We start from the raw sequence: 115343 nt of genomic DNA, 5'->3' as shown, positions 1-115343 counted from the left end.
TGACCGGCTACACCGTCACGGCGACGCCGAACGGCCCGGGTGCCAGCGTGACCGTGAACGTGGCCGGCGACGTGCAGAGCGCCGCCGTCACCGGGCTGGTCGACAACAGGTACTACTTCGTCACGGTCACCGCGACCAACGCCGCCGGGACCAGCCCGGCCGGCACATCCGACAGCCAGACCACCGGCGCCAACTCCAACGGCACCGTGCTCACCAGGCCCGCCTACACCGCCGGCGTCCCGCAGGACGTGACCGCCGCGCCACCACCCGTCGGCGCGGACGGCAGCCAGCCCGACCCGACCGCACTGAAGGTGAGTTGGGAAGCGCCGCTCGACGACGGCGGCAACACCCTCACGCACTACACCGTCGACGCCACCGCCTCCGGCCGACCGCCCGTCACGGTCACCGTGCCGGCCGCCGCGAAGCAGACGACGCTGACCTCACTGGCCCCGGGCGTCGAGTACGCGATCACGGTCACCGCCATCCAGCAGGACGGCGCGCGCGGCGCCACCAGCGCCGTGGTCAAGGCCGCGCCCGCCCCGGTCCTCGCGCCCGGCACCGTGATGCTGTCCGCGGCCTCGGCGGCCGCCGTCACCAAGGTCGCCGGCGGCACCGTGGTGTTCACCGACCCGCCCGCCCAGGTGACCGGCCTGAAGGTGAAGAACGTCATCGTCGTAGGGCAGAGCACCAACCCGCTGCTCTACGGCGGGCTGCTGCGCACGGTGGAGAAGATCAGCACCGTCGGTGGCGTGGTGACCCTCACCACCAGCCAGGCCGCGCTGGAGCAGGCCTTCCTGAACCTGGACTTCACCGCCACCGGTAGTCGGCTGGCCTCCGGGCCCGAGGGCTACCGGATCACGATGCTCAACCCCGACATCCAGGCGTCGGTGGCGTCCCAGGGCTCCGGCATGGTCGCGAACAAGACCTTCACTCTCGACCTGGCCGAGAAGCTCACCAACGATCCCAAGATGAAGGAGCGGCTGGGCAGCAACACCTCGGTCACCGCGAAGCTCACCGCGGCACTGAGCCTGAGCACCGACTGGTCGGCCACCGCCGGTCTCGAACGCGATCCCACCTACTACACCGTGGATCCCCGCGGTTACACCTTGACCTACGACTTCACCGCGACAGCGACCGCGAAGGCGTCGATCGAAGGCGAACTGGGCGTCGCCTACAAGCACGAGACGAAGCGCGATCCGCTGCTGACCATCAAGCCGGCGAGCTGCCTGACGGTGTACGCGGTCGTGCTGTGCCCCTCGCTGACGGTGTACACCGAGACCTCGATCGACGGATCGATCAAGTTCTCGTTCTCCGCCTCCTACGAGCGGACGATGGGCGGCAAGATCAGCCGTGACAACACCGGGACGGTCCACAAGACGGACCTGACCAAGGACCCCGTCACCAAGTTCGACTACTCGCTGGACGCGGCGGCCAAGGTCACCTTCGCCTTCCCCGTGGCGCTCGAGATCCTCGTCTACAACCTCGTGGGCCCGCGGCTGGAGATCACGCCCGCCATCGAGATCAGCGCGGACACCTCCGCCAATCCATGGCTGACGGTGAAAGCACCGCTGAAGGTCGCGCTGTTCTTCGTCGTCGACTTCAAGGTCGCCAGCATCTCCGCCGGCGGCGAGTTGTACAACAACTCCTTCACCCTGTACACGGCCCCCGGGCCGTTCCCCGGGCCGACCCTCTCCGGCGGCACGGCCCTCGCCCCGGGCGCACGTAGCGCACCGCCCTCCGAGAGCCTGACCGCGGCGGCCCAGCAGCACCAGTACACGGTGAACTGGCCGGCAGGATGCGACCCCGGCCAGGCGGTCACCTGGTCCATGGCACCCGGCTCGCTGGGCACCGTCGACCAGAACGGCCTCTACAGCCCGCCGCAGCCGCGCCCCAGCCACTACGTCGACCTGGTCACCGCCACCACCGCGGGGACGCCCACCTGCCCGACGGCCACCGCCCAGGCGGCCGTCCACCACGGGTCGACCCTCCCGGGCGCCCCCAAGCACCCCGCGATCAGCGCGGACGGCTCGACCGTCAGCTGGACCGCGCCCGCCGACAGCGGCAGCGCCATCCAGGAGTACGTGGTGACCGTGGTGCACGATCCCAGTGACCCGGCCGGTGCCGAAACGGTCCTGGGGACGGTGCCCGGCACCGCGACGTCACTGGCCGTCCCGGCCGACCGCGTCGCGCAGATCGAGGCGGACCACGCCAGGGTGCAGGTCACCGCGGTGAACGAGCGCGGGCAGGGCCCCGCCTCCGCCCTGTCGCACCCCGCCCCGTCCACCAACCTCCTGCCCTTCGTGGCCAAGACGGAGGGAACCGCGAACGGCGGCACCCTCTACGTGACGCCCCATATGGTCAACGTGGGCACGAGCGACGCCACGAACGTCCGCTACCGGCTCAGCTACCCCGAGGGCTTCACCAGCCGCACCAACCCCTCCGCGTGCACCGTCGACCAGACCCAGCGGCTCCTCACCTGTGACATGGTGGACATCGCCGCCGGCCACCAGACGATCACCCCGCTGATCTCGTTCACCGTCGGCCAGCTGACCCCGGGCACCAGCTACCCGCTGACCATGACCCGCCTGTCGGCCAGCCCCTACCCGAGCGATCCCAACAACGGCACGATGACCCTGCTCTGCACCGCCGACACCGCCGGCAAGGTCACCTGCGCCTGACGGTCCCCAGCGGCACGGAACCGGCTGTCCGCCGACCCCCGGCTCCTTCGGGGGTCGGCGGACACCTCGCGGTGGGCGGCCTCGTACGCTTCGACGCCGCCGGGTCGGATGCGGGTGTGCGGGGCGACCCTCATGCGGTCTCCGTCAGGATGACGACGTCGAGGACCCGCGGGCCGTGGACTCCTTCGACCCGGTCGAGTTCGATGTCGCTCGTGGCCGAGGGACCGGAGACGAACGTCAGTGGGCGGGTCGGGTCGAGCAGGGCGACGGCTTCGGGGACGTCGCCGACGATCTGCTCCGCGCGCACGACGCACAGGTGGTGGTCGGGCAGCAGGGTCAGGGCGCGTCGGCCCTGGCCGGGGCCGGCGTCGAGCACGATGGTGCCGGTGACGGCGATGCCGAGTGCGGCGGTGGTCACCACCGTGTCGGCCGCGTCGAGGTCGGTGATGCTCAGGGGCGGGGTGTCACGCAGCCAGGTCCGGGTGTCGGCGGGAAGCCACTCGCTCGGGAAGCCGTCCGGTACCACCGCCCGGGTCACCCCACGGTCGGCGAGGGTGCGGCGGATCGCCTCGGCGGCCTGCGAGACGTCCGCCCGCAGCACGGTCGCGCGGTAGTCGGCGACCCGTTCGGCGAAGAGGTCGACGAGGTCGCCGTCGGCGTGGCTGCGCCGGTGGTCGCGGGGTACCGGAACGTCCTCGGGGTTCTCGGTGGCGGGGACGTCCGCCAGTGCCGCCCTGATCCGGCCGAGCACGGTCTCACGGCTGCTCACTCCTGCTCTCCCTCACGGTTCTTGCGCCACCAGGTGCGGAACGACTCGGTCGGCGGCGCGGGCGTGTCCCGGCTGTCGGACCAGCCGCGGAACGGTCCGGGCAGCCGTCCGATCCGGCCCCGCCGGGCGAGGAGGCGGCCGCCGAGTGCGGCGGCCCGCTGGGCGTACCCCAGTCGGGCGGGCGAGATCAGGACGGCGGTGGCGGCCTTCATGGCCAGTGACTCGGGGCTCGGCAGCCGGCTGCCCGCCCGCTTGGCCTCGACCACCTCGGCCCGCAGGTGGGTGAGGACCTGGGGAATGTCGATCTTCACGGGGCAGGCGTCGTAGCAGGCCCCGCAGAGCGTGGAGGCGAACGGCAGCGAGGCCGCGTGCTCCACGCCGACGAGCTGCGGGGTCAGGACCGCGCCGATCGGTCCCGGGTAGACGGAGCCGTAGGCGTGGCCGCCGGTGCGCTCGTAGACGGGGCAGACGTTGAGGCAGGCCGAGCAGCGGATGCAGTTCAGCACCTGCCGGCCGACGGTGTCGGCCAGGGTGTCGCTGCGGCCGTTGTCGAGCAGGACGAGGTGGAAGGTGTGCGGACCGTCGCCCGGGGTCACACCGGTCCAGGTGGACGTGTACGGGTTCATCCGCTCGCCGGTGGAGGAGCGGGGGAGGAGCTGGAGGAAGACCTCCAGGTCGCGCCAGGTCGGCACGACCTTCTCGATGCCCATCACAGTGATCAGCGTCCCGGGCAGGGTCAGGCACATCCGGCCGTTGCCCTCGGACTCCACGACGGTGACGGTACCGGTGTCCGCGCAGGCGAAGTTGGCTCCCGACACGGCGACCTTCGCCCGGAGGAACTTCTCCCGCAGGTGCAGCCGGGCCGCCTCCGCGAGGGCCGCCGGGTCGTCGGCGAGCCCCTCGGGAGCCGGGCGGCCCCAGCGGGCCATCTCGGTGGCGAAGAGATCGCGGATCTGGGTGCGGTTCTTGTGGATCGCCGGGACGAGGATGTGCGAGGGGCGGTCGTCGGCGAGCTGGACGATCAGCTCGGCCAGGTCGGTCTCGTACGCGGCGATGCCGGCTTCGGCGAGGGCCTCGTTGAGGCCGATCTCCTGGGTCGCCATCGACTTGATCTTGACGACTTCCCGCTCGCCGGTGGCCCGGACCAGCTCGGTGACGATCCGGTTCGCCTCGGCGGCGTTCGCGGCCCAGTGCACCACGCCGCCCGCGCGCGTGACGGACTCCTCCAACTGCTCAAGATAGAACGGCAGATGGCGTAGCGTCCGGCGTTTGATCGCCTCGCCGGTGGCCCGCAGGGCCTCCCAGTCGTCCAGTTCCCCGGTGACCCGGAGGCGCTTGTCGCGGATGGTGGTGGTCACCCGGCGGAGGTTGGTCCGCAGCCGGGTGTCGCCGAGGGCGGTGCGGGCGGCCTCGGGGAACGCCGGGCTGCCGAGGAACACCACGCCGCGGCCGTCCATCCTGCCGCTCATCGTGCGTCGCCTTCCGTGGCGGCCAGGATCTCGGCCAGGTGCATGGTCCGTACCGCCGAGCCCTGGCGGGAGAGTCCGCCGCCGATGTGCATCAGACAGGAGTTGTCCGCCGCGCAGAGCACGTCCGCGCCCGTGGCGGTGACCTCGCTCGTCTTGTCGGCGAGCATGGCGGCGGAAGTCGCCGCGTTCTTGACGGCGAACGTGCCGCCGAAGCCGCAGCAGGAGTCGGGCCGTTCCAGGTCGACCAGCTCCAGGCCGCGTACCGCGCGCAGCAGCCGCCCGGGGCGGTCGCCCAGCCGAAGCCCGCGCAGCGAGTGGCAGGTCGGATGGTAGGCGACGCGGTGCGCAAAGGCGGCGCCGACGTCCGTCACCTTCAGGACGTCGGTCAGGAACTCGGTGAACTCGTGCACCTTGGGCACCAGTTCACCCACCTCGCGGCGGAGCCGGTCGGGACCGTACCGGCCGGCGAGCACCGGGTGGTTCTCCCGGACCATGCCCGCGCACGACGCGGACGGCGTCACCACCGCGTCGTACTCGCCGAAGGTCCGGACGAACCCGGCCACCAGCGGCATCGCGTCCGCACGGTAGCCGGTGTTGAAGTGCATCTGCCCGCAGCAGGTCTGGGCCTCGGGGAACTCGACGGTGTGGCCGAGCCGCTCCAGGATCCGGACCACGGCCTTGCCGGTGTCGGGGAAGAGCGTGTCGTTGAAGCAGGTGATGAAGAGGGCGATGCGCATCAGGGGCCGTCCTTCGGTACCGGGACGTCGGCCGACAGCAGGCCCGACGCCTTCAGATCCGCCCAGAGAGCGTCCGGGATCGGGAGATCGAACTGCCGCGCGGCGTCGGTGATCTCGTCCGCGTTGCGGGCGCCGACCAGCACGCTCGCCACGGCCGGGTGGCCGAGCGCGAACCGGACGGCGGCAGCCCGCAGAGGCACACCGTACCGCGCGCAGACCTCCTGCATCCGCAACGCCCGCTCCACCAACTCCGGTGGGGCGGGCGTGTAGTCGAAGGTCGCACCCGGCCGGGGATCGGCCAGCACACCCGAGTTGAACACCCCGCCGACCACCACCGAGACACCCCGCCCCGCTGCGGCCGGCAGCAGATCCGCCAGCGCCGACCGGTCGAGCAGGGTGTACCGGCCGGCCAGCAGCACCACGTCGACGTCCGTCTCGCGGACGAACCGGGTGAGGGCGGCGGACTGGTTCATCCCCGCACCGATCGCCCCGACCACGCCCTCGGCACGCAACTGCCGCAGTGCCGGGAGCGCCTCGGCGACGGCCTGGTCGAGGTGGTCGTCCGGGTCGTGGAGGTAGACCGTGTCGACGTGGTCCACCCCCAGGCGCAGCAGGCTCTGCTCCAGGCCGCGCCGTACCCCGTCGGCGCTGAAGTCCCAGCGGCGTCGTTGCGTGGCGGGGACGGCGAAGCCGTCGGCGAGGTCGTCGCCGACCGGCTCGGCGACGGGTTCCAGCAGCCGGCCGACCTTGGTGGAGAGCTGGTACTCCGCTCGGGGGCGGCCGCGCAGGGCCTGTCCGAGCCGCCGCTCGGACAGGCCCAGTCCATAGTGCGGCGCGGTGTCGAAGGTGCGGACACCCGCCGCCCAGGCGGCGTCGACCGCCGCGGTGGCGGTGGCGTCGTCGACCGCGGTGAAGAGGTTGCCGAGCGCGGCGCCGCCGAAGGAGAGCCGGGTGGAGGTGACGGCGCTACGGCCGAGCCGGACCTGCCGCATCGGGTGCCTCCTCACTGTCCGGCCGGCCGCAGCCGGAGCTCGGCCATGCCGCCGTCGACGGCCAGGGCCGTGGCGGTGACGGACGCGGCGGCGGGGGAGGCCAGGTAGGCGATGGCGGCGGCGACCTCCTCGGCCGTCACGAGGCGTCCGGTGGGCTGGCGGGCGGCGAGAGCGGCGCGCTCGGCGGCCGGGTCGGTGGCCGCGTCCAGGAGGCGGCCGACCCACGGGGTGTCCACGGTCCCCGGGTTGACGCAGTTGACGCGGATGCCCTCCCGGACGTGGTCGGCGGCCATCGCGAGAGTCAGCGAGAGGACGGCGCCCTTGCTGGCCGAGTACAGCGCGCGCTGCGGCAGGCCGACGGTGGCGGCGACGGAGCAGGTGTTGACCACGGAGGCGTGGGCGGAGGCCCGCAGGTGGGGCAGGGCGGCCCGGGTGCTGCGGACGATGCCGAGCACGTTGATGTCCAGCACCCGGTGCCACTGCTCGTCGTCGTTGTCCTCGACGGTTCCGACCGCGCCGATGCCCGCGTTGTTGACCAGGATGTCGAGACCGCCGAGCGCCAGGGCCGCGGCCTCGACGGCCGTGCGCACGGAGCTGTCGTCGGAGAGGTCGGCGCGGAAGCCGAGCGGGCCGTCGCCCGGGTCCAGATCCAGCACCGCGACCCGCGCGCCGTGCTCGGCGAGGAGGTGGGCGGTGGCACGTCCGATGCCCGAACCGCCGCCGGTGACGAGGGCGGTCAGGCCGTCCAGGCCGGTCATGCCGCACGCTCCGTCCGCTGGGCGAGGTCGGCGGCCCAGAACGTGCCGTTCGGGTAGCGGAAGGTGCCGAGGGATTCAGGGTGCATGGTGGCGGAGAAGCCGGGCGCGGTGGGCGCGGTGTAGTGCCCCGACCGGATGACCACCGGGTCGGTGAAGTGCTGGTGGAGGTGGTCGACGTACTCGATGACGCGGTCCTCGGTCGTGCCGGAGAGCGCCAGGTAGTCGAACATCGAGAGGTGCTGGACCAGTTCGCACAGGCCCACCCCGCCGGCGTGCGGGCAGACCGGCACCCCGAACTTCGCGGCCAGCAGCAGGATGGCGAGGTTCTCGTTGACGCCGCCGACCCGGGCGGAGTCCAGTTGGAGGATGTCGATGGCACCGGCCTGGAGCAGTTGCTTGAAGACGATGCGGTTCTGCACGTGCTCCCCGGTGGCGACCTTCACCGGCGTGACCGCGCGGCGGATGGTGGCGTGGCCGAGGATGTCGTCGGGGCTGGTGGGCTCCTCGATCCAGAACGGGTCGAACTCGGCCAACGCGTTGGTCCATTGGACGGCTTCGGCGACGTTCCAGCGCTGGTTGGCGTCGATCGCCATCCGGATGTCCGGGCCGACCGCGGCGCGAGCGGCACGGCAGCGCCGGACGTCGTCGGCGAGATCGGCGCCGACCTTCAGCTTGATCTGGGTGAAGCCGTCCGCGACCGCCTGCTCGGCGAGTCGGGTCAGTTTCTCGTCGCTGTAGCCGAGCCAGCCCGGAGAGGTGGTGTACGCGGGGTAGCCGTGTTCGCGCAGGTGGGCCTCGCGCCCGGCGGAGCCGCTTCGCCCGGCCTTCAGTAGGGCCAGCGCCTCCTCGGGGGCGAGCGCGTCCGTGATGTAGCGGAAGTCGACCTGCGAGACCAGCCACTCGGGCTCGGCGTCGGCGAGCAGCTTCCACAGGGGCTTGCCCTCGCGCTTGGCGGCGAGGTCCCAGACCGCGTTGACGACGGCGCCGATGGCCATGTGCATCACGCCCTTCTCCGGGCCGAGCCAGCGCAGTTGGCTGTCCCCGATCAGGTCGCGACTGAGCTCGCCCGGGTCGGCGCACAGCTCCTCCACCGACCGTCCGACCACGTGGTGGCGGAGTGCGTTGATCGCGGCCACCTGGACGTCGTTGCCCCGGCCGATGGTGAAGGTGAAGCCGTGACCCTCCAATCCGTCGCCGGCGTCGGTGCGCAGCACCAGGTAGGCGGCCGAGTAGTCCGGGTCGGGGTTCATAGCGTCCGAGCCGTCGAGCTCGCGCGAGGTGGGGAACCGGATGTCGTACGTGTCGACGGCGGAGATCCGCGGGGTGACCGAAGGCAAGGGGCCGGCCCTTTCAGCGGGAACGGGAGGCGCTCAGGCCTGGGCGAAGGTCTGGGACTGTCGGCCGAGGCCGTCGATGGCCAGCTCGACGGTGTCGCCGGCGCGCAGGTACGGGGTGCCGGGCAGGCCGAGGGCGACCCCGGCCGGGGTACCGGTGTTGATCACGTCGCCCGGATTGAGCACCATGTACTGGCTCAGGTACCAGACGAGGTGTGCCACGTCGAAGACCATGTTCTTGGTGCTGCCGTCCTGGCGGGGTTCGCCGTTCACGGACAGGCGCAGGCCGAGGGCCTGGGGGTCGGCGACCTCGTCCGCGGTGACCAGCCAGGGGCCGAGCGGGTTGAAGGTCTCGCAGGACTTGCCGAGGTCCCACTGCGGCGAGAAGTCGAGCTGGAACTCGCGCTCGGAGACGTCGTTGCTGATCGCGTAGCCCCCGATCACCGCCGCAGCGTCCTCGGGGGAGTCCAGGTAGCGGGCCTGACGGCCGATCACGACGGCGAGTTCGACCTCCCAGTCGGTCCTGGTGGAGCCGCGGGGGATCAGCACCCGGTCGTACGCACCGACCACGGTGGCCGGGTCCTTCATGAACACCACCGGACGGGCCGGGATGGCGGCACCGGTCTCCTCCGCGTGATCACGGTAGTTCAGGCCGACGCAGATGACCTTGCCGGGGCGGGCGATCGGGGCGCCCACGCGCAGGCCCTCGGTGTCCAGCGGCGGGAGGACGCCCGCCGCCAGCGCCGCGCGGACCCGCTCGACGCCGCCGTCCGCCAGGAACGGTCCGTCGATGTCCGGGGTGAGAGCGCCGAGGGCGTACGTCCGGCCGTCACCGTCCTGGACGGCGGGGACCTCCTGGCCGACGGGCCCGAGTCGGAGGAGCTTCATGGAAAACCTCCTGTCAATGCGGAGTTCCAGCCCGCGAAAGAGGCAGACATCCGATGAATCCGCGTGCCTTGACCATAGGAGCACTCCGGGGCGAAGTGCAAGGATCCATCCGAGGTCTGTCCGGGTCCGGGTGGGCGTCGACGTCGAGCTGGCAGTAACGGTGCAGGTCGGCCGGCGGCAACCACCAGGTCACGGCGGGGATTCATCCGAGGTCTCCACGTGTCAGTGGGATGACGGACTCGTCAGCTCCTCGGTGCCGCACGGCGTCCGAGGAATCCGGACCGTCCCGCAACCCGCTGCGGGCGGCGGTGCGGACCCTCGCCGCGATGCGGATCCTGGTCGCGGGACAGGGTGCCGGTACCAACGTCTCCGGTCTCGACGCCGTTGAGGACCGGCTCGCCGCCGGCTCCCCGAGGTGAGCACCGGACGTCTGAGGCCGTCCCCCGGGGAGGAGGACGGCCTCAATCCTTGTGCTGCTCCAGCAGGCCGCCGAGTGGGTCCGGCCGGTCCGGTTGGACGTGTGGCGCCGGCCGGTCGGCTAGCGCGGCGGCAGGGCGGAGGCGGACGATCCGAGCGTCTTGCGCAGCCACTGCTCCACGCCGGCGACATGCACCGTGGCCCAGGCGTGGGCGAGGTCCGGCCGACGGGTTTCGATGGCGGACAGGATCGCCTCGTGCTGCTCCCTGGTGCGCTCGACGGCCCCCTCCTCGGTGACCCCGCGCCAGATCCGGGCGCGGGTGGTCGGCCCGGAGAGCCCCTCGACCAGCGAGCAGAGCACCGCATTGCCGGAACCGGCGGCGATCCGCTGATGGAAGTCCAGATCGTTGGCGATCAGTTCGTCCAGCGTGGGCTCGTCGCCCAGGCTGTCGAGCACGGTCCGCAGACCGGCGACGTCCTCGTCCGACATGAGGCTCGCGGCCATCGCCGTCGCGGCCGGTTCCAGGATGCGTCGTACCTCCAGGAAGTCCAGCACCGTGTTGTCCTGGTGGAAGTCGACCACGAAGCCCAGCGCGTCCAGCAGCAGATCGGGTTCCAGGCTGGTCACGTAGGTACCGTCGCCCTGGCGGACATCGAGCACCCTGATCAGCGAGAGGGCCTTCACGGCCTCGCGCAGCGAACTGCGGGAGAGGCCGAGCCGTTCGGCGAGTTCGGCCTCCTTGGGCAGCCTCGCCCCGGGACGCAGTTCGCCACTGACGATCATCGCCTTGATCTTGTCGATCGCCTCGTCGGTGACCGGCACGCGCATCCGCTCCCTCTTAGCTCAAACGTCTGATCTTTACAGCATAGACACCGCTCGCCGAGGCCTGCACGGCGTCAGGCCGGGAGCCGCCGCCGACGTCCCAGGCCAGGGCGGTGTGGGTGCAGTCGGCCTCGTAGACGTCGCCCCCGGCAGGGGTGAACCGGAATCGCTGGTTGGCGGCGCTGCTCGGCTTGCCGCCCCGCGGTTGACCGACTGTCACACGGCGCTCTGGGGCCGGGGCGGAGGAGACACGGTGACCGAACCGCCGGAGGGGACGGTGACGGCCTTGCTCCAGGCACCGAAGACGACGGTGGTGCCCAGTCCGGCCGCCCCGCGCAGTGTGGCGGAGGTGACCTGCCCGGACGTCCAGCTCAGGTCGACGGTCAGGCCGCCGCGCACACCGACGCCGGTGACGCTGCCGGACGCGGCCCAGGCCGAGGGCAGCGCCGGGAGCAGTTCGACCCGTCCGGGCCGGGACTGCACCAGCATCTCGACCATCGCGGACGGGGTGCCGAAGTTGGCGTCGATCTGGAAGGTCGAGCTGTTGTCGAAGCTGTACATGTCGAACATGTTGACGCCCGTGCCGTTGCTGAAGTTCACGGACGGCTTCAGCACGGCGAGGACCAGCTGGTACGCCTTGTCGGCGTTCTTCAGCCGGGCCCAGCACAGGGCGCGCCAGGCGCTGGCCCAGCCGAAGCTGACCATGCCGCGGGCGGTGAGCAGGGCGGTGGCGCCGGCGATGGTGGCGGGCGGGGAGTCCTGGAGGTCGATGCGGTCGCCGGGGAAGAGCCCGGCGAGCGGGGAGAGGTGGCGGTGGGTGGTCTCGCCGAGGTCGTCGTCGCTCATCCACTCCTCCAGCCAGCCGGTGGTGGCGCTGACCTCGGGCAGGTACAGCCTGTCCTGGAGGCCGCCGACCATGGTGGCGTAGGCGGTGTCCCGGCCGAGCCTGCCCGCGGCTTCGCGGTAGTTCCGGAACAGCTGCCAGACCAGTTCCTGCGCGTAGGTGATGCCGATCGCGTCCTCCGGACCGTGCTCGGGCGACCAGTCGTGGTCGTCGACGAGGACCTGGCGGGTGCCTCCGGTCGCCGGGTCGGGCACGGTGACGGTGATCAGTCGGGCTTCCCAGAACTCGCAGGCACCCTTGAGCAGTGGGTAGATCCGGTCGAGGTGGCCGGCGTCCTGCGTGTACTGGTAGTGCTCGTACAGGGAGTTGCACATCCAGGCGTTCCCGGCCGGGTGCCACCACCAGCCGTTGCCGCCACAGATGTTGGTGGATATGGCGAGGGTCCAGCCGGCCACGGTGCCGGAGGTGTTGCGGAACCGGTTGCGCGGGTCCTGGAAGAGGTCGCGGGTGGTGGCCTGCCAACCCGGCAGTTGGGCGACGCAGTAGTCGGTGAAGGCGTCGAAGCACTCCGACAGACCCACGCGGTCGGGCAGCCAGTAGTTCATCTGGACGTTGATGTCGGTGTGGTAGTCGCTCATCCAGGCCGGGGTGTTCCGGTCCAGCCAGAGGCCCTGGAGGTTGAGCGGGAGACTGCCGCGCGAGCCGCAGATCATCAGGTAGCGGCCGAACTGGAGGTACGAGGCTTCGAGTTCGGGGTCGGGCGCGGAACCGGGCTTGGCTCGGGCGGTGAGCCGGGAGGCCGTGTCCATGGCCCGCTGTGCGGCGCTCGACGTGCCGAGGTCGAGCGTCATGGTCTGCTGGAGCCGCCGGTAGTCGGCAACGTGCGTGGCCAGCAGGGAAGTCGCGGAGACGGCCGCCGCATCCGACGCCTTGCTCCGCGCGACCGCGAGTGGTTCGACGGCGGTGTCCTGGTAGGCGGTGGCCGCGTCAGCCTTGTAGGTGGTGCCACCGGAGATGATCAGCAGCACCTCCGTGCAGCCGGTGAAGCTCACCTTCGCACCCGAGGCGGAGACCGTGCCTCCGGCGCCGACCACCTTCACCACGGCCGCGTACCTGAGGGAGTTGGGCAGGGCCGCGGCGAAGGAGACGCTCGCGGCCGTGGCGTCGGCCGTGACCGTCTCGCCCCGGGTGCCGGCGAGCGTCATCGATCCGGCGTAGGAGCCGCCGCCGCTCTGCGTGAGCCGGACGACGACGACGTCGTCGGGGTGGCTGGAGTACATCTCGCGCCGGTAGGTGACGCCGCCCAGCTGGTAGGACGCGGTCACCAGTCCGTTGGAGAGGTCGAGCGTGCGGCGGTAGCCGGTGATCGCGGCGGTGGTATGGGTGGGCAGGTCCAGGTACGCCTTCGCGAGGAGCCCGAAGGTGCCGAAGTCGGTTGCGCCATAGGGGAACTGGCCGTCCGAATCGAGCGTGGCGTTGGCGGTGCCGGTCCACAGGGTGGCGTCCGAGAGGTACAGCGCGTCGCGGGACGGGCCACCGGTGACCATCGCGCCGAGCCGCCCGTTGCCGATCGGCAGGCCCCGTTCGAGGATCGCGGACTCGCTGCCGGGCGCGGCGTACCAGAGTGTGACGGCCTGGTCGGCCGGCACCAGCGACAGGGAGGCGGGGCGCGGCACGGCCGTGGCGGCCGCGGTGGCCTCCGGCGGGGAGTCGAGTGCGCACAGTGCGTCCGGCGACGCGGCCGTACGTAGGGTTCCACGACGCGACACGCCGTTCACGGGCGCGGGCCCGGGGTGTGGGAAGGCGGTCTCGGACATGGGTGCGTCCTTCCTGACGGTGTCGGGCTGGGATCAGAGCTCTGCTCATACATCAAATGAATGTCGGCCAGGCTAGCCTGGCCGATGCCAGCGTGGAAGGTATTCACCCGAATATCCCGCGCAGGGCTTACCGGAACATCCGATGTCTGAGGCCTCGGCACCTCATGAGTAGCCCTCATATCTGATGCCTCGACTGAGTGCAGGCCCATCGCCACGGTGAGCAAGGAGTCAGGCCGTGCCGAACCGACTCGACCTCCCGGCGGGCTTCCGCTGGGGCGTCTCCACCGCCGCCCAACAGATCAAGGGTGCCGTCGAGGAGGACGGGCGCGGCCCGTCCGTCTGGGACGTCTTCGCCGCCTGCCCCGGCGCCGTCCGCGACGGCCACGCGGGCGCGGTCGCCTGCGACCACTACCACCGGTGTCCCGAGGACATCGCCCGATGAAGGGCCTCGGGCTGCTGGACGGCTACCGCTTCTCCATCGCACCGAATGCCGGACGGCAGTATCGCCCAAGTCAAAGCACCGCGCGTCGGAGGAGCAATCGTCAAGACTTGTGGATCGGCGGTGGATCGTCAGAGGTCCGCCCGGGGGTGTGTGTAGCGAATTCGACGATCCGTGTCAGGGATGGGTTCCAACCCTGCGTGGTTCCCACGACCAGGCAGGGGACGTCGAGCGCAATCGGGACCCACGACTCGATCGGCTGCTCGCCTTCCGCGATGCTTTGCAGGAGCTCGGCGTCCGTATGAACGGCGCGCGAGGGATCTTCGGCGGCTCGGTGGGTGATGCGCATGCGGGCGACTTCGGGATCGATGGTGCAGCGCACGATGCGGATGTCGGCCAGATCCGCGAGCGGTTCCAGGCCCGGACGCCAGAGGCGGTCCTGGAAGGCCGCCTCTGCCACCAGGCTCTCTCCCGAGGCCAGGAGGTCACCGATGGTGCGAAAGAACACCTCCAGCGTCTTCAGGTTCGAGTGATCGGCGGGATCTGCCCCAGTGGCGGCCAGGCGTTCCTTGATCTCGTCACGGCAGACCGCCGGCCAGCCCAGAGCGTCGGCCAAGGCGTGCGCCAGGGTCGTCTTGCCCGCCCCGGGCGGGCCGCTGACGACGAGCAGTGTCGGGCGGCGCGTCATGCTGCGGCCTCGCGCTCGATCAGGACGCCGTTGTCGAAGCGGGCTCCCGCGCGGACGAGGGAGACCAGGTGGGCGCCGGTGATCGCGGGCCATCGGGACTGGGCGGACTCGACCAGCTTGAACACCATCGCGAGAGCGGCGGCTCGGCTACCGGCACCGCGGGTGACCTTGGTGCGGGTTTGACGGTGGAGAATGTGGACTCCGTGGGATTCGTGGTCCGCAGGTGGATCCAGGGCTCGGCCGGGAAGTCGTAGAACGCCAGCAGCTCCTCTCGGTCCTCGGTGATCTGTCGCGGTGCCGGTTGTCTCCGCGCTGCTCGGCTCAAGCGTCTGCAGCACCGGCCGGACACCCTCGACGGCTTCAGAGCCGGCACCGGCCTGACCCTCGACACCCCGGCCTCACCCTGACGAGCCGAGGTCAGGTAAGTCTGTAACGCCGGCAGCCGAACACGTCGCCATGGAGCTGCAGAGCTGAACGCGGCTCAGTGAGTCTGACTGCTGGTCCGGCTGCGCGCGCCGGCCGCCACCGGGGGGCGGCCAAGGTCTACCTCCCTCGTAGCCACCCCCTGCCCCGGGAGTGTTTCTGCCAGTACGTCAGTGCCTGCTGGGTGGTCACGAGGTCGGGGTGGTCCGGGCGGAGTACGCGCAGTTGCTCGTTCAGCAGGTCGGAGAGCAGGGCAACCGCGCCGCGACGGTCGCCGGAGCGGCCGCGCCAGTGGGCGAGCGCGGCGCGGGTGTGGAAGATTCCGGACCGGTCGGTGTCGGTGGCTACCGCGTACGGGTTGGACCAGGCGCCCCGAGAACGCCGGGCGATCTCGCGCGACTCCAGGCGGATCTGGTCGTTGAGCAGGTTGGTCAGGACGGTCACGGCCCCTCGCGTGTCGCCCGACTCGCCCAGCCAGTGGCCGAAGCGGAAGCGGGTGTCGAAGGCGAGCGGGTGCTCCGGCCCGTACGTGCGGAACTGCTCGTCGACGAGCTGGCGAAACACGACCACTGCCCCGGCGGTGTCCCCCGCCCTTCCCTGCCACTCGGCGGCGGTGCGGCGCAGAGCGAAGTCGGGCGGGCCCGTCCGTCCGTCAACGGCGGCGGTGTACCGATCATCAGCGAGCATGTCGTGATAGACACTTGCGACGCCCGGCAGGTCGCCTGCCTCTTCGAGCCAGTGGGCCAGGCGGTAACGCAGCTCGGTGACCTCCTTGACGAGGCGGACCCGCTCGGAGGGGAACAGTCCGTACTCCGGGTTCAGCAGGGCCAGATGATCGTCGATCATCCGCCGGTACTCGGTGATGGCGGCGGCGAGATCGCCGGACTCCGCCCGCAGCCGCGCGATCCGGCCGCGCAGTTTCGTCACGGACTCGTGCCGGGCTCCCAGCCGGTCGGCCGTCGTCGGCAGCAGCGCTGAGAAGTAGTCCAGTGCGGCCTGTGGCCGGCCGTCGTCCGCCAGCGCGTCGCCCACCCGGAGCACGAGGTCGTGCAGCCGCGCACCGGTACTCCAGCCGTGCCGGAGATCGGGCTCGCCGGATCCCAGCATGAGGACCGGGGCATTGCGCATCAGCGCCTCGACATTCGAACGCAGCACGTCCGGCGCGAAGTCGAGGACGCGCGAACGCAGATGTGACATCTGCTCATGCGGAGGCACCATGAAGAACAACGCCGCGTTCGTCTCGTCCGCCGACTTCCGGGACGCGACGTGGAGCAGGCTGGCGGCCCAGTCGACCAGCTCCGCGGCCCGGCGCGCGGGCACGCCCTCGCGGACGGCCCGCTGTACCGCAGGGTGGACCCGCACGGACCGGTCCTGGTCCGCCGGGTCGTGGTCGAGCAGGCTCCACCGGTGCAGCAGCGCGAGCGTCTCGGCGGCACTCCCGTCCGGCTCCACGTCCTCCGCCGGGCGTGCGGTCCCCTCCGGGTCGCGATACCTGAACGCAGGGGTCAGCACCGCAGCCGGGATGCCGTCGGAAGCCAGCGGCGCCGCCAGCTCCAGCAGCGCCCGCGCCGTCCCGACCGGCGCCTGGGCGTCGGCGCGCTCCAGCGCGAGGTCCCATACGTTCGGCAGCGGCAGGGTCTGCCCGTCCGGCAGTCCGCCAGGGTCCGGTACGAGGTCGGCCATCTGCCGCCCCTCGTCGCGGAGCAGGCGGAGGTAGTCGGCGCAGCTCAGGCCGGTGCTGACCAGGTAGGCGGCCACCTGCGCGAGCGCGACCGGCAGGTGTCCGAACTCGCGGGCGAGCGCCTCCAGCTGCTCAGGCGGTTCGACTCGCCCGGACGCGGCGAGCACCGCCGTGAGGTAGCCGAAGGCCTCGGCGGAGCTGAACGACGGCACGGTGACCACCTGTCGGCCGAGCCCCTCGCGGGCCACGTCCCGACGCCAGGTGGTGACCAGGGTCCGCCCGACGCGCTGGTCCCCAGGCCAGAGCCCACGCAGATCCTCGGGGTCGACCAGACCATCCAGGACGATCAGCCAGCGGACCGCCTCCCCGCCCCCGCCCGGCCGGAGCCAGGCCAGGAACTCCCGCGCGCCCTGCTCCGGATCGGCCGGGTCACCACCAGTGATCTCGGCGATGGCCCGGGCATAGGCGGTCAGAATCTCCGCGCGGCTGCCGGCGGTGACCCAGACCAGCAAGTCGAGCTGCCCGGCCTGCCAGGCCGTCCGGGCCTCGCTCGCGGCCAGCTGGGTCTTGCCGGCCCCCGCTGTGCCGACCAGAATCCGGTGGCGCGCAGGGGTGTCGCAGATGCCGACAACGGCCCGGTGCTGGAAGCAGCCCGCGGTCTCCGGAACCGCCCCGACCTGGTGCGGCCAGGCCGCCGGGGCACGCCGGCCGGCGTAGTAGGCCACGTGGTCGGCGTGACCGACGGCGAGGCTGTGGTTGCTCGCCCGTACGCCCGTGAACAGCGGCGGCGGCGGCGAGGTCTGTGATGGGCTAGGCGTAGCCGGTCCGTTCAGCCCCTGGACGGATCCGGCCCCTGAGGGTGGCCGATCTGCACACCCCCGCGGATCACACCGGCGGCGACCGAGCCTTCCTGTGCGCTGATGTGCACGCTTCCGCCGACCGCCATCCCGCCGTCCCCGGCCGACACCCGGGCCTGCGCCGCGCGCTCATCGAGCAGCTCGCGCAGAGCCTCGCCCGCGCGCTCGCGCTCGTCGTCCGGCAGATCCTCCAAGAACGCCTCGAACCGGACCTGCCAGGAGGCCTCCTGCCGGATCCGGAGCCGCTCCAGCTGGCCGCCCTCGGCCGCCGCGAGCTCGGCGGCGGTGCGTTCCAAACGCTCCAGCTCAGCGCTCTCGCGCTGGGCGTTCCCCCGCCCGAACCAGGCGGCCACCCGGTTTCGGAACCCCTCCCAGGCCGAGGTCCCGGCCGCGGTCATCACCGCCGTCCCACCGGACATGGCCAGCGCGGTCAGCGCCTCGGACAGCATGTGCAATCCCCCCGTGTCGGCAACCGTCACCCCGACCGTACCGCGAGCCGGGCACCGTGCCCAGGCGGATAGGCCGAGAACGCCTGCCTGTCCGCGGTCGTGCCGGTTCACCGCGGTTTCGGGGCAGACGATCTGAACACGCGTCAGAGTCCCGTTGCAGTAGCGCGAAAGATCAGGCCGCTGTGGCGAGTGCCCGGGCGGGCTGCGTCTGCTCGTAGGCGTGGCCGACCCGCAGGAGCGTGGGCTCACCGAGGGGCCGACCGAGCAGTTGCATGCCGATGGGCATGCCCGCCGAGTCGCGGCCGACCGGAACGGTGAGGGCGGGCAGTCCGGTGATGTTGGCGGGGGCGCAAAGGCGCACGTAGGCGTCGGAGACGCTCTCGGCCGTGCCGTCGGGCCAGGTGACCGTCTCCTCGTCGGCCCCGACCGCGGGCATCGGGACGCTCGGGGCGGCGATCACGTCGACCTCCTCCAGCATCCGTGCCCACTCGGCGCGCATGAGCGTGCGGGAGCGTTGAGCGCGCACGTAGTCACCGGCGCTCATCAACTCGCTTGCCTCCAGGAGGATGCGGACGTCCTCCTGGTACAGCTCGGGGACCGTTCGCAGGCTGCCTTCGTGGTAGGCGCCGGCCTCCGGCACCATCAGGCCCCACTGGGTGGCCTGGATGTAGCGGGTCATCGGGATGTCGACCTCGACGAGCTGTGCGCCCAGGGCTTCCAGCTGCCCGATGGCGTGCCGGACGGCGGACTCCACCTGTGGGTGGACGTTGTCGAAGTAGTAGGTGCGCGGCAGGCCGATGCGCAGCCCCGTCAGGTCCGTGCCGGCCTCGGGCCGGTAGTCCGCGGTGAGCACGGACAGCGAGGCGGGGTCGCGCGGATCGTGTCCGGCCAGCGCGGTCAGGACCAGGGCCGCGTCCTCGACGGTGCGGGTGATCGGGCCGACGTGGTCCAGTGACCAGGACAGGGAGGTGACGCCGTGACGGGGGACGAGACCGTAGGTCGGTTTGAGGCCGACGACCCCGTTGAGCGCGGCGGGCACCCGGATCGACCCGCCGGTGTCGGTGCCCAGGGCGAAGGTCGCGGTGCCCGACGCGACGGCGACCGCGGAGCCGCCGCTGGAGCCACCGGCGACCCGGCCGCGGTCCCAGGCGTTGCGGGTCTGCGGGGTGGTCAGGCCGAACGCGAATTCGTGGGTGTGGGTCTTGCCGAGCAGGATCGCGCCGGCTGTGCTCAGACGCGCGGCGACCGTGCTGTCCGCCGGCGCGCGATGGTCGGCGCGGACCCGGGAGCTGGCCGTGGTGGCCATCCCGCTGACATCGATCAGGTCCTTGAGCCCCATCGGGATGCCGTGCAGCGGTCCCCGGTAACGGCCTTGCGCCGCTTCGTGTTCGGCTTCGCCCGCCGCCCGGCGCGCCTGCTCCGCGGCGACCGTGACGTAGGCGCCGAGGCGCGGCTCCGTCTTCTCGATGCGATCGAGGACGGAGTCGACCAGTTCGACCGGGGACAGTCGCCGGGCACGTATCGCGTCCGCGGCGGCGGCGAGGGACAGCTCATACGGCTGCATCGTGCTTCTCCTCTCCGGCGCGGTAGGCGGCGGCGGGCGGGACGTCCGCGAAGTCCAGCTCGCGCAGGACCGAGACGACGCTGTGGATGTGGTTGGCGACCGCGGCGACCGCGGCGTGGCGCTCGGCGGGCAGCACAAGTCCGGCGCGGGCGGCCCAGCGGGCGGCCTCCGGCGGTGTGAGTTCGACGGCGGACATGGATGTTCTCCCTCTCGGTCAGACTGGAGTGACGGAGTGACGAGGCCTTGAAGGCCAAGGATTCGCTTGAGGTGACTGCGGATGCCGCGGCGGCTCGGCGGCTCGTGCGGGGGCGGCAGAGCGGCACCGACCGCGTGATCAGGCCGCGGTGGCCGGGATCTCGACGCCGGGCTCGGCGAGCAGCCGGTAACGGCCGTTCTCCCGGTGGACGGTGCCGGCTGTGGGCTGCGGGAAGTGGGTGCCCAGGAGCAGCGCGTCGGTGTTCGCCAGAGCGTCGAGCAGTCGGCTGCGGCTGCGGATCGCCTGGGCCGGGTCGATGTCGACGCAGCTGTTGACGTGGGGGTGGGACAGCTGCACGGGGTGGTGGATGCTGTCGCCGGTGATCAGCGCCCGGCGGTCGGTGCCCCGCAGTTCCACGGCGACCTGCCCCGGGGTGTGGCCCGGGGCTGGGACCAGGAGGACGCCCGGCGCCACCTCGCACCCCTGCTCGGGCACGTCCACGAGGTGGTACTGCCCGTTGTCGCGCACCGGGTGGACGGAGTCGCGGAACATCTGGCTGCGGGCCTCGTCCAGGTCGGTGGCGGCCCAGTGGTCCCATTCGGTGCGGCTGGTGAGGTAGCGGGCGCCCGGGAAGGTGGGGACCCAGTCCTCGCCGGCGAGGCGGGTGTTCCAGCCGACGTGGTCGGTGTGCAGGTGCGTGGTGATCACCAGGTCCACGGACTCGGGCGGGAAGCCGGCCGCCGCCAGCCGCTCCAGGAACTCGGTGTCGAGACCGTTCCAGGCCGGGTTGGCGCGGTTCTTGCCGTTGCCGATTCCGGTGTCCACGACGATCCGCAGTCCGCCGGCCTCCACCGCGAAGCTGTGGCTCGCGAGTCGCGGGACGTCGGCGTCGGCGAAGTCGGGGCGCAGCCACGAGGCCTCGTCCAGCACCTCCCTGGTGGCGTCCGGCAGCAGCCAGGGTCCGGTCTCCCGCGGCAGTTCGATCTCGTCGACGCGGCGCACGGCGATGTCGCCGAGGCTCCATCCCGTGTTCGTGAAGGCGGTGCTGTCCTGACGGGGCGTGGCGGTGTTCATCGGTGGGTCCTTCCTTGTGGGCGGGGCAGGGCAGGGCAGGGCGGGGCGGTGCGGGGCGGTGCGGCCGGGCAGCACTCGGTCAGGCGGTACGGGGCTGCCGCACGGCGCGGGTGAGGCCGGTCAGGGCCAGCAGGACGACGGTCGCGGCGTGGAGCGAGACGGCGGTCCGCAGGCCGTACAGGTTGGTCAGCAGGCCGGCAAGGACGGCGGGGATGCTCATGGCCAGGTAGCTGAGGACGTAGTAGGCGGCGAGCGTGCCGGCGCGTTCGCCCGGGGCGGCCGGGGGCAGCAGCAGGCGCAGGGCTCCCTGGGTGACGGCGCCGAAGCCCGCGCCCGCCACTGCGGTGCCGGCGAACAGCGCGAGCAGGCTGTGCAGTTGGGGGCCGCTCAGGGTCAGCAGGGCTCCCGGGATCAGGAGCGCGGTGCCGACGAGGCTCACGGTGCGGGCGGGCAGCGCCCGGGCGGTGTGGCCGGCGAGGCCGGCCGCCGCCGTCAGAGCGAAGAAGACCAGGCCACCGGTGGCGCGGGCGGTGTGGGGGTCGATGAGTCGGGCGAGCGAGGGGCCGAGGGAGGAGTAGAAGCCGCCCAGGGCCCAGGCGGCGGCGATGCCGGGCGCGGCGAGCGCGAGGGCCGGCCGGGAGACGGGGGCGACGGTGATCGCGGGACGTAGCGAGCGCCAGGCGCCGGGGTGGGGGTGGGCGGTCTCGGGGGTGAGCAGGACTGCGGCGGCCTGTGCGGTGAAGAGCAGGAGAAGCAGCAGGTGGACGGTGCGGGTGGGGGCGGGGGCGCACCGCACGAGGGCGGTGGCGGCCAGCACCCCGACCGCCATGCCGGCCACGGGGGTGATGCCGTTGGCGACCGTTGCCCGGCCCGGGCGGTCGGGGTCCTCGAAGTCGAGCAGGGCGGCTCCGGCGGCGCTGGTGGCCACGCCGGTCGCCAGGCCCTGCAGGATCCGGGCGGCGATCAGCGTCGGCACCCCCTGAGCGGTGGCGAAGGCGGCCATCGCGACGGCTTCGGCCAGCAGTGCACCGGCGAGGACCGGGCGCCGGCCGAGGTGGTCCGACGGCGTGCCCGCGGCCAGCAGCGCCACCAGCAGGGCGAGCGCGTAGGCACTGAACACGACGGTGAGCGTCATCGCCGAGAAGTGCCATGCGGCCTGGTAGAGCGCGTAGAGCGGGGTCGGTGCGCTGGACGCGGCCAGCAGGACCACCAGGACCGAGGCGTGGAGCGGGAAGGCACCGCGGCGGCTCAGCACGGGCAGGCGGCGGGGGTGGGACGGCAGGGCTGTGACGCCGGTCATGGAAGCACCTCTGAGCCTTAAGGCGAATGCTTTGCGTTTAGCACTGTAGGCTCACTGCTCCCCAAGACGCAAATATTTAGCTTTTACGCGACGGGGCGGGAGGAGACGCGATACGGCCGAGCGCTGCCGCCACCAGATGGCCGGTGTAAGCCTCCGACAGATCGGAGGGGCGGAACAGGACGCGGTAGATCAGGGGGCCGACGACGACGTCCAGCAGGGTCTCCACGTCGGGCACGGCCTCCCCGCGCCCGGCCGCGCGCACACCGATCGCCTTCAACTGCTCGGCGGCGTAGTCGGAGCAGCGAACCGCATTGCCCTGCTCGGGGTCGCCCAGCAGGGCGTCGCGGATGTAGGTGCGGCCCGCCGCCGAGGACATCTCGTCGGCGAACTGCGCTGCCCATGCCTCCAGGTCCGCCCGCAGGCTGCCGTGGTCGGCCGGCGCGCCGTCGGGGCGCAGCCGCTCGACGGCCACGTCGGACAGCAGTTCCCGCAGGTCCCCCCAGCGCCGGTAGACGGTGGACGGCGTCACTCCCGCGCGGGCGGCGATCAGCGGCACGGTGAGCGCTTCCCGCCCCACCTCCGCCTCCAGATCACGGACGGCCTGGTGCACGGACTGCTGGACGCGTGCGCTGCGCCCGCCGGGGCGTGTGGTCGCTCGAGTACTCATGCGCACAGCTTAATGCGAAGAAGTTGCGTCTGGGCCGACCGAACCCTGGGGCTCACTCCGCACAGACGCCGCAGAGCCACCTGTCCCGCCAGCACGGCACCGCCCCGGACCAGGCGCCAGAAGCGGCTGAACAGCCACCCGTTTCGAGCCGGGACCAGGCTGCCGATCCCGGCACGGGGAGTACGGCTTGCCTCACCACCAGCGGCGAGTCCCACACTGCCGGATCTGCGCATGTACACCGAGCTTGCACGCCGAACCGGCAGGCCCCGGCGGCCGGTGGCCGTCAGTGGCGTTCGACGGCGAACGGGCCCTCGTCGACGAAGCGGCGCAGCTGGCGTGCGAAGGCTTGGGCGTCCGCCTGGGGCCAGGTGGCGAGCGAGGCCTCGATGCCGGCCGTCAGTCGCCGTCTGGTGACAGACACGATGTCGTGGCCCTGCCCGGTGAGCGCGAGGAGGGTCGCGCGGCCGTCGGTCGGGTCGGGTTGGCGCTGGAGCAGGCCGGCCTGCTCCAGTCGGTCGGCGCGGCGGGTCACGGTGGTGCGGTCCAGTCCGATCTCGCGGCCCAGGTCGGCGGCGCTGCACGCTCCGGTCCGGGCCAGGCCGCTGAGGACCGGGTAGGTGAGGTCGTCGACCGCCTTCCCCAGTCCCTCGGTCAGCTGGGTGTAGAGGCGGGCGCGAGTGCTCCGCCGCAGGAGCAGCCCCAGTGCCTCGGCGATGTCGTGTCCCGTCGAGTTCTTCACCCCTCCAGATTAGCGTGCTCGGCGCACGCTTTTCCTGGTACGGTCAGAAGCGTGCTCCAGGCACGTATCTCTGATCGATCCAGAGCGGGCCACTCCCGCACCCAATCGAAGGAATCCCATGAAGCACACCGACGCCCACGCCGCCCTCACCGACCTGCTCCTGACTCCGGGCCTCGACCTCGACGAGGCCGCCGACCGGCACTTCGCCCCCGACTACCGCCAGCGCACCGACGGCGACTGGGCCGACCGCACCGAGTTCCTCGCCCACATCGCCCATCTGCGCACGGTCGTCGCCGGCGGTTCGGTCGAGGTGCACGACGAACTCTCGTCCGGCGACCGCTACGCCGACCGCCACACGATGGAGGTCATCAAGACCGACGGTTCCACCGTCCGCATGGAGGTCTACCTCTTCGCCGAGTTCGCCCCCGACGGCCGCTTCCGTCGCATCGAGGAGACCACCCTCATGCTCGAAGGTGCCGACGCCGACCGGAACCTCGGCAGCGCCCGCTGAGCCACATCGCCCACCTGATGAGGCGGTCCGCCACCAGCGTGCCGACCGGATTGCCGCACGCCCGGTAGGTTTCCTGGAGGACGACGACGGTACCCGTCCGACCTTCGCGAGCCCCACCCACTCGCGCCCGCACCGAACCGGCGGTGCCGGACCGCCAGGCGCGACCTGTGCGGACCCGGCCCGCGGGCTCCGCGTCCGGATCAGTCGGGGTCGCGGGCCAGCCAGGCGCCGACGGCTGGTAGTGCTTCGGGGCCGCTGTCCGTGGTCACGGAGGCGGCGAGGTCGGCGATCGTGACGGCGGCCAGGGAGGCGCGCCAAGCGGCGTCGGCGGCGCCCATCACCCGGGCGATGGGGCACGGTCCGGTGCACTGCTCGGGCGGGGTGCCCAGTGGACCGCGCTGGCGGATCTCGGTGCAGGTGAAGGCGGGGTTCGCCCCGTCGACGGCCTGTACTACGTCCAGCACGGATATCTCGGCGGGCGCCCTGGTGAGGACGTAGCCGCCGGTCTTGCCCTGCACCGAATGCACCAGGCCCGCGCGGGACAGTGCCTGCAACTGCTTGGCCAGGTAGCTGGGCGACACGTCGTGCAGGGTGGCCAGCCGGGCGGCCGGGATCGGGTCGGCAGCCGCGGTCAGCACCACGCAGCAGTGCAGCGCCCACTCCACGCCACCCGACAGCTTCATTCCGCCTCCATTTGACTCGGACAAAGGATATCCGAGTAGCATCTCGGATAGAACTTGTCCGAGTTTGGGTCGGGCATCCGTGCCCGGCCCGCGAAGGAAGGCACCCCATGAAGATCACCGTCATCGGCACCGGCCTGATCGGATCCCAGCTCGCCGCCGAGCTCACCGCCCGCGGCCACGAGGTGACGACCGCCTCGCTCTCCTCCGGCGTCGACCTGCTGACCGGAGCCGGCCTCGACCAGGCGCTCGCCGGCGCGGAGGTGGCCGTCAACGTCACCAACTCGCCCACCTTCGACGAGCAGTCGATCGCGTTCTTCCGCACCACGGTCGGCAACCTGCTGGCCGCGGGCGGGCGGGCGGGCGTGCGCCACCAGGTCGCGCTCTCCATCGTCGGCGTCGACCAGGTGCCCCAGCTGGACTACTACCGCGCCAAGACGCTCCAGGAGGAACTGCAGCGCGGCGGCCCGACGCCCTACTCGATCGTGCGCGCCACCCAGTTCTTCGAGTTCATGGAACCGACCATGTCCTGGACCTCGGACGAGAACGCCGTGCGCCTGCCCGCGACCCCGATCCAGCCGATCGCCAGCGCCGACGTCGTCGCCGCCCTCGCCGACGTGGCCACCGGCGCGCCGCTCGACGGGACCCTGGACGTCGCCGGCCCCGACCGGTTCACGCTCGACGAGATCGGCCGCCTCACGCTGGCCGCCCGCGGCGACCGGCGCCCTGTCCTCGTCGACGACCGGGCCGGCCTGTTCGCCGCCGTCCCCGGCGACGTCCTCACCCCCGGCCCCGGCGCCCGCCTGGCCCCCACCCGCTACCGGGACTGGCTCGCGACGGCCCGCTGACCGCCACGGACTGGGTGTCACGAGGCAGTCCCAGGCGTCACGGAGGCTGGACGAGATAGGCCCGACCTGCTGACTCCGGATCGCTGAACATGGGGGGACGCCGGCTCGAACGCTGGGGGTCAAGTGGGCTCTCGGTGAGATCCAGGGTCGGTCAGTCCCTGTCCAGCGGGTCCATCCTCTGTGGTGATCGGCGTCTCGAGGTGGCAGTCGACTGCCTCTGGCGTTTCGATGTCGAGCCGATAACATGAGCTCTCCTCATGTCTATCTCAGGAGGCTGGCATGCCGGACCGTTTCGACCTGCCGGCGGGATTCCGCTGGGGCGTTGCCACCGCCGCCTATCAGATCGAGGGGGCGGTGGAGGAGGACGGCCGCGGGCCTTCGGTGTGGGACACCTTCTCGGCCCGCCCGGGCGCCGTCCGCGACGGGCACACCGGTGCGGTGGCGTGCGACCACTACCACCGGTACCCCGAGGACATCGCCCTGATGGAGGGCCTCGGGTTGGACGGCTACCGCTTCTCCATCGCCTGGCCCCGGGTGCTGCCCACCGGCACGGCCACGGTCAACCCCGCCGGACTCGCCTTCTACGACCGCCTGGTGGACGACCTGCTCGCCGCCGGCATCACCCCGCTGCCCACCCTCTTCCACTGGGACCTCCCGCAAGCCCTGGAAGACGCCGGCGGCTGGCTCAACCGGGACACCGCGTACCGCTTCGCCGAGTACGCGGCAGTGGTCGCGGACCGGCTCGGCGACCGCGTCCCCGCCTGGATCACCCTCAACGAGCCCTTCGTGCATACGGTCTTCGGCTATGCGCTGGGCACCCACGCCCCCGGACGCGCCCTGATGTTCGAGTCGCTCCCTGCCGCCCATCACCAGCTCCTGGCTCACGGCTTGGCGGCCTCCCTGCTCCATGAGCGAGGCCTGGAGGTGATGCTCTCCAACAACCTCACTCCCGTCTGGCCGGCCTCCGACTCGGCCGAGGACGGGGCTGCCGCCAGGGCCTACGACGCTCTGCACAACCGTCTGTTCACCGACCCCGTCCTCCTCGGCACCTACCCCGACCTCTCCGCCCTCGGCGTCCCCGACGACATCTACGGCGCCATCCGTCCCGGAGACACCGACCTCATCCACACCCCCGGCCTCGACGGCCTCGGCGTCAACTACTACAACCCCACCCGTATCGCCGCCCCCACCGACCCGGGCCTGCCCTTCGACCTCGTCGACATCCCCGACGTCCCCCACACCGCCTTCGGCTGGCCCGTCGTCCCCGACGGGCTCCGCCAACTTCTGACCGGCTTGAAGGAGTCGTACGGAGCGGCACTCCCGCCGATCACCATCACCGAGAACGGCTGCTCCGTCGAGGAATCCACCACCCCCGACCAGCCCCGCATCGACTTCCTCGCCGGCCACCTCGATGCCCTCGCCCAAGCGGTCGCCGAAGGCATCGACGTCCGCGGCTACTACACGTGGTCGCTGATCGATAATTACGAGTGGTCGGAGGGGTTTAGTCAGCGCTTTGGTCTGGTCCACGTCGACTTCGAGACCCAGAAGCGCACTCCCAGGGCCTCCTACGCCTGGTACAGGGATCTGATCGCGGTCCATCGGAGGCGGTTCGCGGAGTAGGCAAGCTGGCAGAAGCTGGCAACTCTGGTGCCAGATAGTCGACTTGCGGGAGAATGGTGACTTACGGTAACGGCCTCGCTATAATGACACCCTGTTCGACGGGCTGAGGGGTACCACCAGCGCTTCGGCCTGGTGCATGTTCGACTTCGAGACGCAGGAGCGCACGCCCAGGGCCTCGTACGCTTGGTACCGGACCTGATTGAGCATCACCGTACCTACCGGGGCGAGTAGTTGGCGTCCCGATGGCGCGGGGTGTGTGGCCTCTTGGCGACGCCCGAGGGTCGTTCGGATGACGCGGCCCGCGGTGGCTGCGGCCCGGGGGGATGGCCCGCCTTGCGACTCCGGGGACGCCCGCACCGCGCGCCCCGCCGCGACGGGACCTCCGTGCCGGCGACTCCCGCAACGTGACGAGGTCCGGGTGGAGGTGTCCTGCGGAAGCGAGACCTCACCTAGTCGGCCGGGGTGAGGCGGCTTCCGGTGGCCAGTTGGTGGAGTAGTTCGACGGTCTCTTCTTCGTGAGACGCGAAGACTCCGTGGTCGCTGTGCCAGGAGAGCGCGCGGGTTGCCCGTGCGGCGAATCGGCGTTGGAGGTCTGGGTGCATGGCGCGGTCCTCGGTGCAGACGACGTAGGTGCTGGGTCGTTGGTGCCAGGCGGCGCTGGTCGTCGGCTGATGGGCGGGGGTCATCATCTGGGGGACGAGTTCGACGGTGTGGCGGGCACGTTCTTCTTCGCCGAGTTGGGCATGGAACAGTCTTCCCGCAGCCTTCGGGTCGATCGTCGTGGTTCCGGCGGGGTCACCGAGCATGCTGGTCCCCAGGTCAGTGGGTGGCGCACTGGCGAGAAGGCCGAGGGCGGTCTCGCCGCGGTCGGGCATCGTCGCGGCGAGGTACACGAGGTGGTCGATCCTGCGCGGCGGAAGGCCGGTGATGACGGCGCCGCCGTAGGAATGACCGCACGCGATGGCGGGGCCGCCCGTGCTCAGCTGGTCCAGTGCGGTCTCGGCCGCGGCTATGTCGGCTGCCAGGGACCCACGGTGCAGTTCGGCGACGGTCACGGCGACACCACGTGCCCGCAGTCCGGCCGCGACGCCGTCCCAAACATGACCGGTGAGCCATGCGCCGTGCACCAGCAGCACCCCTCGGGGTGCGCAGGAGGGTGAGGAAGGGGTCACGAGGGGCCTCTCGGTGTTCGGTCGATGGCGGAACGGGGGCGGTGCGCGGACGGCGGCTGGTACGCGCGTGGCGACGGTGCGGGGCGGAGGCCGGCACCATGCCGACGACCACCCCAGTCACCGAACCTCCTCCGATGCGTCGGTCTCACGGCCGCCCGACCATAAGAGCCACCGGCCAGGAAAAGGATTCGGCTTCCGGCTGGAAACGTCGATGGGGCGGTCGGGTTCCTCCGTGTGCAGCGGCTGCGGCCGAACCGGGTGCCGTCCTGCCGCGGTCGTCCTGCAAGCACAGAGCGAACGGGGTTGCGGTGTCGGCCAGTTGCACTCGGTCGCAGGTGCCAGATCTCAGTGGGCCTGTTGTCCTGGAGCGAACCCAACGGTTGCGTGATCTACCGGCATGGACCAACTCGGCGACATGGGCGACACGTCGCGCCCTCGGCCTGGGCGCTGCGGCTGCCTGGAGCCGGCCGACGGCGCGGGGTCGGGCGACATCTCGGGCGACGGCACGTTCGGCAATTTCCGGTCATTTCTTCGGGAGTCGACATCATGTCGGGCGGCGCCAAATGGTAATCGCGGTGGTGCGGTATTCAGGGCGTTGTCGAGATGGTTGTCAAGGCGCGTGCGCGATGCTGGATCGGCCGGGGGTGGGACTGCGAACCCGAGCTGGCCGCAGCGCAGTTGGTGCCGTTCATGCCATTTTCCGTGGTCGTGGTGCACGGAACGGAAAACGTCCGACGGCTCGGCCGCTGACCGCCGGACGCGCATACTGGAGCCATGCGAATTCCGGGGGGACCGCCGCAGCGCCGTAGGGTTTTCGGTTTCGTTCTGTTCACCTCAGTGGTCTCGGTTGTGGCCGTCAGATTCGGGGCCGGTGGCTCGGCCGATGTCGTTCTGGCGGTGCTCGGCGCGGTCGCGGGGCTGGCCGCGCTCGTGCCGGGCCTCTTCGCGGGTGCCGACGGAAGCGTTCTGAACTCCGCGGCCGACCGGTTGGCGACGACGGTCGGTGACGGCTGGTCCAGGCGGCGCGTCAGCCTCATCGGCGATGCGCATCCCGCGGAGGTGCCCGTCAGGCGCGCACCGGAGCTGGAGGCGGGCCGGGTCCGGGTCGAGGCCGGATGGGATCCCGTCGGCGCCGGCTCCTCCGGCATCGCACAGCTCTTCCTGAACACGGTGCCGCGACGCCTGCTGATCATCGGGGAACCCGGTTCGGGCAAGACGCTGATCGCTCTCGAACTCGCCCTCCTGCTGCTGCGTCAGCGGAAGGCGGGATCGGACGACAGGGTGGCCGTGCCGTTCCACATCGCCGGGTGGGACGGCGAACGACCGCTCGGCGAATGGCTGGCCGGCCGCCTTTCCGACGACTACAGGGTGCCCGCCGCCCAGGCTCAGGCGCTGGTCGGGCAGCGGCGCGTGATTCCCGTTCTCGACGGCCTGGATGAGGTGGACCCGCAGGCGGGGATCCCGGGCAGGAGGGGTCGCACGGCGAGGATCGTCGAGCAGCTCAACGGAAAGGGGCTGGTCGAGCTGGCCGACCTTCCCTCCGTGGTCGTGACGTGCCGGGAGTCGGACTACCGGAGGATGTACGGAGCGGGCCTGAGACTTCGCGACACCCTGGTGATCCGGGTGGGTCCCCTGGCGGAGAACCAGGTGGAGGACTTCATCGCCCAACGCTTCGAGAACTCGGGCCGGCTCAGCCCGCTGGTGTCCTCGCCGGAGTTCGCCCTGCGCCTGCGCACCCCGAACTCCCCGCTGGCGGAGGCCCTCCGGAAACCCTGGCTGCTCACCCTCGCGATCGCCGGCCTTCAGGCCGGGGTCCTGGACGCCCGGCAGCTCGCGGAACGGGATTCCTACCGGGCGCTGTCCCACGAACTCCTCTCGGCGTTCGTCGAGGCCGGCACGCTCCTGCATCCGCGCGGGATCCGGCCCTCGACGCAGGTGGCACGGGCTGCGGGCAACAGCCTCGGCGAGGCCGGCGAGCAGCGCTTCCACGATCCCGCGGATGTCCTGCGCTGGCTGACGACGCTGGCCGCCCACCTGGAGGGCGACAGCACCGGTGGAACCACGCGACGGAACATCTCACCTCTGCGGCTCTGGCGCCTGGCGCCTGTACGGCGTGTCGAGGCCCTGCACACCACGATGAGCGTCGTCGCCGCCGTCATGGCGACGGCGTTCGCCGCCGAATGGGCGGACGGTCCGCTGGGTGTCGTCCTGACGGCCGGAGCGGGGAGCGTCGCGCTCGGATTCGCCGCCTGGGCGGGTCTGCACCCGGCTCCTCGCCCGTCGCGCCTGGAGCTGCGGCGACTCGCGCGTCCGCAGTCCGCAGGCCGCTGGGCGGCCGTCGTCCTCGCCACCGCCGGAGGAGCCGTCGCGGGCGCGCTCGCCGACGGCATCGGTCCGGCCATCACGTCGGGCACCGGCGCGGCACTCGCCGCCGCGATCCTGGTCGGTCTGGGGCAGGGCGACATCCGTCCCGTCTGGCCGGTGGACATCCTCCGGAACGACCTCCACTTCGGTCTGCTGCTGGGAACCAGCCTCGGCATCGTCGGTGCACTGCCCGGCGGACTCACCGGAGGGCTCGTGGCGCACCTGCACCTGACCCGGCACCTCACACAGGCCGGTAGCATCGCCCTGGCCTTCGCCCTCGGCCTGCTGGCGGGGGTCGGACTCGGGGCCCGAGCCTGGACCCGCTACGCCGCCGCGGTGCTGCTCGCCGCCCCGGGCGGTCGTGTCCCGTGGCGGCTGCGCCACTTCCTGGAGTGGGCCTACCTGGCCGGGCTCCTACGGGTGTCCGGCAGGTCCTACCAGTTCCGCCACGAGGAACTGCGCTCCCATCTCACCCCGCCGGTGGGACCTCCGAGCACCACATCGTGAAGCGGCCCCGGGGGGCGCGGCACGCCACCGACCGCCGGCCCGCAGACAGCTGGAGCAGTCGATGACACCTCGCGCAGGACGCGTTCGGATTCCGGTACTGGCGGTGATGGCGGTCCTCGCCCTCGTGCTGGCCGGGTGCTCGGCGGCCGCCGGCCGCCGGGGTGCCCGTCGGACCTGAGGGAGGTGGCCGGCGGGACCCTTCCCGCCATCGGGCCGGGAAAGCCTCTTTACGTCGCCCTCGGCGATTCCTACTCCTCGGGCGAAGGGGCTCCGCTCGACAGCGCGTGCGGCTCGGCGTTCCTGCGCGGGGCCGGGAACGACGGCGGCACCGCGACGACGGTGTGCCACCGCTCCGTCAACGCCTGGCCGGTGAGGATCTGGCAGGAGCTGGCCGACGAGTACCAGCTCGACTTCCACGCGTGCAGCGGCGCGACCATCAGCGACTTCTACGGACCCAACCACGACCATCCCGCCGAGGAGCCGGAGGCCCAGAGCCACTGGCTCACGCTCGCCCCGGACCGGCCGAAGCCCGATGTCAAGCTCGTGACCCTGACGTTCGGCGGGAACGACGCGGACTTCTCCGAGACCATGGAGTACTGCAGCAGCATCGTCTCCAACCAGTCCGGCAGCTGCCTGGCCGGCCAGGCGACGAGCAACGAGAAGATCAGCCTGCTCGGCGGGCCCGCCGGTAGCTGGCCGGGCCATCGGACCCTGGCGGAACTCTACGCGGACCTCCGGGCCGCCGCGCCCGCAGCGCGCGTCCTGGTGGTGGGGTACCCGCGGATGTTCCCGAAAGCGCCTCCACGCACCGGTTGCGGGGGCGACGGTGGGCGGACCTTCTCCGAAGCGGACATGATCGGCCTCAACCAGACCGCCGACGCGGCGAACCGCGCCATCAGGACCGCGGCCCGGTCCGCGGGATTCGAGTACGTCGACGTGAGCGACGTCATGACCGGCCACGACGTCTGCTCCTCCGAGAACTGGATCAACCGCGTGCTCATCCATGAGGTGCAGCGGAGTTTCCACCCGAACGCCGCCGGCCAGCGGGCGATCGCCGCCCGGGTCCTCACGTGTGTCAGGAGCTCGGCCTGTGCTTCCGTGCCGTCGGACCTCCAGGTGTTCGGTCGCAGCAAGGGAGCGGTCCAGGTGGACCGCACGGGTGACGGGGTGACGGTCACGCCACCTCTGGGAGCCGACCGTTACAGTGCCCTCTGGGGGGTCCACTTCGCGGGGCAGAGCTGTTCCACGACGGTCGAGTTCGACGTCACCGCCCCGGCGGACCCCCCGAACAGGAACGCGGGCTTGGCTGTGGCACCGAGGAGCACGATCGTGGGGGACCAGCCGGTCGGCGCCTCCGTACAGTACGAGCAGGAGGCGCCGCCGGACTTCGCGACCCTGGGCAGCTTCGTCAGGCCGGCCCTGCTGCCCGGGGGAGCCTGGACCGTCGAAGTGCCACCGCAGGCGGCGGCCCAGCTCTTCGGGCGAACCCACCACGTCCGGGTGACCGGGGTGAACCGGTCCCTGACCATCGAGCTGGACGGAAAGGCCGTGGCCGCCTACGACCGGGCCGCCAACGACCAGGGCGGCGAATGCGGTGGCGTCTCCCTCCGCGTCTGGGGGTCCTCCTTCACCTTCAGGAACATCAGCATCAGCGACTCGTAGGACGAGGGCGGGCGGTCCGGACCCGGCGTGCCTGGTCGCGGCATGCCGGAAGTCAGCGGTCTTCTGCGGGGCCTGCCACCCGGGCGATCCACGCCTCGACGTCGTGGGAGCTGCGCGGCATCGCGGCGGACAGGTTCTCGTAACCGTCCTCGGTCACCAGGACGTCGTCCTCGATGCGCACCCCGATGCCGCGGAACTCCTCCGGCGCGAGCAGGTCGTCCGCCTTGAAGTACAGGCCCGGCTCGACCGTGAGGACCATGCCCGGCTTCAGCTCGCCGTCCAGGTAGTCCTTGCGCAGCAGCAGCTGGCAGTCGTGGACGTCCATGCCCAGGTGGTGGGAGGTTCCGTGGACCATCCAGCGGCGGTGCCAGCCGCCGCGCTCCGGATCAAGGGTCTGTTCGAGCGTGACCCCCTCGGGCAGCAGCCCCCACTCGTGCAGGTGCCGCGCGATGACCTCGTTCGCGGCGGCGTGGATGTCGCTGAACCGGTTGCCGGGCCGCACCGCTTCCATGCCGGCCTGCTGTGCCGCGTGGACCGCGTCGTAGATCCTGCGCTGTACGTCGGTGAAGCGGCCGCTCACCGGAAGGGTGCGGGTGATGTCGGCGGTGAACAGGGAGTCGATCTCGATCCCGGCGTCGACCAGGATCAGGTCACCCTCGCGGACCTCGCCGGTGTTCTTCGTCCAGTGGATGGTGTTGGCGTGGTCGCCGGCCGCGCAGATCGACTCGTATCCGATTCCGTTGCCCTCGTGCCGCGCGTACAGGCCGAAGACGCCCTCGACCCATCGCTCGCCGCGGCCCTTGCGCACGGCCTCCGGCAGGGTGGTGATGATCGCCTCGAATCCCCGGTGGGTGGCGGCGATCGCCTTGCGCATCTCGCCGATCTCCCACTCGTCCTTGACGATCCGCATCCCCGACAGCTCGCGGGCCAGTTCCTCGTCGGCCTCCTCCTGTTGCTCAGGGGTGAGGGACGTTCCCGCCTGGGCACGGGTGGTGTCGACGAGCTCGGTGAGCTTCGGATCGGCCGACCGGACCACGCGCAGCCGGGCAGCGGCGTCGTCCTTGGCCACGTCGGTGGTCAGCGAGTCGATGTGGCGGGCGGTGAGGCCGAGTTCCGACTCGATGCCGGTGATGGTCGGGCGGTAGCCGACCCAGAATTCCCCGTACCGGGAGTCGGTGTAGAACTCCTCGGTGTCCCGCGGGGCCGGCGGGCGGAAGTACAGGACGGCATGGTGTCCGCCCTCGGGGAGGGGCTCCAGTACGAGGACGCTGTCGGGCTCCGCCTGTGAGCCGAGCCCGGACAGGTGGGCGAAGGCGGTGTGCGGGCGGAAGGTGTAGTCGGTGTCGTTGCTACGGACCTTCAGGCCGCCGCCGGGGATGACGAGCCGCTCGCCGGGGAACCGCCGGGACAGGGCCGTCCGTCGGCGGGCCGCATGGTCGGCCACCTCGGCACGGGGCGCCGGCGAACGGTCGTCGGCCGCCCATCCGGAGGCCATGAACGCGCGGAACTCGGCGCTGACGGGAATGTCGCGGTGGCCGGCCTTGGGCTGATTCTCGCTGGTCATGTCAAACTTCCTGTCATATCGACTCGCTGGGAGGAGTTCTGACGGGCACTCAGATCATCTTGGTGTGGGGAGGTCGCCGGAAACGGCGTCCGCGTCCGAGGGTCGGCCCCCGGGAGGGGCGACCCCCTCGCGGCAGCGCACCATGAACGACCGCTCGAAGACGATGACGGCTTCCCCCGTCGACTTCGTGCCCGTCGTCTCCACCGTGATGATCCCCTGCCCCGGCCGGGACCGGGACAGCCGCTTGTCGAGGATCCTGCTCGTCGCGTAGAGGGTGTCACCGACGAAGACGGGGCTCTTCAGGCGGACCTTGTCCCAGCCCAGGTTGGCCACCGCCCGCGCCGACAGCGCCTGCACGGTCATCCCGCCGACCAGGCACAGGGTGATGCCGCTGTTCACCAGGACCTTCCCGTACTCGGCCCCGGCGCCGTAGTGCTGGTCGAAGTGGAGCGGGTGCTGGTTCATCGTCAGCAGGGTCAGCCAGGTGTTGTCGGCCTCCGAGAGGGTACGGCCCGGCCAGTGCCGGATCACCATGCCCGGTTCGAAGTCCTCGAAGTCCCCGCCGTGTTCCTCGACGTACTCGTTGTCACTGACCTGACGCAGGGTCATGCGGGTTCACTCCGTTGATGTCGCTGATAGGGGTGGGCGCGGGCGGCATGCCGGTCCGAAGGGCTTGGTGCGAGTGGTGCTGCCGTCAGACCGCCACCATCACGTTGTCGGAGCTGCTCGTCCCCCCTCGGACGCTGACGATCCCGGCGGAACCGTCGCCGAAGAACCTGCAGAACAACCCGGCCGGGCGACCGCCGAACACCAGGGGTCCGAGCACCGGTGCGACGTCGACGTCGTGCGGCTCGTCGGAACCGTCGGTGATCAGCGCGACCCTGCAGGTCTGCGGCTGCACGAACTCCTGCACCACGCTGGTGCCGTCGCCGACGGCCTCGCCGACGGCGGACTCCCACCCGGCCTGGTCGACCTCGCGGCCGATGACCACCTGCTTCCCGCTCTCCCCGAGGCCGGCCTTGAGCACCAGCAGGTCCCGGTTCCCCAGCACGAACGGGAGCAGGTCGACGAGCTGACCCCGGCGGTCGGTCTTCCGCTCCGAAAGGATCCGCGTCCACGGCAGGTACCGGTCGACGAGCCTGCGGTCGCCCTCGGTCATCCAGGGCCGCCCCTCCGACAGCAGGCCCATGGTGAGCTTGCTGTGCAGGAAGGTCGACGTCTGGGTGCCCACCAGCACACAGCCGTTGTCCAGAGCGTCCTGGACCGGCGTGGTGTCGAGGCCCACCTCCAGCCAGTCCGGAATGGTGAAGTTCCGCAGTCCGATCGGATGACGCAGATTCGGCGCGCAGTCCCAGGCCTGGTGCAGCTCCTCCGGCTCGAAGAAGCGTGCGGTCAGACCGTGGCTGTTGTAGTACTCGGCCTCCAGCTCGAAGTACCGCCGCTCCACGCCGATCACCCGGGAACTGCCGACGACGGCCACCCGCGGTGCCAGCGCCAACTCCGCGCTGAGCGAACGGAACATCTCGGCGCGTACGGCGAACGGGCTCGGAGAACGGTACGGGGTCCGGCCCTCCTCGTCCGCGTGGAGCTTGTTCCACACCGCGAGACGGCTCTGCGTCTCCACCACGCCGCCGAGCGCGCCGCTGACGTTGAACTCCAGGAACTGCGGCCCGTTCGGCCCGATGACCAGATCCGGACGGACCACGCTGTGGGCGTACCGCTCCTCGACGAAGGGGTCGTCCATCCACAGCCGGTCCTCTTCGGCGGGCATCCGGTAGGCCGTCAGCCTGTCGGCGGTGGTGGGCCCGGTCTCCAGGGCGGTGCGGCGCAACAGCTCGATCAGCGCGACGCTCACTCGGAAGATCTCCGCGTAGGCCGCGCGCGGGATCGCCATCGGTGCCGCGGGAAGGACCCGCTGGTACGGCCAACCGGTGTCCCGGAGCTCGTTCCGCAGCATCTGCCGGATCGTGTCCGCCGACGCGGCGGGCCTCAGCCGGTGCCCCCCGAACCACGGGTGCCCGTTTCCCGTACCGTTGTCCTCATGCGTGTCCATCCGACACTCCCTCCCCTGGTGGTGGAACGGCGGACGGGCCGCCCGGTCCCTGCTCGGCCGCCCGGCGCTGCTCGTACAGCGCCACCGCGGCCGCGGTGTCCTCGATGGCCATTCCGACCGTACGCAGGACCGAGGTCCGGCCGGCGACGGCGACCTCGCCGCTCACCAGCCTGCCCAGTTCGTACAGGTCCTCGGCCTTGATCAGGCCGCCGGCCAGTGCCGCCCGGATCTCACCCGCGCCGTCCAGCGCCGCGGCCCGGTCCTCGACGATGGTCACGGCATCGGCCAGCAGGGTCGGGTCGAGCTCGACGGCGTCCGGGTGGGTGCCACCGATCACGTTCACGTGCGCCCCGGAGGCCACCCAGTCCGCCGCCACCACGGGTGTGCCGTCGTCGGTGGAGGTGGCCGTGCAGACGATCATCGCGTCGGTCACGGCATCCCTCGCGGTGTCGCAGACCGTCACGCGGACGGGTCGGGGTGCGGCGTTCCGGATCCGGTCCGCGAGCTTCTCGGCGCCGGCGCGCGTGCGTGAGTGGATCCGGACGGTGCGGATCGGGCGTACCGCCGAGACCGCCCTGATCAGGGCGTGCGCCTGTACCCCCGCGCCGATCACCGCCAGGTCGTCGGCGTCGTCGGGAGTGCACCAGCGGGTCGCCAGAGCGGCGACCGCGCCGGTGCGGACGGCGGTGAGCTCGGCGCCGTCCAGCAGGGCGGTGATCTGCCCTGTCTCCAGGTCGGTGAGCGCGACGATTCCGTGGATCAGGGGCAGCCCGCGGGCGGGGTTGTCCGGGGTGAGCGTGGTGACCTTGACGCTGCCCACCCCGCGCTGCTCCCAGACGGCGGGGCTGACCAGGAGGACGCGCCGGTCACCGTGCTCGACGACGGTACGGGCCGGGGACCTGGTCCGGCCGGCGGCCAGGTCCACGAACATCTCGCCGAGCACGTCGATCACGCGGGTCGTCGCCAGGGTGCCGGACATGTCGGCGGCCCGGACCGTCACCGGTGCGGCGGTCATGCCTTCCCGCCGTCTCCGGCGTCGCCGCCGGCCCTGCCGAACCGACTCGTCCAGGCGTCCTCGCGCGCGACCGTGTCGCGCGCCCGCCGGGCGAACGGCGGCCCGACCATGTTGCCGTCCAGGACGGCGATCCCGCCGTTGGCCGCGGTCACGGCCTCCGCCACCCGACGCGCCTGCCCCAGTTCGTCGGCGTCGGGCCGCAGGATGCGGTTGATCACGTCGAGTTCACGCGGGTGCACCGTCGCCTTGCCGTGGAAGCCGAGTGCCCGCACCCGGGTGGTGTCCTCGGCGAGGACCGCCGGTTCGGCGAGCCGGTAGTTGGCCGTGTCGATGCACGCCGTGCCGAACCGGGCGCAGGCCATCGCCATCGCCTGGCGAGCCGCTTGCATGGCCTCCCAGGTGATGTCGACCCCGAGCGTGGCGGCCAGATCGGCCGAGCCGAACACCAGGCCGTCGGCGGACCGCGCGACGGAGTCGATGCGGGTGACCGCCTCGACCGTCTCCACCGTCACGTAGATCTCCGGGTACGCACCCGCCGATGCCAGCATCCGGCGCAGCAGGTCGACCTCCTCCGCCGAGGTCACCATCGTCATCAGGACGATGCCGGGCTTCACCGGACTGTCGGTCAGCATCAGCACGTCGTGCACCGCGGCGAGGCTGCCGAGCTCGTTCATGCGCACGGCGACGTTCACCGGACGCGGCGACTTCCGCAGTGCGGCGAGGCAGACCTCGCGGGCGGCCGGCTTGTCGGCGGGCGGTATGGAGTCCTCAAGGTCGATCAGATGAACGTCCGCGTCGTACGACCAGGCCTTCACCACCCGTTCCAGCGACAGGGCCGGCGTGTACAGGATGCTGCGCGGTACCGCCCTGACCACGGCGGTCACTCGGTCACCGACCCGGGCAGCGCGGCGGCCGGGCGTGCCCCGGCCTGGATCAGTGCGGCGCAGACCCGCCTGATCTGCTCCTCGGTCTGGCCGGCCCGCAGCATCACGCGCAGTCCGGCGGTGCCGCGGGAGACGATCGGGAAGAACACCGGCGAGGTGTAGAAGCCGGCCGCGAAGACCTGCTTGGCGGCCTCGACGACGGTCGCGTCGCTCATCGGCACGACGCGGATCGGGAACGTGCTCTCGGCCTGCTCGGTCATGACGAGTGAGTCGAACAGTGCGATGTTGGACCGCAGGCGGCCCTGCAGGTGGGTCAGTTCCTCGGTGCGGTGGATCTCGGCCGAGGCGATCGCCGCACCGACCGCGGCGGCGTTCATCTTCTGCGAGTAGCCCAGCGGGCCCGCGAAGCGTTCGACGAGCCGCCGTGTCTCCTCGGGGTAGCCGTCGAGCAGGATCGCCGTGCCGCCGGCCCCGAATCCCTTGCTCAGGGTCGCCACGGTGATGGTCCGCTCGTCCAGCACCGGGGAGTGCGAGCGTACGTAGCCGATGCCGCGCTCGCCGTACGCGGACAGCGAGTGCGAGTCGTCGTAGAAGACGAGGAGGTTGTACTTCTCCTGCAGTTCGGCCAACTCCTTGACGGGTGCGTAGCCGCCGAGGCTGTCCGAGCCGTCGACCACGTAGCAGACTCGCTCGTAGGTGCGGCACATGTCCTCGAGGAAGTCGAGGTCATGGTGACGGCTGGTCACGACCTCGGTCTCGTCGGCGCAGCTCGGCTTGGCGTTGGCCATCGAGACGTGGGCGTTCTTGTCGAAGACCATCAGCGGACGGGTGCCGTTGCCGAGGTGCCCCGACGCGATCAGCGGAAGCAGGCCGGTGCTGGCCGCCGCGGTGGAGATCGCGCTGATCACCATCGCGCCGAACAGCTCGCCGAGCGACTCCTCCAACTCCAGCAGGACCGGCGTCTGGACGCGGGTGCGCGGGATGCAGTGGTCCAGGACGCCGAAGCGGCGCAGTGAGTCGACCGCACCCTCGATGACCTTGGGGTGGGTGTCCAGGTCCAGGTAGGAGCAGACCGTGAAGTTGACGAACTCGTGCCCGTCGGGCATGTGGAACACGCCGTCCTGGAGGTCTCCGACGATGCCGGCGACGCCGTTCTCGTAGGACATGTTCCAGAAGGTGTTGCCGATCCCGACAAGCTTGTCGTTGTTGCGGTACAGGTGGGTGGGAGTGGTGGTCTTGCGCTCGCTCATCAGGAGTTCACCTCGGTGGGCTTGTAGCTGTAGACGCCCTTGAACCTCCGGTAGGCGTACGTGTACAGCGCGACGCCGAGCACGTGCGGCCTACCGAGGATCTTCTTGGACTTGAGCCAGAAGTTGACGTTGATGTTCATGTCGTCGAGCGACTCGGCCTGGTGCCACCAGCCGAGCGGCAGGTAGAGCATGTGGCCCGGTTCGAGGATGAAGTCACGGCGTTGGGCGAGCCTGGCCGCCAGCCTCGGGTAGCGCTTCAGGTCGACGTCGTCGAGGTCGACCACCTGGGACTTGTCCCCGAACCCCCGCAGTACCGACCTCGGGTAGTAGTCCCGCACACCGGGCGGAGCGATGATGAACCGTTTGCGGCCTTCGAGCGCGATGTTGAAGTTCTCGAACTCGTCGAAGTGGCTCTTGGTGAACACGCCCCGGTGGCTGATCCACAGGTTGGCCGCGTAGAGCGCGTTGCCGTAGCCGAAGAGCTCCTCGGCGTCGAATCCGACGACGGCGTTCACATCGGCCGGACTGCTGCGTATGTTCGACACCACCCGGTGCCAGGTGTCCGAGTGGGTGAGGTGCCGCTCGTCCGCGAAGAACTCGCGGAGCTTGATGTCCCGTGTCTCCCAGCGTCCCGGGTGGTTCTTGTCGCCCGGCTCGGTGAACAGGGTGACGGTCATCTCGGCCAGGCGCGCCGCCACCTCGTCCCGGCCGAGTCCCTGCACGCTGGCGGGGAGTTTGATCACCACGGGGCGGTCGGCCTTGTACAGCCCCCGGGGGCCGACGGCCATGAATTCGTCGAACGACATGCGGGTGACTTCCACACCCGCCGTCCCGTTCCGCTCGGGTACAGCTTCCGGACCTGCCATGTCGCCTGTCCTCCTTGTCTGGAGCCGGTCACGTACCTTCGTCAGCTGTCGGTCTTGCGGTTGCTCAGCTCCGTCACCACGTCCACGATCAGGTCCTCCTGGCCGGCGATGGTCTGCCGTCGACCGAGTTCGAAGAAGACGTCGCGAGGGTCCACGCCGGCGGCCGCGGAGAGTTCGACGACCCGGTGCTTGAATCCGGAGAACACTCCCGCCAGGCCGCTGACGATGCTCATCGAGGCGGTCACCGGTGGCGCGGGCATGAGTTCGCGCTCGGCGAGCTCGGCGGCGTCGAGCAGGGCGTACAGGTCGATGCCCGTGGCGTACCCGCTCCGCTCCAGCACCGGGACCAGCACTTCGAGCTGGGTGTTGCCCGCCCCGGCGCCGAAGCCACGGGCGCAGCCGTCGATGATCAGGGCGCCGGCGTCGGCCGCGGCCACCGAGTTGGCCACGGCCATCCCGAGGTTGTTGTGTCCGTGGAAGATCACCGGGAGGGCGTCGACCGCCTCGACGATCGCACCGATCCGCGCGGTGACGTCCGCGGGGAGGAAGTGGCCGGCGGAGTCCATGATCCCCACGGCCCGCGCCCCGTAGCCGACGGCCCGCGCGGCCTGCTCGGCGAGCTCGCCCGGGGAGGCCATGTGGCTCATCATCAGGAGGCAGTGGGCCTCGGCGCCGGCATCCCGCAGGAAGCCCAGGTGGCGCTCGGCCAGTGACGCCTCCGTGGCGTGCACGCCGATGCGGAAGACGTCGACGCCGTGGGCGATCGCCCGCCGGAGGTCGTCGCAGGTGCCCCAGCCGGGCAGCATGAAGACACCCATCCGGCTGTGGTGCAGCGCCTCGCGGACGGTCGACAGCATCTCGTCGTCGCTCACCTCGGCCTGCCCGACCTGCAGCGAGGAGGCGCCCAGGCCGTTGCCGTGGCCGACTTCCACCACCGGGATCCGCGCGGCGTCCGCCGCTTCCGCGTAGCGGCGCAGCGCGGTGAGGCCGAGCCGGTGCCGGACCGCGTGCTGGCCGTCCCGCAACGTCGGGTCGTGGATCACCACGTGCTTCATGAGGTCACTCCCGTCCGGGTCGGCCGGTCCGGCCGGGTCGCGTACTGCTCGGCGACCATGACGGCGGCGGAGTTGATGATGTCGAGGTTCCCGGCGTACGGCGGCAGCACGTCGCTGTGCGCCATGACCTGGAGGGTGATCGTCACCAGGTCGTCGGTCACCGTGCAGGCGACGACCTCGTACCCGGGGGCGAACGACCGCACCTGCGCGGCCGCCCGGTCGACCACCGCGCGCAACGCCACCGGGTCGGCGCCGGCCGTGCGGGCGTGGACGGCCGTCCGGAAGGTCGCCGGTGGCACCGCCGGACTGATGTTGAGGATCGCCTTGACGTCGGTCACGCCGGAGAACGCCGTCACGGCGTGACCGGTGGTCGCCACGTACTCGTCGAGGTTCAGCCTGGTGGCGCGGCCCGCGACGACACTGGCGACGGTCGAGACGACCTCGAAGTACGTCACCGGGAAGTGGGCGGCGAGCGCGTGCACGACCGGGACGGCCGCCTGACCGCCACAGCTGATCAGATTGACGTTGCGTCCGTCGGCCGGCGACACCCCGGTCACGGTGGGCGCCACCATCTGCCCGACCTTGCTGGGCGTCAGGTCGATCACCAGCGTCCCGAGCGGCTCCAGCAGCGGCCAGTGGTCGCGGTGGGACGCGGCGCTGGTGGCGTCGAAGACGACGTCGAACGGGCGCGGGGCCGCCAGTAGGGCCTCGATGCCGCCGGCGGTGGTGGCACAGCCGAGGCTCTCGGCGTACCGCAGACCCGCCGACTCCGGATTGCGTCCGGCCACCAGCCGGCAGTCCAACGCCGGTGACCGGTCGATCTTGCTCACCAGGTCCCGGCCGATCGCCCCGGTCCCGATGACGGCGACCGTCAAAGGTTCGGCGAACTCCGGACGGGCCCTTCTCGGGCCCACCGTGGGAGTCAACGTATGTCTCCGTGGGACCCGAGGTGGCAGGTCCGCGGATGACGTGAGAGGCAACGGCGAGTGATGGTGATTTGTCTCGCCGCGTCCGGTTCGCAGGTTCCCATGAACGTTGTCCTCATCCGTCGATGTGCGCGGCTGCTCCGTGGCAGCCCTGATTGCAGACGCTCAGGTGACTCACTGGGATGTCCTCGGCTCTGGACCGTGCGTCGACGCGGTTCGGTCACACCGCCTCTGGTGCGGCCGGCGGCCGGCCGTCACTGCCGGCCAGGTCGCCGCGAGGCGAAGCGTGAGGAGGTCGACGCGTGGTCGCGCGTTCGGAGGGCGAGGAGAGCAAGACCGCTCGCCCGCCGGTCGTCGCGCCGAATCGATCGGGCGCGAGCACGACCCGGGGGTCTTGACGCAGTCTGTGAAAGCCCGGTTGCCGGCATGCCCTCCCATGCATGCACGTTTCCGGTCACCAGTTCAGCGCCCAGCGGCGGCGAACATATCAGAAGACGGCAGGGCACGACCCCCTTGAACCGCAGGGGATTTGATCTTCTTCGGAGCCGTCCGACCGGTTCGATCAACGGATCTGATCTTTCCCTCGACGTCGCTGCGGAGGCCGACTATTGTCGGGATCCGCGTGCTCCTGACCGTACGGGCCTCGGCGGACGACGACGGGCTGATGGGGCGTCAACGACGGGTGCGGCATCTCGGAGGAGCTAACTGATGGACTGTCGGCTGCACTGTGACGCAGTGTCATGAGCGCCTCGACAGCGGAAGAGGCCGGCTCGCAACGGCTTCGCCTGGGCGGTGACTTCTCCCTGCTGTGGTGGTCCGCCGCCATCTCCTCGCTCGGTGACGGGGCCACGATCGCCGCCAGCCCCCTGCTGGCCTCCCGGTTGACCGACGACCCCCGCCTGATCGGCGCGGCCTCGGTCGCCTTCACCGCGCCGTTCGTCCTGTTCGGCATCCCGGCAGGGCTCCTGGGCGACCGCCTCGACATCCGGAAGATGATGGTGCGCGTCGACATCACCCGGGCCGTCCTGCTCGCGGTGCTCACCGTCGGGATCCTCGGCGGCTGGGGCGGGTTGCCGCTGCTCTACGGATGCATGTTCCTGCTCGGTGTCGGCGAGGTCCTCAGCCGCAACGCCGCCCAGGTGCTCGTCCCGTTCATCACCCCGAAGGCCGGACTTTCCACCGCCAACGCCCGGATCATGGGCGTGCAGGAGGCGGGTACCGGCTTCGTCGGCCCGCTCCTCGGCGCGCTGATCTTCGGTGTGGCGGTGGCCCTGCCCTTCGGCGTGGACGCGGCCACGTTCCTGTGCTCCGCCGTCCTGCTCAGTCGCATCCGCCGCACCCGGCCGATCGAGCGCGGACCGGACCGGGCCGGCGTGATGTCGGAGATGATGGCCGGCGCCAGATGGCTGTTCTCGCATCAGCTGCTGCGCAGCCTCGCCCTGGTGTCCTGTCTCATCAACCTCGCCGGGAACGCGATGCTCGCCGTTCTCGTGGTGTACAGCGGGAAGGTGCTCCACCTGGGCCCGTTCGGGTACGGCGTCCTGCTCGCCTGCCAAGCCGTGGGAGCCGTCCTGGCCGCACGGTTCGCCCCCGCCCTGACGGAACGTCTCGGCCGGGAAGGCGCGCTGGTCGCCACCGCCGTCCTGATCACCGCGAGCGAGACGGCGCTGGCCGCCGTGCCCTCGGTGTACGCGGCCGGCGCGGCCCTCACGATCTTCGCGTGCGGGACAGTGACCTGGAACGTCGTCGTGGTCGTCCTGCGGCAGACCCTGGTGCCGCAGCACCTGCTCGGGCGGGCGAACAGCGTGTACCGGCTCGTCGCCTGGGGTGGACTGCCCATCGGTGCGGCGGTCGGCGGCATCGTGGCCGCCGAGGTCGGCACCCGCGCCGTGTTCGGTGCCGGCGCGGTCGTCATGGCTGTTGTCGCGGCGGGGCTCTTCGTGGGCGCCCGCCGCCAGTGGATCACACGCGCCGAGCAGAGTGCCGAGCAGAGCACCGTGCAGAGCACCGAGCCGACCACCGTGCAGGCCTCCGTGCAGAGCACCGAGCCGACCGCCGTGCAGGCTCCGCCACTCACGGAAGCGAGCTGAGCGAACAGCCGGTCGACGCCCGGCGCCGCGGTGCGCCGGCACCGTACCGGACGCCCCGACCGGCTCCAGCCGTCCGCGGCACCGGTGAACAGCGGGGCACCGTCCTGCGCGGAGCTCGACTGCTCGGGATGAGGCCGAAGGGGCCACCCGGCGGCCGGCTCGCACCACGACGGTCAACGGCCGGGGGAGCGCGCGGAGTTGCGCAGTGACCCGAAGGTACGGGGTACCACCGGTCTCTCATGAGGCCTCGACGGGCCGGGACGCGCCAGGGCCCGCCCGGTGACCACGGAATCACTGCGAACCCACGCCCGACGGTCGAGCGGCCCGGCCACGGGCCTGCCTGGACCCACCTACTAGCGAATCAGGACCTGCGATGACGACCACGAGCCTGCCCAAGCCACCCAGATCGCGGTTGGGCCACGCGTACGGGGAGCAGCTCGCGCGGCATGCGCCGACGGGCGGCCACCACCCCACGGCCGCCGCCCGGGAGTCGGCCACACTGACCCTGGCGTACCAGGACCGGTTCCTGAACGGCCCCGCCTTCCTCGGCGAGACCGAGCGCCGCACCGTCGTCGAAGACCTCCACACGGTCTACGAACTGCTGCGCTCACTGCCGGAGCGGGTGTTCGGCGGAAGCCTCACCGCGCTGGCGGCGGCGGTCGGCATGGATCCCCTGCAATCAGCGCTGATCACGCGGAGCGCCCGGACCGGTGCACTCCTCCCGCTGGGCCGGGCCGATCTCTATCATGACGGTGCGGAGTTCAAACTTCTCGAGTTCAATCTCACCAGCGCGCTCGGTGGCTTCGAGAACGCCGACATCAACCGCGCGATGCTGGCGTACCCGCCGCTCGATGAGTTCGTCCGGCGGCACGGGCTCCGCTACCGCGACACGCTGGGCCACATGGTGCGGACCATGTACGCCGAGTGCGCCGCGAACATCCCCGTCGGCCGCGCGCCCGTCGTCGCGGTGGTGGACACGGTGGACAACTTCGCCGTCGTGGGGCCCCGACTGCAGGTGTTCGCCGCGATGCTGGCCGACCACGGAGCCGAGGGGATCGCCTGCGACCTCGGCGAGCTCACGTACCCGAACGGCCGTCCGACGGTCTCGGGCCGGGCCGTCGACGTGGTCTTCCGGTACTTCCTGCCCGAGGACCTCACCGACCCCTCCTCGGCAGCCCAGCTGGAACCGCTGCTGGTCGCGGTCGAGCAGGGCAAGGTGGGCCTGTTCAGCCGGCTGGACGCCGAGCTGTACGGCAACAAGGGCACCCTGGCGATGCTCTCCGACGAGCAGCACCGTGACCTGTTCGACGCCGCCGAACTGGCCTGCATCGACCGGCTCCTGCCATGGACGCGGTACGTGCGCCCGCGCGCCACGGACCCCGGCGGCGCCCGGGTCGACATGCTCGCCCACGCCCTGGCCCATCAGCACGAGCTGATCCTGAAGCCGACCCTGCTGCACGGTGGCAACGGAATCACCGCCGGCTGGGAGGTGGACGCGGCGGCGTGGGAGAGCCAGGTCACCTCGGCCATGAACGGCCCGTTCGTGCTCCAGCACCGGGTACGTCCCGCCGCCGAGCCGTTTCCCGACGGTGCCGGCGGCCTGCGGGAACTCTTCCTCAACTGGGGCCTCTACGTGGGTGCACGCGGTGTCGACGACGACGGGTACGCCGGAGGCTTCGTGCGGGCCAGCGCCGATCCGGCCGTGGGGGTGGTCAGCATGGGCAGTGGCGCCACGGTCGGTTGCGTCTTCCACGGTGGTGAGTGAGCTCGCTCCGCTCTGACGGGCACCTTCGGCGTGGTGGCCGGGCCGCGACGGCGGTCTCGTACCCAGCGGGGCCGCGGTAGCCGCAGGGGAGCCGAACGGCCGGCCGACTGCTGTGCTTGCGACGGCGGTCTGTTCGACGGGCCGAGGGCTACCACCGGCGCTGCGGCCTCGTCCACGTCGCCCCCGGCGACCGGGTGGCCTGCCGGCGACCTCAGGTGGCGACGGCCTTGGCCCGGTCCGAAGCGATGTGCAGGGCGAGGCCCGCGAGGACCGTGCCCATGGCGTAGCGCTGGAACCGGAGCCAGCCGGGTCGGCCGGCCAGGAAGGACGCGATGCTTCCCGCGCTCATCGCGATGAGGCCGTTGACGGTGACGGCTATGACGATCTGGGTCAAGCCCAGCACGAGACTCTGCGTCGCGACGTGGCCGCGCGCCGGGACGACGAACTGAGGCAGCAGCGAGACGTACATGACGGCGATCTTCGGATTGAGCAGGCAGGTCAGGAAACCCATGGTGACGAGCCGGCGGGGCGGGTCCGGGGGCAGGTGCCGCGGTGCGAAGACGGCGGCGCCGCCCGGCTTGACGGCCTGCCAGGCGAGCCAGAGCAGGTAGGCCGCGCCGGCGAGCTTGATCGCGGTGTAGAGGGGCGGGACGACGGCGAACACCGCGGTGATTCCCGCCGTCACGGCGGTGAGGTAGACCACGAAGCCCATGGCGACACCGGTCAGCGAGAGCAGCCCCGCCCGGCGTCCCTGCGTGATCGAGCGGGAGATCAGGTAGATCATGTTCGGCCCGGGCGTGAGCACCATGCCCGTTGCCACGGCGGCGATCCCGAGTACGGCGTGCGCGTCGACGGCCGAGATGAGTGCGTCCATGCCAGGAGGCTAGGGCCGGGTGCGGGGTCGGTGCAATGATGACTTTGCACTCGGTGCAATGAGGAGGGGCGGGCCCGATGGAGGACTACCGCGTGATCGCGGACGAGATCGTGGCTGCCATCGTCGAGGGGCGGCTGCGCCCCGGCGAGCAGTTGCCGACGCAACGCGCATTCGCCCGCCGGCGCGGCATCGCCGGATCGACGGCGGGTCGCGTCTACCGCGAGCTGGTCCGGCGTGGGCTGGTCGTCGGCGAGGTCGGTCGCGGCACCTTCGTCCGGGCCGGACACGACAGGCCCGGCGCACGCGTCCCGCTCGCCGAGCCCGCCGGTGCTCCGGTCGACCTGGAACTCAACTATCCCGTCGTACCCGGGCAGTCCGCCCTGCTCGCCACCGGACTCGCACCCGTGCTGCGGGCGGACGCGCTGGACGCCGCCCTCCGTCCGGTCGGTGCGACGGGCACCGCCGCCGCCCGCGAGGCCTGTGCGGTGCTCGCCTCCGGCTCCGGGTGCACCGGGCGTGACACCCCCGACCAGGGGGGTGACGCCGGCGACGGTCCGGCCTGGCGCGCGACCGCCGACGACGTGCTGTTCGCCGCCAACGGCCGGCAGGCCATCGCCGCCGCCCTGGCCGCGCTCGTGCCACCCGGTCAACGCCTGGGCGTGGAGGCGCTCACGTACCCCGTGGTCAAGGCGGTCGCGCAGCGCCTCGGCATCACGCTCGTGCCGCTGCCGGTGGACGAATCCGGCCTGCTCCCCGACGCTCTCGCGGCCGTCCACCGGGCCACCCCCCTGCGCGCCCTCTACCTTCAGCCGCGCCTGCAGAACCCCCTCGGAGTCACCCTCGCGCCGGAGCGCCGCGAGGCGCTGGTCGCCGAACTGCGCCGCCTCGACCTGCCGCTCGTCGAGGACGCGATCTGGTCCTTCCTGCGGCCCGGCATCCCGCCGCTGGCGGCGCTCGCGCCGGAACGGACCATCCTCGTCGACAGCCTCTCCAAGCGTCTCGCACCCGGCCTGACCACCGGATTCGCCGTCGTGCCGGCCGCGTTGCGCGCCTCCGTGACCGCCGCGCTGCACTCGGGCGGTTGGACGCCGAGCGGATTCGCCCTGGAAGCCGCGGTGCGCTGGATCACCGACGGCACGCTCGGCACGGTGGAGGCCGCCAAGCGGGCCGACGCGACGGAACGTCAACTGCTCGCCCGGCACCACCTGGCTGGCCGGACGCTACGGTCCGACCCGTGCTCGTACTACGTCTGGTGGGAGCTTCCGGCGCCCTGGCGCGCGGAGACGTTCGTGGCAGCAGCCACGCGCGAGGGCATCGCCGTCACCCCCGGCGCCGCGTTCGCCGTCGACGGCCGGGCGACCCCTTCCGCCGTCCGGGTCGGCCTCGCCTCACCGCCGCTCCCCGTCCTGGCCGAGGCCCTCGACACCCTCGCCCGGGTCGCCCGCAGCGCGCCGGAAGAGCTGCTGGACCCGACGGCGTAGCCCCGGTCCGGCCGCACCCGACCGGGCCCCGGTCCGCTGACCGCCGGCCCGAGGCGCAGCGCGGAAGGAACGTGACCGAAGGCAATGGTTCGGGCCCGCCCGGCGGAGCCCGATCGTCACGAACGAAGGCCGGGCAACCGGCCGAACGAGACGACTTCCCGGCCCCGGCCGGGAACGTCCGGCGCGGCGTCAAAGTTCCTAGTTCTCCTGCGAACTGGTGCGAAGCCACCTTAAACTCCCGTTAAATACAGCGGTTTCCCGCCACATGTGAACTCGCTTGCGAGGTAGGGGCGGTAGGCCCGACTGAACGATGAGAGCAGGGATGACAACGACACGTGAACTGAAGCCCGGTGCCGAGTACGGCCCGGAGCGGCGGCGACCGGGTGGGTTCGGTCGCCGCGCGGTGGGCGGCACCGCCGCGTTGGTCGTCGGAATCGGCGCCGGCTCGCTGGTGGCCGCCCCGGCGGCCTTCCCGCAGGCGGGCGACGGTACGGTGACGGTCCGCGTGGTGCGGGCCGTGGACGCGAGCGGAGTGTGGACCCCGGCGCTGGAGCCGGGTCTGGCCGGCGTGAAGGTGACCCTCACGGACGACGCGGGCGTCGGCGTCGAGGGCACCACGGCGGCGGACGGCACGGTGACGCTGGCGCCGGCCGCGGCCAAGCTCACCGGCGGCAAGTACCGTGTCCAGGTGGTGAACCCGAAGCCGGGCAAGCTCTTCCCGGCGTTCGCCTCCCGGCAGGGCCTGACCGGCGCGCCCACCCAACTGAGCAGCAACGAGGAGTTCGTCGACCTCTCCGGTGGCAAGAAGGTGGCGTACACCACCGGGCTGTGGAGCCCCGGTGACTACTGCCAGAAGAACGCGCCGCTGGTGACGACCTGTCAACCCACCACGCGCGAGGGCAAGCAGCAGCGGACGCTGGTGTCCTTCCCGTACAGCGCGCGCGGGCAGGACGGCGTGGACGTCGACGTCACCGACGTCGCCACCAACGCGGAGACCGGCACGCTGTACGGCATCGCGTGGAACCGGACGGACCGGCGGGTGTTCTCCTCGGCCGTCGCCAAGCGGACCACGGACTACGGCCCCGGCGGTGCGGGCGCGATCTACGTGACCGACCTCACGACGAAGGCGACCTCGCTGTTCGCCACCGTCCCGGACGCCGGTACGAGCGTCCACGGCGCCGGTACCGACGACGCGTTCCTGGCGGTGCCGGGCAAGGAGAGCCTCGGCGGCATCAAGATCACCGATGACGGCAAGGACCTCTTCGTCGTCAACCTCAACGACCGCAAGCTCTACCGCTACGACGCCACCGTGCCGACGGCGGCCGCGCCGAAGGCCGCCTACCCGATCCCGGACCCGGGCTGCCCCGCGGCCGGGGACTGGCGGCCGTTCGGCCTCGGACTGCAGGACGGCACCGGTTACCTCGGCGGCGTCTGCTCGGGCGAGTCGACCGGCAAGGTGTCGGACCTGCGCGCTGTGGTGCTGCCGTTCGACCTGGCCACCGGGGCCTTCGCGGCGGCGGTGCTGAACCAGCCGCTCGACTACCCGCGGCAGTCCACCGTCGGCGGCGGTCCCTGCGACGGGGCGGGCTGGTTCCCGTGGACCGGCACCTACCCGACCTCGCAGAACGGCAATCCCTGCGGTACCTCCATCATCGCCAACCCCGAACCGGAGTTGGGCGAGATCGCCTTCGAGACCGACGGCTCGATGCTGCTGTCCTTCCGCGACCGCTTCGGCGACCGCGCGCCGGCCGCTCCCGCGCCGGGTTCCGTCGCCGTCGTCATGTCGGGCGGTGACCTGAACAAGGCCTGCCCGGTGAACGGCACGTACGTGATGGACACCAACAACGGGTGCGGGCTGTCCCCCCGGGGCACCCGCTTCTTCGACACCAGCTGGGGCGGCCACCGCAACACGGCGTTCGCCGGCATGGCCTCCTCCAAGGTCGAGAACACCATCGCGACCTCGGCCTTCGACCCCAACCACACCGCCCTCGGCTACGGCACGTCGTTCCTCCAGCGCGACGGCAAGCAGGACCCGAAGTTCGGCCTGCGCCTCAACCCCGCGGGGACGGTCGCCCCGTTCGGCAAGGGCGCTTCGATGGGCGACCTGGAGGTGCTCTGCGACCAGGCCCCGCTCCAGATCGGCAACAGGGTCTGGTACGACCCCGAGCGCAGCGGTGTCCAGCGCCCGGGCCAGCGCCCCGTGCCGGCGGCGACCGTCAACCTGTACGACGAGTCGGGGAAGCTCGTCGGCACCACGAAGACCACGGAGCGCGGCGAGTACTACTTCGACGACTCCAATGTGACCGGCGGCCTCAAGCCGCGCACCAAGTACACGGTCAGGCTCGACAACCCGGCCGACTACGCCAAGGGCGGCCCGCTCTACCAGTGGGTGCCGACCGACGCCGACGTCGGTGACAACCGGTTCGTCGACTCCAAGGGCGTCGTCCCGGCGGGCGGGCAGTACGCCGAGCGAGCGCTCACCACGGGCGGACCGGGCGAGAACGACCACACCTACGACTTCGGCTTCCGACAGCAGGAGGGCGCGCTGCGCCTGGTCAAGCACGACCAGGACGGCAAGCCGCTGGCGGGCGCGAAGTTCCGGCTCTGGAAGGAGACCAACGGCACCGACGGGCTGCAGAGCGCCGGTGAGAAGCCCGACACGGCGGTCGGCGACCCCTGCACCACCGGGGCCGACGGCATCTGCAAGGGCAGCGGAGTGCCGGGGACGTACTACTGGCAGGAGCTGGCACCGCCGGAGGGCTACACCCCGCCGGAGGTGGCGGTGTTCGGGCCGCTGGTGCTGACTGCCGAGAACCTCGGCACCGGAGTCGAGGTGACGGCCGTCAACCGGCTGATCCCCACCCCGACCCCGACGCCGACCCCCACCCCGACCGGGACGCCGACGCCCACGCCGACCCCGGAACCGACCGGGACGACGCCGTCGACGCAGGCTCCGACGCTGCCGGGCCCGGCAGTGACGCCGCCCGCCCCGCCGGCCCCCGCCCCGCAGGCCCCGGCCACCGGCTCGCACCTGCCCAGCACCGGTGCGGGCGAGGGGATCCCGGTGATGCTGACCGCTGCGGGCACGCTGAGCGCGCTCGGCGCGGCACTGGTCCTGCTGGCCCGCCGACGCAGGGCCCGGCAGCAGTAGCACGCCCCCCGTGGCGGCCCTGAAGGGCCGGCACTGATCGGGCGGGTCCGCGGACTTCGGTCCCCGGACCCGCCCGACTGTCGTGACCGACCGACGAGAGAAGGCAAGCGCATGGCCCGGAAGGCGGAGGCCCGTACGCCGGGGCCCCTTAAGGCAGGAGCCTCCAAACCGGAGCCCCGGAAGGCAGGGGCCCGTACGCCGGTGCCCGGTACGCCGGAGTCTCGGAAGTCGGTGCCCCGTACGCCGGAGCCCCGAAAGGCGGGGGCCGACGGCGGCGGGCCGCGTCGCCGGGCGGCCCTCCGGCTCAGGACCGTGGTCGCGCTGGTGGCGTGCGCCGCTGCCGTCGCTGCGGCGGGCGTCGTCGTCGACCGGACCGTCGCCGACGGGACGGGGGAGCGGGCGGTGACCGTCGACGAGGCCTCCCGGCTGGCCCTGTCGCGGCTGAACCTGTTCCAGGCCAGCCCGGTCACGGTGGCACTCACCGCGGCCGAGAGCGGGGGCGTCGAAGTCCGGGTCGACGGCGTCGTGGACTACCGCACCCGCCGGGGCGCGGGCCGCTACCGGGTGACCGGGGCGAGCGGCCCGCTCGACCAGGGCCTGGTCGTCTGGGACGCCGGCGGTCTCGGACTCGCCCCCGCACCGGCCGGCGCCGACGGCCCGGCCTGGCAGCAGGCCGAGCGCGTCCCCCGGTCGGGCTGGTCGCCGCGCACCTACACGGCGGACCCGCTGGACGCCGGGCTCCAGCTGCTGGTCCAGCTCGGCGCCGACCGGCCGGACAACCCCCTGCTGCTCGCCCAGTCCGGGGCCCGTTGGCTCGGTAGCGAGAGCCTGGACGGTCGGAGCCACGACCGGTTCGCCGGCCCGCGCGCCCAGGGCGCCGCGCCCGACGGCGGGCGGTCGCCGCTGACCTACTGGGTCGACGGCGACGGCACGTTGCGGCGGGTGACGATGCGGATGCCGGGACTGGGCACGCCGACCACGGTGGAGTTCGCCGGGCACGACGAGGGCGCCAGGCTGCCGGAGGCGCCCTGGCTCACCGGCTGATCCCGACCCGCCGCCCCTCGCCCGGGCCGCCCCCTCGCCCAGCCCGCCGCCCGGGCCGCTGCTCGGCGGCCGGCCCTCACCTCGCCGGCTGCGCCGGGAGCGCGCCGGCGTCCGTCGGGAGCGGATACGCCCCCGGGTCCACCGCCCCCGGGAGACCGGTCGCCGGGCGGCCGGGCACGGTCGGATCGGGCAGCGACGGCTGCGCGGGCGGCGCCGGCACCCGGTTGAACGGGACTCCGGGCGGCGCCTGCACCGCAGCCGGGCGGCCCGTGGGCAGCGCCCCGCCCCGCCGGCTGCCGCAGCCCGCCGCGGCCTCCAGACCGTCCGGGCTCTGCGTGCCGGGCCGGTTGTCGCCGAAGCAGTTGTCGGGGTCGGCCGAGGCGAGCACCAGGTCGGCGCCGTTGCCGTCCACCTGATTGCCCTCGACCCGGTTGCCGCTCGCCGGGTGCCCCGGCGGGTCGGTGACGATCACTCCGGCCGCGCGGTTGCCCCGGACGAGGTTGCGTTCCACCCGGTTCGCGGTGCCGCCGCCGATCCCGACGCCGATGCCGAAGCCCCCGTCCGCCTGTTCGGGCGTGTCGGCGGCGTTGTTGTCGACGACCACGTTGCCCGCGATCACCGCGCCGTGCTGCGGGGCCAGCGCCTCCAGGTCGTTGGAGTTGACCGTGACGCCCACCCGGTTGCCGGCCACGCGGTTGCCCAGGATCGACACGCCGTCCGAGGCGTTGGTCAGCTCGACGCCGACCGCGTTGCGTTCCACGGTGTTGCCGCGCACCAGGGTGTCGCAGGGCTTGCACTGCCCGACGTAGATGCCGGAGTCGGCGTGTCCGGAGGCGTAGGAGTCCTCGATCACGCCGGAGCGCGCGTCGAAGGCGTAGATGCCGTACAGGCCGTTGTTGTACGCCGTGACCCGCGTCGCGCGGAAGCCCTCGACGGGCGGGAAGCGGGCGGTGTCCAGCGGGTCGTACGCCGAGCCGCCCGCGCCGCGCTGCTGCAGCTTCGCGTCGGTGACGCCGGTGAACAGGACGCCGTTGGCCAGGTAGCCGTGGACGGTGAGGTTCTCCACCACCGAGCCGGGGCCGGTGACGGTGATGCCGTTGGCCAGCTTGAGCCCGCCGTCGAACACCACGGCGGAGCGGTCCGTGCCGCGCACCACGACGTTGCGCTTGGTGACGCGCACGCTCTCGGCGTAGGTGCCGGGGCCGATCAGCACCGTGTCGCCCTCCCGCGCGACGTCCACGGCCTTCTGCACGGTGGGGAAGTCCTCCGGCACGCGGACCACGCTCCCGGCCGGATGCCTGGCGTCGTCCGAGGCCGGGCCCGTGGAGGAGCACCCGGCGGCCAGGGCGACCGCGACGACCAGGGCGGTCGCGGTCAGTGCGGCCCGGGGAGTTGAGTGACGATCAGGCGACGTGATTTGCATGGCATGTGTTCTATCGTCTCCAATAGGGCGCATGCCCACCGAACCGGAAAACGCGTCGTCGTCGAACCCTTCGGCCGCGCCCGGCCTCGGGCGGCGACGGGCGCTGCTGGCGGCCGGTGCGGTGCTCGCCGCCGGTGTCGGGGCGGCGGCCGGCGAACTGGCCGCCGGCGACCGCACACCGGGCCGGACCGCCGCAGCCGGTGGGCCACCACCCGAGGCGCCGATCCCCTTCCACGGCGTCCGGCAGTCCGGTGTGACGGCCCCTCAGCTCCCGGCGACGAAACTCGTCGCCTTCGACCTCCCGCCGAGCTCCGCCGCCGCGGACCGGGAGGCCCTGCGGACCCTCCTCGCCGCCTGGACCCGCACCCTGGCCGCGGCGACGGCCGTCGACGGCGCGTCGACCGACCCGCGCCTGCGGGCCGGCGGCGCCACCCGGCTCACCTCGCTGGTCGGCCTCGGCCCCGCGCTCGCCGCCAGGCTCGGCCTCGTCGTCCCCGCCGGGCTGGCCGAGCTGCCGCCGTTCCCCGGCGACCGCCTCGACCCGGCGCGCGGCGGCGGCGACGTCCTTCTCCAGCTCTGCGCCGCCGACCACTGGACGCTCGCCGTCGTCAACGAACTCGCCACCACGGCCGCCCAGGCCGCCGGTGCCACGCCCCGCTGGTCGCAGTCCGGCTTCCTGCCCGGGACGGAGCCGGGCGCCACCCCCCGCAACCTGTTCGGCTTCAAGGACGGCACCGCGAACCCGGACGAGGACGCCGCCCGACAGTGGGTCTGGGGCCCGCCCGGGCCGCACCAGGACGCCACCGTCCTGGTCTACCGGCGGATCCGGATGGACACCGCGGCCTTCGCCGCCCTCCCCGAGGAGAAGCAGAACTTCGCGATGGGCCGCCGGGCCGGAGACGGCGCCCCGCTGACCGGTGCCGCCGAACACGACGAGCCCGACCTCTACGCCAAGCACCCGGACGGCGCCTACGTCATCCCGGCCGCCGCCCACGTCCGGCTCGCCGGCCCCCGCCTCGACGGCGGCGCCCGGATGCTCCGCCGGGGCTACAGCTACGACGACGCCCCCGGCGACCGCGGCCTGCTCTTCTGCGCGTTCGTGCGCGACCCGGGCCAGTTCTCCCGCGTCCAGGACCGCCTGGCCGCCCGCGACGCCCTCAACCCCTTCGTCGAACACACCGCCTCCGCCGTCGCCTACGTCCTCCCCGGAGCTCCGGAGGGCACCGCCCTGGGCGACCACCTCTGGTCCTGACGCTCCGGCGACCGCGCATCGGTCACGGATGTGCGCCGAGGTGGCGCCACCGCACCGGGTCGGAGCCACCGGAGCCGGCGGGGGTGGCGGGCTTCGCGCGCGGGAGCGCGCGGTGGTCGGTGCAGTCCAGCACCAGCGCCCGGTCGGCGCCGCGTTGGAACTCGTAGCCGACCTGCCGCAGCCGCGTCGCGATGCCGTGGCCGGCCAGCGCGTGCCGGATCCGGTCCAGCGGCTCGTACGGCCGGTTGCTGGTGTGCAGGACCAGCGGGAACAGCCGTACCTCCCGGCGGGCGACGCGCGCCAGCTCGATCAGGGAGTCCAGGTGGAACTCCTCGTCCAGCTGTGCGCCGTAGGAGAACAGCAGGTGGGAGCTGAGGACGAGATCGAAGGACCGGTCGGCGAAGGGCAGGTGGGGCAGGGAGGCCGCGAGGTAGCGGTCCGGGCGCGCGGCGGCGTCCGCGGCGAACGTCCGCGCGGCCTCGGTGCGCAGGCGGGTGTAGTTCTCGACGTCCCCGAACCACGTCCACCGGAAGCTCGACGCGTTCTCCACGAGGGACGCGTGCTTGTGTTCGATCTCCTTCAGCACCAGGGCGCCGAGCCGGTCCGTGCCGTGGGCGTACTGGGGGTCGACGGCGACGGCGTCCGTGCCGCGGGCCCCGGCCAGCGCCACGAAGCTCGCGGCCCCGCCCGGGCAGTCCAGGATCCGCAGCGCGAGGTCGTGGTCCGACAGCGCGAACATGGCCCGGTACTCGTCGAAGGAGCGGGCACTGACGAGCATCCGGTCAGCCCCTTCCGATGAACGGCATCGTCGTCGGCAGGACGGTGAGGGACTGCACGTTGGTGTCGAGCGGCATCGACGCCATCAGCAGCAGCGCCTCGGTGAAGCGCTCCACCGGGATCGTCGCCTCCACGGCCATCGACCCGTCGGCCTGCATGGCAGGCGGCTGCGGGCTTCCGTCGACCGGGGCCACGTTCCCGACGTCGATCTGACCGCAGGCGATGCCGAACCTGCGGCCGTCCAGGGCCAGGGCCCGGGTCAGCCCGAGCACGGCGTGCTTGGCCGTGGTGTAGGCGATGGAGTTCGGCCGTGGCGAATGCGCGGACGGGGCGCCGTTGTTGATGATGCGCCCACCCGCCGGTGACTGCGCCCGCATGGTGCGGAAGGCCTCCTGGGCGCAGAGGAAGGTGCCGGTGACCGTGGTGTCCATCACCCGGGTCCAGTCCTCGAACGGCACGTCCGCGACCGGCCTGCGCGCGGTGGCCGCACCCGCGTTGTTGAACAGCAGGTCGACCCGGCCGAAGTGCTCGCGGGCGTTCCGGAAGAGGGCCTCGACCTGGTCGGGGCTCCTGATGTCGGTCGGGACGGCGACGATCCGCCGCGGACCGGACCGCGCCAGGGCGACGGTCTCCTCCAGCGCGTCCTTGCGCCGGCCGGCCACCACGACCGACCACCCGGCGGCGAGCAGGGCGAGCGCACCGGCCCTGCCGAGTCCGCTGCCGCCGCCGGTGACGACGGCGATCCTGCCGTTCCCCGCTCCGTCGGTGCTCACAGGACCTCCGTGTTCATCCAGACCCGCAGCATCCGGCGGGAGTTCGGACCGGGTTCGTCGATGTAGGGGGAACGGCCGTGCAGCACCCGGCTGTTGCGGATGATCAGCAGGTCGCCGGCGGCCATGGCCAGGCCGAAGGCGATCTCCGGCCGGTAGAGGACCTCGTCGAGGACGGCGAGGGCCTCCCACTGGCGTGCGCTCAGGGGCGGCCCGCCCCGCTCGGGGGACGTCCGCACGGTGCGGGTCTGGTAGTAGCAGCCCACGGTCGTGTCGGGTTGGGTGAAGAGGATCGGGGAGACGACGACCTGCTCGCCGGCCCGGCCGGTCCGGTCGAAGGTCCAGTCCTCCTGGAGCGTGGCGAGCACGTCCGGTCGTTCCCGCCCGATGAGGTCGTGGACGTGGCGGGCGCTGGCAAGTTTGGTGAGCCCGCCGCCCCGCACGGCCGGCTGAAGGCAGAGCAGGACGAGCAGGTCGCAGGTGTCGCAGTGGAACCCGAGTTCGGCCGCGCCGTCGCCGTCGCGGTCGCGGAGCACCTGGGTCAGGTCGCCCTGGGCGTTCTGGACCACGATCTGTCCGAACTCCCCCAGGACGAACGACAGACCCGTCACGGCGTCGTCCTCGGACGTGGCGGGATCGATCAGGTTGCGGACGTGCGCGAAGCCCACCGACCGGATGCTGTCGCGCACGAAGCCGCCGAGCGTCCTGCGCACCTCCTCCGCCCGGTCCCACCGCCCGGCCCGCGAGTCGGCCCGGAGGAGCCGGCGGTCGGTGTCGGTGAGCGGGAGCGACCAGTGTTCACGCCGGGACTCCAGATCGGCACTGCTCCAGCCGATCTCGGTCACCGTGTCATCGGACATGTCGTACACGACTCCTCCTCGTCGTCGTTCTCGCCGGTCCGGGGGTTCACTGCGTCGCCGCGGCCACGGCCTTCGACCACAGGGCCACCGCCTCGTCGATCTGTTCGGCGGTGACGACCAGCGCCGGAATCATCCGTACGACGTTCAGGTGGATCCCGCAGGTCAGCAGGAGCAGGCCGAGTTCGGCGGCCGCCTGCTGGGCGCGCTTCGCGGCCGCCGCGTCGGGCGAGCCGTCGGGGTGGCAGAACTCGTTGCCCAGCATGAGTCCCAGCCCGCGCACGTCGGCCACGGCCGGGGCCGCCGCCGCGACCGTTCGCAGCCCGTCCGCCAGCCGGCCGCCCTGTTCGGCGGCGTTCTCCACGAGGCGTTCGTCGCGGATGACGTCGAGCGTGGCGAGCGCGGCCGCGCACGCCACGGCGTTTCCGCCGTACGTTCCGCCCTGCGAGCCGGGCCAGGCCTTGCGCATCAACGCGGTCGGTGCGGCGATCGCGGACAGCGGGAACCCGCTGGCCAGCCCCTTGGCCGTGACCAGGACGTCCGGCCGGACGGCATCGTCGTGCTGGTGCGCCCAGAACCTGCCGGTCCGGCCGAACCCGCTCTGGACCTCGTCGAACACCAGCAGGATCCCGTGCCGGTCCGCCCGCTCGCGCAGGCCGGCCAGGAAGCCGGGCGGAGCCGGGACGTAGCCGCCTTCACCCAGGACCGGTTCGACGAACATCGCGGCGGTCTCGCCGGGAGCGCTGACGGTGGCGAGCACGTGGTCGAGACCTCGCAGGGCGTGCTCCACGGCCTCCTCGCCGGTCGTCCCGAGCCGGAAGGCGGACGGGAAGGGCGCCACCGCGACGCCGGGCATCAGCGGGCCGATTCCGGCGCGGAACCGGCTGCCCGCGGTGGTGAGCGCCGCCGCTCCCATCGTGCGCCCGTGGAAGGAGCCGTCGAACACGATGACGTTCGGCCGGCCGGTGGCGTGCCGGGCCAGCCGCAGGGCGGCCTCCACCGCCTCGCTGCCGGAGGCGACGTAGAACAGCGAGTCCAGCCCCTCGGGCAGGACCTCGCCGAGCCGTTCGGTGAGGGTGAGCAGGGGCTCGTGCAGCACGGTCGTGTACTGCCCGTGGATCAGTCGGCCGGCCTGCCGCCGCACGGCCTCGACCACCCGCGGGTGGCAGTGTCCCGTGCTGGTCACCCCGACACCGGAGGTGAAGTCCAGGTAGCGCCGGCCGTCGGCGTCGAAGAGGTGGAGTCCTTCGCCCCGGGTCGCGACGACGGGCGTGGCCTGTTGGAGCACCGGAGAAAGCTGGGACATCGGACCTACCCTCGGGTTCGGTGGTGCGCGGTGATCTGATCAGGGGTGACCGGGCCGGCGCTGACCGGGCCGGGGGACCGGTCGGCGGTGGCGGTCGTGTCCGGGGGCGGTCAGGCCGTCCGGCCGGAGAGCACGGCCTGGGGGAGGAACCCGGCCCGGGTGGCCCACGACAGGGCGGCGGACCACCACTGCGGGGTCGGTGCGGCGAAGCGCACTCCGGCCCGGTCGAGCACGGACGCGGTGTAGGAGCTGTCGACGACGATGTTGCGGTCGTCGAGCTGGGACCAGGCCGAGGCCAGTCTGGCCGCGGTGGGGTGCGTCCGTTCGACGCGGGTCAGGGCCTCGGCGAAGGTGTCGTCGTCGGTCAGCACGATCGGGTAGCCGTACTCCGCGAGCCAGCCGACGAGCTCGTCGTGGGGCACCTGGTACGGCGTCTCGACGTGGTAGACACCGGGCGCGGCGTACGGGTCCGTCGCGATCGCGGCGATCCCCGCGGCCACGGTGTCCACGTGCGAGAACGCGAAGGCCGTCGCCGGCCGGTGCGGCGCCGCACCGGCCAGGACGTAGCCGCGGACGAGCTGGTAGATCCGGTTGTCGCCGATGTTGCGCTGGAACGCGCCGGTGCGGCTGTGCGCCGCGATGTGACCGCTGCGGTGGACGAACCACGGACGGCCGGTGGCCGCCCAGGCCCGGACGGTCTCCTCGGCGCCGAACTTCGCCCGCTCGTAAGGGGTCCGGAAGCTCTGGCCGATCCGCAGGTCGGCCTCGCTGAACCGGCGGGGGGAGCCGTCGACGCGGCCGGCGACGGCCAGGGTCGAGACGTGGTGGAAGGCGGCCCCGGGAGCCTCGGCGTCGACCCAGGCCAGCAGTCGCCGGACCGCGGCGTGGTTGGTCCGCTCCAACTCGGCGGGTGCCGCCACCAGCCGGACGTCCGCGGCGGCGTGGACGACCACCTGGGCGCCGCGGGCGCGGGCGAGGCCGTGGCGGGAGAGCCCGAGGCCCTCCCGGTCGATGTCCCCGGCGACCGCCTCGACCACGCCGGTGCCGAGCCGGTCGCCGAGCGCGCTGCCGGGTCCGGTGCCGAATCCACTGCCGAGCGCGGTGCCGAGCCGTCGGGCCGCGTCGGCGTCGTGCTCCGCGCGCACCAGGCAGGTGACCCGCGCCCCCCGTGCGACGAACTCGGTGAGCAGGTGCCTGCCGAGGTAGCCGGTGGCCCCCGTGAGGAGGACGCGGGCGGGTTCGCGCACCTGCCACCGGGCCGGGCCGGGGGGTGTCCGGTGGCCGGGGTGCAGCACCTGGCCGGAGGTCGACAGCGGCGTCCTGGCAGCGGGCGGGGCCGCCACCCCGGCCGCGTCCGCCACGTCCCGGGCGAAGGCGGCGACGATGCCCCGCGCACTCTCGTCGGACAACGCCGGCCGGCTGTACACCAGGTCGGCCACCAGCCGCTCCTCGACGATGCGCGCGGTGAGCCGGAGCCGGTAGAGCGGATCGCCGCCGGCGCAACGGGCGGTACCGGCCTGCTCCCGCGCGACGGACCACCCGAGCGCGGGATCGTCCGGCAACCGGAACGTCCCGAGGAAGTTGAAGCCGGTCTCGGGGCGCGGGCCGGTCACGTCCATCGGCAACAGGGGTGCCTCCCGAACGCGGCGCCCGACCTCGCGGGCCCGCTCGGCCGGCGTGGGGCGGCTCGCACCGGCACCGCCGCCGTGCCGCTCCGCGGTGTCGAGGGCCACCCACTTCACGGCCGTGAACCACCCGACGGTGTCGAGGTGATCGCCGTCGGCGCCCGTGACGTCGCGGCCGTGCGTCTCGACCTCCACCGCCAGCCGGGACTGCCCGCTCCAGCTCGACGTGGCCTCGGCGAAGGCCGACAGCAGGAGCGCTTCGAGCCCCTGCCCCCGCCCGTGCCGAGCGACGAGCCGGGCGGTCGCGGCGCGGTCGAGGGCCCAGGTGACGGCCGCCGCCTCGCTGCCGGTCGGGTCGGCCGCGGGCAGCCGCGGTGCGTCCACCCCCGGCGCAGTGGACGCCGGTGGCGACGCGGCGGCCCACTCGTAGAAGTCGGCCGTCGGCGGGAGGTCGGCCGGCCGCCCGGACTTCGCCGCCCGGTACGCACGGGCGAGGTCGTCGAGCAGGATGCGCCAGGAGAGGCCGTCGACCGCCAGGTGGTGCACGATCACCGCCAGCCGGTCGTCGACGCCCGGCGGGCCGGTGAAGAGGTGGACCCGGATCAGCCGCCCGGCGGCGGGGTCGAGGCTGCGGTGCAGTGCGGTACAGACCCGGTCGACCGTCTCCGCCAACTGCCCGGCCTGCCGCGGGATCGTGGAGAACGTCACCACGTCCAGGTCGCCGGTGGGCCGCGGTTCGCCGGGACCGTCGGGCAGGACGGGCTGCCGCAGGGCGGGATGGCGCCGGAGCAGGCCCTCGACGGCCGTCGAGAGCGCCCCCGGGTCGACGGCCACCGCGCAGCGCAGCAGCACGGACTGGTTCCAGTGCCGGAGGTCGTCGAGGGGCTGGCGGAACAGCCACCGCTGGGCCGGCGCGAGCCCGCGCTCCCGGGGGCGCGCCGCCGCGGGCACCGGCAGCGCCTCCTCCCGCACGGCACGGGCGGCGGCGGCCAGCAGGGTCGGGGTCGGGTGCTGGTAGAAGTCCTCGAACACGATGCGGAACCCGGCGCGGCGCACCAGCGCCACCGTCCGCATGGCGAGGATCGAGTCTCCGCCGAGGCTCACCACGTCGGCGTGCGGGCTGAGGTGCGGCAGGCCGAGCGCGCTCGCCCAGAGCTGCGCGACGGCGCGGGCCAACCCCGGGGCGGTCCGCGCCGGGGAGTCCTCGCGGCCCGTTCGCGGGTGTCGCGCCCGCTCCTCGACGACCCCGCCGATGACGGCGTCCAGGCGGGTGTGGTCGAGCTTCCCGTTCGGCCCGATCGGGAACTCCGTCACCGGGACGATCACCTGGGGGACGGAGTAGCCGGGCAGCCGGTGGTGCAGGTGGGAGCGGAGGGCGTCCACCGCCGGGGTGACGGCGCAGCCGTCCGCGATCCTGACGGCGGAGCGCAGTTGGACGCCCGCGGGGGTGTCCCGCGCGATCACCACGGAGCGGACGACGGCCGGGGACTCCTCGATCACCCGCTCGACCTCGGCGAGGTCGACCCGGAAGCCCCGGACCTTGACCTGACGGTCCGACCGGCCGAGGAAGACCAGGTTCCCGTCGGGCCGGCGGCGGCACACGTCACCCGTACGGTACATCCGGACCGGGGCCGCCCCCTCCTGCTCGTGTCGGACGAAACGGCGGGCGGTCTCGTCCGGGCGGCCGAAGTAGCCGGCGCTGACGCCCTCCCCGCCGATGAGGAGTTCGCCCGGCTCGCCGTCGGGGACGGGACGGCCCGTCCGCGGGTCGAGCAGCCGGAGGACGACCTCGCCGATCCCGGTACCTATTGGGACTGTCGCCTCGTCGGCCGGCAGGTCGCCCGCCGTCGCGGCGAGGAAGCAGGTGGCGCCGACGGTCGTCTCCGTCGGGCCGTAGTGGTTGACCACCCGGTCCGCGACGCCGTCGTCGAGCAGGGCGGCGGCCAGCGTCCGCGGCAGGGGCTCGCCGCCCAGCAGCACGGTGTGCAGGGCGGGAGCCGTGGCGGGCCGCTCGTCCAGCAGGGCCGTCAGGTGCGACGGTGTGGTCTTCAGCACCGACACCCCCGCGCCGTGCAGCGACGCCCAGAAGGAGCGGGGGTCACGTGTCGCGTGATCGGGGACGACGTGGACCGAACCCGCGGTCGCGAGCGCGAGCAGCCAGGAGGTGTGGCCCAGGTCGGCCGCCAGCGTGGTGACGTGGGCGACGCACGGGGCGTGGGCGACGGTCAGGCCCAGCCGGTCACCCAGCGACCGGGCGTAGTGCAGCGCGTTGGCGTGGGTGACGGCGACGGCCTTGGGCTCGCCCGCCGAACCCGAGGTGAAGGAGAGGTAGGCCGGCTCCGCGTCCGCCCCCGCCGCGGCGGCGCGTGGCCCGGGAAGGCCGGCGACGGTCGGCGAGACGGGCCCGGCGCCGGTGCCGGGGTCGACGTCGGTGTCGGCGTCGGTGTCGGTGTCGGTGTCGACCACCAGGGCCCGGTACGGCTCCGGCACCGGTGCCGAGGCGTCCGTCGTCAGCACGCAGGCGACCCCGACCGCGTCGAGCCGCCTGCGGACGTCCGGCCCCGACCACTGCGGGTCGACCACCACCGCGGTGGCGCCCGACCGCAGGACACCGTGCAGCAGCGCGAGCAACCGGGCGTCCCGGGGACCGACCAGGGCCACCCGGGCTCCGCCGCCGACGCCCGCCCCGCGCAGCAGGCCGGCGACCCGGCCGGCCACGGCGTCGAGGCGGCGGTAGTCGAACGAGCGCGTCCCGTCGCTCAGGGCGGTCCGCCGCGGGTGGGCGAGGGCGTTGCGCGTCAACAGATCGGTCAGTGACGGGACGGGCCGTGTCGCGGGCATCACGTGTGTTCGTCTCCGGTTCGTGCGGGCGGGGTCGGTGCGGGCGGGCGGCGTCATGAGGTTCGGTCCGCGGTCCGGACGCGGGTCCGGACGTCACCTGCGACGAACGCGTCCAGCCACTCCCCGCGCGGGAGGCGCCGGGCCAGTTCCCAGGCGACCATGCGGTGCAGGCCGTCGAGGTGGATGAGCCCCTCCCTGACGAGGAGGTCCGAGTAGTCGGAGTGCGGCACCGGGGCGGTGCTGAGGTACACCGGGGTGAGCGGCGCCTGTTTCAGGAGTGCCAGCTTCGCCGCGCACACCGGGTTCGCCCCGGCCCACGTCCGCCCGCCGGCCCGGACGCGGTCCACGGCCTGGCGCACCGTCAGCCCGGAGCGCGGGACGAGTTCGATCCCGCCGCCCTCGCTGAGGTGCCAGGGCAGGACGACGCCGAGGACCTCGGTCCGCGCGAGCCGGACCCGCCACCAGCTGCCGAGCAGCTCGTCGGCGCGCCGGAGGTTCTCCTCACCGTCCTGGTTGGTGTTCGCCTCGTGCGCCTGCTCGGCGCTGTGGTTGCGCAGGTAGACCGAGCGGACCTCGGCGAACGTGGCCGAGCCGAGAACCTCCACACCGATACCCTTCACGTCGTCTTCGTGTACTCGGTGAAATGCCGGTCCGCGAACAGCTCCGGCCACTGCTCCCCGCCGAGCTCCAGTTCCCTCGCCCGCGCCAGCATGCGCCGCCAGAAGGGCTTCACCGGCCGCCAGCGCGCTCCCACCTGGCAGTACGACGCGTCCACGAAGTACCGGGGGCGGTCGCCCCCTCCGGGAGCCGGCCGGCGGGCATGGAACAGCGCCGAGTTGAGCAGCACCGTGGACCCGGGCGGCAGCCGGTCGATGACGACCTCGCCCGGCAGTTCGGCGGTGCCCAGGTGGGCGAGCGCGGTCTTGCCGGCGGGCTCGCGGTGGGAGCCGGGCAGCACCGCGAGACTGCCGACGGTCTCGTCCAGGCCGCCGAGGTAGTGCAGCGCGTGCACCATCAGCAGGGACGGCTCCGAGCGGTCGTTGGGCTCGTAGTCGTGGTGCCAGGGCTTTCCGGTGACCCCCGGGCGCTGTCTGTCGCTGTGCAGGTGGTGGAAGACGAACGGTGCGCCCATGAGGTCGGAGAGCAGGCGCATCAGGACGGGGTGGGTGAGCAGCTCACCGTGGCCCGGCAGCTCCAGTTCCAGCACCGGGGGCGCGTCATGCGTGTCCGGATCGACGCAGCTGGCTATCGAGCGGGCCCGCAGACCGTCGTCGACCCAGCGGTCCACTTCGGACACGAGCCGGTTCCGGAAGGACGTCGGGAGCAACCCCGGAAGGACCAGATACCCCGATGCGGCGAACTGTTCCCGCTCTGCGGCGCCGAGGGCCTCGTGCTCTTCAAGAGACAGCGGCACTATGACAATTCACCCTTTCCCACAACGCTGACGCGTTGTTCGCTGCCGACCCCAGGCGACTCAGGCGCCACAGAGGGAAGTGGACTGATCACTTTCGGTGAGATTATGCGTGTTGGAGTCTGCGGGGCCGAGATCAACCCTCACAAGACCCTTGGCGGATTCGAGGTCTCGTTCCGGCCACCGGGTCGCCCGCGCCCTTCCCTTCGTCCACCCACGGTGCCTGCCCGGTACGCCGTCCGGCCCACCGGAGGGCGCCTGCGCAGGCCAGTGGCGGCGCGCCGCCGACGGGTGGGGGCGTTTCTGCGTGGCGGCCGAAACCGACAAGGGGGAGTCAGCCGACCTTTCGGTCGTAAGTGGTCAAAGTGGTTCTCGCCTCACGCACCCCGGGAGAACGGACATTCGACACCAGGTGAAGATTGGACCTCTGAGCGGCGGGATCAACGGTGGCCCGCCCCCTGCCCTTCCGCCCCTCCCGCCCTCGGCGGAAGTCCGGCGCGGTGATCGGCCCCCACGCCGGACTGGGCCGAGATCCGATGGCCGGACCGGAGCGGGCATATGCCACCCGAGCAGCGGTTTCCACGGTGCTGCGGCCGGGCGGCGCGCGGGATTCAGGGTCTGACGGGGCAGATCGCCTCGGCCACCGCGCGCAGGTCGTCGTTCAGCTGGTGGTCGCGCCCGGGCAGCCGGTGCAGCTGGGCCTGCGGAATCGCGCGGGCATAGAGGTCGGCGTGGGACGGTGGTGCCGTCTCGTCGTCGAGTCCGTGGAACACGTGCACCGGCACGTCGCGCGGCAGCCTCGCGCCGAGGTCGCCGGGCAGCTCGAACTCCTCGCCCGGCCAGCCGCCCCGGCCGACGAACGGGGCGGCGATCAGCACGATCGCCGCGAGAGTGCGCTCCGGCGGCTGCTCGGCGAGGGCGTGGACGAGGATCGTCCCGCCCACCGAGTGGCCGGCCACGACCGCGCCGTCCGCCAGGTCCGCCAGCTCGCGCCGGATCGCCCGGCCCCACTGGGCGTAACCCGGCTCGCCCTCGTCGGGCATCCGCGGGTAGCGGACCTCGTACCCGCCCCCGAGCGCTCGCCGCAGGCTGTCGACCAGCTTGTCGTCCCAGTCGTCGTGCGTGCCCGCGCCGCCGCCCTGGATGAACAGGATCTGCTGAGCCGCTGCCATGGCGATCGTCCTCCGCATCCTCGTCACGGCCCCGTCCGGCACCCGCCGCCGGCTGCCGGTGTCCACCTTGGCGGACGGAGGCGCGGGTGACCGAGCGCCACACCCATCGCTCCGCCGCCCTGCTTCGGCGACCTGCTCCGCCGACCTGTTCCGGCGACCTGCTCCGCCGACCTGTTCCGCCGACCTGTTCGGGCGACCTGCTTCGCCGACCGGCCGGGCGTGCGCCGGGTGTGTCAGCCGAGGGTCGGGTAGTCCGTGTAGCCCGTCTCGCCGCCCACGTACATCAGGTGCGCGTCCCGGATCGGGTTGAGCGGGGCTCCGGTGCGCAGCCGGGTGACCAGGTCCGGGTTGGCCAGGAACGCACGGCCGAGGGAGATCAGGTCGGCGCCCGCGTCCAGGAGGCGCTCGGCGGCGGCGCGGCCGCCGTCGGCGGGCAGGGGGCCGGGCCAGGGCAGGGACGGGTTCGCGATCAGCGGGCCGGACCAGGCCTTGCGCAGGGTGTGGAACAGCGGCTGGTCGGGGTCGGCGAAGACGACGTGCAGATAGGCGAGGCCCAGGCCGTCGAGTTCGCCCAGGAGCGCCGGGTAGACCTCGTCGACGTCGTCCTCCGCCATGGCGTTGGCGGTGACGCCGGGAGCGATGCGCACCCCGACCCGGTCGGCGCCGATCGCCTCGACGACCGCGCGGACCACCTCGACGGTGAAACGGATGCGGTGGGCGACCGCCCCGCCGTAGCCGTCGGTGCGGTGGTTGGTGTGGCGGGAGAGGAACTGGTGGAGCAGGTACCCGTTCGCGGCGTGGACCTCGACCCCCGCGAAGCCCGCGTCCACCGCGCGGCGGGCCGCGGCGGCGAAGTCGGCCACGGTGGCGTGGATCTCCTGCTCGGTCATCTCGCGCGGCACGACGTTCTCCCGGTGCCCGGACGGGGTGACGATCGTGCCGGGCAGCGGCACCGCCGACGGGGCGACCGGGTGGTGCCCGCTGGTTTCGGGGTGGCCGACCCGCCCGCCGTGCTGCAGCTGGAGGAACATCTGCCCGCCGGCGGCCCGGACGGCGTCGGTGACGCGGCGCCACCCGGCCACGTGCGACTCGTCGTGGATCGCCGGGATGTCGGGGTAGGTGGCGCCCACCGCGTTCGGTGTGGTGGCCTCCGCGATGATCAGCCCGGCCGATGCGCGCTGGGCGTAGTACGTGGCCGTGATCGGTTCCGGTACGCCGGTGGCGCTCGCGCGGTTGCGCGTCATCGGGGCCATCACCAGGCGATTCGCGAGCCGCAGGGCGCCGAGCCGGGCGGGCCGGAACAGCGGGGAGTCCGGGCCGGCCGACTCGGTGTCGAAGCCCGCCGGAACCGTGGCGTTCGTGCTCATGATCGTGCTCCTTGGTGGTCCGTGGTGGTGTCGTCGGGGCCCTGCGGCCCGCTGATCAGACGATCCCGCCGCCCGCTTCGGCTCTGCTGATGCTCTGCTGACGGTCCACCGGCAGCCCGTCCGGCCAGCGGATGATCACCCTGTGTAGGGTGTGGCCCATGAGGTTCGGGGTGCTCGGTCCGCTGGCCGTGTGGGACGCCGACGGTGTCCCCGTGCGGGTGCCCGAGACCAAGGTGCGGGCCCTGCTGGCCGACCTCCTGCTGCACGAGGGCCGACCGGTGTCGCCCGACCGCCTCGTCGACGACATCTGGGGCGACACCGCGCCCGCCAATCCCGCCAACGCGCTCCAGGCCAAGGTCTCCCAACTGCGCCGGGCGATCGGCCGTGACCGGGTGACCCACCACCCGGCCGGGTACCGGCTCCGACTCGACGACGACACCACCCAGGTCGACGCGGCCGGCTTCCGGGCACTCGCCGCACGGGCCCGGAGCGAGACCGACGCGCGCTCCCGGGCGGCCGTGTTCACACGGGCGCTGGAGCTGTGGCGCGGACACCCGTACGCCGACTTCGCCGACGAGGAGTTCGTCCGCCCGGCCGCGCAGCGGCTGGCCGAGGAACGGCTCGCCGTCGTCGAGGAACTGGTGGAGGCACGGCTGGAGTTCGCCGATCCGCTGCTGCTCGGTGAGCTGGCCGAACTGGTGGACCGCCACCCCCTGCGCGAACGGCTGCGCGCCGTACAGATGCGGGCGCTGTACCGGGCCGGCCGGCAGAGCGAGGCGGTCGCCGCGTACGGCGAACTGCGGGCATTGCTCGTCGACGAGCTGGGCCTCGACCCGAGCCCCGCACTGGCGGCGTTGCACGAGGCGATCCTGCGGCAGGACACCGCCCTCCTGCCCGTGGCCGCGCCGCAGGTCCCGCCGGTCCCGGCCCGCTCGCCCGTCGGATCCCCGGCCGCGGCCGCCGACCGGGACCGGCACCCGGGTGCGTTCCGGCAGTCGAACCTGCCCGTCCCGCGGACCACGCTCGTCGGGCGCGGCCCCGCGCTGGACGCCCTCGCCCGTCTCGTCCGCGCCGAGCGCCTGGTCACGCTGACCGGCCCCGGCGGGGTGGGCAAGACCCGGCTCGCCCTGGCCCTCGCGCGCCGCCTCGCGGACGACCCCGGGGGCGGCGCGCCGGACGGCGTGCAGCTCGTCGAGCTCGCGGCCCTACCCGCCGATGCCGCCGACCTCGCCCAGGCGGTGGCCGCGTCGCTCGGCATCCGCCCGGCCGCCGTACCGGCCGCGCCCCCGGCCGCCCTCCTGCCCGCGCTGGCGGCGGCCCTGCGCGGGCGCCGGGCCCTGCTCGTCCTCGACAACTGCGAGCACGTGATCGACTCCGCCGCCGACCTCGTCGCGACGCTGCTGGACACCGCGTCGGAGCTGCGCATCCTCGCCACCAGCCGGGAGTCGCTGCGACTGCCCGGCGAGGCGGTGTTCCCCGTCGCTCCGCTGGACCCGGTCGCCGCCGCGCGGCTGTTCACCGAACGGGCCGCCGCGGCGGCGCCCGGGTTCGCCGCGCCCGCCGGGGACGGGGCCGGGGACGCCGGGGCGCCGGACGCCGGGACGCCGGACGCCGGGACGCCGGACGACGGGACGCGGGCTGCCATTGCGGAGATCTGCCACCGGCTGGACGGCATTCCACTCGCCCTGGAACTCGCGGCCACCCGGGTGCGGGCCATGGGCGTGCGGGAGCTGGCGGCTCGCATCGACGACCGGTTCCGGGTGCTCGGTTCCGGGCAGCGGGGCCTTCCGGCCCGGCAGCAGACCCTGCGCGCGGTGATCGACTGGAGCTGGGAGCTGCTCACCCCGCCGGAACAGACCGTCCTGCGGCGGCTGGCCGTCCCGCCCGGCGGCTGCTCGCTGCAAGCGGCCGAGGCGGTGTGCGCGGGAGACGGCATCGCCGGTGACGCCGTCCTGGACCTGGTCGGGCGCCTGGTCGACCGTTCGCTCGTCGAGGCCGCGCACACCGGCGACGGCCCGCGCTACGGCCTGCTCGAATCGGTGGCCGCCTACGCCCGCGACCGGCTCCACGAGGCGGGTGAGCACCCGGCCACCGCGGCTCGTCACGCCGCGTTCCGCGACGTGGCCGAACACGCCGAGGCCCACCTGCGCGGGCCGGGACAACGCCTCCAACTCGCCTGTCTGGACGCCGAGTCCACCAACATCCGAGCCGCGCTCGACCACCTTCTGCGCACCGGGGACCGGCACGGCGCCGCCCGCGTGGCCGCCGCCCTGTGCCCCTGGTGGCTGCTGCGCGGTCGTCTCCACGAGGCCCGCCGCGCCCTCGCCACCGTCCTGGAGGCCGCCGCCCACACGCCGGCCACCGCGCCCGCCTCCGCTTCCTCCTCTGCGTCTGCCGCTGCCGCTGCCCCCGTGTCCGCCTCCGTCGCCGCCGAACTCCGGCTTCTGCACGACGCGTTCGCCATGCTGACCGGCCACCGGCCAGCCGAGCGGGACTGCCCCGAAGCGGACATCGCCGACCCCGTCCGGCGCGGCCGGGCGCTGTGGCTGTTCGCCCACGGCCTCCACCACGCGGGCGACCCGGTCGCGGCGCACGCCGTCGGCACCCGCGCCCTGGACCACTGCGCCTCCGCGGGTGACCGCTGGGGCGCCGCCGCCGCCCGCGCCCTGCTGGCCCGGACCGCGCTGGCCGCCGGCGACCTCGCGGCAGCCCGTCGTGACGGCCGTTCCGCCGCCGCGGCCTTCCGCGAACTCGGGGACGGGTGGGGCGAGTTGCAGACGGTGCCGGTCCTCGCCGCGCTCGCCGAGATCGAGGGTGAGTACGCCGACGCCGAAGCCCGCCACGGCGTCGGGCTGCGCCTCGCCGAGCAGCTCGGTCTGGCCGTGGAGGCCTCCGCCTGCCTCGCGGGTCTGGGCCGCCTCGCGCTCCTCGCCGGCGACTGGGAGCGGTCCCGGTTGCTCCACGAGCGGGCCCGCCGTGCGGCCGCCGAGCAGGGCCACCTCTTCGGCGAGGTGCTCGCGGTCATGGGCCTCGCCCTGGGCGCACGGCGCGCCGGCGACCTCGACGACGCGGAACGCCACCTCCGGGCGATGCGTGACGACTACCCGTCGTCGACCGCGGGAAGGCACCTGATCGAGGTGGAACTCGGCTTCGTCGCCGAACTGCGCGGCCTGCCCGCGCAGGCCGCCGCCCACCAGGCACGCGCTCTGGCCCACGCCCGGCAGCTGGCCGAGCCGCGGGCCCTCGCCCTCTCCCTGGAAGGCACCGCCGGCGCGGCCGCGGCCACCGGCGGCGCCTCGGCACTCAACCGTGCGGCGCTGCTCCTCGGCGCCGCCGACGCCGCCCGCCGAAGTGCCGGTGCACCACTCCCGCCCGGTGAACGCGCCGACGTGGACCGGATCGCCTCCACGGTCCGCGCGGCCCTCGGCGCGGCCCACTTCGCCACCGTCTTCGAGCAGGGTGCCTCGCTCCCGCTCCCGGTCGCGGTCCGTACCGCCGCCGAGTCCTGAGCCGGACACGGCGGCCGGTTCCACGGCGGTCCCTCCGGTGGCTCCGGCCGCTCCGATGCGCGGCAGCCGGTGGTTCCGGACGGCACCGGCACCAAGCCCCTGACGACCCTGCGCCCGCCGAGGGCCTGGCTGTGCTCCATGAACTCAACCCGATCATCCGGGGCTGGGCGGCCTACTTCCGGAGTGCGGTGTCCAGCCGCGTGTTCCACGCGCTGGACGCCCATGGGTCCGCAGGTCGCCGGCGAGCCGCTCGCGGAGATCGAGACCTGCGGCTGGGCCTTGCTCCTCCACAAGATGCCGATACCCCGACCGGCTGGCCGCGCAGCATCACGGACGAGTTCCGCCGTGTACTGCCGGCCGGCCTGGGGCGCGGGTCAGTGTGCCGACGCGCGCAAGTTGTCACCGATGACGCCGAACGACCTGGGCGAGGCTGCGGTAGGAAGCACAGTGGTTGACGCCGTTTGCGCGGGATAGTTGTCACCTGCGGCCAGTGCTCAGCCTTTCTGTCACCTGCCGGCGGGACGCGGGCTGTCCCGCCGGGGCGGGACAGCCCGGTGTGTCGTCAGGTGGTGCGACCGTTCTGCCCGGCGATCTGGGTGACGGTGAAGTGGACGAACTCGGCCCGTCAGGATTCGGGGCGAGCTGGCGCTCAGGCACCGTCGGGGACGCTGTGCGGGGTGCAGCCGTGGCCGGTCGCCCCGACGCGGCCGATTCCGGGCCGGTCGAGGTGGGCTCCGGCTTCACCACTCCGGGTCACGCGCTGCGTCACGTGCGAGGGCCAGGTTGGCCCGCACGGCCAGCGTGGTCGGGTGGGTGTCGCCGAGGATCTGCTCGCACTGGCTGAGGGCGGTCTCGAACAGGGGGACGGCACGGTGCGGGTCGCCTGCCGCGTAGTAGGTCAGTGCGACGTTGTTGCGGCTTTTCAGGGTGTCGGGGTGGTTGTTGCCGAGAACCTGTTCGCGCTGGCTGAGGACGGTCCTGAGCAGAGGGGTGGCACGGTCCGGGTCGCCCGCTGCCTGGTAGGCGCCGGCGAGGTTGTCTCGGAAGTTCAGGGTGAAGGGGTGGGTGTCGCCGAGTGCTTGCTCGAAGTGGGCGAGCACGTTCTCGTGCAGGGGGATGGCACGGTCCAGGTCGCCCGCCGCCTGGTAGGCGGCGGCGAGGTTGCCCAGGCTGATGAGGGTGTCGGGGTGGTTGTTGCCGAGGACCCGCTCGCGCTGGACGAGGGTGGTTTCGTACAGGGGGATGGCGCGGTCCAGGTCGCCCGCCGTGTGGTAGCCGAGTGCGAGGTTGGCTCGGCTGTTCAGAGTGTCGGGGTGGGTGTCGCCGAGGACCCGCTCGAACTGGGTGAGGCTGGTCTCCAACAGGGGGATGGCACGGTCCAGGTCGCCCGCCGAGTGGTAGGCGAACGCGAGGTTGGCTCGGCACTTCAGGGTGTGGGGGTGGGTGTCGCCGAGCGCTTGCTCGAAGTGGGCGAGCACGTTTTCGTGCAGGGGGATGGCACGGTCCGGGTGGCCCGCCGCCTGGTAGGCGCCGGCGAGGTTGTCCAGGGTGATGAGGGTGTCGGGGTGGTTGTTGCCGAGGACCCGCTCGCGCTGGACGAGGGTGGTTTCGTACAGGGGGATGGCGCGGTCCAGGTCGCCCGCCTCCTGATAGGCGGAAGCGAGGTTGCCTCGGCAGCCCAGGGTGTGGGGGTGGGTGTCGCCGAGGACCCGCTCGAACTGGGCGAGGGTGGTCTCCAGCAGGGAGACCGCACGGTCCGGGTCGCCCGCCGCCTGGTAGGCGAGCGCGAGGTTGTTGCGGTTGTCCAGGGTGTGGGGGTGGGTGTCACCGAGGGTCCGCTCGGACTGGCTGAGGGTGGTCTCGAACAGGGGGATGGCGCGGTCCAGGTCGCCCGCCGCCTGGTAGGCGATCGCGAGGTTGTTGCGGCTGTCCAGGGTGTCGCGGTGAGTGTCGCCGAGGACCCGCTCGCGCTGGCTGAGGGTGGTTTCGTACAGGGGGATGGCGCGGTCCAGGTCGCCCGCCTCCTGATAGGCGGAAGCAAGGGCGCCTCGGCAGCTCAGGGTGTCGGGGTGGGTGTCGCCGAGGTCCCGCTCGCACCGGGCAAGGGCGGCCTGTTGGAGCGGGATGGTGTCGGAGGCGGTGACCGTCGCGCCCACGGCGGAGTGAGCGGACAGGAGGGCGGCGATCTCGGCCCGTAGGTCGGCGTCCTTGCGCAGGGGTCGCTTCAGCACCTTCCGCAACGCGGCCTGAGCGTCTGCGTCCTCAGGGTCCTCCGTAAGGCCCTCAAGCGCTGCCGCCAGCGCGGCCGGCTTGGGTGTGTGGCGGCAGCGCGATACGGCTTGGAGGATGCGGCGGCCGAGGTCGGCGGTGGCGTCCGCGGCGGGATCCTCCGCCCGGGCCAGGACAGTCCCGCCGTAGGCCCGTGCCGCGGCGGTCAGGAATGGGCCGGCCTGCTCCAGCAACCGGACGACTTCCGCACTCATCCTCGTCCCCCCTCGGGTTGACCACACCTGCGACAAGAGCCTTTTGACAGATCGTAGGGGAGTGGGCGGACCAGTTCAGGTGTTCGACTCAAACCGCTGGGCGGTCCGCGGACCTGCCGCGCGGGCTACGCAGGTCGAATCCCGCACCGGAGCGGCCCGGGGCGGGGGCTCGCCCGGGCGGTGCCGCCGCCCCGGTGCCCGTGACGACCGGTGGAACTGCCCGAAAGGGCCTCGGCCGGCCGCTCCGCTTGGCCGACCGGACGGCCAGGTGGTCGAATCGCTGCATGCGTCCCGGCCGAACGGCCCGGACGGCGACCGTTGCGGCCACTCATCCACCAGGGAGAGGCATGTCCCTTCTGTCCCACCATCGCAGGACCGCCGTCGGCATCGTGGCCCTCACCACGCTGGCGGTCTCCTGCGGCGTGGCCACCGCCGGCAGCTCCGCCGCCGTGACGGGCAAGGTCCTGTGGACCCCGAGCACCGGCAAGGGCCCGTCCTCCTTCGCCGGCGTCCAGTGCGCGTCGGGCGACTTCGGCGTCGTCAAGGACCCCGCCAAGGGCAGTGTGTGGCGGGCGTTCCAGGCCGCGGGGGAGGAGCGCTGCGAGACGCTCGGCCCGGACCTGAAGGAGGGCTCCACCTTCTACCTCGGCTGGTCGTCCAAGGTGGACATCAAGGACTCGAACAGCCGCTACGTCTTCCAGCTCAAGTGCTCGCCGAGCACCGACACGGCGAACCACCCGATCGAGATCGACGCGACGACCGGGCGCATCCGCCTCCAGGAGTGGGACACCGACCACGTCGCGCACCCGCTGTGGACCGCGCCGACCGCCAACAACCAGTGGCACTCCTACGCGCTGAAGATCCGTCTGGGCCGCACCGACGGCACCATCGACTTCTGGTTCGACGGCGTGAAGCAGACCTTCACCACCGGCTCGGGCACCTTCAAGGGCACCACCTGGGACGGCGACCGCAACTACCTCAAGTGGGGCTCCTACCACCCCTCCTCGGGGAACGCGACGAACACCTTCACCAGTCCGGTCATGGCGACCACCCTGGAGGCGGCCACCGCCGGCTCGTGAGGGCCGGGTGGACCGGCCGGGCGGATTGTCAAGCGCGCACCGGAGCCGTCCGTTCGGCAGTAGCCTCGGCATCGGTGAACGACTGCTGTGGAACGGCGAATTGGGGGCGACGGTGGCCGAAGGGGAGTCCGGGGCCGGGGGTGACGGCGGGGCCGGCAAGGACGGCTGTCCGCTGCACGAACGCGAGGTCGAGATCCGGTCGGCCCGGCGGGCGGTCGGGGCGCTCACCCGGCCCGCCGGCGCCGGAACCGGGGAGCTGCTGGTGTACTCCGGCGCGGCCGGGCTGGGCAAGACCGCGGTGCTGACCGAGGTGCGACGGGAGGCGCGACGCGCGGGCTGCACGGTGCTGTTCGCCCGGGGCGGGGAGCGGCAGCGCCACGAGCCGTTCCGCGTGGTGCGCCAGCTGGTGCAGCCGGTGCTGGCGGGTCTGTCCGATGAGGAACGGGCGCAGGTGTTCGGGCCCTGGGAGGACATCGTCGGTCCGGCGGTCGGGCTGCTGCCGCCCGGAGGGCAGCCCGACCCGCAGGGCGTCCGGGACGGGCTGGACTTCGTGCTCACCCGCCTCGTGCAGCGGCGCCCGCCGGTGGCCGTGATCGTCGACGACCTGCACTGGGCCGATCCGGAGTCCCTCGGCTGGCTGGCGGGCTTCGCCGTGCGTGCACGCGAGCTGCCGGCCCTGCTGGTGCTCGCCTGCCGCGACGAGTTCCCCGACGACGCCCTGGCGCTGCAGCGCGGCCTCGTCGGCCGGGCCGACCGGCGGCACGAACTGCGGCCGCTCCAGCCGGCCTCGGTCGCGCACCTGGTCCGGGCCGCCCTGGGCGCGGAGGCGGAGGACGCCTTCTGCCGCCACGTCTGGGCGGTCACCGCCGGCAACCCGTACGAGACCACCGCCCTGCTGCGCGAGGTGGTCGACCAGCGACTCGACCCCGTCGAGGAGAGCGCCGGCCAGCTGCGCGAACTCGCCGCCGGAGCCCGGGGGATGACGCTGCGGCACTGGCTGGACAAGATCGGCCCGACCACGCTCCGGTTCGCCTGGGCGGCGTCCATGCTGGGCACCGACATCCGCCCGGACCTCGCCGCCGTCGTCTGCGCCCAGGGACCGGAGACCGCCGCCGAGTCCGTCCGGGAGCTGCGCCGGCACGGGGTGCTGACCGGCACGCCGGGCGGCCGGCTGGAGTTCGTCCACCCGCTGATCGCCACCTCCGTCTACCAGTCGATGCCGCAAGCCACCCGGACCGGGATGCACGGCGTCGCCGCCGTCGAGACCGAGAACGCCGGCCTCGGCCTGCTGACGGCGTCCCGGCACCTGCTCGAAACCCTGCCCGAGGGGGACGGCGAGATCGTCGACAAGCTGCGCCGGGCGGCCCGCGAGCACCTGGCCATCGGCGCGCCCGAGGCGGCCCAGCGCTGCCTGCGCCGCGCCATCAGTGAACCGCCCGCCGCTGAGGACCGGGCCGCGGTGCTCTACGAACTCGGCTGCTCGGCCCTGCTCACCGACCCGGCGACCACGGTCAACCAGCTGCGCCTGGCGCTCGCCGACCCGTACGGCCTCGGCCCCGAGCTCCGGGTGGACGCGGTCTTCCGGCTGGCCCAGGCCCTCGCCCACAGCAACCGGCTCGGCGAGGCCGCCGCGGTGTGTGCCGAGGAGGCCGCCCGGACCCTCCCGGGCCCGGGCCGGCTGCGCCTGGAGGTCGCCCACTTCATGTTCGCCGCGTTCCAGTCCGAGGACGAGGACGGTCCGGGCCGCTCCCGGCGGCTCGCGGAGTTCGGCCGGATGCTCGAAACGGTCGGTCTGGCCTTCAGCGACACCGAAACGGTCGGCCCGGCCTCCACCGACATCGATTCCGGCACCGGCACCGGCGCGGCCGGCGGGCCGAGCCCGGACCAGGCCATGTTCGAACAGAACGGTCTGGCCCACGCGGTGGCCGTGCTGCGCTGCTGGGACCTCACGCTGCGCGGCGCGGACCGCGAGGAGGCGATCGCCCTGGCCGAGTCCGCGCTGCCGGGCGGCCGGCTGCCCCGCAGTCTCGGCTGGACCAACACCACCTGGGGTTTCGAGCTGCCCGGCATCCTCGGTATCAGCTACCTCTACGCCGACCGGGTCGACCGGGCCGAGGAGCTGTTCACCGAGGCGGTTCGCGCGTACGAGGTCGCCGGGTGGAGCGGCGGCCACCTCGGCTTCGCCTACCTGCTGACCGGCATGCTCCGGTTCCGCTGCGGCGCCCTGGTGGAGGCGGAGGACTACCTGCGCCGCGCCCTGCGGATCGCCGGGCGGATAGGGCCGGGCGTCCCGCTGCACTGGGACGCGGTCGGGGCGCTGGCCGAGACCCTGGCCGCGCGCGGCCGCCTGCCGGAGGCCCTTGAGCTGACCCGCGAGCACGCCTTCGGCCCGCCGTACCCGACGGTGATGGTGCTGCCCGACGCCCCCACGCTGTACGGCCGACTCCTGCTGGCCCGGGGCGACGCGCCCGGCGCGGCCGCGACGCTGGCCGCCGCCGGCGCGGCCCTGGACGCGCGCGGGTGGCGCAACACGGTGTGGGCGCCGTGGCTCGGGCACCTGGCGCGCGCGGTCGCCCCCGACCAGCCGGACCGGGCCCGCGACCTCGCCGGGGAGGCCGTTCGCCGGGCCCGGGAGTCCGGGACGGACTCGGCTGTCGGCAGCGCCCTTCGGCTCAGCGCGGCGGTGCACGACCGGCCACGCGCGGCCGAGCTGCTGGCGCAGGCCGTCCGGCACCTGGAGCGGTCACCCGCCCGCTACGAGCACGCGATCGCCCTGGTCGACCTGGGAGAGGCGCTGGGCACCGGCCCGGCCGCCCGCACCGCGCTGGCCGACGGGCTGGAGCTGGCCGCGCACTGCGGCGCCGACGGGTTGGCAGCCCGGGCGGGGGACCTCCTGCGCGGGGGCGCGGCAGGCTGAGGCGGTGACGACCGCATCTGGGTGCCGGGCCGCCGGCGCCGCAGTGGCGGCGGCGGCCCGGAGGGGCTAGAGCAGGTGGTCGGCCTTGCCCGCCTTGATGTCCAGGATGAGGGTGCGCAGGGCAGCCCTGGAGTCGGTGATGGCCCGGTCCTCCTGGCCCTTGACGGCGATGTAGGCGTTGCCGTCGGCGTCGGTGCCGAGGCGGAAGCATGAGTTGCCCTCGCCGCAGAAGGGGTCTTCCCAGGTGATGGTGGGCATCGAACGTCTCCTTACAGTTGGTTGGCGATCTCGCGGATGAAGTCACGGGATCGTTGTGGGGTCAGCGCCAGGTCTTCCAACCGATCAAGCTGGGCGCGGTATTTCGTCAGCTGGCCTTCTGCCTCCAGGAACTCGGGGCCATGTGCCCTGTCCACCTGAACCGTGTCGAGCTGCGGCACCGGCCCCTCCGCGTAGAGGACGGTGTGCCCGGCGCCCGGAAAGGCCCCGTGCTCGAACGGAACGACGCGAAGCGTGACGTTGTCCCGTTCGGATGCGTCGAGCAGGTACTCCAGTTGGGCGTGCATGCCCTTGCGGCCGCCGAACTGCATCCGCAGAGCCGCTTCGTGCACAACGGCGACATAGTCGGGCGGATCGTCACCGGTGAGCACTTGCCGGCGTTCCGTCCGATGAGCGAGTCGCAGGCCGACCTCGTGCTCGGGCAGCGGCGGGAACACTGCCCGGAATACGGCGAGAGCGTGGTCCGAGGTCTGCAACAGCCCTGGAATGTGGACGGTGTCGGTGGTACGGAGTCGCTTCGCGCGTGCTTCGAGCTCGGCGATGTCCAGCAGCCCCTGGGGCAGACTGCCGCGATACCGTTCCCACCAGCCCTTGTCCCCGGGTTGCGCCATTTCGACCAGGGCATCGATGTACTTCTGGTCTGCGCAGTGGCAGTTGTGGGCCAGGGTGCGCAAGCGCTCGGTGGTGATCGGCCGCAGGCCCGACTCCATGTTGGAGATCTTGCCGCGATCGACGCCGAGCAGCCCCGCCGCGTACTCGGCACTCATGCCTGCCGAGGTCCGGATCTTTCGCAGCTCGCTCCCCAACCGCTTCTGACGTTCAGTGAGAGACATCCTGGGAGTCATGCCGTTCCTTCCGTGCGACGTGGGATGCAGTCTGCCGCCCGCAAGGACCAACCCACTACCCGGGGTTAGATTGTCAGGGAGCTCGGCAAATTTACCCCGCAGTGCGGTACTCTCGGTGTTGCAAGGATCACACTCGGCAATGTCCGGAAGTGCACCGCGCGAGCATGCCCGCCTTCCCCGGGACGGGTGTGCCCGCGCCCAGGGAGGCGTGCCACCGGCGTCGGAGCCGCATCAGCGCTCGCTCAACCACTGCACATCCGCGAGGAGTCAGCCATGCCTGGAATCCCGCTTCCGTCCACCCCCGTCGTGCTCGCGCCGACGCCGCCCGGCGTCCCCGAGGTGCCGTCGCACTGGCGCTTTCCCGCCGAGCTCGCCTCCGTCCAACGGGCCCGCCGGGCCGTGGCCGGCGCGATCCCGGAGCCCCACGAACCCCAACTCTCCGACGTGCTGCGCCTGGTGACTTCGGAGCTGGTCACCAATGCGATCCGCCACGGTGCCCGTGCCGGCGAGGACGAGCTGATCGAGCTCGTCCTCTGGATCGCCGACGGCCACTGCTGGCTGGCCGTCTCCGACCCGGGGGTCGGCCGGCCCGTCCTCGTCGAACCGCACCCGCAGGAGTGCGGTGGGCGGGGCCTGCTGCTGGTCGACGCGCTCTGCGACATCTGGGCCGTCCTGCCCCGCCGGACCTGCGGCAAGTCCGTGGTCGCGGGGGTCAGACTCCACGCTGCCTGACGAAACGTCAAAAACGAGCGGCTGCACCGCCGGAGGGGATGGTGCAGCCGCTCGTGGTGCTTGCTGTCGGGCGAAGGGCGCTACAGGCGTTCGGGGACGGGGTTGCCGACGGCCTCGATGGCGCGGCGGACGGGGACCGTCGCCAGCAGGGCGAAGCCGATCACGAAGAACACCAGCAGGGAGATGATCGCCGAACGGTAGCTGCCGGTGACCTGGTACGCGAGGCCGAAGACCAGCGGGCCCATCCAACTGGTGCCGCGGTCGCTGATCTTGTAGACGCTGAAGTACTCGGCCTCCCGGCCGGCCGGGATGAGGTGGGAGAACAGCGAACGGGAGAGCGCCTGGCTGCCGCCGAGCACCAGGCCGATCATGCAGGCCAGGGCGTAGAACCAGGCGGGCTGGTGGGCGGGCATCAGGTACCCGAGGGCGAGCGTGACCACCCAGCCGACCAGGGAGCCGAGGACGGTCCGCTTGGCGCCGTACCGGCGGGCGATCCGGCCGAGCAGCAGTGCGCCGCCGATCGCGACGATCTGGACCATGAGCACGGCGGCGACCAGCGAGGTCTGGTCCATGCCGAGCTCCTCGCTGCCGTAGAGCGAGGCCTGCGAGACGACGGTCTGGATGCCGTCGTTGTAGCAGAGGAAGGCGCCCAGGTAGAGCAGCGTGAGCGGGTACTGGCGCATGCCGCGCAGGGTGCGGGCGAGTTCGCGCAGGCTGCCGGCGGTGGGCCGGTCCGGCGCGGCCGCCGCACGGTCGGGGGCGGCACCGGCCCGGGAGGGCAGCCGCACCAGCGGGACGATCGTGAACAGTGCCCACCACAGGCCGGCCGAGGCCAGGCAGATCCGCACGGCGGTGCCGGAGGACAGGCCGAGCGCGTCGTGGCCCTCGAACAGCGCCAGGTTGGCGATCAGCAGCAGGCCGCCTCCCGCGTAGCCGTAGGCCCAGCCCTTGGAGGAGACCGCATCGCGTTCGTCGGGGGCGGCCAGGCCCGGGAGGTAGGCGTAGGAGAGCGCGACCGACACCGCGTACGCGATGTTGGCGACCACCAGCAGCGCGCCGCCGAGCAGGTAGCGGTCGCCGTCGAGGAGGAACATCCCCATCGTGGCGACCGCGCCGACGTAGGCGAAGCCGCACATCAGCTCCTTGTGCCGCCCGGTGCGGTCCGCGACCGTCCCGGTCACCAGCATCACCAGGACCGACAGCAGCACGGAGAAGGAGACCGTGTAGGGGAAGAACGACCCCGCGCGGATCGAGAGGCCGAGCGGGTGCACGTCGCCGGCCGCGTCGGCGGCGTTCTTGGCCACCGAGGTCAGGTAGGGCCCGAGGAACACCGTCAGGACGGTGGCCGAGAAGGCGGCGTTGGCCCAGTCGTTGATGTACCAGCCGAACTGCATCCGGCGCAGCGCGCGGTCGTCGGTGGTGGTCGCCGGGTGGTCCGGCCGGTGGGCCGTGGTGGTGTTCATGAGGCTCCTGTCACCGTGCTGGAGCCGGTGCTGCCGTCGGGTCGGCAGCCGCGCTCACCGAGGACGTCCCGCAGGACGTCGATGCGGTCGGCCATGATGCCATCCACGCCGAGGTCGAGGAGAGCCCTGATCCGGGTGGGATCGTCCACGGTCCAGACGTGCACCTGCAGGCCGAGGCGGTGGGCGGCGCGGACGAAGGCCCGGTCGACGACCCGGACGCCCCGGTGCCGCTCCGGTACCTGCGCGCACACTCCGGCGAACGGTGCCCCGCGCCCCCGCACCAGTGGCCCGGCCAGCGAGCGCAGCCGGAGCCGGGCCACCTCGCGTGGGCCGAGCGAGGTGGCCAGCCGGGGGCCGGCGGCGGCGCGGACGGCGGCGAGGCGGCTGTCGGAGAAGCCGCCGACGCAGATCCGGTCCCAGGCGTTCGTCCGGCGGACCGCCTCGACCAGCGGCCCGACGGCCGGCGCAGCCTTGACGTCGACGTTGAAGCGGGCCTCGGGGAAGGCGTCGAGCAGGTCCTCCAGCAGCGGCACCGGTTCGGTGCCACCGATCCGGGCCTGCCTGACGGCGTCCCAGGGGAGGTCGGCCACCGCCCCGGTGCGGTCGGTGACCCGGTCGAGGCGGGAGTCGTGGAAGGCCACCAGGACGCCGTCGCGGGTGGCGTGCACATCCGTTTCGAGGTAGCGGTAGCCGAGGGCGACGGCGGCCTCGAAGGCGGCGAGCGAGTTCTCGGGGTGGCCGAGGTCGCCGCCCCGGTGCGCGAAGGCGAGTGGCCCCGGCTGGTCGAGGAAGGGGTGCATGTCGTGCTCCGAGCTGCTGGGGGAGGGACCCGCCCGGGCCCGCGGGCCCGGGCGGCGCGGCCCGCTCCGACGACGCCCGGGGTCGTGCGCGTTACAGTATTACGCACCCTGTCAAGCAGTAACGCCCGGTGCGGCGGGCCGGGCGTTACCGTCGGCCCGGGGGTGACGGCGGTCCCCTTCGGGGCCGGGTCGCCCCCGGGCGGTGACGGATCGCCGGGCTCAGGCGCCGACGGCCGCCCTGGCCGCCAGCAGGTCGGTGAGGCCGCCGACGGTGGGGTGGTCGAAGAGATCGCGGACGGTGATCCGGACCGGCGCTGCGCGGTTGATCCGGGCGACCACCCGTGCGGCGAGCAGTGAGTGCCCGCCCACGGTGAAGAAGCTCTCGTCGTCGCCGAACTCCTCGTGCCCGAGGGCCTGCCCCCAGACCGCGCGCACGTTCTCGCGCTGTTCGTGCCAGAGCGTCCCCCTCTGCGTCCCGCCGCCCCCGGTGCCCTGTTCGTCCGGAACGCCCTGCTCATCCGGCTGGTGCTGGTTCATTCTCGTGTGACCCCTGATTCTCCTGTGGCGTGCGCCACAATCCCTGACGCCACCTCAACGTGACATCTGATGTGTGACATTTTATAACTCTGGAGGTGGCCGATGCATGCCGCACAAGGCGTCGGGATTCCCCTGACGCAACAGCAGGAGACGGTCTGGAAGGCGCAGTTGATGGCGCCCACGGCCGACTCGTACCACATCCCGTTGGCCTTCCGGCTGACCGGACCGGTCGATCCCCAGGCCCTCGACCAGGCACTTCGGCACGTCGTCGGACGCCATCCCGTCCTGCGGACCGCCATTGCCGAGGGGGCCGGCGAGGGCCGCGGCGACGGTCCGCTCCAGTTCGTCCAGCCGCCGCCGGCATCGGTGCTGACCGTCCATCGGACGACCGCGGCGCAGGCCCCCGGACTGCTCGCCGAGACCGCGGCCCTGCCGTTCGACCCGGCCGCGCCGCTGCGCCTGGCCGCCCACCTCTACCGCTGGGCGCCCGACGAGGCCCTGCTGCTGCTGGTGTTCGACCACGTCGCGGTCGATGCGCCCTCGGTGGCCATGTTGCTGGCCGAGCTCTCCCGCGTCTGCGCCGGGCCGCCGCCGACCGCCGAACAGCGGCCGGAGGAGGACTACTTCGCCTACGCGCGGGAGCAGTTCGAGCGCTTCGCCGAGCCCGACGCGGAGACCGCCGCCGGAGCCGCGTTCTGGACGGCGCGGGCCACCGGGCTGGACACCGGCACCCCGGACCGGACCGGCGCCGAAACCGACGGACCGGCCGGCGAGTTGGCCTTCGACCTGCCCGACGGCCTCACGCCGGCGCTGACCGCCACCGGCGGCTCCCTGTTCACCGTCCTGATGGCCGCCTGCTGCCTGACGCTGCGTCACCTCTCCACGGAGGAGGACGTGCTGGTCGCCTACCCCGCCATCGACCCGTGGCGCGCGGAGTACGAGGACGCGATCGGCCTCTTCACCGACATGCTGCTGCTGCGGGCTCCCGACCTGGACACGCACAGCCTCTCCGGCTACGCCGCCGAGGTCCGCGAGGAGCTGCTGGCCGGCCTGGAGCACCAGGGCGCGCCGCTGGCCGGGATGCACCAGGCGCTGCGGACGGCGGGCGCCGCCGTCCGGGCGATGCTGTCCGTGCACGACGTGGGCGCCGAGCGGCTCACCCTGCCCGGGGTCGCTGTGGAGCGGCTGCCGATCCACCCCCGGACGGGCAAGATCGACCTGCTGCTGGCCGTCGAGGTGGCCGGCGAGCGGGCGCGGGCCCGCCTCCAGTACCGCAGGGACCGCCACACCGACGAGCAGGCGCGGACCATCGCGGCGGCCTTCCGGCTGGTCCTCGGCGCGCTGACCGGGATCGCGGCCGGCGTGGACCCGCCTGCCGCCCGGGTGGAGCTGCTGCCGGAGGGCGAGCGGGAGCGGGTGCTCGCGCTGGCCCACGGCCCGGCCGCCGCCCCGTTCGTTCCGGTCACCAGCTCCTTCCTGGCGCACGCCCGCAGCTCACCGGGCAGCCCCGCCGTCCTGGCCGGTGACGACCTGCTCGACTACCGGACCCTGGAGCGCGCCTCGGCTGCGATCGCCGCCCGGCTGCGGGCCCTCGACCTGCCGCGCGGCAGCACCGTCGCGGTCTGCGTGCCCCGCTCCGCCGGGTACGTCACGGCCGTCCTCGGGGTGCTGCGCAGCGGGCACGCCTTCCTGCCGGTCGACCCCGAACTACCGCGCACCAGGCTGGGTTTCGTTCTCGCCGATGCCCAGGCCGCGGCCGTGCTGGTGCCGACGGCACGGGACGCCGAGCCGATCGGCGGGCGGCTGCCGGTGCTGGCCCTCGACGCCCCGGATGACGGGGGCCTCCCGCCGGCCGACGGGGGCGCACCGCCGGCCGACGCCGAGGTGCCGGGCCCCGAGGACGCCGCGTACGTGATCACCACCTCGGGCAGCACCGGCCTGCCCAAGTCCGTCCGGGTACCGCACCGGGCGCTGGCCAACAACCTGCGCTGGAAGGCGGACACCTTCGGGTTCACGGCCGCCGACCGGTTCCACTTCAAGACCCCACCGGTCTTCGACGCCTCGGTGTGGGAGTACCTGGCCCCGCTGACCGTCGGAGCATCGATGGTCGTCGCCCCGGCGTGGGCGCACCGCGACCCGGCCGCGCTGGCCGCCGAGCTGGCCGAACGGGCGGTCACCGTGGTCCAGTTCGTCCCGACCCTGCTCAAGGCGCTGCTCGCGGAGCCCGCGCCGGCGGCCGACGGGAACCGGGTGCGCCGGGTGTTCAGCGGTGGCGAGGCCCTGGACGCGGCGGTCGCCGAACGGGCGGCCCGCTGGTTCGGCGCGCCGGTGGTCAACCTCTACGGGCCGGCCGAGACCGCCATCGACGTCACCTCGTACGGCGTCCCCGCCGAGGGGTCCGCCGGACGGGTCCCGATCGGCCGGCCCGCCGCCGGTGCGCAGGTCCACGTCCTGGGCCGGGGCGGCCAGTTGCTGCCCGACGGGGTGCCGGGCGAGCTCTGGGTCGGCGGGGTACCGCTGGCGCTCGGCTATGTGAACCGCCGCGAGCTCACCGAGGAGCGCTTCCGTCCGCACCCCTTCGACCCCGACCCGCGGGCGCGGCTCTACCGCACCGGCGACCTCGGCGTCCGGCGTCCGGACGGCACCCTGGAGTTCCTCGGCCGGGTCGACGGGCAGGTCAAGCTGCGCGGCATCCGGCTGGAGCTGGACGAGATCCGCGCGGTCGCGCTCGACCACCCGGAGGTCAGGGACGCGGTGGCCCGGCTGGTCGCGACCGGCCGGGAGGAGGTGCTGGCGCTCTACTTCCTCGGCGAGCGGCCCGACACCCGCGAGCGCCTGCGCGCCCACCTCGCGGAGCGGCTGCCCGCCGCGCTGCGCCCGGGCCCGCTGGTACCGCTGGACGCGTTCCCGCTCACCGGCAGTGGCAAGGTCGACGTCCGGGCGCTGCCCGCACCGCCGCGGTCCGCCCCACCGGGCCCGGCCGACCTGCCGCGCTCCGAGACCGAACGCCGGATCGCGGCCCGCTGGGCCGAGGCGCTGGGCACCGGCCAGGAGCGGGTGCCCAGGGACGTCAGCCTGTTCGAACTCGGTGGCACCTCGCTCACCCTCATCCGGTTCCACCGGCTGCTCCGCACGGAGTTCGGCACCGCACTGCCGATCACCGATCTGTTCTCCTCCCCCACCGTCGCCGCCGTCGCCGAGGCGCTGAAGGCCGCCGGCCAGCACGAAGGAGCGTCATGACCGAGCACGCGAACGGCCGGCCACAGCCCGGCCCCGACTCCGGCCCCGACCACGCCCCCGGCCTTGTCCCCGACCGGGCCGTCGCGATCGTCGGCCTGGCCTGCCGCCTCCCCGGAGCCCGCAGCCTGACGGAGTACCGGGAGCTGCTGCTGCGCGACGCCGGCGCCGTCCGCCGGTTCACCGGCGAGACCGAGCAGGCCCGGCAGGACGCCGACCCCCGGTACGTCCCGGTCGGCGGCGAGCTCGCCGACGTCGACCTCTTCGACGCGGAGTACTTCGGCATCGCGCCCGCCGAGGCCGCCGCGCTGGACCCGCAGCAGCGGCTGCTGCTCCAGGAGTCCGTGCACGCCCTGGAGCATGCCGGGTACGGCGGCGGTACGGGCCTCGGCCGGGTCGGCGTGTTCGCCGGCAGCGGCGACAACCGCTACGGCACGCTGCTCGACGCCGCCGGTGTGGAGCCCACCCCGGGCAGCACCGCCGCCGCGCTCCCGCTGCGGGTCTCCTACCACCTCGGGCTGACCGGCCCCAGCGTGTTCGTCGCCAGCCTCTGCTCCACCGCGCTCACCGCCCTCCACCTGGCCCGGCGCAGCCTGCTGGCCGGGGACTGCGAAGCGGCCCTGGTCGGCGCGGTCAGCGTGGCACTGCCGCACGAGCGCGGCTACCTGGCGGTCGACGGCGGCGTGCTGTCTCCCAGCGGCGCCTGCCGCCCCTTCGACCGCCGGGCCGACGGCACGGTGCCCGGGAGCGGCGTCGGCGTGGTGGTGCTCAAGCGGCTGGCCGACGCCCTGCGGGACGGCGACACCGTGCACGCCGTGCTGCGCGGCTCCGCGCTCAACAACGACGGCGCCGCCCGGCTCAGCTTCGCTGCGCCCAGCGTGGACGGGCAGCGGGACGTCCTGCTGGCCGCCTGGGCCGAGTCCGGGGTGGATCCTGCGACGATCGGCTACCTGGAGGCACACGGGACGGGCACCCCGCTCGGCGACCCGGTCGAGCTCGCCGCGCTGCTGGCCGCCCGCCGCCGGCTCGGGGTCAGCGCCCCCTGCATGGTGGGCAGCGCCAAGGCCGCGCTCGGCCACCTGGACGCGGCAGCCGGTATGGCAGGGCTGATCCGGGCGGTCCTCGCGGTCCGCGACGCGGTGGTGCCGGGCACCGCCGGGCACGGCGAGACCACCACGGCCGTCGACCTCACCGGCAGCGGACTGCACGTCCCGTCCGGCGCCGCCCCCTGGCCCGCCACGACCGGGCCGCGCCGGGCCGCCGTGACCGCGCTCGGCGTGGGCGGCACCAACGCCCACGTCGTGCTGGAGCAGCCGCCCGCCGCCCCGGCCGCCCCGGCCGGCGACGGGCCGCAGATCCTGCCGCTCTCCGCCCGCTCGGCCTGGTCCTTCGAACAGTCGTACGCCGACCTGCGGGCCCTGCTCGCGCAGGACGGCGCCGACCCCGCGGCCCTGGCCCGGGCCCTCCAGGCGGGCCGGGCCCCCGGCCCGCTGCGGCGCGCCTGGACCGCCGCCGGGCCGACCGGGCTGCTCGCGGCCCTGGCCGACGGTCCCGCGACTCCCGTCGACGGCCCCCTGGTCCTCGGCCTGACCGGGGACGCACCTTCCGGGGACGCACCTCACGACGATGCTCCGACCGGTGACGCGCCTTCCGGGGACGCACCTCACGACGATGCCCCGACGGCCGACGGCTTCGCGTGGCGGCTCGCCGCGCTGCGGGCGCTCGCCGCTCTCGGGGTCGAGCCCGCCGCCCTGGCCGCCTCCGGGGTGGGCGAGTTCGCCGCCCTGGCCTTCGGCGGGGCGCTCGACCCGGACGTCGCCCGGCGCTGCGCCGGGCACCACACCGCGGCGGTGGCCGCCGCCCGCCGGGGTGGCGACCTCAGCGCCTGCGAGCGGGCGATGGCCGCACTGGAGTCGGAGCTGTCCGACGTCGAGCCCGGTCTGCTCCAGGTCGAGGTCCGCTCGGTCCTGGGCACCGTGCTGCCCGCCGGTGCCGCGCCGTCGCTGACGCACCTGCTGGAGGTCACCGCCTCGGCCGTCCTCGGCGAGGAGCCGCCCGCCCTGCCGCCCGAGGCCCGCGTGGTCGTCCCGGCCGACGGTGGGGGCGAGCCGTGGCTGCGGCTGGTCGCGGACTGCTGGGAGCGCGGCGCGGAGCTCCGATGGGAGCTGCTGCGCGGCGCCGGCGGCGGCCGCACGGCCGCACCGCCGTACCCGTTCCAGCCGGTGCGCCACTGGCACCCGGCGGTCCCGGACGGCCGGGTGGAGCGCCTGCCGGTGCCGGAGGCCGGCGCCGCCGCGCCGCAGCCGGGGGTGAGCACCCTGGAGGCCGTCCGGGCCATCTGGTGCGAGGTGCTGGGCCTGCCCGAGGTCGCTCCGGAGGACGACTTCTTCGTGCTCGGCGGCCACTCCATCCTGGCCGCCCAGGTGCTGGCCCGGATCCGGCAGTCGTACGGCGTGCGGATCCCGCTGGGCGACCTGCTGGACGCGGAGACCGCCGTCGGGACGGCGGAGCTGATCGACGCCGAGCTGGCGTCCGCGCGCCTGTACCGGACGCTGGTCGGCGCCGGGCAGGACGACGGGCCGGGCGGGCACGCCCCTGAGGACGGCTTCACGGACGAGTGGGAAGAGGTCGAGCTGTGACCGTGCAGGACGTCCTGGAGGAACTCGCCGGGCGCGGGGCCAGACTGGCCCTCGCCGAGGGCCGGCTCTCGCTGTCCGCCCCGGAGGGCGCGCTGGACCCGGAGCTCACCGCCCGGGTGCGCCGGCACCGCGAGGCGATCGTGCAGTTCCTGCGCGAGCGCGCCGAGGAGGAGGCACGCCGGCAGGTGAGGTTCGGCCGGGCCGACCGCACCGCCGAGCTGCCCGCCACCTACGCGCAGCAGCGGCTCTGGCTGGTCGAGCAGCTCGGCACCGAGGTGCCGGTCTACAACATGTACTTCGCGACGGAGCTGACCGGAACGCTCGACGAGGCGGCGCTGCGCTGGGCCGCCGACCGTCTGATGGAGCGCCACGAGGTGCTGCGCACCGCCCTGCGGGAGAGTCCGGCCGGGCTGGTGCAGGACGTCGCCGCGCACTGCCCGACGCCGTTCACCGTCTTCGACGCGGACGGCGCCGAGGAGGAGGAGCGGCTGATCCGGGAGGTCACCGGGACCAGGTTCGACCTGGCCGCGGCGCCCCTGATCCGCTTCGACCTGATCCGCTGCGAGAGCGGCCGGTGGATCTTCGTGATCACCCAGCACCATGTGATCTCCGACGGCTGGTCCACCGGCGTGATCCGCTCCGAGCTCTCGGAGCTGTACGCGGCCCGGATCGCCGGCCACGCCGCCGACCTGCCCGAACCCACCGTGCAGTACGCCGACTTCGCGGTCTGGGAGCGTGAGTGGCTGGGCACCGACCTGGCCGAGCGCCAGCGCCGGTTCTGGCGCGGACAACTGGCGGACCTGCCGCCGCTGGTCGACCTCGCGCCGGCCCGGACCAGGGAGGCCGTGCAGAGCTTCCGGGGCGACTCGCTGGAGTTCCGCCTGGGCCCCGAGGCCACCGCCGCCCTGGAACTGCTCTGCTCCTCGGCCGCCGCGACCCCGTACAGCGTCTTCATGGGCGTGTTCACCGTGCTCCTGGCGCGGGTCTCCCGCACGGACGACATCGCGGTGGGCAGCCCGCTGGCGAACCGGCCGTACCCCGCCCTGGAGCGCACCCTCGGGCTGTTCTTCAACTCGATCACCGTCCGGACGGTGATCGACGGGACGCTGAGCGTACGGGACTTCCTGGCCGGGGTCCGGCGCACGGCCTTCGACGCCTTCGCCCACCAGGACCTGCCCTTCGACCAGGTCGTCCAGGCGGTGGCGCCGGAGCGCAGCAGCTCGCACTCGCCGGTGTTCCAGTCGATCTTCATCTACCAGAGCTACCCGGACACCGACCTCGACCTGCCCGGGGTGCGCCCCGGCATCGCCCCCGAGCCGGTGTACGCGGCGCAGTACGACCTGATGCTGAAGCTCCGCCAGGAGACCGAGGGCTTCCTCGGCCAGCTCATCTACAGCACCACGCTGTTCGACGAGGCCCAGGTCCGGCGGCTGGTGGTCTGGTTCGAGCGCGTGCTGGTCACCATGGCCCGGGACCTCGACCTGCCGGTCGGCGAGCTGTCGCTGGTCGGCCCGGAGGACGTCCTCCGGCAGGCCGAGCAGGACGCCGCGGCGGAGCTGCCGGTGGCACCCGTGCCGGTGCACCGACTCGTGCTGGAGCGGCTGGCCGGGTTGGCCGACACGCCGGTGGTGTCGTTCCGGGCCGAGACGCTCACCGGGGCAGCCCTCGCCGAGCGGGCCGCCGCGGTGGCGGCCGGGCTGCGGGCCGCGGGCCTGCGGCCCGGTGACCGGGTCGGCCTGCTCGTCCCGCGCTCCCCGGCCCTGGTCGCGGTGCTCCTCGGGGTGCTGTCCGCGGGCCTGGTGTACGTGCCGCTGAACGGCTCGGACCCGCGCGCCCGGCTGGAGGGCATGCTGGCCGACGCCGGCTGCGCGGCGCTGCTCACCGACGGGCCGTACGCCGGGCTGTGCCCGGAGTTCGCCGGCCTGCGGCTGCCGCTCGCCGAGCTGACGGGGCCCGCCCCGCAGACCGCGCCCGCCCCGACGCCCTCGCCCGGGGACTCCGCCTACGTCATCTTCACCTCCGGCTCGACCGGTCGGCCCAAGGGCGTCGAGGTCTCCCACGGCGCCCTGGCCAACCTGTTCGCCGCGCTCGACCGGACCATCCCCGTCGAGCCGGGTACCCGCTGGCTGTCCGTCACCTCGGTGACCTTCGACATCGCCGTCCTGGAGCTGCTGTGGACGCTCTCGCGCGGCGTCCCGGTGGTCCTGGCCGAGAACGCGGAGACGCTGGCCACGGCCCCCGGGGAGGCGAGCGCCGAGAGCCTGCCGGAGCTCGTCGAGCGCAGCGGCGCGACCGCCCTCCAGGCGACCCCGACCCTGCTGCGCAGCGTGCTGCGGCTGCCCGGCGGCGAGCGCGCGCTGGCGCGACTGCGGCTGCTGCTCTGCGGCGGCGAGCCGTTGGACCTGGCACTGGCGACCCGCTTGAAGGAGCTGGGCATCCCCCGGGTGCTCAACATGTACGGGCCGACCGAGACCACCGTCTGGTCGACCTGCTGGGAGGTGCCGCAGCGGCCGGCGGCGGTGCTGGTCGGCCGGCCGCTGGCCAACACCCGGGTACGGATCCTGGACGCGGCGCTGCGCCCGCAGCCGGACGGCCTCTTCGGCGAGCTGGCGATCGCCGGCGCCGGCCTGGCCGAGGGGTACCTGGGCGACCCCGGGCTCACCGCGCGCCGCTTCGTCGACGGGCCGGACGGCGAACGGCTGTACCGCACCGGGGACCTCGCCCGGAGGCTGCCGGACGGCACCCTGGAGCTGGCCGGGCGGCTGGACCACCAGGTCAAGGTGAACGGCTACCGGATCGAGCTCCCCGAGGTGGAGCGGGCGATCGGTGCGCTGCCCGGCATCGCCGCCTGCGCGGTGGTGGTGCAGCACACCGGCGCCGAGGCGGCGCTGGTCGCCCACTACGTCACCCGGGACGGCCTGGACCGGACGGCCGGGGAGCTGCGGGCGGCCCTCGCCGACGCCCTGCCCGACCCGTACCTGCCCGCGGCCTTCCACCGCCTCGCGGCGCTGCCGACGACGGCGGGCGGCAAGACCGACCGGGCCGCGCTGCCGACGGTCGTCCTCGCCGGAGCCGCTCCGGCCGGGGCGGGCGATCCGGCGGCGCAGCCCCGCGACGAGCTGGAGGAGCAGCTGCTGGCGGCCTGGCGCACGGTGCTGGACCGGCCGCTGGCCACCGTGGAGGACGACTTCTTCCGCCTCGGTGGCAACTCCATCCTGGTCGCCCGGCTGCTCACCGAGATCCGCGCGAAGGTCAGCGCCGAGGCCAGGATCGTCGACCTGTTCCGCTACCCGACGGCCCGTGGGTACGCCGCCCATCTGCGCGGCGCCGCCGCCGAGGAGGACCGGACCGCCCCCGGGGCACCGACCGCCGAACGGACGGCCGCCGAGCGCACGGTCGGCGACCGCCGGCGCGAGCAGGTGCTGCGCAAACGCCGCTCGCGCGCCGCCGCCGCCACCGCCCGACCCGCGAGCGAGGAGTGACCGCCGTGACCGCATCCCCACCCGCAGCCCCCTTCGCGTCCCCGTCCGCAGCCTCGGCTGCAGCCCCGTCCGCGGCCCCGGCCCCGGCCGAGGACGAGCAGCCGTACGAGGACCGGTTCGACGACGAGCTGCCCGCGATCGCCGTGACCGGGATGGCCTGCCGCTTCCCCGGAGCGGACTCCACGGCGGAGTTCTGGTCGCTGCTGCGCGCGGGGACCGAGGTCCGCGAGGAGGTCCCGGCGGAGGAGCTGCGCCGGGCCGGCCTGGCCGGGTCGGCCCCCGGCGGCCCGGTCCACGTGCCGGTCCGACGGCCCTTCGGCGACCCCGCGCTGTTCGACGCCGCCGCGTTCGGGATGACCCCCGCCGAGGCCGCGTTGACCGACCCCCAGCAGCGGATCCTGCTGGAGCTCGCGGTGCACGCCCTGGAGGACGCGGGAATCGACCACGCGGCCTTCCCCGGTGCGATCGGCACCGTGGTCGGCCTCAACCACTCCGACTACCTGCTGCACCACGTGCTCGCCCACCCCGAGGTGGTCGCCACGCACGGCTGGCACCGGGTGTTGATGGGCAACGACCGGGGCTTCACCGCCACCCAGATCGCCTACCGGCTGGGCCTGACCGGCCCGGCCTTCGCGGTGGACTGCGGCTGCTCCGCCGGCCTGGTGGCGGTGCACCAGGCAGCCAGGATGCTGCTGGACTACGAGGCCGACGCCGTGCTGGCCGGCGGCGCCGCGATAAACCCGCAGGACCTCGGCTACGAGTACACCCCGGGCGGCATCGTCTCACCGGACGGCCGCTGCCGGCCGTTCTCCGCCGAGGCCTCCGGGACGGCCTTCGCCAGCGGGGCCGGACTGGTGGTGCTGCGGCGGCTGGAGGACGCGCTCGCGGACGGCGACCGGGTGCTCGCGGTGATCCGGGCCGGGGCGGTGAACAACGACGGGCGCCGCAAGAGCGGGTACACCGCGCCCAGCGTGCCGGGCCAGGCCGAACTGGTCGCCCGGGTGCACCGGTTGGCCGACGTCGGCGCGGACCGGATCGGTCACCTGGAGGCACACGGCACCGCCACCCTGCTCGGCGACCCGATCGAGGTCGCCGCGCTGACCGAGGCCTTCCGGCAGACCACCTCGGCGACCGGCTACTGCGTGCTCGGCTCGGTCAAGGCCAACATCGGACACCTGGATTCGGCGGCCGGCATCGCCGGGCTGATCAAGACGGTGCTGATGCTGCGCCACCGGGAGCTGGTGCCCACGCCGGGCTCCGGGTCGACCAATCCGCACATCGACTTCGCCACCTCGCCGTTCCGGATCGCCGGGGAGTCGCTGCCCTGGGAGTCCGAGCTGCCGAGGATGGCCGGCGTGAGCGCGTTCGGCGTGGGCGGCACCAACGCGCACCTCCTGCTGGAGGAGGGGCCGGTGCGGCTCCCCGACGGTGATCCGCCGCGCCGCGAGTTCGACCGCCGCCGCCACTGGCTGGACCCCCGCCCGACCGGGGCGGGCGCCCAGGGGGCCGTCCGGCCCGAGTCCGCGGCGACGGAGTCGAGCGCCGTGGAGTCCCAGTCCGTGGAGCCCCAGTCCGTGGAGCCCGGCACCCGGCGGCCCGAGGAGCTGCTGTCGGGCGCCCTGGAGATCTTCCGCACCGCGCTCGGGACGGACGAGGTCGGCCCCGAGGACGACCTGTTCGTGCTCGACGGCGACTCGCTGACCGCCCAGCGGATCGCCGCACTGGCCGGGGAACGCTGGGGAGTCAGGATCCCGCTGGGGACCTTCCTGGACGAGCCGACACCCGTCCGCCTGGCCGCCCTGGTGGCCGCGGCGCCGACCGAGCAGCCGACCGAGAAGCCGGCCGGGAAGCCGATCGGGGCCGGCCTGGCCGACGCCGGGCCGCTGCCGGTACCGGCCCTGCTGGAGCGCTTCCTGTTCCTGGACGAGATCCCCGGCGCGGCCGAGGCATACCACGTACCCGTCCTCGCCGAGCTGACCGGGCCGCTCGATCCGGCCGCCCTGGCCGGAGCGCTCCAGGACGTGGTGGACCGGCACGACGGCCTGCGGCTGCGCTTCCACCGCAGCGAGCACGGCCCGCGGTTCGACGTCCTGCCGCGGGCCGGCGCCGAGCTCCCGGTGGTGGACGTCCCCGACGAGGACGCCCTGCACCGGGCCGTGAACGACCTGCTCGGCACGGCGATCCCGCTGGACCCGGCACCCGCCCTGATCGCCCGGCTGTTCCGGCGCTCCGCCGAACGCCATGTGCTGGCCGTCGTGGTGCACCACATCTGCGCGGACGCCCACTCCACCGGGGTGCTGCTGCGCGACCTCTACGCCTGCTACGCCCGTCGCACCGGCGCTCCGGCCGCCCGGCTCCCGTCGCTGGAAGGGCTGTTCGCCGAGCACGCCCGGGCCACCGACGACTGGACCCGGTCGGCCGAGGCCGAACGGCAGGCCGCGTTCTGGAGCGCCGAGCTGGCGGACCTGCCCGAGCGGCTGGAGCTGCCGGGCCGGGCCCGCCCGGCCGAGCGCCGCTACCGGGGCGAGCTGCTGGAGTTCGAGCTCCCCCCGCGGGTCGCCGACCAGGTCCGCGCCCTGGCCGAACGGCGGCGGGTGACCCCGTTCACCGTGGTGCTCGCCGCCTTCGCCGTCCTGCTCGGGCGGCTCGGCACCAGCTCCGACCTCGTCGTCGGCACCCCGGTGGCGGGCCGGCAGCATCCGCGCACCCGTGACCTGGTCGGCAACTTCGTCAACACACTGCCGTTGCGCCTGCGGCTCGACCCCGCCGACGACTTCACCGCGCTGGTCGACCGGGCCGCCGGCCGGCTGCGGGCCGCCCTGGACCACCAGGAGCTGCCGTACGAACTCCTCGTCCGCCGGCTCGGGCGCACCGCGGACCAGCGCGAGGCCCCGCTGTTCGACGTGCTGTTCAACATGCTCGGCGGCGAGTCGGGCCCGCCGCCCGCGCCGCCCGGACTGACCGCCCACCCGGTGCCGTTCGAGCGCGGCGGCAGCCCGTACGAGCTGTCGCTCGACTGGTGGTTCGACCCGGACGGTCACCTGGGCGGGCGACTGCGCTACGACGTCGACCGCTTCGGGCGGGCCCGCGTCGAGGCGTGGCGGGACTGTTTCGCCCACCTCCTCGACCGGCTGACCGCCGAGCCCGGCACGCCCGTCGCCGACTGGCCGGCCGAGCCGCCGGCGCTCGCCCGGCGAACCGCGCAGGCCCTGCGCGGGCCGGTCACCGAGGTACCGGAGCAGCCCGTCCACGAGGTCTTCGAGGACTGGGCCCGGCGGGAGCCGCAGCGGCTCGCGCTGGCCGGCGGCGGTACGGAGCTGACGTACGGGCGGCTCGCCGAGGTCTCGGCCGGCGTCGCCGCGCTGCTGGCCGGGCACGGGGTGCGCCCCGGTGACCGGGTCGGCCTTGCCCTCCCGAAGGGCGTACCGGCGGTGGCCGCGCTGCTCGGCGTGGTCCGGGCCGGGGCGGTGGCCGTCCCGTTCGACCCGGGGCTGCCGCCCGCCCGGCTGGCCCTGATGGCCGAGGACTGCGCGCCAACGGTGGTGCTCTGCGAGCGACCGGAGGCTGCCGGGTTCGCGCCGCCGGCCGCCGCCGTCGTACTGCCCCCACTCGCCGAACTCACCGCGCCCAGCGGGTGGAACGGCCCTTCCGTCACCGGCGCCGACCTCGTCTATCTGACGTACACCAGCGGCAGCACCGGCCGACCCAAGGGCATCGCCTTCCCGCACCGGGCGCTGACCAACCTCGTCCACTGGGAGACCGACGGCCACCGCCGGGCGCTGCGCTGGCTGCAGTTCGCACCGCTCGGCTTCGACGCCGCCTTCCACGAGGTCTTCGGCGCACTCTGCGGCGGCGGCTCGCTGCACGTGGTCGACGAGGAGACCCGGTACGACCACGAGCTGCTCGCCGCCTTCATCGCCGGGCACGGGGTGCATAAGGCCATCTGGCCGGTCTCGCTGCTCAACTCGGTGGCGGCCGTGTTCGAGGACGACACCGAGCAGTTCGCCTCGCTGCGGGAGATCGCCGCGACCGGCGAGCAACTGCGCCTGGGCGCCGCGCCGCTCGCCTTCTTCGCCGCGCTGCCCGACTGCCGGTTGATCGACAACTACGGCCCCGCCGAGACCCACGTCGTCACCTCCTACACCTTCCGGGGCCCGTCCACCGACTGGCCCCGTTACGCGCCGATCGGCCGGCCGCTGCCCAACACCGTGCTGCGGCTGACCGACCCGGCGGGCCGCGACGTGCCGTACGGTGCGGTGGGCGAGCTGAGGATCGGCGGGGTGTGCGTGGCCGAGGGCTACCTCGGGCTGCCCGCGCAGACCGCCGAGCGCTTCGAGCGCTCCGGGGGGACCGCGTGGTACCGCACCGGCGACCGGGCCAGGCTGCTGCCCGACGGTGAGCTGGAGTTCCTCGGCCGCGCGGACGGCCAGGTCAAGATCCGCGGTCACCGGGTGGAGCTCGCCGAGGTGGACCTGGCGATCCGCCGGGTGCCCGGCGTCCGGGACGTGGCGGTGGTGGTGGCCGGCACGGACGGCGAACGGCGGCTGGACGCCTACCTGGTGACCGCCGTCCCGGTGGAGCGGGTGCGCGAGCGGCTGCTGGCGGAGCTGCCCTCGGCGCTGGTCCCGGCCACCTTCACGGTGCTGGACGCGCTGCCCGTGAACGTCAACGGCAAGGTCGTCCCGGCCCTGCTGCCCGCCCCGGGCCGCCCGACGCCGACGCCGGCGCCGACTCCGGCACCGGTATCGGCTCCGACGGCGGCTTCGGCCGCGGGACCCGCCGTCGGCCAGGACGGACCGGGCGGGGAGGTGCTGGAACTGTTCCGCCGGATCCTGGAGCGCCCCGACCTCGCGGCCGACGACGACTTCTTCGCCGCCGGCGGGCACTCCCTGCTGGCCGTCCGGGTGCTGTACGGGCTGCGCGAGCGATTCCCGGCCGCGCAGGGGCTCTCCGTGGCGGAGTTCTACCGCTGCCGCACCGCCGAGCAGGTGACCCGCCGGCTGGCGCTCCGCACCGCGGGCGGGGCCGCCGCACCCGGCGGACCCCGGCCGCAGGCCCTCCTGCCGGACGCCGGCCCGCCCGCCGCACTGCCCGCCGGACTGCGTGCGGCGGCCCGCCCCGAGGCCGTCGCGGACGGCAAGAGCTTCGTCCTGGAGCTTGGCGAGCACCCGGACCCGCGGGCGCTGCGCCTGGCCTACCGGGCGCTGCTGCGACGTCACCCCGCCCTGCGACTCACGGTCGCGCCGGACGGCGGCGGGCTGACGGTCCGTCCGGCCGAGACGCTGGACGACACCGTGCCGGTACTCGACCCGGATCCCGCCACCGACCTGGCCGGTCAGGTGTACCGGGCCGCCCGGGCCGGCGCCCCCGACCCGCGCCGGGACCCGCTGCTGCGGCTGCTGCTCGCCACCCCGCCCGACGGGCCGGCGCTGCTCGGCCTGAGCCTGCACCCGCTGGCCCTGGACGGGCTCGGCCTGCTCACGCTGGTCGGGGAACTGGCCACCGCCTACCGGGATCCGGCGGCGCTGGGCCCCGAGGACCGCGGCTTCCTGCGCCAGCTGGCCTGGCGGGAGCAGCTGGCGGACGGCGAGGAGGCGAAGCACGCCGCCGGGGTCTGGCACGAGCTGCTCGCCGGGCACGGCGCCCCGGCCACGGCCGACGCCCTCGGCCTGCCCGGTAGTCCGACCGACCCCGACACCCGGACCGAGCCGGACACCTGGGCCGAGCCGGACACCGAGGCCGACTGGGCGCCGCAGGCCGGCCTGCACACCGCCGTCCGCGAGGCCGGCGCCCGCCTCGGCCTGTCGCCGTACACCCTCCAGCTCACCGCCTTCGCCCTCGCGGCCGCGCGCACCCTCGGCACCGGTGCGCCCCGGATCGCCCTGCCCTGGGACGGCCGGGCCGCCGCCGGGCTGGAGGACAGCGTCGGCGCCTTCGCGGAGGTCGTCCCGCTGCCGGTGACGATCCGCCCGGACGCACCGGTCGCGGACTCGCTGGCGGCCGTCCGGGCGCTGCTGGCCCGGATCGAGGAGGCCCGGCCGGTGCCGTTCGCGGACCTCGCGGCCGCCGACCCGGCGCTCGCCGCCGCAGGCGCCGCCGACCTGGTGTTCAACTACGCCTGGGACGACGGCGGGGAGCAGGAGTTCGCCGGCCACGCCCTGCGCTGGGTGGGCCCCGAGCCGCTCCAGCCCGGCCAACGGGTGCACTTCGCACTGGTGGACGGCCCCGGCGGCTTCCGGGTGCGGGCGCGTTCGCGGGCCGGTGGCCCGGACGCCGGGGCGCTCACGGCGGCGTACCGGGAGGCGCTCTACGCCCTGCTCTTCGACCCGTCGGCCGGCCGGGACGGCCGTCCGGCCGCCACCGCCCTGGAAGGGGAGTCATGAGGTTCGGCCTGTTCTTCTTCGCCAACGGGGACGACCCCGACGAGCAGTACCGGCTGCTGCTGGAGGCCGCCGCCTTCGCCGACGCCGAGGGCTTCTCGGCGGTCTGGACGCCGGAGCGGCACTTCCACCCGTTCGGCGCGCCCTTCCCCAACCCGGCCGTCACCGGTGCGGCCGTCGCCGCCGCGACCCGCCGGATCTCGGTCCGGGCCGGCAGCGTGGTGCTGCCGCTGCACGACCCGCTGCGGGTCGCCGAGGAGTGGGCGGTGGTGGACCGGATCTCCGGGGGCCGGGCCGAGATCGCCCTCGCCTCCGGTTGGAACCCGCAGGACTTCGTGCTCGCCCCCGAGCGGTTCGCGGCGGCCAAGGCCGAGCTGCGCAAGGGCCTCGACGAGGTGCGCCGGCTCTGGGCGGGTGAGGAGGTCGACCGTCCGGGGCCCGGCGGCGCCACCCACCGGATCCGCACCTACCCGACGCCCGCCGGGGGCGGCCTGCCGCTGTGGATCACGGCGGCGGGCTCGCCGGACACCTACGCCTTCGCGGGCGAGACCGGCGCCGGGGTGCTGACCCACCTGCTCGGCCAGTCGCTGGAGCAGTTGGAGGACAACCTCGCCGGGTACGCCGACGCGCTCGCCGTCCACGGGCACGAACCGGAGCGCGAGCGGGTCGCCGTCATGGTGCACACCCATCTGGGGCCCGACCGCGAGCAGGCGCTGGCCCGGGCCCGCGAGCCGCTGCTGGCGTACATGCGCTCCTCGCTCAGCCTGTTCGGCCTGAACACCGCGCCGGGCGGGGCCGACGCCTCGCCGGAGGCGATGGAGGAGCTGCTGGAGCTGGCCTACCGGGACTTCTCCCGGGAGCGCTGCCTGCTCGGATCGGTCGAGGACGCCCTGCCGCTGGTGGAGTCGCTGGCCGAGATCGGGGTCGACGAGATCGCCTGCCTGATCGACTTCGGCGTCGGCACCGACGCGGTGCTGGAGTCCCTGCGCACCCTGGCCGAGCTGCGCCGCCGCAGCGAACACCTGTGAGACGCCCCAGGGCGTGTCCGCCCCTTCCCGCCCACCACCGACCGACAGGAGCAACCCGGTGACAACGAACGACGGACCGCCGACGGCCGGGGCCGCCATCAGGAGAATCGCCGGCGCGGCGCTGCCGCTCTACCTGACGATGATCGCGGCCTCGGCCGGCGCCCTGGTGGACACCGCCCTCCTCGGCCACCACGGCACCGCCTCGTTGGCGGCCCTCGGAGTGACCATGGCCGTCTTCGGCCCGGCCACCGCCGCGATCGCGGGCGCCCAGCGCGGGGTGATGCCCTTCGTGACGGAACACCAGGACAGCCCCCGGGAGCTGCTGACCGTCCTGCGCAACGGCATGTGGCTGGCCGTGGTCACCGGCGGCCTGGGTGCGCTCGCCGTCGTCTGCGTGCCGTTGATCGCCCGGCTCGGCGGGGTGCCGGGGGAGACCGTCGACCAGCTCGGCTTCTTCCCGCTCCTGCTGGCACTCGACACGCTGACGGTCGCGCTGTCCACCACCGCCGCCTCGGCGCTGATCGGGCTGGGCCGCGGCCGGCTGGTGATGCGGGCCGGGCTCGCCGGTACGGGCACCGCCGTGGTGCTGTCGCTGCTGCTGGTGGGCGGCCCCGGGCCGCTGCCGGCGCTCGGCCTGAACGGCGCCGGGATCGCGATGCTCGCCTCCGGCCTGATCAGCGCGGTGGTCGCGCAGACGGCGCTGCGCAAGGTCCCGCAGCTGGCCGGTCACCCGCTGCGGCTGGGCCGGCCGCAGCCGGCCGAGGTGTTCGCCCTGGCGCGGGTCGGGATCCCGCTGGCCGCGACCGTGCTGATCAAGTTCGCGGTGCTGGGGGTGCTGGCCTTCTCGGCCGCCCGGATCGGCACCCAGGACGCCGCCGTGCACAGCGTGGCGGTCTCGCTGGTGAACCTGGTCTTCACCGCCGCCGTCGCGGTGGGGCAGGCGGTGGTACCGGTGGTGGCCGACCGGCTGAAGGAGGAGGACCTGCCGGGGGTGCGGTCGGGGGTGGCCTCCGGCCTCGTCGTCGCGGCCGGTGCGGTGGTGCTGCTCGCCGGGGTGCTCACGCTGCTGCACGGCCCGGTGCTGGAGCTGTTCAGCACCGATCCGCAGGTGCGCACGGGCCTGGTCGACCTGCTGCCGCTGGTGCTGGCCGCGACCCTGGCGGACGCCGTCCAGGCCCTGTTCGGCTTCGGCCTGATCGGGGTCCGGCGGACGCTGCCGAGCATGCTCTGCTTCGCCGCCGGTTACGGCGTGCTGGCCGTCGCGGCCGGCCCGGCGGCCTCGTACGGCGGGCTGACCGCGCTCTGGAGCACCCTGGCCGTGGTCAATCTGGCCCTGGTCCTGGCCCAGGGCTGGTGCTTCCGCCGCTACAGCGCGCTCGCGGTGGCGGCGGCCCCGGCCACGGTGGCCGCCTGACAGCCGTCAGCCACCGGGCACCCACCGCCCGCCACCACGCGGCCCGCGTCCCCCTCCCGGGGCGCGGGCCGCGTGTCGTGGCTCAGCGGGCCGGACTGACCGGCGGCAGCGGGCTGTCGGGGTGGTCGACGGCGGCCCGCAGCAGGGTGAGGAGTCCGTCGGCGAGCCGCCGGGCGGTGGCCTCCTCGAAGAGGGCGCTCGCGTACTCCAGCTCGCCGGCGATGCCGGCCGGGCGCCCCGTCGCCGGGTCGGTGTGCTCGGTCAGGGTGAACAGCAGGTCCACCTTGGCGGTACCGGTGCCCAGTTCGCGCGCCCGGACCCGCAGGCCGGGGCTCTCGGGCAGCGGCGCCGGTGCGACCTGGAAGGCCAGCAGGACCTGGAACAGCGGGTGGTGGCCGGCGCTCCGGGGCGGCGCGGCGAGCGCCACCACCCGGTCGAACGGGGTGTCCTGGCGGGCCAGGAACTCCAGGTCCGCCTCCCGTACCCTGGTCAGCAGTTCGGTCGCCGAGGGGTCGCCGGAGACGTCGGTGCGCAGCACCAGGGTCTCGGCGAAGAAGCCGACCAGGCCGGCCAGGTCACGCTCCGGGCGGCCTGCCACGACCGTGCCGAGGACGACGTCGGGGCCGGCGCCGATCCGGTCGAGCAGTCCGGCCAGGGCGGCGTGCACCGCCATGAAGACCGTGCAGCCGTGCCGCCGGGCGAGGTCGGTCAGCCCGGCGTGCAGGTCGGCGGGGACGTTCAGCGGGACCCGTTCGGCGCTGCCGTCGTCCTCGGTCCGGGGCCGGTCGGTGGGCAGGACGGGTTCGGTGGGCGCCCCTGCCAGGGCGGTGCGCCAGAACTCGTCGTGCCGCCCGGCCTCGGCCGGGGCCCGGTGGTGGCGCCGCCGGGCGTGGTCGGCGTACCGGACCGGCAGCGGCGGGAGTTCGGGGGCCAAGCCGCCGAGCCTGGCCCGGTAGGCGGTGAGCAGGTCGTGCAGCAGCGGCCCGAACGACCAGCCGTCGGCCGCGGTGTGGTGCAGCAGGAGCAGCAGGGTCGCCCGGTCGGGGCCGGTGTGCCAGAGCGAGGCCCGCAGCGGCAGGTCGACGGCCACGTCGAAGACGTCCCGGACGGCCCGGCGCAGCCGGTCGTCCAGTTCTGCCGGGGCGAGCTGGTGCTCGACCAGGTCGGGGCGGGCCCGTTCGGCGGGCACGATCAGCTGGTACGGGTCTCCGTCGTCGTCCGGGAGGAGGGTGCGCAGGGGCTCGTGGTGGTCGGTCAGGTCCCCCAGGGCGGCCCGGAGCGCGGCGGTGTCCAGCGGCCCGCTCAACTCGACGGCCAGCGGCAGGTTGTAGCGCGGGCCGGGGCCTTCCAGCAGGTCGATGAACCAGAGGCGGCGCTGGTTGGCGGTCAACGGGGGCTGCCCGTTCTCCGGCCCGTGCTCGGGCCCGGGCTCGTTCGCCGTCGCGCCGGCTCCGTCCGGTCCTTCCGCTCCGTTCAGCAGGTGCGTCCGGTCCGGCCGTGCTGCTGCCCCGGGGGCGGCCGGGTGCGCGGGTGCCGGTTCGGCGAGTTCGGCCAGCCGCCCGGCGAGGCCCGCCACGGTGGGTGCGGCGAGCAGGTCGCGCAGGGTGGGTTCGACGGAGAGCCGCTCGTCGAGTCGGGCGATCAGACGGGCGGCGAGCAGCGAGTTGCCGCCCAGCGCGAAGAAGTCGTCCTCGGCGCCGAGGCGCTCGCCGCCGAGCACCTCGGCGAACAGCTCGGCCACGGCCTCTTCGAGTGGGCCCTCGGCGGGCCGGCCCTCGGCGCGCGCGGCGATTCGCGGGGCGTAGTCCGGGCCGGCCAGGGCCCTGCGGTCCAGCTTGCCGCCGGGCGTGACGGGCAGGCGGTCCAGCCAGACGTACGCGGCGGGGACCATGTAGCCGGGCAGTGCGCGCCGGGCCCGTTCGCGCAGTCGTTCGGTGACGGGCTCCGGTCCGGCGGGGGGTTCGGGGGCGAGGTAGGCGACCAGCCCGAGGCGTTCCGGGTCGTCACCGCGGGCGACGACGGCCGCCTGACGGACCGCCGGGTCGGCGAGCAGGACGGCGGCGATCTCCCCGGGTTCGATCCGGTGGCCGCGGATCTTGACCTGGTCGTCGGCGCGCCCCCGGTACTCGGCACCGCCGTCGGGGCGCAGCGCGACGCGGTCGCCGGTGCGGTACATCCGGCCGCCGGGCGCCCCGGCCGGGTCGGCGACGAAGCGGGTGGCGGTGAGGCCCGGGCGGCCGAGGTAGCCCTGGGCGAGGGTGGGGCCGGTGAGGTACAGCTCGCCCTCGGCGCCGGCCGGGACGGGCCGCAGGCCGGCGTCGAGCACCCGGACGCCGGTGCCGGGCAGGGGAGTGCCGATGGCGGGCGCCGTGGTGCCGGCCTCGACCGGGGCGGTCAGCGACCAGATGGTGGTCTCGGTCGGCCCGTAGAGGTTGGTCACGTCGACCGCCACCGCCAGCAGCCGGTCGGCGAGGGCCCGGGTGAGGGCTTCTCCGCCGACCAGGGCCCGGACGCCGCGCAGCCGTTCGGGCCGGCCGGCCAGCAGGCCCTGCCAGAGTGAGGGGGTCGCCTGGACGACGCCCACGCCGGTGGCGGCGACGAGTTCGGCGAGTGCCACCGGGTCGCCGCTCTGCTCGGAGTCGGCCAGGACGACGGTGGCGCCGGCCAGCAGGGTGCCGAGGAGCTCCAGGCCGGCGATGTCGAAGGCGACGGTGGTCGCGGCGAGCACGCGCTGCCCCGGGCCGATGCCCAGGCGCTCGGTCAGGGTGGCGAGGGCGTGCGCGTAGGCGGCCCGGCCGATCACCACACCCTTGGGACGGCCGGTGGAGCCCGAGGTGTGCAGGACGTAGGCGGGCCACCCGGGGTCGGGGGCCGGCGGCTCCCACGGGGCACCGGCCCGCGTCCCGGCCGGAGCGGGGTCGTCGGCGCCGGTCAGCAGGACGGGCAGGCCCCCGGGGGCCAGCCCGCGCCCGGCGGGGTCGGTGAGGAGGAGCCGGGGGGCGGCGTCCTGAAGGGTGAGCGCGATCCGGTCGGCCGGGAAGCCGGGGTCGAGCGGCAGGTAGCTGGCGCCGGCCCGGAGGACGGCGAGCAGCGCGACCACCAGCCCGGGGCCGCGGGGCAGCGCGACGGCCACCCGGTCGCGCGGCGCCACGCCGTGGTCGGCCAGCCGCCGGGCCAGCGCGCCGACCCGGCGGTCCAGTTGCCGGTACGTCAGGCGGTCGACGGTGCCCGCGCGGTCGCGGGTCAGGACGGCGAGGCTCTGCGGCCGGGTGGCGGCGTGCCGGGCGAGCGCTTCGACGGGGTCGAGCGCCCAGGCGGCCGTGGTGGCGGCCGAGTCGGGCCGGCCGTGCGGGGCCGGGAAGGTGTCGACGGCGGCGATCGCCTCGTCCCGTCCGAGGTCCGTCAGCACGGCGTGCCAGCCGTGGGGGATCGTCAGTTCCCGGGGCCACAGTGAGTACTCGGCGGTGTCGTTGCGCAGGACGTGGTAGCGCCCTTGCGGGTCGTCGAACGGATCGTGCACTGTTCCTGCCTCCTGGCCGGCCGATCATCGCATCATCTGTGACATGTGAAATGCTACCGACAGTCGGACGCGGCGTCAGCCGGAATCGTCGAGGGGTGCCGTCCGCGGCGCGTCCAGGGGTGCTGGGCCCTGGAACGCAACTGCTTGGCTTGTGGACGGGGGAGCGCTCCTGTGCCGGGAAGTCCACGCTCCGCTCAGCGGCAGTGCCAGGCCGAGGAGGGCGTTGCCGTCACCGTGGACCATCGACGCCGGGGCGGCGCGGGCGTGGTCCGGTGTCACCGGCGCGGTGTCACCGGCACGCTGAGCGGTTCGCGCGGCGGGCCCGGAGGTACTCGCGGGTGAGCAGGCGGAGGGCGGCGGGTTTGGTCGGGCCGGCGGAGCGGTGCAGCAGGGCGGGGATGTCGGCGCGGGCCGCGGCGCTGGTCAGTTCGTCCAGGCCGATCATGCAGCGGACCATGGGCCGGTGCGCGGGCGGGACGAGGTGGACCACGGCGCGGCCCTCGACGAGGGTGCGGTCGACCAGGTCGAGTTGCTCGGTGATCAGTGCCCGGAGGCCCGGGAGGTCGTGGGCCTGCTCCAGATCGGTGCGGCTGACCCCGTGCCGGTCCAGGGCCTGTTGGGGGAGTGTCAGGCGGCCGTCGGCGAGGTCCTCGGCGAGGTCGCTGACGAAGTCGAGTCGCTGACTGGCGTCGATGAAGGTGCGGCAGGCGGCCCGGTAGGCCGTCTGGTCGCCGTCCGGGCCGAGCAGGGTGGCGACGACCATGAACGCGGGCAAGGAGTAGCCGTCCAGGTAGTGCTGGTAGTCGGCTTCGGTGGCGAATCCGGCGAAGTCGAGGTCGGCGAGGGCCCCGGCGAGGTGCTCCAGCGCGCGGTCGCGCAGAGCCGGGTGCGCGGCGACGGTGTTCAGCAGCGGGCGCAGGTCGGCATCGGTGGTCTCACCGGTGGCGAGGCCGTCGGCCACCTCCTGTTCCCAGCGCCCGTACGCCGCCCTGCGGCCGTCGGGCGGGCCGCTGTCGAGCAGGGTGTCGGTGCGGTGCATGTGGGCGGTGGCCGCGATCACGTGCGGTACGAGCCGTGGCGGCAGGAGGAGACCGGCGGCCAGCACGGCCTCCCGCTTGTACCGCGTCACCTGCCGGCGCTGTCGGCTGTAGTCCTCGCGCAGTCCGGGGTCGTCGATCCCGGCCGCGTCCAGAGCCTTCTCCCAGCTGCCCACTCGCTCGCACCCTCTCCCCGGTCGGTGTGCCCGAGCCTAGAGGGCGGTCGGCACCGTCCGAACAGGAGGTCGTGCAGGGCGTCGCAGGCCGTCGTGCAGGCCGTCGTGCGGGACGTCGCAGGACGTCGTGCAGGTCGGGGCCGCGCCGCCCGCCCCGGCGCGGGGGTCAGCCGAGCGCCTTGGCCTGCCAGTAGCCGAACTGTCGGAGCGGGTCGCCGTCGAGCGACCACGGCCAGGGCGTGACGGTGTCGCCGATCAGGTCGAAGACGCCGGCGCCCTCGCGCGGGCGGCCGGCCTGGACCAGGGCGTAGGCCAGCACGTTGAGGTCGGCCTGGGCGGCCGCGTACCGCAGGTGCCCGGCGCGGGGCCAGTGCGCCAGCGCCGCGTCCAGTGCCCTGAGGGCACGGTGGTTGGTCCACTGGCGGCGGACGAGGAGTGCCTCGACACCGCCGCGGGCGAGGGTGCGGGCGTGCTCGTCGACCAGGGCGGTCAGTTCCACGCCCACGGCCGGCGCGTCCGACGGCACCCCGGACCGGACGGCGTCCAGGAACTCCAGCTGGCTGCTGCGTGAGCCGCGCTCCTCCGGTGACAGGTAGCGCAGCATCTGCAGGTGGGCCTCGCGGTTCCACGGGTCGCGCGACGTCACCTCGTGCCAGACGGGGAACAGCTCGCGCGTGTCCGCACCGATCAGGCGCAGGATCCCGAGCAGCACGACCCAGGGGGCGGGGTCCTCGGGGAGCGCCTCGGCGGCGCGGCGGCAGTCGGCGGCGACGGACCGGGCGTCCGCCATCCGTCCGTCGTGCCGGCCACGAACCAGCTCGACCCACGCCTCGAAGACCATCGCGTCGCCGCTGTGCGGACGGCGCATCCGCCAGGCGCGGGCGAGCCCCGAGGGCGCTGCCGCCTCGGCCAGCACGGCGAGGCGGTGCGTGCGGCGGTCCCAGTCCGCGCCGGTCTCCTGGAGCAGCCGCTCGATCTGGTCGATCTGGATGCCGCTCTGGCCCGGTATTCCGGCGGAGGTCAGCTGCCGCCGCACCCGGCCCAGCTTGACGTCGTCGAGTTCCGGGAGCATGCGGGGCCCGGAGGCGCGAAGTCTTCGAAGTATCGACACGCGCCGCAGCCTAGGTCGCGGGTCGAATTTCGGACAGACCTTGGCCGAATAATGTTGATTCTGGGAAGTTTCGGTGACCTTACGATCCCGTAGCGCAACCGGAGCGCCTGCTTCCGGCCCGCTCTTCGGCCTCGGTGGCCGGGGTCGCCGGCTCCGGCCGGTGTGGCGGGGCGGCGGGACCGGGGCGTCGCCCCGAGGACTACCGCGTCCAGCGCCCCGGCAGCCGTGGGGTGTGGCGCCCGCCCGGCGGCAGGACATGTCCGGTCCTGCGCCGGACGCGGCGAACCCCCGCGGCGGCGCCGGAACGCCGTGCCGCGGGGGTTCGTCCGGAGTCGGTCAGCAGCTGACGCTGCGCTCGCAGTCGAGGTAGCGGCGGATCTGCGCCTCGATGGCGGCCGCGCGGGCGTCCGCCACGTTGGCCTCCCGGTAGTGACCCTGGCTGCGCAGGCGCTGGGCCTGCTGGCGCAGCTGGGCGGCCTGGACCTGCAGCTCGCCGATGTTGACCGAGATGGAGCCCCGGGCGGTGGCGGCCTGAGCGGTGGTGGCCTGGGCGGGCGCGGCCTGGGCGGGCGCGGCGGCGAGGAGCAGGCCGCCTGCGAGGACGGCCGAGACGGTGAGTGCGGACATGCGACGACGCATGATTCCCCCATGTTCTTCGATGGTTCACTTGCTGGTCGGCCATCCGTCGAACTGATGACCGATCAGTAGCGTAAGAGATCCGGGCGAATGATCTTGCATCGAACTCCGCATTCCGGACACTCGGCGGGTCGGCATCCCTGCCGATCGGCGGGGGCGCCCGATGCGACCGGGTTACGTGCGGGGTGCCGGCGGTGTGCAGCGGGTCGACGGAGCGGAGCCCGCCGTGGGCGGGGCGCCCCTGCGGTCGTCGGGCGGGGGCTGTGGACCGAGCTTCCTACTGGCCAGTAATTTGGCTGATCATCATCTCCTCTGACGCTCCGTCGGCTCGTAGGCTCACGGCGGCCGCATGGTTCGAGCGCAGATGGAGCACGTGATGGAACGATCCCACCCCCGCCGTGGACGCCGGACGGCGAGCGCCGTACTCGTGGCGGCACTCGTGCTCGGTGGGGCCGCCGTCGCGCAGCCCGCTCCGGCGGTGGCTGCCGCGCCCGCGTCCGCCCCGGCCGCGCCTGCCTCCGTCGCGCTCGCCGGCGGTTCGTTCCGGTTGGCCGACGTCCGGGCCAAGGACGGCGTCGTCCTCAAGGCCGACGTGTTCACCCCGGCCCCCGGCACTCCGGGCGCCGACCCGCAGGGGCGCTACCCGCTGGTGGTGCAGCCGGCCAGCTGGGGGCAGAACGACCTGGAGTACGTCGCCCAGGGCCACGCGTTCGCCGCCGCGGGATACGTCGCCGTCACCTACACCGTGCGGGGCTTCTGGGGATCGGGCGGGGAGGTCGACGTCGCCGGTCCGGAGGACGTGGCCGACATCTCCACGGTGATCGACTGGGCGCTCGCGCAGACGCCGGCCGACCCCCGGCGGATCGGCATGGTGGGGCTCTCGCTGGGCGGCGGCCTCACCCTGCTCGGCGCGGCATTCGACCCGCGGATCAAGGCCGTGGCCTCGCTGAGCGGCTGGGCCGATCTGACCGACTCGCTGTACAGCGGGCAGACCCGGCACGTCCAGGCAGCCGCGGTGCTCGCCGGGATCCAGGCCCCGACCGGCCGCCGCAGTCCCGAGTTCGCACGGGTGCTGGACGACCTCTTCGCCGACCGCGACCTGCCCGAGGTCGTCCGCTGGGCGGACACCCGCTCCCCGGCGCGCTACGTGGACCGCATCAACGCCAACGGCACCGCCGTCCTGCTGGCCAACGCCTGGGGCGACAGCTTCTTCAACCCCGGCCAGATCACCGCGTTCTACCAGCGGCTGACCGGGCCCAAGCGCCTCGAACTGCGCCCGGGCGACCATGCGAGTCAGGAGTTCACCGGCCTGCTCGGTCTGTCGAACGCCGCCTGGAGCAGCGCCCGTTCGTGGCTCGACCAGTACCTCAAGGGAGCCCCCGGCGACCAGCGCCAGCCGGTCGACCTGGAGGTCCGCCCCGTCGGTGTCCACGAGAGCCACCCCGACTGGCGGTCCGTCAGTTCCCGCACCGACCGCCTGGCGCTGGGGGCCGAGACCCTCGGCGGGCCGGCCGGGAGCGACTGGCGGACGACCGTGCGGGGCGACACCGCCTCCGGCGCGAGCGGCGGCACTGCCCTGCTGTCCGGGCTGGTCGACCAGGCGGTGCACCTCCCACCCACCGCGGTCGTCCCGCTGCTCGACCGCTCCGCCGTCCTCGTCCGGCAGTCGGCGCCGTACCCGCGGGGCCTGCCGGTGCGCGGCGCCGCCCGGGTGCACACCACGGTGACCGCGTCCGCTCCGCAAGGCACGGCCGTCGCCTACCTCTACGACGTGAACGCGCTCGGCGTGGGCCGGTTGATCTCGCACGCCCCGCAGAGCTGGTCCGGACGGCCGCCGGGGCAGCCGTTCCCGCTGGACGTCACGCTCTTCGACACCGCCTACGACCTGCCCGCCGGCCACCGGCTCGCGCTGGTGCTCGGCACCCGGGACGCCCTGTACGGCGGTCTCACACCGTCGGGCTCCACCGTGACCTTCGGCTCCTCGCCCGCCGACCCGTCCGAACTGGCTCTGCCGGTGCGCTGATCGGCGCACCCCGGGGTGCCCGCCGACCCGTCCGAACTGGCTCTGCCGGTGCGCTGATCGGCGCACCCCGGGGTGCCCGGCTACCGGGCCCCGGCCTCCAGCACGGCCTGCGCCGCGTTGTGCCCCGGGATGCCGCTGACGCCGCCGCCGCGGATGGCTCCCGCCCCGCACAGCAGCACGTTCGGGTGCGCCGTCGCCACGCCCCAGCGGGCGGCGGCGCCGTCCGGCTCCTCGGTGGCGTAGGGGAACGAGAGGTCCCGGTGGAAGATGTGCCCGCCCGGCAGGCCGACCTCGCGCTCCAGGTCGAGCGGCGTCCTGGCCTCCACGCAGGGCCGCCCGGTGGCGTCGGTCGCCAGGCAGTCGGCGATCGGCTCGGCCAGCACCTCGTCGAGCCGTGCCAGGCTCGACGCCAGCGCGCGCTCCTTGGCGGCCGGGTCGGCGAACAGCCGTGCGGGCATGTGCAGGCCGAACAGGGTCAGGGTCTGCAAGCCCTGCCGGAGCGCCTCGGGCCCCAGGATCGACGGGTCGGTGAGGGTGTGGCAGTAGATCTCCGACGGAGGCGCCGTGGGTATCCGGCCCGCCCGCGCCTCGGCGTAGGCCGTCTCCAACTGCCGGTAGCCCTCGGCGATGTGGAAGGTCCCCGCGAAGGCGTCCCGGGGATCCACGGCGGCGTCCCGCAGGCGTGGCAGCCGGCGCAGCACCATGTTGACCTTCAGCTGGGCGCCCTCCGGCGTGGGCCCGGGCTCCTCGCCCGACAACCGGGCCAGGACCGCCGGCGCGGCGTTCACCAGCACCGTGCGGGCCACCGCGGTCGCCTCGCCGCCCCGATGGCGGTAGGACACCTCGGCGTCACCGGTGCCGTCGGTGGCGATGGCGGTGACCTCGCAGCCGGTCCGCAGCCGCGCACCGGCCAGCAGCGCCGCCTCGGCCAGCGCGCCCGTCACCGCGCCCATCCCGCCGACCGGGACGTCCCAGTCGCCCGTCCCGTTGCCGATCACGTGGTACAGGAAGCAGCGGTTCTGCCGGAGCGAGGGGTCGTGGGCGTGGGTGAAGGTGCCGATCAGCGCGTCCGTCAGCACCACGCCGCGCACCAGGTCGTCGGCGAAGGTCCGCTCGACGGCCTCCCCCAGGGGCCGTTCGAAGAACGACTCCCAGGCGGCGTCGTCCGCGACCCGCCGACGCAGCTCGGCCCGGGTGGGCAGGGGCCCGGTGAGCGTCGGGAACACCCGCTCGGCGATCCGCCCGGTCGCGCCGTAGAAGCCCTGCCAGGCCTCCCACTCCCGCTCGGAACCGGTCAGCGCCCGGAACGACTCCCGGGTGCGGGCGGGGTCGGCCGCATCCACCAGCAGCCCGGTGGGCCGCCCGTCCCGGACGGTGGGGGTGTACGAGGCGATTCGGCGCCGCCGCAGGTCCAGCCGGAGCCCGAGGTCCCGCACGATCTTGCGCGGGAGCAGACTCACCAGGTACGAGTAGCGCGACAGCCGGGCGTCCACTCCCGCGAACGCCCGGGCCGACACCGCCGCCCCGCCCACCTGCGGCAGCCGTTCGAGCAGCAGTACCCGCTGCCCGGCCCGCGCGAGGTACGCCGCCGCCACCAGACCGTTGTGCCCGCCACCGACGATCACGACGTCGTGCCGGGAGGACGGCTCCGTGTTCACGCGCCCACGCTACGCCACGGCGCGGCGCCGGGGAACAGACCGCGCGTCACCTGCTCGCGGTGGCCCTACTCCCCGGCCGATCTCGGCGTGTGGTGGACGGCGTTGTTCACCGCCGACACCGGTGCGGTCGGGTGGGTGCGCTGCCGGCGCAGCCAGACGTACAGCAGCAGGCACGGCAGCAGCAGGCCGCCGAGGCCGAGGGCGATGAACGCCGTGAGGCTGTCGACCTGCCTGACCAGCCACGCGAAGTTCTGCCCGAAGAAGCCGACCACGAAGGACAGCGGGAGGAACACGGTCGCGACGATCGTGAGCCGCTCCATCGTGGCGGTCTGCCGCAGGTTGATCCTGTTCTGCTCCACGGAGATCACGGCGATGTTGGCCTCCAGGACGGTGGCCAGCAGGTCGCGTTGGGCGGCGACCTCCTCGTTGACCAGCAGGAGGTGGTCGTGCACGTCGCGGAAGTACGGCATCAGCTCGGTCGCCGACCTGCTGGACCGCAGCCGCCGGGCGAGCACGGCGAGCAGGGGGTGGACGGCGCGGTAGAAGTCGGTGGCTTCCCGGCGCAGGAAGTAGATCCGCTCGGTCGGGGCGACCGTGCCGGAGAACACGGTGGCCTCGATCTGCTCGATGTCGCGTTCGAGTTCGTTGACGACGGGTGCGTAGCTGTCGACCACCTGGTCGAAGATCGCCCACAGTGTCGAGGCACTGCCGGTCCGCAGCAGTTCCGGGCGGCGTTCGAGCCGGCCGCGGGCTCCGGCCAGCTCGCTGGCGATGCCCTGCCGAACGGTGATCACGAAGTGTTCGGCGAGGAAGACGCTGATCTCGCCGGTGTCGATCTCCTCGCGTTCGTCGTCGTAGCGGGCGGTGCGCAGGATGATCAGCTCGGTGCCGTCCTCGTACTGCTCGGCCTTCGGCCGCAGGTGGAAGGCCTGGGCGTCCTCGACGGCGAGTTCGTGCAGTCCGAAGCTCTCGCGCACCCTGGCCAGCTCCTCGGGGCCCGGTTCGAACAGGCCCAGCCAGACGAAACCGCCCTGCGCGCAGCGCGCGGCCGCCTCCTCCAGCGGCATCGGTCCCTCGTGCTGTCGGCGTCCCTCGCGGTAGTGCGCGCAGTCGACGATCATGGCCTTCCTCCTCGCGCCCGGCCGACCGCGCCGTGTGTCGCCGAACCGTCTGTCGCACCGCACCGGCGGCGCAGTACGCCGCAGTCACCTCACAGCACTAGATGCTCCTCCGATTCGGCCGGAGCCGCTCCGTGGACCCGGGAGCGCGGCGGCCCGCGCGGCTCAGGTGGTCGCGGGGCGCGGGTCGCCCGGGTAACGGCGGCCGGCTATCTGCTCGAAGATCAGGTTGGTCCGGGTCTGTGCCACCGCCGGGTGGGTGGTGAGGTGGTCCACGACGAAGTCGCGCAGACTCTCGGGGCCGGCGACCCCGACGTGGAGCAGGTAGTCGTCGGATCCCGACATGTGGAACACCGCCAGGACGCCGGGCAGATCGGGGGCGGTGCCGCGGAAGCTCTCGTTCTGCTCACGGGTGTGGGCCCGGAGCCGGACGGAGATCATCGCCTGCAGCGGCAGGCCGATCGCGGCGGGATCGACATCTGCCCGGAACCCGCGGATGATGCCGCGCTCCTGCAGTGCGCGCACCCGGGCCAGACAGGTGGAGGGGGCGATGCCCACCGTCTCGGCGAGCGCGTTGTTCGGCATCCTGGCGTTGTCGGCCAGGGTGCGCAGGATCGCCCGGTCCACGTCGTCGACGGGCGTCCTGCGGGCCTGCGGATTGTTCGGCATGCCGGGCAGGATTCCAGCTGATTCCGTCGATTCGCAAGAGATCGCGAGCTGCTACCGAATCTTGTTCGGGAGATCTTCCGCGGGGCTCCGGGAAGTTCCATCCTGGCCGCGGGCGGCGAACGCCCCGTCACCGCTCCCCACCCGTCACCGCTCCCCACCCGGGACCGGTCCGCACCGACCCCGGAGTGCCGTTCCATGAGCCCGACCGCCGCCCTCGCGGGCGCCCCCGTCGTCCCCGCCACCTTCGCCAGCGGGAGCACCGGGAGCGCCGAACTCGCCGCCGGGACCGCCGTCGACCCGGGCGCGGAGCTGGACGGCCGCGACTTCGAGCTCCCGGCCGGTGGCCTGGACGACGACCGGCGCCTGCGGGCCCTGGACACGGTGGACGAGTACCTGTCGAGGAAGCGCGCGCACCTGGTCGGCTACCAGGCCACCCAGGACATGCAGGGCTGCGCGCTGGACCTGGCCCGGTTCATGCCGAACAACATCAACAACCTCGGCGACCCGTTCCAGAGCGGCGGCTACAAGCCGAACACCAAGGTCGTCGAGCGCGCGGTGCTCGACTACTACGCGGCCCTGTGGAACGCCCAGCGGCCGCACGACCCCGCCGACCCCGAGTCGTACTGGGGCTACATGCTCTCCATGGGCTCGACCGAGGGCAACATGTACGCGCTCTGGAACGCCCGGGACTACCTGAGCGGCAAGGCCCTGATCCAGCCGCCCGCAGCCCCGTTCGACGCCCTGCGGTACGTCCGGGCCGCGCCCGACCGGGACAATCCCAACGCCCACCGCCCGGTGGCGTTCTACTCCGAGGACACCCACTACTCCTTCGCCAAGGCCGTCCGGGTGCTGGGCGTCGAGACCTTCCACGCGGTCGGTCTGGAGCTGTACCCCGACGAGTGCCCGCTGGTCGACCCCGCCACGGGGCTCCGCGCGTGGCCCACCGAGGTGCCCTCCCGCCCCGGCCCCTCGGGCCACTCCTGGGACGGTCCGGGCGAGATCGACGTCGACGCCCTCGCGGTGCTGGTCGAGTTCTTCGCCGCGAACGGGCACCCGATCTTCGTCAACCTCAACCTCGGCAGCACCTTCAAGGGGGCCCACGACGACGTCCGGGGGGTCTGCGAGCGGCTGCTGCCGATCTTCGAGCGGTACGGTCTGGTCCGACGCCAGGTGGCCCACGGCACCGACCCGCAGACCGGCGAGCCGCTGGTGGACCTGCGCAGGGGCTTCTGGATCCACGTGGACGGGGCCCTCGGCGCCGGCTACGCGCCGTTCCTGCGGATGGCCTCCCAGGACCCGGCGGCGTACGGCTGGACCCCCGAAGTGGAGCTGCCCGCCTTCGACTTCGGCCTCAGGCTGCCCACCGCGGAGTTCGGCGACGTCGACATGGTCTCCTCGATCGCCATGAGCGGCCACAAGTGGCCCGGTGCGCCGTGGCCCTGCGGCATCTACATGACGAAGGTCAAGTACCAGATATCGCCGCCGTCCCAGCCGGAGTACATCGGCGCACCGGACACCACCTTCGCGGGCTCCAGGAACGGGTTCTCCCCGCTGGTCCTCTGGGACCACCTGTCCCGGCACTCCTACCAGGACCAGGTGGACCGGATCCGCAAGGCCCAGGAGCTGGCCGGCTACCTGGAAGGGCGGCTGCGGGCGATGGAGCAGGAGACGGGCGTCGAGCTCTGGCCGGCCCGCACCCCGGGCGCCGTCACCGTGCGCTTCCGCAAGCCCGGCCCCGAGCTGGTGGCGAAGTGGTCGTTGTCCGCCCAGGACGTGCTGATGGTCCCGGGCGACGAGTCCACCCGCCGCAGCTACGCGCACGTCTTCGTGATGCCCTCGGTCGACCGGACGAAGCTGGACGCCCTGCTGGCCGACCTCGCCCGGGATCCCGTCATCCGGGCCTCGGCCGGCTGACCGCCGTCGGCGACCGCCGTGCGCGGTCTGCTGATCGGCACCAGGCTCGCGCGGTAGAAGCTCAGATCCGCTCGGCCGACCACTGGGGGTCACGGCCGGTGAGCGCCAGCAGCCGCTCCTGGGCATCGGCTCCCGGGGCGGCGGTACGCGGCAGGTCGAACTGACCGGTGCCGGCCAGATCGCGATAGCCCTGGAACTCCGCGAACGCGTACCGGGCGGCGTCCTGCGGCAGCCGGCCGCTCTCGCCGAGCGCCCGGGCCAGGTCCCAGCCGTGCACGACCGTCTCGGCCGTCAGCTCACGGGCGAACCCGCCGAGATCGCGGACCCCGTACGGAAGGTGCACCAGGAGGTCGGGCGCACCCGGCTGGTTCAGCGCGCGCACGGCGGTGTTCACGGCCATGGTCCACACGCCGACGGGGTTGCGGCCCAGCACGTCGCCCGCGAAGCGGTGGCCGATCTGCTCCGGGGTGTAGCCGGCCACGGCCTGGCAGACCCACAGGTGCTGTGCGGCCAGGTGGTTGACCAGCGCGCGCACGTCCCACTCGCGGCACGGCGTGGGGGCGGACCACCGGTCCTCGGGAGTGGCTCGTACCAGCCGGGACACCTCCGCCGCGGCGGCCGCGTAACACCGGCGGACCTCGGCGTGGAACCCGGAGGGGTGGGGACATTCCATCGCCGGGCCTCCTTTTCTGCCCTGGTCCCTCCCAGTAAACCGCTACGGGGCGTGACAAGCCAGGGTTCACCGGGCCGGTCCTGCTCGGTTCGGGGGTCCCGGGAATGCCGCGACGCCGCTGTACCGGGCCGGATCGGGTGATCGGTCGGGTGCAGCGGCGTTGTCGTGGTGGCCCTGGTGGGGGCGGGGGTGTTACTTGGT

At 73.4% G+C, this 115343-nt stretch carries 80 protein-coding genes and 3 pseudogenes (1 of these 83 running past the window's edge); 27 read left to right on the top strand and 56 right to left on the bottom strand.

Going from position 1 to position 115343, the window contains the following annotated elements; all coding sequences use genetic code 11:
* On the top strand, window positions 1–2678 hold the 3' portion of the coding sequence (locus AB0J08_RS02200; RefSeq protein ID WP_360625442.1) for a fibronectin type III domain-containing protein. Its footprint begins 502 nt before the window's first position; 2678 of the gene's 3180 nt are visible here — the last part of the coding sequence; the start codon falls outside the window, past its left edge; its stop codon occupies window positions 2676–2678.
* 130 nt (window positions 2679–2808) lie between these two features.
* On the opposite strand, the gene AB0J08_RS02195 is transcribed toward AB0J08_RS02200, so the two are convergent.
* The 10 genes from AB0J08_RS02195 to AB0J08_RS02150 form a co-directional block, all read right to left on the bottom strand.
* Window positions 2809–3447, bottom strand: a complete 639-nt coding sequence (locus AB0J08_RS02195) for a lactate utilization protein C (RefSeq protein WP_360625439.1) — start codon at window positions 3445–3447, stop codon at window positions 2809–2811.
* On the bottom strand, window positions 3444–4916 hold the full coding sequence (locus AB0J08_RS02190) for a LutB/LldF family L-lactate oxidation iron-sulfur protein (protein WP_360625436.1): 1473 nt from the start codon (window positions 4914–4916) through the stop codon (window positions 3444–3446). Before AB0J08_RS02190 ends, AB0J08_RS02195 begins: the two co-directional genes overlap by 4 nt.
* On the bottom strand, window positions 4913–5653 hold the full coding sequence (locus AB0J08_RS02185) for a (Fe-S)-binding protein (RefSeq protein ID WP_360625433.1): 741 nt from the start codon (window positions 5651–5653) through the stop codon (window positions 4913–4915). Before AB0J08_RS02185 ends, AB0J08_RS02190 begins: the two co-directional genes overlap by 4 nt.
* Window positions 5653–6645 carry an aldo/keto reductase gene (locus AB0J08_RS02180; protein ID WP_360625430.1) on the bottom strand — a complete coding sequence of 331 codons (993 nt, stop codon included), beginning with the start codon at window positions 6643–6645 and terminating at the stop codon, window positions 5653–5655. Before AB0J08_RS02180 ends, AB0J08_RS02185 begins: the two co-directional genes overlap by 1 nt.
* Before the next feature lie 11 nt (window positions 6646–6656).
* Window positions 6657–7403, bottom strand: coding sequence for an SDR family oxidoreductase (locus AB0J08_RS02175; protein WP_360625427.1), 747 nt, complete (start codon window positions 7401–7403; stop codon window positions 6657–6659).
* Window positions 7400–8740 (bottom strand): L-fuconate dehydratase, encoded by a 1341-nt coding sequence (locus tag AB0J08_RS02170; RefSeq protein WP_360625424.1) that lies wholly within the window; start codon window positions 8738–8740, stop codon window positions 7400–7402. The genes AB0J08_RS02175 and AB0J08_RS02170 overlap by 4 nt, the downstream gene beginning before the upstream one ends.
* A gap of 33 nt (window positions 8741–8773) precedes the next feature.
* Entirely contained in the window at window positions 8774–9625 is an 852-nt protein-coding gene (locus tag AB0J08_RS02165) for a fumarylacetoacetate hydrolase family protein (protein ID WP_360625421.1), read from the bottom strand.
* A gap of 538 nt (window positions 9626–10163) precedes the next feature.
* Window positions 10164–10865, bottom strand: coding sequence for a FadR/GntR family transcriptional regulator (locus AB0J08_RS02160; RefSeq protein ID WP_360625418.1), 702 nt, complete (start codon window positions 10863–10865; stop codon window positions 10164–10166).
* A 16-nt stretch (window positions 10866–10881) separates the two neighbouring features.
* Window positions 10882–11085: a hypothetical protein gene (locus AB0J08_RS02155; protein ID WP_360625415.1), complete on the bottom strand. Its 204-nt coding sequence runs from the start codon at window positions 11083–11085 to the stop codon at window positions 10882–10884.
* A complete protein-coding gene (locus AB0J08_RS02150) occupies window positions 11082–13526 on the bottom strand; it encodes a glycoside hydrolase N-terminal domain-containing protein (protein ID WP_360625412.1) in 2445 nt (814 codons plus the stop codon). Before AB0J08_RS02150 ends, AB0J08_RS02155 begins: the two co-directional genes overlap by 4 nt.
* A 235-nt stretch (window positions 13527–13761) precedes the next feature.
* Here AB0J08_RS02150 and AB0J08_RS02145 point away from each other — a divergent pair.
* Window positions 13762–14009: pseudogene (locus AB0J08_RS02145) on the top strand (family 1 glycosylhydrolase); the annotation flags it as partial.
* Window positions 14010–14068: 59 nt separating this feature from the next.
* Here the strand turns inward: AB0J08_RS02145 and AB0J08_RS02140 are convergent.
* Window positions 14069–14653 (bottom strand): AAA family ATPase, encoded by a 585-nt coding sequence (locus tag AB0J08_RS02140; RefSeq protein WP_360625409.1) that lies wholly within the window; start codon window positions 14651–14653, stop codon window positions 14069–14071.
* A pseudogene (locus AB0J08_RS02135) lies at window positions 14650–14942 on the bottom strand (transposase); the annotation flags it as partial. The pseudogene AB0J08_RS02135 and the gene AB0J08_RS02140, both read right to left, overlap by 4 nt.
* A gap of 28 nt (window positions 14943–14970) precedes the next feature.
* Between AB0J08_RS02135 and AB0J08_RS02130 the strand changes: the two are divergent.
* Window positions 14971–15060, top strand: a pseudogene (locus tag AB0J08_RS02130) (IS630 family transposase); the annotation flags it as partial.
* Between the two features lie 136 nt (window positions 15061–15196).
* Here the strand turns inward: AB0J08_RS02130 and AB0J08_RS02125 are convergent.
* From AB0J08_RS02125 to AB0J08_RS02090, 8 genes are all read right to left on the bottom strand, one after another.
* Window positions 15197–17482 (bottom strand): NB-ARC domain-containing protein, encoded by a 2286-nt coding sequence (locus AB0J08_RS02125; protein WP_360625406.1) that lies wholly within the window; start codon window positions 17480–17482, stop codon window positions 15197–15199.
* A gap of 104 nt (window positions 17483–17586) precedes the next feature.
* On the bottom strand, window positions 17587–18063 hold the full coding sequence (locus AB0J08_RS02120) for a hypothetical protein (RefSeq protein WP_360625403.1): 477 nt from the start codon (window positions 18061–18063) through the stop codon (window positions 17587–17589).
* A 172-nt stretch (window positions 18064–18235) separates the two neighbouring features.
* Window positions 18236–19627, bottom strand: a complete 1392-nt coding sequence (locus AB0J08_RS02115) for an amidase (protein WP_360625400.1) — start codon at window positions 19625–19627, stop codon at window positions 18236–18238.
* A complete protein-coding gene (locus AB0J08_RS02110) occupies window positions 19614–19823 on the bottom strand; it encodes a hypothetical protein (protein WP_235486446.1) in 210 nt (69 codons plus the stop codon). Before AB0J08_RS02110 ends, AB0J08_RS02115 begins: the two co-directional genes overlap by 14 nt.
* A 138-nt stretch (window positions 19824–19961) precedes the next feature.
* Window positions 19962–20897: an MBL fold metallo-hydrolase gene (locus AB0J08_RS02105; protein ID WP_360625397.1), complete on the bottom strand. Its 936-nt coding sequence runs from the start codon at window positions 20895–20897 to the stop codon at window positions 19962–19964.
* A gap of 79 nt (window positions 20898–20976) precedes the next feature.
* The gene (locus AB0J08_RS02100; protein WP_360625394.1) at window positions 20977–22197 is read right to left on the bottom strand and encodes an MFS transporter; all 1221 of its coding nucleotides are present in this window, start codon (window positions 22195–22197) and stop codon (window positions 20977–20979) included.
* A gap of 76 nt (window positions 22198–22273) precedes the next feature.
* Entirely contained in the window at window positions 22274–22864 is a 591-nt protein-coding gene (locus AB0J08_RS02095) for a TetR/AcrR family transcriptional regulator (protein ID WP_360625391.1), read from the bottom strand.
* Between the two features lie 283 nt (window positions 22865–23147).
* Window positions 23148–23603 carry a MarR family transcriptional regulator gene (locus tag AB0J08_RS02090; RefSeq protein WP_360625388.1) on the bottom strand — a complete coding sequence of 152 codons (456 nt, stop codon included), beginning with the start codon at window positions 23601–23603 and terminating at the stop codon, window positions 23148–23150.
* Between the two features lie 118 nt (window positions 23604–23721).
* On the opposite strand from AB0J08_RS02090, the gene AB0J08_RS02085 reads away from it, so the two are divergent.
* The gene (locus AB0J08_RS02085; protein WP_360625385.1) at window positions 23722–24114 is read left to right on the top strand and encodes a nuclear transport factor 2 family protein; all 393 of its coding nucleotides are present in this window, start codon (window positions 23722–23724) and stop codon (window positions 24112–24114) included.
* 200 nt (window positions 24115–24314) lie between these two features.
* Here AB0J08_RS02085 and AB0J08_RS02080 read toward each other — a convergent pair whose 3' ends face one another.
* A complete protein-coding gene (locus AB0J08_RS02080; protein WP_360625382.1) occupies window positions 24315–24797 on the bottom strand; it encodes an Rrf2 family transcriptional regulator in 483 nt (160 codons plus the stop codon).
* 107 nt (window positions 24798–24904) lie between these two features.
* On the opposite strand from AB0J08_RS02080, the gene AB0J08_RS02075 reads away from it, so the two are divergent.
* Window positions 24905–25642 carry an SDR family oxidoreductase gene (locus AB0J08_RS02075; protein ID WP_360625379.1) on the top strand — a complete coding sequence of 246 codons (738 nt, stop codon included), beginning with the start codon at window positions 24905–24907 and terminating at the stop codon, window positions 25640–25642.
* Window positions 25643–25921: 279 nt separating this feature from the next.
* Window positions 25922–27262: a GH1 family beta-glucosidase gene (locus tag AB0J08_RS02070; protein ID WP_360625376.1), complete on the top strand. Its 1341-nt coding sequence runs from the start codon at window positions 25922–25924 to the stop codon at window positions 27260–27262.
* A 449-nt stretch (window positions 27263–27711) separates the two neighbouring features.
* Here AB0J08_RS02070 and AB0J08_RS02065 read toward each other — a convergent pair whose 3' ends face one another.
* Entirely contained in the window at window positions 27712–28398 is a 687-nt protein-coding gene (locus tag AB0J08_RS02065) for an alpha/beta hydrolase (protein WP_360625373.1), read from the bottom strand.
* An 885-nt stretch (window positions 28399–29283) separates the two neighbouring features.
* On the opposite strand from AB0J08_RS02065, the gene AB0J08_RS02060 reads away from it, so the two are divergent.
* Both AB0J08_RS02060 and AB0J08_RS02055 read left to right on the top strand, forming a co-directional pair.
* The gene (locus AB0J08_RS02060) at window positions 29284–31305 is read left to right on the top strand and encodes an NACHT domain-containing protein (protein WP_360625370.1); all 2022 of its coding nucleotides are present in this window, start codon (window positions 29284–29286) and stop codon (window positions 31303–31305) included.
* 183 nt (window positions 31306–31488) lie between these two features.
* Complete coding sequence (locus AB0J08_RS02055) at window positions 31489–32967, top strand: SGNH/GDSL hydrolase family protein (RefSeq protein WP_360625367.1); 1479 nt, start codon at window positions 31489–31491, stop codon at window positions 32965–32967.
* A gap of 52 nt (window positions 32968–33019) precedes the next feature.
* On the opposite strand, the gene AB0J08_RS02050 is transcribed toward AB0J08_RS02055, so the two are convergent.
* The 9 genes from AB0J08_RS02050 to AB0J08_RS02010 all read right to left on the bottom strand — a co-directional run bounded on the left by AB0J08_RS02050 (window position 33020) and on the right by AB0J08_RS02010 (window position 42580).
* Window positions 33020–34531, bottom strand: coding sequence for an aminopeptidase P family protein (locus AB0J08_RS02050; RefSeq protein ID WP_360625364.1), 1512 nt, complete (start codon window positions 34529–34531; stop codon window positions 33020–33022).
* A gap of 54 nt (window positions 34532–34585) precedes the next feature.
* A complete protein-coding gene (locus AB0J08_RS02045) occupies window positions 34586–35140 on the bottom strand; it encodes a MaoC family dehydratase (protein WP_360625361.1) in 555 nt (184 codons plus the stop codon).
* Window positions 35141–35225: 85 nt separating this feature from the next.
* Window positions 35226–36584, bottom strand: a complete 1359-nt coding sequence (locus tag AB0J08_RS02040; RefSeq protein ID WP_360625358.1) for a hypothetical protein — start codon at window positions 36582–36584, stop codon at window positions 35226–35228.
* Window positions 36571–37599 carry an ornithine cyclodeaminase family protein gene (locus AB0J08_RS02035; RefSeq protein WP_360625355.1) on the bottom strand — a complete coding sequence of 343 codons (1029 nt, stop codon included), beginning with the start codon at window positions 37597–37599 and terminating at the stop codon, window positions 36571–36573. The genes AB0J08_RS02040 and AB0J08_RS02035 overlap by 14 nt, the downstream gene beginning before the upstream one ends.
* Window positions 37596–38483, bottom strand: coding sequence for an aldolase/citrate lyase family protein (locus AB0J08_RS02030; RefSeq protein WP_360625352.1), 888 nt, complete (start codon window positions 38481–38483; stop codon window positions 37596–37598). Before AB0J08_RS02030 ends, AB0J08_RS02035 begins: the two co-directional genes overlap by 4 nt.
* Complete coding sequence (locus AB0J08_RS02025) at window positions 38480–39733, bottom strand: aminotransferase class I/II-fold pyridoxal phosphate-dependent enzyme (protein WP_360625349.1); 1254 nt, start codon at window positions 39731–39733, stop codon at window positions 38480–38482. Before AB0J08_RS02025 ends, AB0J08_RS02030 begins: the two co-directional genes overlap by 4 nt.
* A complete protein-coding gene (locus tag AB0J08_RS02020; protein WP_360625346.1) occupies window positions 39733–40599 on the bottom strand; it encodes a cupin-like domain-containing protein in 867 nt (288 codons plus the stop codon). Before AB0J08_RS02020 ends, AB0J08_RS02025 begins: the two co-directional genes overlap by 1 nt.
* A gap of 41 nt (window positions 40600–40640) precedes the next feature.
* The gene (gene dmpG / locus AB0J08_RS02015; protein WP_360625343.1) at window positions 40641–41654 is read right to left on the bottom strand and encodes a 4-hydroxy-2-oxovalerate aldolase; all 1014 of its coding nucleotides are present in this window, start codon (window positions 41652–41654) and stop codon (window positions 40641–40643) included.
* Window positions 41651–42580 carry an acetaldehyde dehydrogenase (acetylating) gene (locus tag AB0J08_RS02010; RefSeq protein WP_360625340.1) on the bottom strand — a complete coding sequence of 310 codons (930 nt, stop codon included), beginning with the start codon at window positions 42578–42580 and terminating at the stop codon, window positions 41651–41653. The genes dmpG and AB0J08_RS02010 overlap by 4 nt, the downstream gene beginning before the upstream one ends.
* Before the next feature lie 740 nt (window positions 42581–43320).
* On the opposite strand from AB0J08_RS02010, the gene AB0J08_RS02005 reads away from it, so the two are divergent.
* On the top strand, window positions 43321–44670 hold the full coding sequence (locus AB0J08_RS02005; RefSeq protein WP_360625337.1) for an MFS transporter: 1350 nt from the start codon (window positions 43321–43323) through the stop codon (window positions 44668–44670).
* A 373-nt stretch (window positions 44671–45043) separates the two neighbouring features.
* Window positions 45044–46435, top strand: a complete 1392-nt coding sequence (locus tag AB0J08_RS02000; protein WP_360625334.1) for a hypothetical protein — start codon at window positions 45044–45046, stop codon at window positions 46433–46435.
* Between the two features lie 211 nt (window positions 46436–46646).
* On the opposite strand, the gene AB0J08_RS01995 is transcribed toward AB0J08_RS02000, so the two are convergent.
* Window positions 46647–47309, bottom strand: coding sequence for a LysE family translocator (locus AB0J08_RS01995; RefSeq protein ID WP_360625331.1), 663 nt, complete (start codon window positions 47307–47309; stop codon window positions 46647–46649).
* A 77-nt stretch (window positions 47310–47386) separates the two neighbouring features.
* Here AB0J08_RS01995 and AB0J08_RS01990 point away from each other — a divergent pair, with 77 nt between their 5' ends.
* The 3 genes from AB0J08_RS01990 to AB0J08_RS01980 all read left to right on the top strand — a co-directional run bounded on the left by AB0J08_RS01990 (window position 47387) and on the right by AB0J08_RS01980 (window position 52985).
* On the top strand, window positions 47387–48790 hold the full coding sequence (locus AB0J08_RS01990) for a PLP-dependent aminotransferase family protein (protein WP_360625328.1): 1404 nt from the start codon (window positions 47387–47389) through the stop codon (window positions 48788–48790).
* Between the two features lie 322 nt (window positions 48791–49112).
* Window positions 49113–51941, top strand: coding sequence for an SdrD B-like domain-containing protein (locus AB0J08_RS01985; RefSeq protein WP_360625325.1), 2829 nt, complete (start codon window positions 49113–49115; stop codon window positions 51939–51941).
* A 312-nt stretch (window positions 51942–52253) separates the two neighbouring features.
* Window positions 52254–52985: a hypothetical protein gene (locus AB0J08_RS01980; RefSeq protein ID WP_360625322.1), complete on the top strand. Its 732-nt coding sequence runs from the start codon at window positions 52254–52256 to the stop codon at window positions 52983–52985.
* A 76-nt stretch (window positions 52986–53061) separates the two neighbouring features.
* On the opposite strand, the gene AB0J08_RS01975 is transcribed toward AB0J08_RS01980, so the two are convergent.
* Entirely contained in the window at window positions 53062–54408 is a 1347-nt protein-coding gene (locus AB0J08_RS01975; RefSeq protein WP_360625319.1) for a right-handed parallel beta-helix repeat-containing protein, read from the bottom strand.
* 31 nt (window positions 54409–54439) lie between these two features.
* Between AB0J08_RS01975 and AB0J08_RS01970 the strand changes: the two genes are divergently transcribed.
* Complete coding sequence (locus tag AB0J08_RS01970) at window positions 54440–55660, top strand: Dyp-type peroxidase (RefSeq protein ID WP_360625316.1); 1221 nt, start codon at window positions 54440–54442, stop codon at window positions 55658–55660.
* 22 nt (window positions 55661–55682) lie between these two features.
* Here the strand turns inward: AB0J08_RS01970 and AB0J08_RS01965 are convergent, their stop codons facing one another.
* The 9 genes from AB0J08_RS01965 to AB0J08_RS01925 all read right to left on the bottom strand — a co-directional run bounded on the left by AB0J08_RS01965 (window position 55683) and on the right by AB0J08_RS01925 (window position 67786).
* Window positions 55683–56438, bottom strand: coding sequence for a methyltransferase domain-containing protein (locus tag AB0J08_RS01965; protein ID WP_360625313.1), 756 nt, complete (start codon window positions 56436–56438; stop codon window positions 55683–55685).
* 4 nt (window positions 56439–56442) lie between these two features.
* Window positions 56443–57210 (bottom strand): SDR family NAD(P)-dependent oxidoreductase, encoded by a 768-nt coding sequence (locus tag AB0J08_RS01960; protein ID WP_360625310.1) that lies wholly within the window; start codon window positions 57208–57210, stop codon window positions 56443–56445.
* The gene (locus tag AB0J08_RS01955) at window positions 57207–58067 is read right to left on the bottom strand and encodes a TauD/TfdA family dioxygenase (RefSeq protein WP_360625307.1); all 861 of its coding nucleotides are present in this window, start codon (window positions 58065–58067) and stop codon (window positions 57207–57209) included. Before AB0J08_RS01955 ends, AB0J08_RS01960 begins: the two co-directional genes overlap by 4 nt.
* A 46-nt stretch (window positions 58068–58113) precedes the next feature.
* On the bottom strand, window positions 58114–59370 hold the full coding sequence (locus tag AB0J08_RS01950) for an aminotransferase class III-fold pyridoxal phosphate-dependent enzyme (protein WP_360625304.1): 1257 nt from the start codon (window positions 59368–59370) through the stop codon (window positions 58114–58116).
* A 110-nt stretch (window positions 59371–59480) separates the two neighbouring features.
* Entirely contained in the window at window positions 59481–63797 is a 4317-nt protein-coding gene (locus AB0J08_RS01945; RefSeq protein ID WP_360625301.1) for an amino acid adenylation domain-containing protein, read from the bottom strand.
* Between the two features lie 92 nt (window positions 63798–63889).
* Window positions 63890–64456, bottom strand: a complete 567-nt coding sequence (locus AB0J08_RS01940) for a DUF6309 family protein (protein ID WP_360625298.1) — start codon at window positions 64454–64456, stop codon at window positions 63890–63892.
* Window positions 64453–65178 carry a phytanoyl-CoA dioxygenase family protein gene (locus AB0J08_RS01935; protein ID WP_360625759.1) on the bottom strand — a complete coding sequence of 242 codons (726 nt, stop codon included), beginning with the start codon at window positions 65176–65178 and terminating at the stop codon, window positions 64453–64455. Before AB0J08_RS01935 ends, AB0J08_RS01940 begins: the two co-directional genes overlap by 4 nt.
* A 680-nt stretch (window positions 65179–65858) precedes the next feature.
* Entirely contained in the window at window positions 65859–66419 is a 561-nt protein-coding gene (locus AB0J08_RS01930) for an alpha/beta fold hydrolase (RefSeq protein WP_360625295.1), read from the bottom strand.
* Window positions 66420–66652: 233 nt separating this feature from the next.
* On the bottom strand, window positions 66653–67786 hold the full coding sequence (locus AB0J08_RS01925; protein ID WP_360625292.1) for an alkene reductase: 1134 nt from the start codon (window positions 67784–67786) through the stop codon (window positions 66653–66655).
* A gap of 158 nt (window positions 67787–67944) precedes the next feature.
* On the opposite strand from AB0J08_RS01925, the gene AB0J08_RS01920 reads away from it, so the two are divergent.
* Together AB0J08_RS01920 and AB0J08_RS01915 are read left to right on the top strand one after the other, a co-directional pair.
* Window positions 67945–71295, top strand: coding sequence for a BTAD domain-containing putative transcriptional regulator (locus AB0J08_RS01920; protein WP_360625289.1), 3351 nt, complete (start codon window positions 67945–67947; stop codon window positions 71293–71295).
* A 131-nt stretch (window positions 71296–71426) separates the two neighbouring features.
* Window positions 71427–71750 carry a group II intron maturase-specific domain-containing protein gene (locus AB0J08_RS01915; protein WP_360625286.1) on the top strand — a complete coding sequence of 108 codons (324 nt, stop codon included), beginning with the start codon at window positions 71427–71429 and terminating at the stop codon, window positions 71748–71750.
* A gap of 285 nt (window positions 71751–72035) precedes the next feature.
* Here AB0J08_RS01915 and AB0J08_RS01910 read toward each other — a convergent pair whose 3' ends face one another.
* Window positions 72036–73778 (bottom strand): tetratricopeptide repeat protein, encoded by a 1743-nt coding sequence (locus AB0J08_RS01910; RefSeq protein ID WP_360625283.1) that lies wholly within the window; start codon window positions 73776–73778, stop codon window positions 72036–72038.
* A gap of 347 nt (window positions 73779–74125) precedes the next feature.
* On the opposite strand from AB0J08_RS01910, the gene AB0J08_RS01905 reads away from it, so the two are divergent.
* Both AB0J08_RS01905 and AB0J08_RS01900 read left to right on the top strand, forming a co-directional pair.
* Window positions 74126–74857: a heparin lyase I family protein gene (locus tag AB0J08_RS01905; RefSeq protein WP_360625280.1), complete on the top strand. Its 732-nt coding sequence runs from the start codon at window positions 74126–74128 to the stop codon at window positions 74855–74857.
* Between the two features lie 112 nt (window positions 74858–74969).
* A complete protein-coding gene (locus AB0J08_RS01900) occupies window positions 74970–77774 on the top strand; it encodes an AAA family ATPase (protein ID WP_360625277.1) in 2805 nt (934 codons plus the stop codon).
* A 66-nt stretch (window positions 77775–77840) separates the two neighbouring features.
* Here AB0J08_RS01900 and AB0J08_RS01895 read toward each other — a convergent pair whose 3' ends face one another.
* The gene (locus AB0J08_RS01895; protein WP_360625274.1) at window positions 77841–78032 is read right to left on the bottom strand and encodes a hypothetical protein; all 192 of its coding nucleotides are present in this window, start codon (window positions 78030–78032) and stop codon (window positions 77841–77843) included.
* A gap of 11 nt (window positions 78033–78043) precedes the next feature.
* Window positions 78044–78895, bottom strand: coding sequence for a helix-turn-helix transcriptional regulator (locus tag AB0J08_RS01890; RefSeq protein ID WP_360625271.1), 852 nt, complete (start codon window positions 78893–78895; stop codon window positions 78044–78046).
* Between the two features lie 273 nt (window positions 78896–79168).
* Between AB0J08_RS01890 and AB0J08_RS01885 the strand changes: the two genes are divergently transcribed.
* Window positions 79169–79627: an ATP-binding protein gene (locus AB0J08_RS01885; protein WP_360625268.1), complete on the top strand. Its 459-nt coding sequence runs from the start codon at window positions 79169–79171 to the stop codon at window positions 79625–79627.
* A gap of 80 nt (window positions 79628–79707) precedes the next feature.
* Here AB0J08_RS01885 and AB0J08_RS01880 read toward each other — a convergent pair whose 3' ends face one another.
* From AB0J08_RS01880 to AB0J08_RS01870, 3 genes are all read right to left on the bottom strand, one after another.
* Window positions 79708–81090, bottom strand: a complete 1383-nt coding sequence (locus AB0J08_RS01880) for an MFS transporter (protein ID WP_360625265.1) — start codon at window positions 81088–81090, stop codon at window positions 79708–79710.
* Window positions 81087–81890 carry a glycerophosphodiester phosphodiesterase gene (locus tag AB0J08_RS01875; RefSeq protein WP_360625262.1) on the bottom strand — a complete coding sequence of 268 codons (804 nt, stop codon included), beginning with the start codon at window positions 81888–81890 and terminating at the stop codon, window positions 81087–81089. The genes AB0J08_RS01880 and AB0J08_RS01875 overlap by 4 nt, the downstream gene beginning before the upstream one ends.
* Before the next feature lie 219 nt (window positions 81891–82109).
* Entirely contained in the window at window positions 82110–82427 is a 318-nt protein-coding gene (locus tag AB0J08_RS01870) for an acyl carrier protein (RefSeq protein ID WP_360625259.1), read from the bottom strand.
* Between the two features lie 102 nt (window positions 82428–82529).
* Here AB0J08_RS01870 and AB0J08_RS01865 point away from each other — a divergent pair, with 102 nt between their 5' ends.
* The 6 genes from AB0J08_RS01865 to AB0J08_RS01840 are packed head-to-tail and all read left to right on the top strand — an operon-like array spanning window position 82530 to window position 100607.
* Window positions 82530–85667 (top strand): amino acid adenylation domain-containing protein, encoded by a 3138-nt coding sequence (locus AB0J08_RS01865; RefSeq protein ID WP_360625255.1) that lies wholly within the window; start codon window positions 82530–82532, stop codon window positions 85665–85667.
* A complete protein-coding gene (locus AB0J08_RS01860; protein WP_360625252.1) occupies window positions 85664–88303 on the top strand; it encodes a beta-ketoacyl synthase N-terminal-like domain-containing protein in 2640 nt (879 codons plus the stop codon). The genes AB0J08_RS01865 and AB0J08_RS01860 overlap by 4 nt, the downstream gene beginning before the upstream one ends.
* The gene (locus AB0J08_RS01855; protein ID WP_360625249.1) at window positions 88300–91785 is read left to right on the top strand and encodes an amino acid adenylation domain-containing protein; all 3486 of its coding nucleotides are present in this window, start codon (window positions 88300–88302) and stop codon (window positions 91783–91785) included. The genes AB0J08_RS01860 and AB0J08_RS01855 overlap by 4 nt, the downstream gene beginning before the upstream one ends.
* 5 nt (window positions 91786–91790) lie before the next feature.
* Window positions 91791–98168: an amino acid adenylation domain-containing protein gene (locus AB0J08_RS01850; protein ID WP_360625246.1), complete on the top strand. Its 6378-nt coding sequence runs from the start codon at window positions 91791–91793 to the stop codon at window positions 98166–98168.
* Complete coding sequence (locus AB0J08_RS01845; RefSeq protein ID WP_360625243.1) at window positions 98165–99193, top strand: MupA/Atu3671 family FMN-dependent luciferase-like monooxygenase; 1029 nt, start codon at window positions 98165–98167, stop codon at window positions 99191–99193. Before AB0J08_RS01850 ends, AB0J08_RS01845 begins: the two co-directional genes overlap by 4 nt.
* A 58-nt stretch (window positions 99194–99251) precedes the next feature.
* Window positions 99252–100607, top strand: coding sequence for an MATE family efflux transporter (locus AB0J08_RS01840; protein ID WP_360625240.1), 1356 nt, complete (start codon window positions 99252–99254; stop codon window positions 100605–100607).
* An 82-nt stretch (window positions 100608–100689) separates the two neighbouring features.
* Here AB0J08_RS01840 and AB0J08_RS01835 read toward each other — a convergent pair whose 3' ends face one another.
* From AB0J08_RS01835 to AB0J08_RS01820, 4 genes are all read right to left on the bottom strand, one after another.
* Window positions 100690–104127, bottom strand: a complete 3438-nt coding sequence (locus AB0J08_RS01835) for an amino acid adenylation domain-containing protein (RefSeq protein ID WP_360625237.1) — start codon at window positions 104125–104127, stop codon at window positions 100690–100692.
* Window positions 104128–104416: 289 nt separating this feature from the next.
* Window positions 104417–105340 (bottom strand): squalene/phytoene synthase family protein, encoded by a 924-nt coding sequence (locus AB0J08_RS01830; protein WP_360625234.1) that lies wholly within the window; start codon window positions 105338–105340, stop codon window positions 104417–104419.
* Between the two features lie 166 nt (window positions 105341–105506).
* A complete protein-coding gene (locus tag AB0J08_RS01825; RefSeq protein WP_360625231.1) occupies window positions 105507–106451 on the bottom strand; it encodes a hypothetical protein in 945 nt (314 codons plus the stop codon).
* 336 nt (window positions 106452–106787) lie between these two features.
* On the bottom strand, window positions 106788–107078 hold the full coding sequence (locus AB0J08_RS01820; protein WP_360625228.1) for a hypothetical protein: 291 nt from the start codon (window positions 107076–107078) through the stop codon (window positions 106788–106790).
* A 385-nt stretch (window positions 107079–107463) separates the two neighbouring features.
* On the opposite strand from AB0J08_RS01820, the gene AB0J08_RS01815 reads away from it, so the two are divergent.
* Window positions 107464–109110 carry a CocE/NonD family hydrolase gene (locus AB0J08_RS01815; RefSeq protein WP_360625225.1) on the top strand — a complete coding sequence of 549 codons (1647 nt, stop codon included), beginning with the start codon at window positions 107464–107466 and terminating at the stop codon, window positions 109108–109110.
* A gap of 80 nt (window positions 109111–109190) precedes the next feature.
* Here the strand turns inward: AB0J08_RS01815 and AB0J08_RS01810 are convergent, their stop codons facing one another.
* From AB0J08_RS01810 to AB0J08_RS01800, 3 genes are all read right to left on the bottom strand, one after another.
* Window positions 109191–110768 (bottom strand): NAD(P)/FAD-dependent oxidoreductase, encoded by a 1578-nt coding sequence (locus tag AB0J08_RS01810; protein ID WP_360625221.1) that lies wholly within the window; start codon window positions 110766–110768, stop codon window positions 109191–109193.
* 65 nt (window positions 110769–110833) lie between these two features.
* Window positions 110834–111889 (bottom strand): CorA family divalent cation transporter, encoded by a 1056-nt coding sequence (locus tag AB0J08_RS01805; RefSeq protein WP_360625218.1) that lies wholly within the window; start codon window positions 111887–111889, stop codon window positions 110834–110836.
* 162 nt (window positions 111890–112051) lie between these two features.
* Window positions 112052–112555 carry an Lrp/AsnC family transcriptional regulator gene (locus AB0J08_RS01800; protein WP_360625215.1) on the bottom strand — a complete coding sequence of 168 codons (504 nt, stop codon included), beginning with the start codon at window positions 112553–112555 and terminating at the stop codon, window positions 112052–112054.
* Between the two features lie 195 nt (window positions 112556–112750).
* Here AB0J08_RS01800 and AB0J08_RS01795 point away from each other — a divergent pair, with 195 nt between their 5' ends.
* Window positions 112751–114469 carry a histidine decarboxylase gene (locus AB0J08_RS01795; RefSeq protein ID WP_360625212.1) on the top strand — a complete coding sequence of 573 codons (1719 nt, stop codon included), beginning with the start codon at window positions 112751–112753 and terminating at the stop codon, window positions 114467–114469.
* A 61-nt stretch (window positions 114470–114530) separates the two neighbouring features.
* On the opposite strand, the gene AB0J08_RS01790 is transcribed toward AB0J08_RS01795, so the two are convergent.
* The gene (locus tag AB0J08_RS01790) at window positions 114531–115142 is read right to left on the bottom strand and encodes a TIGR03086 family metal-binding protein (RefSeq protein ID WP_360625209.1); all 612 of its coding nucleotides are present in this window, start codon (window positions 115140–115142) and stop codon (window positions 114531–114533) included.
* Between the last annotated feature and the right edge of the window lie 201 nt (window positions 115143–115343).

Source organism: Kitasatospora sp. NPDC050463 (assembly GCF_040655255.1).
Classification (GTDB): Bacteria; Actinomycetota; Actinomycetes; order Streptomycetales; family Streptomycetaceae; genus Kitasatospora.
The sequence above is the reverse complement of the archived record's forward strand: the minus strand, read 5'-3'. Positions and strand labels throughout refer to the sequence as shown.

Bases quoted from the DNA above. Each gene is read 5' to 3' on its own strand.
- AB0J08_RS02190 (WP_360625436.1), bottom strand. From the start codon at position 4,916: ATGAGCGGCAGGATGGACGGCCGCGGCGTGGTGTTCCTCGGCAGCCCG.
- AB0J08_RS02185 (WP_360625433.1), bottom strand. From the start codon at position 5,653: ATGCGCATCGCCCTCTTCATCACCTGCTTCAACGACACGCTCTTCCCC.
- AB0J08_RS02180 (WP_360625430.1), bottom strand. From the start codon at position 6,645: ATGCGGCAGGTCCGGCTCGGCCGTAGCGCCGTCACCTCCACCCGGCTC.
- AB0J08_RS02175 (WP_360625427.1), bottom strand. From the start codon at position 7,403: ATGACCGGCCTGGACGGCCTGACCGCCCTCGTCACCGGCGGCGGTTCG.
- AB0J08_RS02165 (WP_360625421.1), bottom strand. From the start codon at position 9,625: ATGAAGCTCCTCCGACTCGGGCCCGTCGGCCAGGAGGTCCCCGCCGTC.
- AB0J08_RS02150 (WP_360625412.1), bottom strand. From the start codon at position 13,526: ATGTCCGAGACCGCCTTCCCACACCCCGGGCCCGCGCCCGTGAACGGC.
- AB0J08_RS02140 (WP_360625409.1), bottom strand. From the start codon at position 14,653: ATGACGCGCCGCCCGACACTGCTCGTCGTCAGCGGCCCGCCCGGGGCG.
- AB0J08_RS02120 (WP_360625403.1), bottom strand. From the start codon at position 18,063: ATGCTGTCCGAGGCGCTGACCGCGCTGGCCATGTCCGGTGGGACGGCG.
- AB0J08_RS02115 (WP_360625400.1), bottom strand. From the start codon at position 19,627: ATGCAGCCGTATGAGCTGTCCCTCGCCGCCGCCGCGGACGCGATACGT.
- AB0J08_RS02110 (WP_235486446.1), bottom strand. From the start codon at position 19,823: ATGTCCGCCGTCGAACTCACACCGCCGGAGGCCGCCCGCTGGGCCGCC.
- AB0J08_RS02105 (WP_360625397.1), bottom strand. From the start codon at position 20,897: ATGAACACCGCCACGCCCCGTCAGGACAGCACCGCCTTCACGAACACG.
- AB0J08_RS02100 (WP_360625394.1), bottom strand. From the start codon at position 22,197: ATGACCGGCGTCACAGCCCTGCCGTCCCACCCCCGCCGCCTGCCCGTG.
- AB0J08_RS02095 (WP_360625391.1), bottom strand. From the start codon at position 22,864: ATGAGTACTCGAGCGACCACACGCCCCGGCGGGCGCAGCGCACGCGTC.
- AB0J08_RS02085 (WP_360625385.1), top strand. From the start codon at position 23,722: ATGAAGCACACCGACGCCCACGCCGCCCTCACCGACCTGCTCCTGACT.
- AB0J08_RS02080 (WP_360625382.1), bottom strand. From the start codon at position 24,797: ATGAAGCTGTCGGGTGGCGTGGAGTGGGCGCTGCACTGCTGCGTGGTG.
- AB0J08_RS02075 (WP_360625379.1), top strand. From the start codon at position 24,905: ATGAAGATCACCGTCATCGGCACCGGCCTGATCGGATCCCAGCTCGCC.
- AB0J08_RS02070 (WP_360625376.1), top strand. From the start codon at position 25,922: ATGCCGGACCGTTTCGACCTGCCGGCGGGATTCCGCTGGGGCGTTGCC.
- AB0J08_RS02050 (WP_360625364.1), bottom strand. From the start codon at position 34,531: ATGACCAGCGAGAATCAGCCCAAGGCCGGCCACCGCGACATTCCCGTC.
- AB0J08_RS02045 (WP_360625361.1), bottom strand. From the start codon at position 35,140: ATGACCCTGCGTCAGGTCAGTGACAACGAGTACGTCGAGGAACACGGC.
- AB0J08_RS02040 (WP_360625358.1), bottom strand. From the start codon at position 36,584: ATGGACACGCATGAGGACAACGGTACGGGAAACGGGCACCCGTGGTTC.
- AB0J08_RS02035 (WP_360625355.1), bottom strand. From the start codon at position 37,599: ATGACCGCCGCACCGGTGACGGTCCGGGCCGCCGACATGTCCGGCACC.
- AB0J08_RS02025 (WP_360625349.1), bottom strand. From the start codon at position 39,733: ATGAGCGAGCGCAAGACCACCACTCCCACCCACCTGTACCGCAACAAC.
- AB0J08_RS02020 (WP_360625346.1), bottom strand. From the start codon at position 40,599: ATGGCAGGTCCGGAAGCTGTACCCGAGCGGAACGGGACGGCGGGTGTG.
- dmpG (WP_360625343.1), bottom strand. From the start codon at position 41,654: ATGAAGCACGTGGTGATCCACGACCCGACGTTGCGGGACGGCCAGCAC.
- AB0J08_RS02005 (WP_360625337.1), top strand. From the start codon at position 43,321: ATGAGCGCCTCGACAGCGGAAGAGGCCGGCTCGCAACGGCTTCGCCTG.
- AB0J08_RS02000 (WP_360625334.1), top strand. From the start codon at position 45,044: ATGACGACCACGAGCCTGCCCAAGCCACCCAGATCGCGGTTGGGCCAC.
- AB0J08_RS01995 (WP_360625331.1), bottom strand. From the start codon at position 47,309: ATGGACGCACTCATCTCGGCCGTCGACGCGCACGCCGTACTCGGGATC.
- AB0J08_RS01990 (WP_360625328.1), top strand. From the start codon at position 47,387: ATGGAGGACTACCGCGTGATCGCGGACGAGATCGTGGCTGCCATCGTC.
- AB0J08_RS01985 (WP_360625325.1), top strand. From the start codon at position 49,113: ATGACAACGACACGTGAACTGAAGCCCGGTGCCGAGTACGGCCCGGAG.
- AB0J08_RS01975 (WP_360625319.1), bottom strand. From the start codon at position 54,408: ATGCAAATCACGTCGCCTGATCGTCACTCAACTCCCCGGGCCGCACTG.
- AB0J08_RS01970 (WP_360625316.1), top strand. From the start codon at position 54,440: ATGCCCACCGAACCGGAAAACGCGTCGTCGTCGAACCCTTCGGCCGCG.
- AB0J08_RS01965 (WP_360625313.1), bottom strand. From the start codon at position 56,438: ATGCTCGTCAGTGCCCGCTCCTTCGACGAGTACCGGGCCATGTTCGCG.
- AB0J08_RS01955 (WP_360625307.1), bottom strand. From the start codon at position 58,067: ATGTCCGATGACACGGTGACCGAGATCGGCTGGAGCAGTGCCGATCTG.
- AB0J08_RS01950 (WP_360625304.1), bottom strand. From the start codon at position 59,370: ATGTCCCAGCTTTCTCCGGTGCTCCAACAGGCCACGCCCGTCGTCGCG.
- AB0J08_RS01930 (WP_360625295.1), bottom strand. From the start codon at position 66,419: ATGGCAGCGGCTCAGCAGATCCTGTTCATCCAGGGCGGCGGCGCGGGC.
- AB0J08_RS01925 (WP_360625292.1), bottom strand. From the start codon at position 67,786: ATGAGCACGAACGCCACGGTTCCGGCGGGCTTCGACACCGAGTCGGCC.
- AB0J08_RS01920 (WP_360625289.1), top strand. From the start codon at position 67,945: ATGAGGTTCGGGGTGCTCGGTCCGCTGGCCGTGTGGGACGCCGACGGT.
- AB0J08_RS01910 (WP_360625283.1), bottom strand. From the start codon at position 73,778: ATGAGTGCGGAAGTCGTCCGGTTGCTGGAGCAGGCCGGCCCATTCCTG.
- AB0J08_RS01905 (WP_360625280.1), top strand. From the start codon at position 74,126: ATGTCCCTTCTGTCCCACCATCGCAGGACCGCCGTCGGCATCGTGGCC.
- AB0J08_RS01895 (WP_360625274.1), bottom strand. From the start codon at position 78,032: ATGCCCACCATCACCTGGGAAGACCCCTTCTGCGGCGAGGGCAACTCA.
- AB0J08_RS01890 (WP_360625271.1), bottom strand. From the start codon at position 78,895: ATGACTCCCAGGATGTCTCTCACTGAACGTCAGAAGCGGTTGGGGAGC.
- AB0J08_RS01885 (WP_360625268.1), top strand. From the start codon at position 79,169: ATGCCTGGAATCCCGCTTCCGTCCACCCCCGTCGTGCTCGCGCCGACG.
- AB0J08_RS01880 (WP_360625265.1), bottom strand. From the start codon at position 81,090: ATGAACACCACCACGGCCCACCGGCCGGACCACCCGGCGACCACCACC.
- AB0J08_RS01875 (WP_360625262.1), bottom strand. From the start codon at position 81,890: ATGCACCCCTTCCTCGACCAGCCGGGGCCACTCGCCTTCGCGCACCGG.
- AB0J08_RS01870 (WP_360625259.1), bottom strand. From the start codon at position 82,427: ATGAACCAGCACCAGCCGGATGAGCAGGGCGTTCCGGACGAACAGGGC.
- AB0J08_RS01865 (WP_360625255.1), top strand. From the start codon at position 82,530: ATGCATGCCGCACAAGGCGTCGGGATTCCCCTGACGCAACAGCAGGAG.
- AB0J08_RS01860 (WP_360625252.1), top strand. From the start codon at position 85,664: ATGACCGAGCACGCGAACGGCCGGCCACAGCCCGGCCCCGACTCCGGC.
- AB0J08_RS01845 (WP_360625243.1), top strand. From the start codon at position 98,165: ATGAGGTTCGGCCTGTTCTTCTTCGCCAACGGGGACGACCCCGACGAG.
- AB0J08_RS01820 (WP_360625228.1), bottom strand. From the start codon at position 107,078: ATGTCCGCACTCACCGTCTCGGCCGTCCTCGCAGGCGGCCTGCTCCTC.
- AB0J08_RS01815 (WP_360625225.1), top strand. From the start codon at position 107,464: ATGGAACGATCCCACCCCCGCCGTGGACGCCGGACGGCGAGCGCCGTA.
- AB0J08_RS01805 (WP_360625218.1), bottom strand. From the start codon at position 111,889: ATGATCGTCGACTGCGCGCACTACCGCGAGGGACGCCGACAGCACGAG.
- AB0J08_RS01800 (WP_360625215.1), bottom strand. From the start codon at position 112,555: ATGCCGAACAATCCGCAGGCCCGCAGGACGCCCGTCGACGACGTGGAC.
- AB0J08_RS01795 (WP_360625212.1), top strand. From the start codon at position 112,751: ATGAGCCCGACCGCCGCCCTCGCGGGCGCCCCCGTCGTCCCCGCCACC.
- AB0J08_RS01790 (WP_360625209.1), bottom strand. From the start codon at position 115,142: ATGGAATGTCCCCACCCCTCCGGGTTCCACGCCGAGGTCCGCCGGTGT.